Consider the following 111,594-nt stretch of genomic DNA (forward strand, 5'->3'; position numbering starts at 1 on the left):
TCCTGGTGGGCCTTTGGTTGGCCCGACGGGGGCAGGCGCGCCTGAACGCCATCAACGACGGTCTCGCCCGCGTTGCCCGCGGGACATTAGACCAACCCATTGTGTTGGACGGCAATGATGACCTCGCCCTTCTGGCGAGCCGGATCAATCGAACGACGGAACGGTTGAATTACGCGATGACGCAAATGCGCGTGCAATCGTCAAGTATTGCCCATGATCTGAGGACGCCTCTGGCCCGGCTGAGGGGGCATCTGGAAACCCACCTGATGGAGGCTGTTGCGACCGACGCAAAGATTGCGCCGGACGTCTTGGGTGTTGCGCTTGAGCACATCGACCGGATTACGGGGACGTTTGAGGCCCTGCTGCGCCTGTCGCGCATCGAAAGCGGCGCGGGCAAGGAGGCATTTCAACCTGTCGACTTGAAGGCCTTGGCTGAAGAGATCGCCGCGACTTTCGGCCCGGTGATTGAGGAGGCGGGGCAAACTCTGGCGGTTGAGATCACTGAGCCTGAGACTGTTCAGGGCGACCAAGGGCTTCTCACGCAACTCATCGCGAACCTCATTCAAAACGCGCTTCGCTATGGCGCCGATGCCCAAACCATCACGCTGGCCGTGCACGGACATCGGTTGATCCTGAATGATGAAGGCCCCGGCATTCCTACTGGCGAGCGTGAAAAGGTGCTTGTCCCGCTCTATCAAACAGAGAAAACCCGGCAAAATGAGGGGTTTGGTCTGGGTCTGTCCCTGGTGCAGGCGATTGCGCACCTGCATGGCGCGGATCTGACCCTCGCGGAGGGGCGTGATGGGAAAGGGCTGTTAGTCACGGTGGTATTCCCGGCCATGTGACTAAAATGGGTCCGTCAGCTTAGGCCCGCGTGCAGTGGTTCCGCGAGACTTACAGAATTGTAAGTCTCCGGTCAGGTCCTTGCGAGAACGGCACCCCATTTCGGTTTCATCACAAGTTCGGAGACCAGATAATGAACCGCATCAAGACCATCGCCCTCAACGCCCTGAGCATCGTCCTCGCCCTTGCGCTGCTGGGGTTCTTTGCAAGCCTCGGGCTGGCTGTGGTCGGCATTGCCCTGTTTGTCGGCCTGCTCGGTCGGGTCGCGGCGCGCGTCGCAGGTTTCATGGTCCCCGCAGGCGCCTCGGCAACAAAGCCCGCCACGGCTCTATGACCCGCAAGTTGGCGGCCCCCGGCCGCGTCACAGCCCACGTCTGAGAAATCGCGGGGGCTCGCAGAACTGTGGGCCCCTCGAAATCGCCGCGAGGTCATGTCTTCAACAACACATGCCCAAAGCCTGGAAGGGTACCCGTCATGAACCGCCGCCAATTCCTGATAGCAACTGCCGCGTCCACGACGAGCCTCGGGTCGTTCTCAATGGCGCAGGCAAGTCCGCGCCCACTTCCCGTGATCCCGTTGACGGACCTGACCGGTGGCATCGACGCACGGGTGCCGCTGGTGTGGAGCCCCGGCACCCATGACTTTGGCAACGGCACCCAAAGCCAGACGCTCGGCATCAATCGCGGCTATCTTGGCCCGGTCATCCGGGCCAAACAGGGCCAGACCCTGCCATTTGATGTCGCGAATAACATCGGGGATGTCTCGACCATCCACTGGCATGGTCTCCACATTCCCGGCCCGGTTGATGGTGGCCCCCACCAGGAAATCATCGACGGCGGAACCTGGTCGCCCGACGTTCCGATTGTGCAGCATGCGTCGATGAATTGGTTCCATTCCCACATGCACGGGAAGACCGCTCAGCAAACCTACAATGGGCTGGCAGGCGTCGTTCTGATCGAAGATGACGCAAGCCTTTCAGCTGATTTGCCGCAAACCTACGGCGTCGACGACTTCACGCTGGTGCTGCAAGACAAGACCTTCGATAGCAATGGGCGCATGAGCTATGAGTTGACCGGAGAGGTGTTTGAAGACGGCTTTGAGGGCGACACGATGATCGTCAACGGCGCCATCGCACCAGTCTCTCAAAACGTTCCGACTGGCCTGGTGCGTTTGCGCATCCTCAATGCCTGCAACGCGCGTTTCCTTGAGCTGTCGATGCAAACCGGACCGTTGACCGTAATCGCCTCGGACGGAGGGTTTTTGTCATCCGCGGTCGAGGCCGAAAGCATCCTGATGTCCCCGGGCGAGCGCTACGAGGTGCTGGTCGATATGAGCACCGCGGACACGAATGCGCTGAACGTAGACTTTGATGGCGGTGGCGGCGGTTTCCTTTCTGGCCTCCTCGCTAGCAATCAGGTGACCCCAGTCCTGACGCTATCGCGCACGGCGGAACAGGGGTTTAACGGATCGATGCCAAACCAGTTGGCAAACCTGTCCCCCCCGCGCGCGTCTGACGCGACTGTCACGCGGTCTTTCGAGTTGCAAATGGATGTCGGCGTGGACCTCGTGGCTTTGGCCATGGCGTGGGAGAACTTCTGCGGCAATGCGGGCGCCATGGCGATCAATGGCCTGCCGATGAACATGGACCGCATCGATGAAGAGGTGCGCCGGGGCGACACAGAGATCTGGCGGATCAGCGTTGATGACCAGCTGCACCCGTTTCACATCCACGGCTGCTCGTTCCGCATCCTCTCGCAGAACGGCACCGCGCCGCCCGCCTATGCGGCGGGGTGGAAAGATATGGTGCATGTCGACGAGGGGTGGTCAGAGGTTCTGGTCCACTTTGACCACGAAGCAACAGCAGACGCCCCGTACATGTATCACTGCCACATTCTGGAGCATGAGGATTGCGGCATGATGGGGCAATTCACCGTTGGCTGAGCGGGTGCGTCCTGGTGGACCTGCCTATGGCACAACGCAGTCCGCTGAAGAAGTGCCCCACCCTTCGGAGCGGAGCCCGACGCGCAAACCAGAGTATGACCGCCGCCGACTGACCTATGCTGCAACCTTTGACTCTGCCTGGATACATTCTTGTATAAGATAGATCGAACTAGCAACCGCCAAGCCACTAGTTTATCGTTTGGTAAGGGAGTTAGAAAGTCGCGGGCCCGCTTAGGAACGGACTTCTGGCAGCAGTGCATCACGGCAAAGCGCGTTGATTTATTTGCCGACGCGCGGCCGAGGGACCTTTGCAGAGGAATGCCGAGCCCTTTCTGTCGCGCCGCAATCAAGCGACGCGCACGGGGCCGGTGGGGACCACGTTCTTCTTGGTGGCGGTTTCCATCGACTCTGCGTCGTGGCCAATAAGGATGCTCATCATTGACTCAAGGGTGAAATAGGCGCGGAGGACCCGGAAGATCAGATACTCCGGTAAGGCCAGAATTCCTTTGGGCACGCCGTTCAGCAAAGACGCTGCGACCGCCATGATGGCAGGTGCGCCGGTGGTCACTGCGACAACGGACTGCCAGACGATGGGACTGTCCGGGTTGAAGCCAAAAATGCACTCCAAAGCGCCAAAGATGACCAGCGGCACCAGCATCGCGCGGCGGGCAGAGTTCACCAGCATGTATGGCAGGATGATCTTGCCCCGCAGCGACCCATTGCCCGAGTAGATCAGGTCCCGGCAGCGCGACGAGATGTGATAGATTGAGCGGAACCAGCGCATCCGCTGTTCGCGCATATGCTCATAAGCGGACGGCACTTCAGAGATGTAGCGGATCTTGGGGTCGACGACGGAATGATAGCCAAGCTCGCCGATCCTGAGAGAGACGTCGGTGTCCTCGCCATTCATCCCCTCAACGAAGCCGCCCAGATAGCGGGGGTGTTCGGTGCGGTAGACGACGAACATGCCGGGGATGCCGACCACGCCGTTCACGGCCCCCATGGCGACGGAATAGAACCCGTGTTTTACCAGAACCTCCAACAGCCGCGCGCGGTCGAACAGCGCGCCGCCGGGCGGGACCGGGACGCCGCCCACCACACCCACGGCGGGGTTGGTGAAATAGGGCATGGCGCGGGTCAGGTTGTCTTCGCCCACCAGTGTATCGGCATCGACGCGCACCAGGAACTCCGTCTCGGCGGCGTCCAATCCATCGTTCAGGGCGTTGGATTTCCCCGGTTTCGGCACGTTGATCACCCGGCCCTGGGCTGCGTTGCAGGACGCCAGGGCGGCGCGCGCGATTTCTTCCGTGGCGTCGGTGGAGTTGTTGTTCATGATCAGGATGTGAACCTCTCCGCCGTAATGGGCGGCGGCTTTGTCCATGGCGCGGATGGTGTTTTCGATGATGTATTCTTCATTGTGGGCGGGCACGATGATCGACACCGGGGGATTGAACTTGGGGGTCTTGGCCGTCTTCACATCCCAGATCGCGAGCGCGTAGAGCTGCGCGAAGAGGACCGGCAAAACAAGGAAGACGCCCGGCCCGATCCCGCCAAGCATGGTCCACGACCGCATGACCTCCACCGCGGGCAGTTGTAGCGCGGTGACCCAGACGGACACGGCGATGGCGATGGCGATGGTCACCAGCAGCCGGACAATGGCTCGACGGTTGCTGGTGGGACGATGCTCGACCGGGATGCGGACGGGCATCAGGCCCCGCTCCAACAGCTTCCATGAGTAGATGCAGAACCCCAAAAGGCCCGACGCGATGGCGCTGAAGTGCAGCGAAAAGGCGATGTCGGCGGCCATGAACCCGACGACATTGGCGAGGTCAAAGACCGCGCAGATCAGGGCATAGGTTAGCACCATGTCGAGGCCGAAGAGGATCTTGGCCTTCCAATCGCCCGAACAAATCGCCGCGAAAGCGATGAAGAAGGCGATCAGGAAGATGCGGATCGCAATGGAATGACGCCCCTCATAGGGGGAGAAGACGAGGTCGCGGTTGGGGAAGACTGCGGCGCCGGGGGATGAGTTGACGGCCAATAGAAGCGCGACGACGATGGCGGTGAACAGCACCAGCATCGCCGGCCCGCGCCAGGGCGACACGAACCCCGCAAACCGTTTCGGCGCGCTGTCGACAGAGATGAAGGCGATCTTGTCGCGGTTGTCGTTGGCGTCGCTCATGACGCGCCCCCTGACAGGTCGACCAGAAGGGACACCGCCGTAAGGGTGCGCCCGGCGTAGTCGGCGGCGGGTACGGTCACCAGGTCCCCTTCGCTGTCGCGAAACATCAGCCACAACCCGGCCTCGGGGTCGTCGGACAGGCGTGCGCCTCGGGGCAACACGCCGACGATTGGCGCGGCATCGGACGCGATGGCCAGCGGCTGCGAAGGCAGCACGGCTTGCAGCAGGTCCGTGGCAACATCGGCCTCGGCGGTGTTCAGGTTCCCGGCGACCGCAACCGCGATGGCTGCGCCACGCGCCAAGCCGTTTCGCAAAAGGGCGACGGGATTGTTGGCCATGTCGGTGGCGGGAATGATCCGCGTTTCCGGCAGGATCTCGGCCAAGACCTCGGGGCCATCGTTGCAGGTGCCTGTGGGCTGGAAGGTGGAGGTGAGCGTGATCTCGATCACATGGCGCAAACCCGCCCGACGCGGGATCGCGATGCGTTCTTGCAGGTGGGTTTGGTCGGCGTCGCCGGTGAAATGCGCCAATAGGCGGTCATCATGGGTGACGGTCAGCTGCCAATCCGCGCCCATGGGATGGCGGGGGATGGCCATGGACAGCTCAAGGACGCCGGGCAGGTTCGGGCGCTGCGCCCGCGCCAGATCATAGCGCAGCCGCCACGTGGTGCTGCCATGAAACCGGCGCAGCCCGTGAAGGCCGCCGCCGTCCGCCAATGCCTCGGACCACGCAAACTCAGGCTGCATCGGCGCGGGGGTGGCCCGCAGATCCGCCAGCACTGCGTCCACGTCGGCGGCGGACAGCCCTGTTTCTGAAACAAACAGAACCTGCAAGCCCGCCCGTCTGGCCTCTACCGCGCGCAACAACCCCTGCGCCTGACCGTCCCACAGCAGCCGAAGCTGGTTGCCCCAGGTCGCCATGCGGTCGCGGGGCGTTTCCAGCGGCGCGTCGAGGGAGAGGTATAAAGCGCTGGTCGTCTCGATCTCGACCACGGCCTCAACGGCGTGGTCCGCAGTGCAAACGGCGTCGGAGCCCGTTCCCAGCAGCGAGAAAGAGACGACCAGCTGGGCGCGTGCGATATCGGCTGCTGTGAGCTCGATCCGCACGGCACGCGCCGCCTCACCTGGATGCAGCAACACCTCGGCCCGGCGGGTGTTGTCGATGGAGATGCGCAGCACCCCCTCGACCCCGTCCAGCACTTGCGATGTCGCATCGATTTGGAGGTATCCAGATGTCGGGCGCGCGTCGATTGGCATATGAAACACAGCGCCCTGGTAGGCGGGTAGTCCTGATAGAATAAGCGGCGCGGCAGGGCCTGCGCGGCGGATGATGGCTTGCGCCGCGCCGCGCTGGGCCTCGGCGGCCATGGGCGTCTCAAACCGCAGTTGCGGCCCCTCGGTCAGGGTGCGCACAGCGCGCCACGTCTGCCCGACCATTTCCGAGCGCGCCAGCAGGAGGGCCAGCCCCGCAAGCAGAAACGCCAGAAGCCCGATGCCAATCAATCGCATTGTCCCAACCTTTGCACGGGGCCTTGCCAGACACGCGAGAGCCAGCCCCACCTCCACGCGGGGCTGACCTCTGCGAGAGGGTCAGGATCAGGCGGCTTTCTTGTCGAGGGTGACAACGCCGGGGCGCTGGTTCTCGGTCCAGGTGGACACGCAGGGGATCGAGTGCATCAGGCAACGGTCCGCGTATTTCGCCGCGATGTCCTGGGTTTCTTCCATCAGGCCATAGGCCAGCGTCACGGGCTCCAGGCCCAGATCAATGAAAGAGGCGTTGGACACGCGCAGGCCATTCTCTGCCGCCTCGTTGCGAGGGTTGTCGACCATGGCAACCTCTGCGCCCGTGTTAGCGGCCACGAGATTAGCGAGGGAGCGGACGGTGTGCGTCTCGGTCATCTGGTTCATGATCTTGACGCGGCCGTCCTTGGCGGGCGGGTTCTCCACAGCCAGGGAGATGCACTTCACCGTGTCCTTGATGTGGATGAACGCGCGGGTCTGACCGCCCGTGCCATGGACCGTCAGCGGGTGGCCGACGGTGGCCTGCATCAGGAAACGGTTCAGCACGGTGCCATAATCGCCATCGTAGTCGAAGCGGTTGATCAGACGCGCGTCCAGCTTGGTCTCATCGGTCTGGGTGCCCCAGACGATGCCCTGGTGCAGGTCGGTGATCCGCAGAAGGTCGTTCTTGGCGTAGAATTGGAACAGCAGCTGATCCATGGACTTTGTCATGTGGTACACGCTGCCCGGGTTGGTCGGGTAGAGAATATCGCGCTGGAAGATCTGCTTGTCGTCTCCGGGGACGAACACGCGCAGATAGCCCTCGGGGATCTCCATGCCGTCGTCGTCGTAGCCGTAGACGCCCATGGTGCCGAGGTGGATCATGTGAGGGTCCAGACCCAGTTCGATCACGGCGGCCAGAAGGTTGTGGGTGGCCGAGATGTTGTTGTCGACGGTGTAGCGCTTCTCCTCGATCCCTTTCATGGAATAGGGGGCGGCGCGCTGCTCGCCGAAGTGGATGATGGTGTCGGGCTTGAAGGCGGCCAGCAGGCCGGTCAGGCGGTCAAATTCGCGGGCGACGTCGATGCACTCGAAATTGATCGTCAGGCCGGTGATCTCGTGCCAGGCTTCCAGGCGCTCTTCTACGGTGGCGATGGGCGTCAGGCTGTCGGCACCCATTTTCTTGTCGATCCAGCGGCGCGAGAGGTTGTCCACGATGGTGACGTTGTGGCCCTGCTTGGACAGGTTCAACGCGACGGGCCAGCCGCAGAAACCGTCGCCGCCGATGATGAGAATATTCTTGGTCATGGTCTTTGTCCTTTAGGTTTTTCTGGCCGCCTCCTTGGGCGTGCCCTCGTTTCGATGGACAAGGATCTACGGACAAATCTCACTAGAGTGGGCGCACCGAGGGATAGGTTTGCGGATAGATCGGCAGGGGCGCCTATACCGAGGGATAGGCCGTCCCTGCCTTTAGGCGTGGGTCTTGAGATGGGCGCGCAGGGCATTGGCGCAGTCTTCAACCGCACCGCGCAGGGCGGCGACGTCCGGGCTTGCGGGATCAGTGGCGTCGATTAGCGCGACCAAGGGCTGCAGACCTAACAAGGCCGCCCCGCCGCGCATCTTGTGCAGGACCGCCGGCACATCCGTGCCGGACGCGGTCAGCGTCGCGATGGCCGATGTGGACTCGGCTGCGAAGGTTTGAGCGGTGCGCAATACCTTTTCCGCCCCCAAGGCCGAGACAAGATCGTCAAGAACGACCGCATCCAAGCCATCTTCCGAAGGCACGCCCGGGGACGCGACAGACGTCTCAGCCACCAAATCGCGCAGGACAGAGAACCGGATCGGCTTGGTGAAAAACCCGTCCATACCTGCCTTGAGTGCCCGGTCGCGGTATTCTTCGCGGCCATGGGCCGTGAGCCCAAGGATGCGGGTGGATTTGTTGGGGCCCGCCTCGCTTCGGATGCGCCGCACGGCCTCAATCCCGTCCATCACGGGCATGGAGACATCCATGATGATCAGATCAAAGGCGCTTGCCTGGGCCGTCTGCAACCCTTGCAACCCGTCGGCGGCCTCGGTCACATTGTGGCCGATCCGCTCCAACATATCCCGCAGGACGGAGCGGTTGATCGCATTGTCCTCTACGACAAGGATCGATTTGCTTGTTGTGTTGGGCGCCTGTGTCTTCGGTTTCCCCTCGGTTTCACTGACTCTTTGAGCCCGCCGCAATGGAACACGCAAGGTGAAGGTGCTGCCGATCCCCACCTCCGATTGAACCGTCAGATCGCCCCCCATCAGCCGGGCCACTTTGCGAGAGATCGACAGGCCAAGCCCATCTCCGCGTACCTGCCGCCCCTCGGAATGGGCGAGGGCCACGAAATCCTCGAAGACATCCTCCAGATGCTCTTTTGGAATGCCGCGCCCGCTGTCGGTCACGGTAATGGTGGCGTTTGTGTCATCGGCGCCATGGATTCCGTCGACCACGACGTGGATCGTGCCCTGGTCCGTGAACTTGATCGCGTTGCCGATCAGGTTGGTGAGGATTTGCCCAATCCGCCCGCCATCGCCATCAAACACACGGTCCATGCCGGGGGTGACCTCCACCGCCAGACCCAGATCCTTTTCCTGCGCCAAGGGCGACAACACATCGGTGATGCCCTCCACCATCGGGCGCATATCAAAAGGATAAGGCGACAGCTGCATCGACCCCATTTCGATCCGCGTGATGTCCAGCGCTTCGTTCACATGCTCCAACAATATCTCGCCCGAGGCGGAAGCCACGCGCGCGTAGCGGTCCTGTTGCTTGGTCAGTTTGGTCTGGCGCATCAGGTCCAGGACCCCAAGGATGCCATTGAGCGGTGTGCGCATCTCGTGGCTCATCACCGCCAGGAATTGCGACTTGGCCCGGTCCATGGTCTCGGCCTTGTCACGCGCGTCGATCAGCTTTTGCTCATTGATCTTTCGCACCGAAATGTCGCGAAGATAGGCGACGAACAGCTCTCCCTCCGCAGTTTGGACGGAGGTGATGTTCAGCTCCACCGGAAACTCTTCCCCGGATTTCCGCAATGCCGAAAGCTCCACCCGGCCCGCATCGACGACGTGGGCATCATGGGTCGCCAGATACCGCTCCATCCCCGCCGCATGGGCGGCGCGGTGGTGGTGGGGGATGATCGTGTCATCCATTTTGCGGCCGAGGATTTCATTCCGGTTCCACCCGAAAATCCGCTCGGCCGAAGTATTGAACTCGACAATCTCTCCGGCCTCATTGGCCGTCACGATGGCGTCCAGAGAGGCCTCGACGGTCGAGCCCAGACGCGCCGTTGACGCGTTCAACTGCGCATCCCTCACATCCGCTCGGGTCAACAGGCGATCAAGGAAGATGAGCACGCCGGTCAGGCCCAGGATGACCGCAATCGCGATTGCACCCGTCAGGGTTAACAGTCTCGCAAACCCAGCGCGCCGCGCCTCGGCCCGCCGTGTGCCGGCCTCCAGCCCGGTCAGAACGAGATCCCGCATGTCGGGGCGGATGTCGCGGGTCAGGTCTCGCAGGGTTGTGATATCGGCCAGTGACAGATCCGGATCTGCATCAAGGATTGCAATGACGGCATCTTGGTAGGCCGTGACCCGACCCCACAGCGGCGCGCTTTCGTCGGGAAACAACGCGCGCGCTTCGCCGCGACCGATGATCAACAACCGGCTGAGCGCAATGTCCGCGCGAAGGCGCACCTCGCCCAAATCCGGAGCGTCGCTTACGGCGGCATCTGTCAGAGTTGTGTCAAGATTTGCGACCTCGGTTTCGACCTGAAGGATAGTCCATTGCAGGTTGTCCGCATCCGCCGTCGACAACCCGCGCAACTCACGGACAAGGTTCGCACCTAGCAGCCCCAGCAACAAAATGAGGATCGGAACCCCGATCAGGACGCCGACGCGCCTGCGCTCTGTGGTGACGATGCCCTTGCCTCCCGTCGTTGCGTGCTGCGCAACCTATTATGAGCGGGCGCTCAATCCAAAGCCTCAATCCGGTCAAGTTGCCAAATGCTTTGTGCGTAGATCGTTTCGGTCTGAAACGCCGGGTCGCTATCATAGGGAAACACGATCCAGAAAGGGCCTTTGTCCCGAACCGACATCGGCGCGCCGTCCAGCCTTGTGGCCACAATCGGAAAGGGATCACCCTCCGCCGGGGCAGGCATCTCGATCGCATAGTCGTTTAGCGCGGTCAGCGTCAGGACGTCGCCTGAGGATCCAGCAGCCTCCAGCACGTCGCTCAAGGAAGGGCCTGTGAAGGTGACCTCCCCCTCCGTCCAGATCGTCGTCGTGGTAATCGTCACCTGCTCCAGGGCATCAAGGTCGGCGAGCGTAAACGTGCTTACGAACCCACCCTGAGCGGACACTTGAAGGGCCCTCGGGTCCTGCGCGGCCAAAGAAGTTGCCAGCGCTGCCGTCGCCGTGACAGCCAGAAGGAGGGGACGGATCATGGGGCAAGACCTTTGTGCGAAGCATACGAGGGGCTTGTTAGCATCAGCCGGTTCACAGCGCGGCATGAGAATGAGGATAGGTCTATATACTTTGGTATAGGTTTGCCTCGTAGAGGCCATTTTTTGAAACTAGACTAAGGCATCACACGAAGAAGAAGCCCGAGCATGCCAAACATACTTGTAGCCGATGATCACGACCTGGTGCGCGATACCATCGCGGCCTACCTGGGCCAGCAGGATGACTTTCACGTCGAGACCGCGCCTAGCCTCCCCGAAGCGCAGACGCTGCTTGCCGGGCAAATCCCCTTCGATCTTGTGCTCTTGGACTACAATATGCCCGGCATGGACGGCCTTGCAGGGCTGGAAGCCGTGGCGAAGGCTTACCCCCACATCAAGGTTGTCCTGATGTCCGGCATTGCCACATCTGACGTTGCGCAGAAGGCCATGACCGTCGGCGCCAGGGGGTTCCTGCCCAAATCTGCGCCCGCGAAATCCATGGTCAACGCGATCCGCTTTGTTCTGTCCGGCGAGCAGTACTTTCCCTTCGGATTTGCGGAGGCAAAGCCCGAGAAACGCGAAAGCTTCATGGGGTTATCCGGGCGGGAGATGGAAACGCTGGAGCATCTGTGCAACGGCGCCTCCAACAAGCAAATCGCCCGCGCGCTGGATCTGGCGGAAGTCACCGTGAAGCTCCATGTGAAGAACATACTTGCAAAGCTGGACGTGAACAACCGCACCCAGGCGGCGCTTTTGGCGAAAGAGAAGGGTGTCTTCTAGACTTGGTCTCGCCTTGAAGCCCGTTGTCCGGTGGCAACGAGGCCCGTGTTAACCTCTTGAGCGTTGAGCCTGCTTTCAGGCGCTGGTTTCTGCCGATGCCTCAAAAATATGCGTTGGTTTGCACCGAACCCCGTGGCACCCTTGTTCCCAAAGGCGTCCCATGTTCACGTCCATGTGACGATTAGCGAGGCAAGGGTCGGGTTTCCATAACTTGATTACCCGCGCGGGAGCCCAAAATATGATGAGAGGGCAGACGTGCCTGCCCGACGGTTTTCAGGAGGCTATTTGCCGTGACGATCCACTCAAGACCCCCAATACCCCCTCAACATGAGCGTTTTCATCAGCAGGACCGGGCGCGCGCGGTTGCCGCAACGCCCTCGGCGCGGTTTGACGCCCGCATTGCGATTGGCGCCCTTGTCGCCGCGCTGACCGCGCTGGCTGTTATGGTCTCTGCGTTGCCCGCCCGCGCCCAGAACGCGGCCCTGCCGGGTTTTGCCGATCTGGTCGATCAGGTTGGCGACGCCGTGGTCAACATCACAACGTCTTCCGTTGTCGCCGGTCGCGCCGGTGGCCCGGCACCGCTGGTGCCCGAGGGCTCTCCGTTGGAGGACTTTTTCAATGACTTCCTTGGCCCCGATGGTGGCGACCGCGATGGTCCCGCGCCGCGGCGCAGCCAGGCCTTGGGATCCGGCTTCGTGATCTCGGAGGATGGCTACCTGGTGACGAACAACCACGTCATCGAGGGCGCTGACGAGATCATGATCGAGTTCCGCAACGGGACGGAGCTTGTTGCCGAACTCGTTGGCACCGATCCCAACACCGACATCGCGCTTTTGCGCGTCGAAAGCGAAGAGCCGCTGCCCTTCGTGCCCTTCGGCGTCGCCTCTGACCACCGGGTCGGCGACTGGGTGATGGTGATGGGCAACCCGCTGGGGCAGGGCTTTTCTGTCTCGGTCGGTGTGGTTTCCGCCTTCGGACGCTCGCTGAGCGGCACCTATGATGACTTCATCCAGACCGACGCGGCGATTAACCAGGGCAACTCCGGCGGCCCGCTGTTCAACCTCGACGGCGAGGTCATCGGCGTGAACACCGCGATCCTGTCGCCCACCGGCGGCTCCATCGGCATCGGCTTTGCGATGTCCTCGGACGTTGTTGTCAACGTGGTCGAGCAGCTGCGGGAGTTCGGCGAAACCCGGCGCGGCTGGCTTGGCGTGCGCATCCAGGACGTAACGCCGGAAATGGCCGAGGCCCTTGGCCTGGAAGAGGCGCGCGGCGCGATGGTCACTGATGTGCCCACGGGCCCGGCGCTCGATGGTGGCATCGAGGTTGGTGACGTGATCCTGACGTTTGATGGCAACGAGGTGCAGGACACCCGTGGCCTGGTCCGCGTGGTCGGCGATAGCACCGTGGGCGAGACCGTGCGCGTCATGGTGTTCCGCGACGGCGGGACCGAGACCCTGCGCATCACCCTTGGCCGTCGCGAAACGGCGGAAGCTGCGGCGGCGCCCGAGGTGGGCGATACGCCGGATGAGGGTCCCGCCAGCGTGGTTCTGGGCATGACGCTGACGCCCCTGACCGACGAGCTGCGCACCGAACTGGACGCCATGAACGTTGAGCGCGGATTGGTGATCACGATGATCGACCCGATCTCGGACGCGGCTGAAATGGGCCTGCAGGTGGGCGATATCATCACCGAGGTGACCCAGGCCCCCGTTGGCACTGTGGCCGAGTTGCAAGAGCGCATCGATACCGCCGATGAGGCGGGGCAGGAGACGATCCTGCTGCTGATCCGCCGCGACGGCAACCCGCGTTTCATGGCGCTCAGCATCAAGGGCTGATCTGAAGCCTTCTGCGGAGGCAAAAGAAACCCCCGGCGCGCTGTCAGAGCGTCCGGGGGCTTTTCTTTCGGGGCCGGTGCTGCTCAGCCCTCAGATTGTTCCGGATCCCAGACCGACAGACCAAGCTGGCGCGCGGCGGCCAGGGACAACACGCCGCTGTCCAGGCCCTGGGGCTGCTGATAGGCGCGGATCGCTTGCACCGTGGCGCGGTTCATCATGCCGGTGGCGGCGCCGCCGTAGTGTCCGCGTGCGGTCAGGGCGCGCTGAAGATTGGCGATGTATTCGACGTTGCCTTCCATGGCGCAGGGTGTCTCGAACCAGGTTTCGGTCCGGTCTTCGATGATCCGCTGCTCGGTCGCGGTCACGAAGACGGCGGGGCGGCGGACGTTGCCGTTGCGGTCCAACTGCTCGGGCTCGACCATCAATTGTTCGGTCACGGTCTCGATCACCGCAGGCTCGATCTCGCGCCCGTAACAGCTTTGGGGATTGGCGTCCGGTGGACCGACGCCTCGGCTGACCTGCACGCCGCCGGACCCGGAGTTGGTGCTGGGGTCGATGACCGAGGTGAAACTGTCTTCAGGCGGGGCCGATTGGCACGCCGCAAGACCGCCTAGGGCGGCCAAGATTATCATTTTGCGCATGGGACTGCTCAACGTCCTGATTTTGTTTTGCGGCAGCCTAGCGGAAAACCTGTCGCCAGGGAAGCGTCACGGCTGATCACCGGCGCGTGTTGGCTCATGCAGCGCCACCAGCGCGTCCAGCATGGGCGAGATATCCTCCACATGTTCGGCCACCACATGGGTCACGCCCGAGTCTCTTTGAATGCGGCCTGTGACCCGTAACAGCCGTCCCGAAATCACCGCGCGGCGGTACTGTTGGTAGAGCTTTTGCCAGACCACGACGTTGCAGACGCCAAACTCATCCTCCAGCGTGATGAAGATCACGCCCTTGGCGGTGCCGGGGCGCTGGCGCACCAGCACAAGGCCCGCGACGGCAATCCGTGCCCCCTCCGCCGGCAGATGCAACAGGTGGTGCGGCAGGCAGGCGGGTGGGCGTGGCCATTCTGGAGGGCGTGATACGGGTTCCATTTGGAACAAAAATAGAACATGCAGAAGCGGATGCAAGGGGCGCATTCGTGCTGGAAAGGCGCGCGCACCCGTATTACCTAGGAGCGACACAGTTTTTCAGGGGCGGACCATGGCCAAGATCACCTACATCGAACACAACGGCACCAAGCACGAGGTGGAGGTCGCCACCGGGCTGACCGTTATGGAAGGCGCGCGGGACAATTCCATTCCGGGGATCGAGGCCGATTGCGGCGGTGCCTGCGCCTGTTCGACCTGCCACGTCTACGTGGACCCGGCCTGGGTGGACAAGCTGCCCGCCATCGACCCGATGGAAGAAGACATGCTGGAATTCGCGTTCGAGCCTGATACCGCCCGGTCCCGTTTGACCTGCCAGTTGAAGGTCACGGATGAATTGGACGGCCTGGTTGTCCAGATGCCCGAGAAACAGATCTGAGGCCACGATGGCGCCGCGACTGCTGTCTCGCATCGGGAGAGAGTGCGCCCGCGGCGCGTGGATAGGGCTGTGCCTGGGGCTGGCGTCGGCGGGCGGCGCGCTTGGATGCACCGTTGCGGCCCATGAAGCCACGCAGATGCCCGAGAGCCTGAGCACGCCCTGGAGCGACGGGACGCTTGCCTGGTACGACGGACCCACGACCCGTTACGCCCATGGGGTTCTGGGCGACGCCGTTGAGGGGACGCGGCTGCACGTCTACACTGACGTCGCGATCACGCCCTGCGGTGATCAGTCTGTCGAGCTACCGTCCGAGTTGGTGTTTGAAGACACAGCACCCCGGTTGGTGGACCTCAACCTCGACGGACGGCCCGAGATCATCGTGGTGCAGAGCCACCAGCGCCTCGGCGCGCAGCTGGCGATCTATGGTATCTCGGACGACGGCGAAGGCCTTCATCAGATTGCGGCCACGCCCTTCATCGGGCGCTCCAACCGCTGGTTGGCGCCCATCGGGGCCGCCGATTTGGACAGCGACGGGATGATCGAGATCGGCTACATCGACCGCCCCCACCTTGCGCGCACCCTGCGCGTCTGGCGTTACGTGCCGGGCGGTTTGACCGGGCAGGACCAACTTGTGGAAGTCGCCGCGCTGGAAGGCCTCACCAACCACCGCATCGGCGAGCCGTTCATCACCGGCGGCCTGCGTGACTGCGGCGCGGGGCCGGAGATGATCACCGCCAACCGCGGTTGGAGCCGCGTGATGGCGACGAGCCTCTTGGACGGCGCGCTTGACGCCCGTCCCCTCGGCGCGTTCAGCCAAGATGCCGTTTCCCGCGCGCTGGCGTGTCAGCTCTGACACCATCTCGGTTGCAAAACAGGCATTTCCACCGCCCACCGCCCGGCCTTCGCGCTCGGACTTGACTTCGCGGGCTCTGGGCGGTCTATCCGACACCGCAAAACCACCCCGGAGTACCCCCGATGCACGCCTATCGCAGCCATTCCTGTGCCGCCCTGACCGCCGCCAATGTGGGCGAGACGATCCGCCTTTCGGGTTGGGTGCATCGCCGCCGTGACCACGGTGGAGTTATCTTCATCGATCTGCGCGACCACTTTGGCATCACCCAGGTGCTCTGCGACCCCGACAGCCAGGTGTTTTCCGAGGTCGAGAAACTGCGGGCCGAGTTCTGTATCCGCATCGACGGCGAGGTGAAGGCCCGCGACGCGGCCTTGGTGAACGACAAGCTGCCCACCGGCGAGATTGAAGTGTTCATTCGTGATCTCGAAGTTCTGGGCGCGGCGGCTGAACTGCCCCTTCAGGTGTTCGGCGATCAGGAATACCCTGAGGAAACGCGCCTAAAATACCGCTACCTCGACCTGCGGCGCGAGAAGATGCAAAACAACATGATGCTGCGCTCGGACGTGGTGTCGAGCATCCGCAAACGCATGTGGGACAAGGAATTTCGCGAGTTTCAGACGCCGATCATCACGGCGTCCTCGCCGGAAGGCGCGCGAGACTTCCTGGTGCCCTCGCGCCAGCATCCGGGCAAATTCTACGCCCTGCCGCAGGCTCCGCAGCAGTTCAAACAGCTGTTGATGGTCTCGGGATTCGAGAAATACTTCCAGATCGCGCCGTGCTTCCGCGATGAAGATCCGCGCGCCGACCGCTCGCCTACGGATTTCTACCAGCTCGATCTGGAGATGAGCTTTGTGGAGCAGCAGGACGTCTTCGACACGATCGAGCCCGTCCTGCGCGGTGTTTTCGAGGAGTTCGGCGAGGGCGCAAGCGTCGATCAGGACTGGCCGCTGATCAGCTATGCCGATAGCGCGCTGTGGTACGGCACCGACAAGCCGGACTTGCGCAACCCGATCAAGATGCAGGTCGTGTCCGAGCATTTCGCGGGCTCCGGCTTCGCGATCTTCGCCAAGTTATTGGAGCAGGAAGGCACGCAGGTGCGGGCGATTCCGGCGCCCACGGGCGGGTCACGCAAGTTCTGCGACCGGATGAACAAGTTCGCGCAAGAACAAGGCCTGCCGGGCATGGGCTACATCTTCTGGCGCGATCAGGGCGAGGGGATGGAGGCCGCAGGACCGCTGGCCAAGAACATCGGGCCGGAGCGGACGGAAGCGATCCGTCAGCAGTTGGGCCTCGGCGTCGGCGATGCCGCGTTCTTCCTGGCCGGTAAACCGGCGCAGTTTGAGGCCGTGGCAGGCCGTGCGCGTACCGTGATTGGGGACGAGCTTGGCCTGACCGAGCAGAACCGTTTTGCCTTTGCCTGGATCGTCGATTTTCCGATGTATGAGGCGGATGAAGAGACGGGGAAGATCGACTTCTCTCACAACCCGTTCTCGATGCCGCAAGGCGGACTTGCCGCGCTGGAGGGTGACCCGCTATCCGTCCTGGGCTACCAATATGACTTGGCTTGCAATGGCTATGAGCTGGTGTCCGGCGCGATCCGGAACCACCAGCCCGAGATCATGTTCAAGGCGTTTGAACTGGCGGGTTACGGCGCGGATGAGGTGCGCAAGCGTTTCGGCGGCATGGTCAATGCCTTCCAATATGGCGCGCCGCCGCACGGGGGCTGTGCCGCCGGTATCGACCGGATCGTGATGCTGCTGGCGGATACGGCGAACATTCGCGAAGTGATCTTGTTCCCGATGAACCAGCGGGCCGAAGATCTGATGATGAATGCGCCGTCAGACCCGATGCCGGATCAGCTGATGGAGCTTGGTCTGCGCGTCATCCCGCAGGATTAAACGACGCCCGCAACCGCCTGGATGCGTCCCGACAGGACCGCGCGCAACGCCGCGCGGTCGGGGGCCCCTAGGGTATCGGCCATGTCATGGGCGTGCTTTTCCAGCGGTTGATCCTTTACGGCGCGTGCAAGGCCAATCAGGAAGCGTCGAAGGTAGCCGACCGGCGGGCTGTCGAGGGCAAGCAAATCCATCGCATGGCTGAGGTCTTCGCGTAGGGCGAGGGGATCGGGATCAACGCTGACGATTTGGGCGGCACGGGGCCCGGACGGGCGTTGTGCATCGGGAAGGTGAGCCAGGATGGCGGCCTGGTACTCGGCAATCGTGGACACGGGCTTGGCGATGAAACCGTCTGCGCCGTTGGCCAGGACGCTGGCCTCCGCTGCCTCCCGCTCGGCGCCGGAAGTGCCCAGGATCACCTGCACGCGAGGCTTTGTCTCGGCCATCGATTTGATCAGATCCAGACCGGACCCGTCGGGCAGCCCCAGGTCAACGATCGCAACGGTAGGGGAATAGACGTTCAGGTGCCGTTCCGCCGAGGCAAGGCAATCGGCGCGGCGCAGGCGCGCGCCTGAGCGCAAGCTCATCAAGCGGATCGCTTCCGAGGCGTATCGACTGTCTTCGACAACAAGGATCGTAAGGCCCAACAAAGGGCGTTCTGCCGTGGGTTGCGGGCGGAGGTCAAATTCTTTCAGTCGATCATCCATAACGGGTCCATTGGGTTGGGCGCGATTCCTTCACACTTTCAATGTGTCGCACACTCAAGGTTTACGATCCGTAAACAGACACCCCGATGCGACATCGCCCGACCTTGCCCCCGCGCGCCCATCGCGCCATATCCCCTGCAAAGCCCCTTAATCGGAAGAGCCCCCATGATCGGACGCCTGAACCATGTTGCCATCGCTGTGCCGGACCTCGACGCGGCAGCCGCCCTTTACCGCAACACGCTGGGTGCCGATGTCGGCGCGCCTCAGGACGAGCCTGATCACGGCGTGACCGTCATCTTCATCACCCTGCCCAACACCAAGATCGAGCTGCTTTACCCGCTTGGGGATAACTCGCCCATAGCTTCGTTTTTGGAAAAGAATCCTGCGGGAGGCATCCATCATATCTGTTATGAGGTTGAAGATATCCTAGTGGCCCGTGACAGGCTAAAGGCCGAGGGCGCTCGCGTTCTGGGCACCGGTGACCCCAAGATTGGCGCCCATGGCAAGCCGGTTCTTTTCCTTCACCCGAAGGATTTCACCGGCACTCTGGTCGAGTTGGAGCAGGTCTGATGGGCGTTGTCACCGGCATCGTCCTTTACGCGATCATCTGGTTCATGACGCTGCTGATTTCGCTTCAGGTGCGGGTCACAAGCCAGGACGAGGCAGGCGAGCGTGTTTCAGGCACCCATGGCTCCGCTCCGGTCAATGCGAAAATGAAAACGCGGGTGATCTGGACCAGCATCTTTGCCGCGGGCATCTGGGCGGTGATCGCGTCGATCATCGTCTTCGAGCTGATAACGCTCGAAGATATTGACCTCTTTACGCGGTTCGGCCTGGGCTCGACACCGCGTTAGGGCTCGTGCCGTTCAGCATGTGGTAGAGGTGGGTGAAGGTCGCGGCACCGAGGATCGGAACCAGCAGGTTCACGACCGGGATGGTCAGCGGAACGGTCATCAAGACGCCCGCCAGGAACAACGTGGGCCGGTTGCGCTTGCGGAACGCGGCAGCGCCCGCTGAATTTTCCCGACGCAGGGCGACCATCTGGCCGTACTCGCGGCCCAGAAGAACGCCGTTCACGACCCAGAACAGGATCGGGGCGAGGGGGGCGAAGATCAGGTAAAGGATCAGCGCGACAAGGTTCACGAGGGTCAAGACGCCAAGGAATTTTGCTACATCTGCGAGGGCTTCGCCGATCGACAACTCTCGTGACGGCGGCAGGCCCTTGTAGTGTTTGTCCTCGACCGCGCCTGCGACGCGTTCCAGGAAGATGCCCATGAACGCGCAGGCGACCGGGACCATCAGGAAGATCGACAGAAGCAGCATCAGCGGAATGCCCGCAAAGGTTAACGCATTGTCGACCCAGGTGATTTCGCCGATCCAGGGCAGGGTGAAACTGTCGGGCAGCATCCAGCCAATGGCCAGCGCGAAGGCGGCATAGAAAGCCACCAGAAGAGCTACCGTCAGGCCGATGCCAAGACCCAAGACACCTAAGAAGCGGCTATCGGTCAATTGGCCGAGGGCCTTGAGAAAAGCGTTGATAATCATGTATCTACCCAAGTGGTGAGCGCGTCGATGTTGGGGCGCGGGCGGTCCGGGGGAACACGCGCCTCATTGGCTATGTGGACATAGCCCGCGACAGTTTCATGGGGGAAAAGCTGCAAGCCTTGCGTCATAAACGGGCGGTCCGTGGCGCGCCAACCGGTTAACCAAACGGCGCCCCACCCGGCGGCAAGCGCGGCGTTCACCAGTGACAAACAGACCCCCGCGGCAGAGGCAAATTGCTCGGCTTCGGGCACCATCGGATGGTGCTTTGGGCTGGAGACGACGACCACGATCAACGGGGCCCCGACGAACCCGGTGTAGGCTTTATCGAGACGGTCTGGGTCAATCCCAAGCTCTGCGCCGCGCGTTTTGGTCAGCGTTGCCAGGCGTTTGCAGGCGGGCGCGTCCAGCACGATGAACCGCCAGGGCTCTAGCTTGCCGTGATCCGGCACGCGCACGGCGGCGGTCAACAAGGTGCGCAGCGTCTCCCGGTCCGGTGCCTGGTCGCCCAACATCCGGGGCGGACGCGAGCGCCGCGACAGCAGAAAATCGAGGGCAGCGGGGTTCGGCGACAAAGGGGGTGCATCGGACATAGTCAGGATGTCGGACGCGTCGGCGGGAAGATCAAGGCTTGGTCGCCCGAAAACTCGCCGCGCGCCCCTCAGGTCGCCTTCTTGTTCGCAGCCGTCTTCTTTTTTGCTGCCGGTTTCTTCTTGGCGGCGGGCTTCTTCTTACCGGACTTCGCAGCGCGCTCTGCAATCAGTTCCACCGCTTGGTCGATGGTAATCGCGTCGGGTTCAATCGTGTCGGGGATGGTGGCGTTGATCTTTTCCCACTTCACGTAAGGTCCATATTTGCCCTTCATCACATTGACCGGCCCGCCTGCGTCGGGGTGTTCGCCCAATTCACGCAACGGCTTGGCCGCTTGCCCGCGCCCGCCACGTGAGGCGACCTTTTCGGCCAGAAGTTGCACGGCGCGGTTCATGCCGACAGTGAAGACCTCATCAAGGCTTTCGAGGTTGGCGTTGGTGCCGCCCCTATCGGATGTGCTTTCCGCGTGCTTCAGATACGGTCCGTAGCGCCCGATGTTGGACCAGACCATAATGCCGTCTTCGGGGTGAGGCCCGATCTCGCGCGGAAGCGAAAGCAGCATCAACGCGCGTTCCAGATCCAGCTCTTCTGGTGGCCAATCCTTAGGAACAGACTGGCGCGGCGGCTTCTTGTTTTCTTCCGTGACCGCGCCGCGCTGAACGTAGGGGCCGAAGCGGCCCTTGAAGATACGGATCTCGTCGCCCGCGTCCTCGCCGAGCAGCTTGCCGTCAGGCGGAATGGCCGAGGCCTCGGCCTCCGGATCTGGCGGGCCGAAGGGTCGCGTGTAGCGGCACTCGGGGTAGGCGGAACAACCGATGAAGGCGCCACCTGCGCGCGCGGTGCGCATGGACAGGCGTCCGATGCCGCAGTTGGGGCAAAGGCGCGGGTCCGTACCGTCGCCGGGATCGGGGAACAGGTGCGGCTCCAACACCTCGTTGATTTTGTCGAGCACCTCGCCGATGCGCAGATCAGCGGTTTCGGCGATGGCGGCATGAAAATCGCGCCAGAACCGATCCAGCACATCCTTGTAGTGCCGGTCGCCCGCACTGACTTCATCGAGTTGTTGTTCCAGATCAGCCGTGAAGTCATATTGGACGTAACGGTTGAAATAATTGGACAAAAATACCGTCACCAGACGGCCCTTGTCCTCGGGAATCAGACGGCCCTTGTCCTTCAGGACGTAGCCGCGGTTCTGGATCGTGTCCATGATCGAGGCATAGGTGGAGGGGCGCCCGATGCCCAATTCTTCCATCCGTTTGACCAGCGTCGCCTCGGTGTAACGGGGCGGGGGGGCAGTGTGATGTTGCTGGCCCAACACGGCGCCAGAGGCCGATAGGATCGCGCCTTTGGAGCGGCGCACATCGCCGCTTGGCGTTGCGTCGTCCTCCACGACATCATCCGCCGCGCCCGAGAATTTGGCGTAGTCCGCCGCCAAAGCCTGGGCCACGTGGGTCAGCGCGTCGCCCTTGTGAACCTGGGGCAGGCGCTTGCTGTCTTCGTCATCGCCCGCGTCATCGCGGCCTTCCTCATAGACCTTGAGAAAGCCGTCAAAGAGCATCACCTGACCGGTCGCACGCAGCTCCACGTCGCGGTCGTCGGAGGCGATCGTCACCGTGGTCCGCTCCAACCGCGCCGCCTCCATCTGGCTCGCAATCGTGCGCTTCCAGATCAGATCGTAGAGCTTGCGCTGGTCATCCTCGGACAGCTTCAAATCGGCGGCGGCCTTCGACATATCCGTGGGGCGCACACATTCGTGGGCTTCCTGGGCGTTCTTGGCTTTATTCTTGTATATCCGGGGCTTGCCGGGAACATAGTCGTCCCCGTAGCGCGCCTTGATCGCGCCGCGCGCGTCCTCCACGGCCTCGGGCGCCATGTCGATGCCGTCCGTCCGCATGTAGGTGATGTGACCGGCCTCATAGAGCCGCTGCGCGGTGGACATCGCCTGCTTGGCGCCCATCCCCAGCTTGCGGGAGGCTTCCTGTTGCAGGGTCGAGGTCATGAAGGGCGGCGAGGGGTTGCGGTTGGCGGGTTTGGCCTCCACCTCCGCCACCTTCAGCTTGCGCGAAGACACGGCTTGAACGGCAAGGCCTGCCTCGGCGGCGCTTGGCAAGTCGTAACGGTCGAGCTTCTTGCCGCCCAAAACCGTCAGGCGCGCCTCAATCGACTGGCCGCGTGGCGTGTCGAGCACGGCGCGGACAGACCAGTATTCGCGGGGGCGGAACGCCTCAATCTCCATCTCCCGCTCGACCACCAGGCGCAGGCAGACCGATTGCACTCGGCCTGCGGATTTCGCTCCGGGCAGCTTGCGCCACAGCACCGGTGACAGGTTGAAGCCCACCAGATAATCCAACGCGCGCCGGGCCAGATAGGCCTCTACCAGCTCCATATCAACCTGGCGCGGCTCGGCCATGGCCTTGGTCACGGCGTCCTTGGTGATCGCGTTAAACGTCACGCGGCTGACCGGCGTGTCCTTCTTGATCGCCTTGCGGGATGTCAGCGCTTCCTGCAGGTGCCAAGAGATCGCCTCCCCCTCGCGGTCAGGGTCAGTGGCAAGGATCAGGGAATTGTCGTCTTTGAGCGCATCGACAATGGCTTTGACGTGTTTTTTGGAATCACTTCCAATCTCCCACTTCATGAAGAAGCCCTCTTCGGGGTCCACCGAGCCGTCCTTGGACGGCAGGTCGCGGACGTGTCCGTAAGAGGCGAGGACCGTGTAATCACTGCCCAAATACTTGTTGATTGTCTTGGCCTTAGCCGGGGATTCGACAACAACAACGGGCATGTTTGGATCACTTTCAAACGGAGTGGGACTGGCGGCGGAACATGTGGGGCCTTGGGGTGGGATGTCAATGCGGTGTGCGACGGGGTAGGGTCGAAGCATTGATTAAGGAGGTTAAGGATGCGTCTTTTCTATGGGACTACATTGGCGATATTTTTGGGTTTCGGAGCCCTGGCGCAGGCTGCGCCGTTTGAGCCCCCGCGAGGGTCCGAGTTGCGCCGGGAATTGCTCGATACCATCCGACCGCTTGCCGCCTATGATCTGGGTGCGCCCCTTGAGTTTCGCGTGTTGGAGATGTCGGTCGACGGCGACATCGCCTTCGCCCGGCTTATGGCGCAGCGTCCAGGCGGGGCGGACATCGACATGACGACCACGCCGATGGTGGAATGGCGCTACGCAGAGCCCTTTGAGTTCGATGGCCCGAGGTTTGAGGTCTTCTATGTCCGGGACGGGGATCATTGGCAGATCGTAAACTTTGGCATGGGATCGACCGATGTGTGGTGGTGGCAGTATCGCTGCGAGACCTTCGGGACGCTGTTGCAAGAGTATGGCTGTTAGCCTGCGCTGACCATGCCGCCCGCCGACCGGGTGACGCGCCCTGACATTTCTAGCACCGCCAGGGCCTGGGCCATTTCGCGCGGCGTGGCGTCGAGGTCGCGGATCATCTGATCCTCGGCCACGGGCGTGGGCCCGAGGTGAGCGAGGATGCGCCCCTCCAACCCGCCATCTTGCGCCTCATCTCGGGTGACGCTTTTCGGCTCCTGTGCCCGCTCCGGCAGTGTTGCGCGCCCCTGTGGGCGGCCGAGCGCTTCAATCACATCGTCCACGCCGCGCACCAGCGTGGCGCCATCGCGCAGCAGGATATTGGCGCCCGAGGCGCGGCTATCCATTGGATGACCGGGCACGGCCATGACCTCGCGCCCCTGATCCGCGGCGCAGCGCGCGGTGATCAAGGAGCCCGAGCGCGCGGCGGCTTCAACCACGATCACCCCCTGGGCCAGGCCCGAGACGATGCGGTTGCGCCTTGGAAAATGGCGTGCCTGGGGTTGCAGCCCGAGGGGTTGTTCGGACAGGCGCAGACCGGTTTCTGCGATTTTGGCAGCAATCTCGGCGTTTTCGCTCGGGTAGACGACGTCCACCCCGCCCGCCATGACCGCGATTGTCCCGGTCTCAAGGCTTTTTCCATGGGCAATCGCGTCGATCCCGCGCGCCAGGCCCGAGACGACGGTGAAACCGGCCTCGCCCAGTTCCGCCGCCAGCTTCCGCGTCATCCGCGCGCCCAGGCTGGAGGCATTGCGCGTGCCCACCAGCGCGACGCAGGGCCGCGCCATCAGGCTGGTGCGACCAATGGCCCACAAAACCGGCGGCGCATCGGTGACCTCGGCCAATGTCTCTGGGTATTCGGGATCCCCCAAACAGATCATCCGCGCGCCCACTCGGGCGGCGGCGCGCAATTCCGCTAGAACCACCGGCTCTGGGCAGACTTCATATTTTTGGACACCTGCGGCAGCGGCCACCTCGGGCAGTGCCTCTAGCGCTGCGGCGGCGCTGCCGTGTTCGGCCAACAGGCGCAGATACGTGGCCGGACCCACCCGGCGCGAGCGGATCAGGCGTAGGCGCAGCAGACGGTCATCATCGCTTTGGGCGGGCGGCGGCGTATAGGCCACGGGCGCATCGTGAAAGGCTGCGTCGAACCAATCGGTCGGCTGCTGAGTTTCGGCCCATTGGCCAGACATCGGAGAATCGGGTGCGGTCCACATGCCTTAGGGTTTGCTTGGATGGGTTAACGAAACATTAACAATCCCAGGCGAAGGCGCGGAGTCTTTGTGAAGAGTTTTAGGCAAAAGCGCGGGAGTGCGCTGCCAAGGCAAAGCTCACCGCTGTTGCTTCCACACGGCCAGGACCGACAAGCCATGGGCCATGGTCCAGAAACAGGCCCCGTGAAGCACGCCAAGCGTCATGCTCGCGGCTAGGAAAGACAGATGGAAATCGCCGTCAATTGCCAGCGCGCCGATGCCTCCCAAAAGCGCGCCCGCGATCAGCGGCAAGAGCCAGCCGTTCAGCCCGTTCCGGTTGGCCCAATGGGCCAGAGCCAAGGCAAAGGGCAGAGCAACGAGGCCGGGCAGCCACCCGAAGAACACGAAGACCTCGGCCAACAGCGGCAAGGACTGGGTGCGGACGTCCAGGACCAGGTAAAGCGGGATCATCAGGACGATCGGCACGAAGACGCAGGACAGGCCCGCCACGATCATGAGGCCCGTGGGCACGGGCGCCTGGGTGCGGAGGGGGGCAAAGCGGTTGGGCATTCTGTCCAGGCGCTAGGCCGCAGAGCCGCCAACCGTCAGCCCGCCGATCAACAGCGTCGGCTGACCGACGCCCACCGGCACCCATTGGCCCTGCTTGCCGCAGTTGCCCATGCCGGGGTCCAGCGCCATGTCGTTGCCGATGGCGCGGATCTGTTGCAGCGCCGTTGCGCCGTCGCCGATCAGCGTGGCGCCCTTCACCGGCGCGCCAACGACCCCGTTTTTCACCCGGTAGGCCTCCGTACAGCTGAAGACGAACTTGCCGTTGGTGATATCGACCTGGCCGCCGCCGAAACCCACCGCATAGATGCCGTCCTTGACGTCCGCCACGATGTCGCCCGGCGCGGTATCGCCGCCCAACATGTAGGTGTTGGTCATCCGCGTCATTGGCGCATGGGCGTAGCTTTCGCGCCGCCCATTGCCGGTGGGGGCCACGCCCATCAGGCGGGCGGATTGGCGGTCCTGCATGTAGCTGACCAGCACGCCGTCCTCGATCAATGTCGTCGCCTCCGACGGCGTGCCCTCGTCATCTACGCTGATCGAGCCGCGCCGATCCGGGATCGTGCCGTCGTCGAGCACGGTCATGCCCTTGGAGGCGATCCGCTGGCCCATCAGCCCGGCGAAAGCGCTTTGTTTCTTGCGGTTGAAGTCGCCCTCCAAGCCATGACCAATGGCCTCGTGCAGCAGGATGCCGGGCCAGCCGGGGCCGAGGGCCACATCCATAACGCCCGCGGGCGCAGGCTCGGCGGACAGGTTCACGACCGCCACGCGCAGGGCCTCGCGCGCGACGCCTTCCCAATGGTCGCGCGTCATCAGGCCCACAAGGCCCACACGCCCACCTCCGCCCGCCGAGCCGCTTTCTCGACGCCCATTTTCTTCCACGATGATCGAGACGTTCAGGCGCACCATCGGGCGCGTGTCGGCGACGCTGCCGCCTTCGGGGCGCAGGATCACCACCTCTTGCAAAGATGCCGCCATGGAGGCGCTGACCTGCACCACCCGGGGATCAAGCGCGCGGGCGAAGGCGTCAATCTCGGCCAACGTCTCCAGTTTCACGCCGAACTCGGCGCCCGCCATGGGGTCGTCGTCGGTGTAGAGCTTCTCATTCGTGCCGCGCGGGGCGTCGGCCAGGCTGCCGCCGCCATCGCCTACAGCCAGCCGCGCCGTCTCAGCCGCGCGCAAAAGTGCTGCCTCGGAAATCTCGGTGGAATGAGCGTAGCCTGCCACTTCGCCCTTCACCGCGCGCAGGCCAAAGCCCTGGGCCGCGTCGTAGGAGGCGTTCTTCACCCGACCATCGTCGAAGACCAGAACCTCGGACCGGCGCCGCTCCAGGAACAGCTCTCCATCATCGGCGCCTTCTGTCGCGGCGCGCAGCACCCGCAGGGCGGCCGCTTCGTCAAGGTGGGTCTCAAACGGGCGGAAGGGGGCGGTATCGGACATCGGGCAAGCTCCTACAATTGACCCCCTACATAGTGTCTTTCTCGCCGGGTGCGACACCCCGTCTCGCCCAATGGGTGAGACAATTTAGGCCACTGCCTTGTGTGACGCGGCGCTATATGGTCTGGCACAGCGTGAACAGAAGATGGGTCTGCGCCCGGGACCAAATACCTTCAGGGCAGACGACCGGACGGACAACAGGACAGACCACATGGCACTTCGCAAGATGCTCGGCGGCCTCACGGCCGCGTTTGGCGCAACCTTCACCGCAACGATGGTGTCTGCACAGACCACCGGAATGCGCGATGGGCTAGAGATCATCGGCGCGCCGATCCCCGGTGGGATCGACTTCCAGCCCGCCGTAACGGACGGCGCGTTGGACCTGCAGGCGCTGGACTTCGGCCTGCATGCGATGGCCGCGCTGATCACGCTCTTCGTGGCGGCGCTGATGGCCTACGCCTTCATCAAGCACAACGCCAAGGCCAATCCCGAACCCGCGACCTTCACACACAACACCCGGATCGAGGTCGCCTGGACCATCGTTCCGCTGATCATCCTCGTGGTCGTCGGCGCGTTCTCCCTCCCGGTTCTGTTCCGCCAGCAAACGATTCCCGTCGCCGACGTGGTCGTGAAGGCGACCGGCTACCAGTGGTACTGGGGCTACGAGTATCCCGAGGAGGGCATCTCCTACGACAGCTTCATGCTGAACGAGGATGAACTGGCCGACTACGGCTATTCCCGGGATGAGTACCTGCTCGCGACTGACACCGCAGTCGTCGTGCCCACGGGCCAGACCATCGTTGTTCAGGTCACGGCGGCGGACGTCATCCACTCCTGGACCATCCCCGCGTTCGGCGTGAAGCAGGACGGCGTGCCGGGCCGCTTGGCCGAGCTGCACTTTGAGGTGAACCCGGGCCAGGAAGGCATCTACTTCGGCCAATGCTCCGAACTTTGCGGTGCGGCGCATTCCTACATGCCGATCACGGTTTTCGCCGTGACGCCCGAAGAATACGAGGCATGGCTGGCCGGTGAAGCAGCAGAATTCGCCTCGCTCGACGGGGCCCGCGCGCCGCAGTATCTTGAGCTGGCAGCGGCGGAGTAGGCAGCGCCATGAGCGATTTCACCGCACAATCCACAACGGAGGCCCGTGACTACGAAACGGGGTTCGGCGATTATTTCGCGCTGTTGAAGCCGCGCGTGATGTCGCTGGTGGTGTTCACGGCGCTGGTCGGCATCCTAGTCGCGCCGGGTGGGATCTCTCCGATGATTGGCTTCACCGCGATCTTGTTCATCGCGTTGGGGGCAGGGGCCTCGGGCGCGTTGAACATGTGGTACGACGCCGACATCGACGCGGTGATGAAACGCACGGCCAAGCGGCCCGTGCCCTCGGGCCGGGTGCCTGCGGGCGAAGCGCTGACGCTGGGTCTGTGGTTGTCGGTGATTTCTGTGGCGATGCTGGGACTGGCGACCAACTGGGTTGCGGCGGGACTGCTGGCCTTCACCATCTTCTTCTATGCCGTCATCTACTCCATGTGGCTCAAACGCTCTACGCCCTGGAATATCGTGATCGGTGGGGCGGCGGGATCGTTCCCGCCGATGATCGGTTGGGCGGCGGTGACCGGCGACGTGACCCTCGCGTCGGTTCTGATGTTCGGGCTGATCTTCATGTGGACGCCGCCGCATTTCTGGGCGCTCGCGCTGTTCCTGAAGAAGGACTACAACAACGCAGGCGTGCCGATGCTGACCGTGACCCACGGCAGGGCCGAGACGCGCAAGCAGATCCTGATCTACACGGTGCTTCTGGTGCCAGTGGCCTTGGGTCTGGTGCTGACCGAGGTGGCGGGACCCGTCTACCTGGTGACCGCCCTGGCCTGTAACGCGATCTTCCTCAAGGGCGCCTACGACATCTGGCGCCGTGACGAGGCGATGGCCGAGGCGGATGACTACAAAGTCGAGAAGCGCGTCTTCAAGTTCTCGCTTCTGTACCTGTTCCTGCACTTCGGCGCCCTTCTGCTGGACGCAATCTGGAGGCTGATCTGATGGCTGACACCAAAGCCCTGACGGAAACCCACGAAATCCACACGCGCCGCTTTGGCCGCAACGTGGGCACCGCGCTATGCCTTCTGGGATTCTGCGCCATCGTCTTTGGTCTGACCATTGCGAAGGTTCAGGAAGGCGGCCTTCTTGAGGCCAACGATCATACGCCGCGCGCTTCCATGCTGCCCATCACGGAGCCTGTGGAGTGAGCGAGACGCCCACCAGAATGGACCCCAAGGTCAAAACGGTGCTGCAGACCCTTGGCGTCGTCGTGTTCATGGGCTGCCTCACGGCGGCGGCGGTCCCGTTCTACGACTGGTTCTGCCGGGTCACAGGCTTTGGCGGCGCGACCGTGACGGCGGACGCGGAAAGCGACACGATCCTGGACGACACGATCCGGATCCGGTTTGATGCCTCCACGGCCTCTGACATGCCGTGGGAATTCCGCCCGATGGTGCCCCATGTCGACATCCGCATCGGCGAAACCGGCCTCGCGTTTTACGAGGCCTACAACCCCACCGATCACCCGATCGCAGGCACCGCCAGCTTCAATGTCGCGCCGTTTGACACCGGCGGCTATTTTGTGAAGATCGCCTGCTTCTGCTTTGAAATGCAGGTGCTGCAGCCCGGTGAGCGGGTTGAGATGCCCGTGACCTTCTTTGTCGACCCCGAGATCCAGGACGATCCCGAAACCGTCGACACGCCCGCCATCACTCTGTCGTACACATTCCACGTGACCGATATGCCCGAAGACTACGCCGCCCTTGAGGCGGTGAACTAAGACCAGACCGGAGACCACCATGGCCCACGTCAAACGCCACGATTATCACATCCTGCCCCCCTCGATCTGGCCCCTGATCGCCGCGGCGGGCGCTTTTGCCATGCTCTTTGGTGGCGTGAACTGGATGCATGCAGGCTCTCCCTGGTTGTTCCTCGCGGGCTTCGTTGCGGTGCTTTACGTGATGTACGCCTGGTGGGCGGACGTCGTGACAGAAAGCGGCGAGGGTGATCACACGCCGGTCGTGCGCATCGGCCTGCGGTACGGCTTCATCATGTTCATCATGTCCGAGGTCATGTTCTTCGTGGCCTGGTTCTGGGCGTTCTTCAAACACGCCATCTTCCCGATGGACGGGTACGAGGCCTCGACCTACGTCGCGCCCGAGATCTATCAGGTGGATCCCTTCGGCTTGCCGCTGATCAACACGCTGGTGCTGCTGCTGTCGGGCTTCATGGTCACCTGGGCGCACCACGCGCTGGTCCACAACGGGCCGCGCAAGGACATCGAGTATGGCCTTCTGGGCGCCGTGGTTCTGGGCATCTTCTTCACCGGCCTGCAGGCGTTCGAATATTATGAGCTGATCGCCCACCACCACTGGCAGTTCGGCGGGCCCGATGGCGACAAGTTCTACTCCACCTTCTTCATGGCTACGGGCTTCCACGGTTTCCACGTGGTGATCGGGACGATCTTCCTGTTCATCTGCTACCTGCGGGTGCGCAAAGGCCACTTCACCGCCGAGCGGCACATCGGGTTCGAGGCGGCGGCGTGGTACTGGCACTTCGTTGACGTGGTGTGGCTGTTCCTTTTCGTGGCCGTGTATATCTGGGGTCAGTAACCCCTGGCTTGATGGGGAGCGGGTGAGGCGTCGGAGCCCACCCGCCCACCCCTCCGCCGCCTCACCCGCGCCTGCCTTCAATTGGCTCGCGGAGGATTGAGGTGGGATTGAGTTTTCTGGGCAAGATGAAAGAGGGGCCTGCCGTTCACGGCGGGCCTTTTGATTGAAACGGAGGTGTCATGGGACGGGTGATTGCGGTCGTCGCATTCGGGTTGGCGGGGATGGCCATCCTGGTCTCGCTCGGGGTATGGCAGCTGCAGCGGCTCGCCTGGAAAGAGGCCGTCCTGGCAGAGATCGCCGACAGGATCGAAGCCGCGCCCGTGGCACTGCCGGAGGCACCTGATCCTGAGACCGATCGCTATCTGCCGGTGGAGGTCACGGGCACGTTCACCGGCGAGACCCTGCGCGTGCTGGTCAGCCTCCAAGGGTCCGGGCCGGGATATCGGCTGATCTCGCCGTTCGAGACCGAGGGCCGCGCGGTGATGATCGACAGGGGATACCTGTCGGAAAGCGTCGCGCAACCGGATCCGCCAACGGGTGCTGTGACCGTCACCGGCAACCTGCACTGGCCCGATGAGGTTGACGGCTTCACCCCCGCCCCCGACATCGCCCGCAACATCTGGTACGCCCGTGACGTGCCGACCCTGGCCACACATCTGGGCACCGAGCCCGTCTTCATCGTTGCCCGGCAGATGTCGGTATCCGACGCCCCTTTGACGCCCCTGCCTGTTACGGCGGACGGCATCCCAAATAACCATTTGGGCTATGCGATCCAGTGGTTTGGGCTGGCGCTTGTCTGGTTGGGGATGACAGCGTTCTTGCTGTGGCGTATCACCCGTCGGAGTGTATGAGGGAGCCTTCCATGCAATACGTGTCGACCCGGGGGCGCGCGCCTGTTTTGTCCTTCGAGGAGGCCATGCTGACAGGCCTTGCGCGCGATGGCGGGCTCTATGTGCCGGGCGAGATCCCGCAGATGTCGCAAGGCGATATCGCCGCGCTGGCGGGGCTGTCCTATGAGGATATCGCGTTCCGGGTGATGCGGCCTTTCGTCGGCGATACCTTCTCCGATGACGAATTTGCAGGCCTGATCGAGGCGGCGTATTCCGGCTTCGGTCACGCCGCCCGCGCGCCCCTGAAACAACTGCAACCTAACCATTTCTTGTTGGAGCTGTTCCACGGGCCGACCTTGGCGTTCAAAGACTTCGCCATGCAGCTGATCGGGCAAATGTTCCAGGCGGCCCTGACCCGACGGGGCGACCGGGTGACGATTGTGGGCGCGACCTCTGGCGACACAGGCTCTGCCGCGATGGAGGCGTTTCGCGGTCTTGATGCGGTGGATGTGTTCATCCTCTTCCCCCATGGACGCGTGTCTGAGGTGCAGCGCCGTCAGATGACGACGGTGAGTGAGGCCAATACCCATGCCCTCGCGCTGACCGGCGATTTTGACGACTGCCAGGCGCGTCTGAAGGACATGTTCAACCACTTCGAGTTCCGCGACCGGGTGCGGCTTGCGGGCGTGAACTCGATCAACTGGGCGCGGGTACTGGCGCAGGTCGTGTATTTCTTCTCCTCCGCCGTGTCGCTTGGCGCGCCGCATCGCCCGGTGTCCTTCTGCGTGCCCACAGGCAACTTCGGCGACATCTTCGCGGGCTACATCGCCAAGCGCATGGGCCTGCCGATCGACAAACTGGTGATCGCGACGAACCAGAACGACATCCTGCACCGCGCCATGGTCTCGGGCGGCTACACGACCGAGGGGGTCGTACCCTCGATCTCTCCATCGATGGACATCCAGGTCTCTTCCAACTTTGAGCGTGCACTGTTCGATGCCTACGACAGGGACGGCGACGCCGTGGCGCAATTGATGGATGAGCTGAAACAGGGCGGCGGCTTCAAGATCAGCCAGGGCGCCATCGGGCGCCTGCGAGACACCTTCGCCAGTGGCCGCGTGTCCGAGGAAGAAACCTCTGCCATGATCGCCCGCGCGTTGCCCGAGATGGGCGAATTGCTCTGTCCGCATTCGGCGATTGGCGTCGATGTGGCCCAGGATTTCCTGGCGGCCACGCCACTCATCACGCTGGCCACGGCGCATCCGGCCAAGTTCCCCGATGCCGTGGAAGCGGCATCCGGCATTCGGCCCGCGCTGCCCGCGCGGATGGGCGATCTGTTTGATCGGCCCGAGCGGGTGCAACGGGTGGAGAATGACCTGAGCGCCCTGGAGCAGGTGATTGAAGGAGGCATCCGCCCGTGACGGTCGAAATACACACGCTCGCCAACGGGCTTCGCATCGTGACCGAGCATATGCCAGGTCTGGAATCGGCGGCCCTCGGCATCTGGGTCAGCGCGGGCGGGCGTCACGAACGGGTCGAGCAGAACGGCATCGCGCATTTCCTGGAGCATATGGCCTTCAAGGGCACCGCGCGGCGCTCTGCCTTGCAGATTGCCGAGGAAATTGAGGATGTTGGCGGCTATATCAACGCCTATACCTCGCGTGAGGTGACAGCCTATTACGCCCGCGTGCTGAAGGACGACGTCGCGCTGGCGCTGGATTTGATCGGCGATATCGTCCTCAACCCCATCTTCGACCCGCGCGAGATCGAGGTGGAACGCGGCGTGATCCTGCAAGAAATCGGCCAAGCCGCCGACACGCCCGACGACATCATTTTCGACTGGCTCCAGGCCGCCGCCTACCCCGAACAGCCCCTCGGCCGGACCATTCTTGGCCCGGCAGAGCGGGTGCAAAGCTTCGGCCGCGGCGACTTTGATCGCTTCGTGGCCGAGAACTATGGCCCCGGTCAGCTGATCCTGTCGGCGGCGGGCGCGGTGGACCATGATGAGATCGTGCGCCTGGCCGAAAAGGCCTTCGGCCACCTGACACCCGCGCCGCAAGCGATTGCGCAGCCGGGACGCTTTGGTGGAGGAGAACACCGCGTTGTCAAAGGGTTGGAGCAGGCGCATTTCACCCTGGCGCTGGAAGCGCCGGGCTACCGCTCGGACGATATCTATACCGCGCAGATCTATGCGACAGCGCTTGGGGGCGGCATGTCCTCGCGCCTGTTCCAGGAGATCCGCGAGAAGCGGGGCCTTTGCTACACGATTTATTCGCAGGTCGGCAGCTACGATGACACCGGCCTTTTGACGATCTACGCCGGCACCTCGGCGGAAGATCTGCCAGAGCTTGTTGGCCTGACGATTGATGAGTTGAAGCGCTCTGCCGAGACGATGTCCGAGCCGGAACTGGCGCGGGCGCGCGCGCAAATGAAGGCGGGTCTGTTGATGGGGCTCGAAAGCCCCTCGGCGCGGGCAGAGCGGCTGGCACGGCTGATTGCCATCTGGAACCGCATCCCGCCGCTTGAAGAAACGGTGGCGCGGATCGATGCCGTGACCTTGCAAGGCTTGCGCGAACACGCCGGCGCCCTGGGTCACGCGGGCACCGCGATGGCCCTTTACGGGCCCGTCGACAAGGCCCCTGATCTGGCCTCCGTGAGGGAGCGCCTGGCCGCCTGATGATCGCGCGCAAACGCAACCTTCGCCTGGAAACCGAGCGTCTGACGCTCCGCCTGCCGCGCCACGCGGATTTCCGGGCGTGGGCGTCGCTTCGTCATCAATCGCGCGATTTCCTGGTGCCGTGGGAACCGGTCTGGGCCGATGATCATCTGACCCGGAAGAGCTTTACGGCCCGTGTTTATTGGGCGCAACGCTCGGTCAACCAGGGCTCGGCGGTGCCGCTTTTCATTCTTCGCCGCGCAGATGATGCGCTGTTGGGCGCGATCACATTGGACAACGTGCGCCGCGGTCCGGCGCAATCGGCAACGCTTGGCTACTGGATCGGCCTGCCGTTTGTACGTCAGGGCTACATGCGCGAGGCGATTGGCGCGGTGTGTCACTACGCGTTCCGCGCGCTCGATATCAGTCGTATGGAAGCCGCTTGCCTGCCTGAAAATGCCGCCTCGCGCGGCGTGTTGGAAAAGTCCGGCTTCAAGTATGAGGGCGTGGCGCAAAGCTATCTACAGATCAACGGACGCTGGCGCAACCACGTGCTTTACGCAAATCTGCGCAGCGACCGACGCGGGAAAACCGAAGTCGGGTGACGCGGGCCTGCGCGCGCGCTAGGTCTAGCTCCATGACAGTTCTTGATCGATTGAAAGCCGAGGTTCCGGGCGCGTTGCGCGATGCGGACGCCAGCTATCTGGAAGAGCCACGCGGCCGTTGGCGGGGGCAGGCGTTGGCTGCAGTGGCCCCCCGTTCGACCGCCGAGGTGGCGCAGATCCTGCGCATCGCAAGCGATACCGGCACGCCCGTTGTGCCCTACTCCGGTGGCACCGGTCTGGTCGGCGGGCAGATCAAAGAGGGCGGCGATCCCCCTATTTTGTTGACGATGGAGCGGATGACACAGGTCCGCGCGATGGACGCGCAGGCGGGCACAATGGTCGTGGAAGCGGGCGCGATCCTGCAGAACGTGCATGACGTGGCCGAAGCGGACGGGTGGATCTTTCCCCTGACGCTCGCCTCCCAAGGCTCGGCGCGGATCGGCGGGTTGCTGGCCACCAATGCGGGCGGGGTGAACGTGATCCGCTACGGCAATGCGCGCGATCTGGTGTTGGGGGTGGAGGCGGTTCTGGCCGACGGCACGGTGATCGAGGGCCTCTCGCCCCTGCGCAAGAACAATATGGGCTACGATCTGCGCCACCTCCTGATCGGATCCGAGGGGACCTTGGGCGTGATCACGGCCGCAACTTTGCGTTTACATCCAATGCCTTCCGCGATGGGCGCGGCTTTGATGGTGGTGCCCTCGGCGGAGGCCGCACTGGCGCTTTTGCGGCTGGCACAGGCGCGGATCGGAGAGGGCATTTCCGCCTTTGAGCTGATGGGAAAGATGGGCTTCACCTTCCTGGAGGAAGTCGGGCCAGAAATGCGAATGCCCTTTGCGGAGGCGCCGGAATGGTGCTGTCTGATCGACCTTGGTCTCAGCCATGGCTCGCCGGAAGAGGCATTGGAAGCTTTGTTTTCAGAGGCTTACGAGGCGGGCTTGGTCACAGACGGTGTCATTGCACAGTCCGAGGCGCAGCGACGCGACTTCTGGAACATTCGTGAGAGTATCCCCGAGGCCAACCGCCGCATCGGCTCGGTTTCCTCCCACGATATCTCGGTGCCCGTGGCGTCCATCCCCGCCTTCATTGCCGAGGCGCCGGGGCGGTTGGCGCAGATAAATGCGTTCAGGATCAATTGCTTCGGGCATCTGGGCGACGGCAACTTGCACTACAACGTGTTTCCCCAGAAGGGCGGCAGCCGCGCGGACCACGAGGCAGAGCGCGCGGCGATCAAGACCTGTGTCCACGATCTGGTCTTCGAGATGGGCGGCTCCGTGTCGGCGGAACACGGCATCGGGCGGCTGAAGGTCGGCGATCTGGAGAAGTACGGCGACCCCGGAAAGCTCGCCGCCATGCGGGCGATCAAGGCGGCGTTGGACCCGAAGAACATCCTCAACCCCGGGGCGGTTTTGCGCGGTTGAGGGCTGTACACACCCCGTACACCGGGGCGTACACATCCTGTACACACGCGATTTGCGCACGCTTTTGCGGCAATTGCCGCTTTTACGTGCGCGTGCCCGAGAACTTCTCGGCCCATTCTTCCCGTTGCTCACCCGCGATCTTGGCGAAAAGCACCTCGGGCACCGTGAAGGCGTGGCCTGCGGGCAGGGTTGTCATCGACGCGTCCTTGGGCCAGGCGAGGTCTGTGTGCATACCCTCGGCCATGGCCGCCGCCGCGTCGGGGATGAAGGGGGCGGACAGGCCCGCGTAGAAGGGGATCAGGTTGAGGGCAAAACGGGTGACGGCGGCGGCGCGTTCGGGGTCCGTCTTGAAGGCGGTCCAGGGGGCGGCGGATTGCAGATACTCGTTGCCCGCGACCCAGATCGCGCGCAGCTCCGCCGCGGCTTTGCGGATGTCGATGGCGTCCATATGGGCCTGGTAGGCGGCAAGGCGGTTCTCCAGATCCGCGATCAGCGCCGTTTCCTGGTCGCCGTAGACGCCGCCCTCGGGCACTGCCTCGCCAAACTTGGAGCGGCAGAATTTGGTGATCCGGCTGACGAAGTTGCCAAGCACATCGGCGAGGTCCTTGTTGACGTCCTGTTGAAACGCCTCCCAGGTGAATTCGGAGTCGCTGGTCTCGGGCGCGTGGGACAAGAGCCACCAGCGCCAGTAGTCAGACGGCAGGATGTCGAGGGCCTGATCCATGAACACGCCGCGCCCCTGCGAGGTGCTGAACTGGCCGCCGTCGTAGTTCAGATAGTTGAAGCTCTTGATGTAATCCACGAGCTTCCACGGCTCGCCGGAGCCGAGGATCGTGGCGGGGAAACTGAGGGTATGGAACGGCACGTTGTCCTTCCCCATGAATTGCACATATCGGACGTCGTCGGCCCCTTTATCCACACGCCACCACCGTTCCCAGTCGGAAATCGCACCTTGCTCCACAGCCTCGGCGGCGCAGGCGATGTACTCGATCGGGGCGTCAAACCAGACGTAGAAGACCTTGCCTTCCATGCCGGGCCAGTCCGCGTCGCCGCGTTTGACGGGCACGCCCCAGTCGAGGTCACGGGTGATGCCCCGGTCCTGTAATCCATCGCCGTCGTTTAACCATTTCTTTGCAATCGACGTGGTTAGAATGGGCCAGTCGGCTTTGGAATCTATCCAATCGCTCAGCTGTCCGCGCAGCTGCGATTGGCGCAAGTAGAGGTGTTTTGTTTCGCGGACTTCCAGATCGGTGGAGCCGGAAATGGCCGACCGAGGCTCGATCAAGTCGGTCGGGTCCAGCTGCTTGGTGCAATTCTCGCATTGGTCACCACGGGCCTTGTCGTAGCCGCAGTTGGGGCAGGTGCCTTCGATATAGCGGTCGGGAAGGAAGCGTCCGTCGGCGTGGGAATAGATCTGTTTCTCGGACACTTCCTCAATGAGGTCGTTGTCCGCCAGCTTGCCCGCGAAGTGTTGGGTCAGCGTGTGGTTCTGCGGCGAGGATGAGCGCCCGAAATGGTCGAACGACAGGCGAAAGCCTTTCGCGATCTCGGCCTGAACCGCGTGCATGTCAGCGCAATACTCGGCCACGGGCTTGCCCGCCTTGGCGGCGGCCAGCTCGGCGGGCGTGCCATGTTCGTCGGTGGCGCAGAGAAACAGCACCTCCTGACCCCGCGCGCGCAGGTAGCGGGCATAGAGATCAGCGGGCAGTTGCGAGCCCACGAGGTTGCCCAGGTGTTTGATCCCGTTGATGTAGGGAATGGCGCTGGTGATAAGCGTGCGGGTCATGGAACGGGCCTTGCGTCTGAGCGGTTGCGCGCAGCTTTAACGCCGCCGCGCGGGCAAGGCCAGTGGGTCTTGGCGCGGCGCTACATCCGGTCGGCGATGATCGCGGGCAGGCCCGTCTCGTTGGCGCGCACACAGCCGCCGGACCAATTGGCGACAAAGACGGTCCCGTCGCCGCGCGCGTGGAAGTAGGCACCGTTTCCGCTGCCGTCGCTGTAACAGAAGTTTCCGGCGTGGGACACATGGGCCGAAGTGCCGCGCCCCTCAATCGCGTAGCCCAAGGCGTAATTGTCGTGCATCGGGCGGTCAAAGGGGCGTTCGACGATCCCGGCGCCATCGGTGAACCAATGCTGCGCCAGGCGGGCATAGCTTTCCGCCGACATTTCCCACCCGCCGTAAGACGAGCGAGAGCCCATGGCACCGTGGATCGTGGCATCCGTCACACCGGCGGGCGTCACGACACGGTCCATACAGGCCTCTGCATAGGTCTGACCGGTGAGCGCTTCGATGGCGACGCCCAGGACGGCGTAGTTGGTATTGTTGTAGAAATACGCGCGCGGCGTGCCTTGCATGTTCTCTTCCCGCAACGCCTCAGACGCGATGCGCCGGTGCAGGCCGAGGGCACCGTGCAGCGTGCTGCCCATGGTGCCCTGGGTCAGGTCAGGCGCGAGGCCCGAGGTGTGATTGGCCAGCGACGCCAGCGTGATGTTGGCGTTCCAGGGCTGCGGCGTGACCCTGACGGCGGACATCTGCGGGGCGATTTCGCCCAGGGTCGTGTACCAGCCAAGGCCTTGTTCTTGCAGGACGACGTCCATGCAGATCCCGGTGATGGCCTTCGACAGGCTGGCCACAGGAACAGAGGTGTCGGTCGCGCGCCCAAGGGCCGCGCGGTGCATCGTGCCATCGGGAAAGAGCACGGTCATGGCGCCCTCGCTTAGGCCATTGGCGGCCATCCAGGCTCGCCAGTCGGCCTCAAGACCCTGGCCGAGCGCCGTCGGCGCGGCTGTCAGCGCCACCGGCATGGAGATGATCGCCGCGCCATCTGCGGGCGTCTGCGAGGAGGCATCGCCGAGGAGGGACGCGGCGAGGTCGCGCAGCGGCCCGGGGCCGGGGGCGGGCGTGTCCGTGGCGAGCGCCGCCGTTTGCGTCCGCTCGGGCAGGCCCGAGACGGCCAGGTTCGCAACAGCGAAGAGGAACGCAGCGCCGATCACGGCGCAGAGGGTGCGGAGGAGGAAGGACATGGGCATGCTCGGGCGTTGTTGGTTTGCCGCCGATATGCGCGCCGATGTCGGCAGAATTGAGACGTCAAAAGGGCGTTACTTATCGGGCCCGCGCCGGAAGATACGCCCCACCGTGAACGAGGTGCGCGGGATCCAGACGTAGGGTTTGCGCTCTTCCAAAGACGCGCGGCGGCGCATGCGGACGAGGCCGAAGACGACGAGCCCCATATGCGCGAGGGAGATGAACATGAAAAGCGCGGCTGGGCCGAAAGCCTCGATCAATTGCGAGGTCAGAAGCGGGGCCACGATGGCGCCCGAGGCGTAGAAGAACATCAGCGCGGCCGACAGCTCCACCCGTTGGTCATCGCTGGCCCAGTCGTGGGCGTGGGCGGCGGAGACCGAGTAGATAGGGAAGGTGGTGGCGCCAAAGAGGAAGGCGGAGCCGAAGATGCCAACGGCGCCCGCCCCCGGCAACATGACCGTCACGGCGCAGGCCACCAGCGAGGCGACGGAGAACCAGATCAGCACCCAGCGCCGATCAAAGCGGTCGGCGAGCCAGCCTGCGGGCCATTGCGCCGCCGCGCCGCCCAGGACGAAGGCGGCCAGGAAATAGCCGATCTCGCTGGCTTGCAGGCCGACCTCGGAGCCATAGAGCGGGCCGACCATGCGGAAGGCGGCACCCGAGACGCCCGCCACGATCACCCCCGCCACGGCCAGGGGCGACAGGCCCCAGGCCAGCGCGGGCCGCAGGCGAGGCGCGGAAGGCGTGGGCGGCTGCTGCAGTTTGGTCAGGGTCAGCGGCAGAAGGGCCGCGCAACACAGGATCGCCAGCAGGTTGTAGGAGACGTAAGAGGCGGGCGCGAGCACGCCGATCAGCAGTTGTGCGCAGAGCGATCCGCCGGTGTCCACCATCCGGTAGATGCCCATGGCGCGCCCGCGGGTTTCATTCGTGACCTTGGCCTGCAACCAGGCCTCGATCACCGTGTAGCAGCCCGCGATGCACAGGCCCGTGGCCACCCGCATGAGCGCCCAGGCGTAGGCGTCGATCAGCAGCATGTGGCTGAGCAGGCCGATCGCGCCCATGGCGGTGAATACCGCGAAGGCGCGGGAGTGCCCGACGCTGCCCATCAGGCGCGGCGCCCACCAGCAGCCGATGAAAAAGCCCAGGAAATGCGCCGAGCCCAGAAGGCCGATCTGTGCCGATGTGAAGCCCAGGACCGTGCCCGAGAGCACGTCGAGCGGGCCGACACCGCCCGAGGACAGCTGCAACAGGATGACGGAAAGAAACAGGGCCGCGAAAGAGATCAGGAGGCGCATGGGCATGCCTTGGGGGCGAGGTCCCGCCCGGTGTGCGCCTCTGGGTCTTTTCGTGCAAGAGGGTTGGGGGGTGATGGGGGCAAATTTGGGGATGCTCAAGCTTGAGCACCCTTTTAAGCATCTGAAATTTAACGAAAAAGCATTTTCACGTTTTTGAACCCGCCCGCGCGGCATCGTGGAACAAGAGGGGGGAGGGCGCTGATCTGGAGAGGGCGCGGCACCGGTTCCGCCCGGGAAGAGCCGCCCTAGGGGAAGGCGGGCTCCCGTTCGTGCTGGGGCGGGGCCTCTGAGGGCGCGGTGACGGTCAGCGCGCCCCGGCCCGTGCGGGTCACGGACCACTGGGCCACGGGCGCGGTGCGCGCGCGCAGGCGCGACAGGCGCCAGCGGTCTTGGTCAGCGCCATGGTCGGGCATCAATTGCCAGCGGCTTTCCACCCCCGCCGCGCCGCCATCGCCCGGCGTCAGGATCACCCCCACGGGCGCGCGGCCCGTCTTCTCGAACCCCGCCTCAGCCGCCAGGTGCAGGCGGCGCACCGGGGTGAGGCCCGGCGGCTCGGGCAGGTCCAGCACCACAAGGCGGTTGAGGCCGCCGCGCAGCGCCTCTTCCATGCACCACAACAGATCGCCGGGGCGGCAGCATTCCACGAACACCAGCCGTCCGGGATCAACCTCTCGGTGCACGCCGGCCAGATGCAGCGCGTCGGGGTGCCAATCGGGCCGGATCCAGAGGATCTGGCTGGCGATATCGGTATGGGTATCGGAAGCGGCCAGCCACAGGGCCAGCCGCCGCCTTGTGTGGCCGCAGAATTCATGGGCCCGGCCCCCCGCCAGATCAAAGCGACCCAGCAAGCGCAGGCCCGGGCGATCCTTGCGGTGCGATTGGCGGGTGAGCTTGGTGATATCCATGGCGATCAGTATAGATGTTCTGCAAATGTTCTCAAGCCCCGTGCCCCGCCTTGCACCCGCCCCAAACAAGGTTAGTTTGGCCGCAACAGCCCCTCCCCAAAAGGAAAACCATCCATGCGCGCGATCCCCCTTGGCAGCACTTCTGAAACGATCACCGACTACTGCCTTGGCACGATGACCTGGGGCACCCAGACGCCCGAGGCCGACGCCCACCGCCAGATGGATATGGCGCTGGAGGCGGGGATTGACGTGATTGATACCGCCGAGATGTATCCGGTGAACCCCGTGAGCGCTGAAACCGTGGGCGGCACGGAGACGGTGATTGGCAATTGGAACGGCGCCCACAAGGCGCGGCGCGGCGAATATAAGCTCGCCACCAAGGTCTCGGGCCTGAACGAGGGGTTTGTGCGGCCCGGCCAGCCGATCACCGGGGCGACCTTTACGGAGGCTCTGGAGGGCTCTCTGCGGCGGTTGCAGACCGATTACGTGGACATCTACCAGCTGCATTGGCCAAACCGGGGCAGCTACATGTTCCGCCAGAACTGGACCTATGCGCCGAAGGGGGACCGGGCGGAAATTCTGGACAATATGCTGGATGTTTTGCGTGCGGCGGAGGCGGCGCAAAAGGCCGGGAAGATGCGGCATCTGGCGATGTCCAACGAGAGCGCCTGGGGCACGGCGCAGTGGCTACGGCTGGCCGAGGAACACGGGCTGCCCAGGGTGCAGACGATGCAGAATGAATATTCGCTGTTGTGCAGGGTCTATGACACCGACATGGGCGAGTTGTCGTATCATGAGAAGGTGACGCTTCTGGCATTCTCGCCACTGGCCACGGGGCTGTTGACGGGCAAATACAGCGGCGGGGCGGTGCCCGACGGCTCGCGCGAGGTCGTGTCGCCGGGCCTCGGCGGGCGAATGACAGCGCGCGCGCGGGTGGCGGCGGATGCCTATGTGGCGGTGGCGCGCAAGCACGGGATCGACCCGGTGCATATGGCGCTGGCCTTCACCGTGCAGCGGCCCTTCGCGGTCTCGACGATCTTCGGGGCCACGACATCGGCGCAACTGGCCCATATCCTTGACGGCAAGGACACCGTGTTGTCGGGTGAGATCATGGATGAGTTGAACGAGACCCATCGCCAGCATCCGATGCCGTACTGATCCGATGGCGCGCATCCTGGTTTACGGCGACAGCAACACCCACGGCACGGTGCCCCTGACGGTGCTGGGCCAGTCCGAGCGCTTCGCGCCGGGGGTGCCCTGGCCGGATGTGCTGGCCGAGTTGACCGGGCATTGCGTGATCGCCGAGGGGCTGCCCGGGCGCACCACGGTCCACGAGGACCCGGTCGACGGGGGCGCGCGCAATGGCGCGGCGGTGTTGCCGGCGGTCCTGATGAGCCATGTGCCGCTCGATGCCGTCGTGATCATGCTGGGGACCAATGATCTGAAGCCCCGGTTCGCGACCTCGGCCTTCGATATCGCCAAATCGGTGGAGCGGTTGGTGGGGATCACCGGCAGCCTCGTGCCCGCCGCCAAGGTCCTGGTGGTCTGCCCCGCGCCGGTGACGGAGACGGGCGTTCTGGTGGACGCATTTGCGGGCGCTGAGGCGCGGCAGCGGGGTCTGGAGGCGCATATGGCGGCGGCGGCGACGCGCGTGGGGGCGGGCTTTGCGTCGGTCGCGGATTTCGCGGCGGCCTCGGACGTGGACGGGGTGCATCTGGACGCAGCGGCGCACCGGGCACTGGCCGAAGGGTTGGTGGCACCGCTGGGCGCGCTGCTTGGCGCGCCGCCCAAGGCTGGTGGCGGCCTGCCCGCGCCGGACCCCGCAGCGCCAGAGCCGCCGGTGACGCTCGCGCGCGCCGTGCCGCCGCAGTGGGTGGATTACAACAACCACATGAACGAGGCGTTCTATCTGACGGCGTTCTCGGACGCCGCCGACCAGATGCTGGGATGGGCGGGGATGGACGCGGCTTGTGTGGCAGACGGCGCCTCCGTCTTCACGGTGGAGACGCACATCCGCCATCTGGGCGAGGTCAACATCGGGGACGCAATGCGGGTGACTACAAGGGTCATGGAAGGCGGCGGCAAGAAGCTGCATCTGTGGCACGAGATGTGGGTGGGTGACGCGCTTTGTGCGACCGGTGAGCAGTTGTTGCTGCATATGGATCTGAATGTGAGGGAGACGGCGCCGCCACCCGCGCGGATCGCGGAGTGGCTTGGAAAGGCGCAGGCCGCCCATGCGCCGCTGCCGCTGCCCGAGGGGTTCCAGCGCTACGTGGCGCAGCGTTAAGCGACCTCCGCCCGGAGCGCCTTGAGCCTGTCCATGAAGGTGTGCGAGGCGATTTCGGCCTCGCGCACCAGCCCGTCGAAATGCAGCGTCATGGCGCGCACCCGGTCGCGGTCGCGGAACGCGAGGTAGTGGCGGCCCATATAGATCACCGCCATTTTCGGCCCGAAGACCGTGACGGGGGCGGAAAAGGTCGTGCGCGCGTCGTAGAGAAACACCCGCAGGCCAGGGTAGAGGCGGTCATAGATCTCGGCCATCCAATCGAGCTGTTCGGCCCGGATCTGCGCGCTGAGGCCGGTGTAATAGCCTTCCGCGCGAGCGAAACTCTCCAGCTCATGGAGCGGCATCGCCATCTCGTAATCGCTGAGCGTGAGGGCCAGCCAATCCAGACGCGCGGCGGCGGCCTGAATGGCCTCATACGGGCGGCGATGGGTCAGCGGCGCATATTCCCAGCGCAGCATGGCGTCGGTTTTCAGGATGTCGGGCAGCGTTGCGGGGACGTGGCGAATCTTGTAGCCCTCCGCCTCGCGCTGCCACTCGAAGATCTGGTCATCCAGCGTCGTGGCGCGCCCGGTCTCGGAGATCGAGAGGCTGGTGGCGAGCAATTTGCCCGCCTGCTCGGGCTTGTCGGTCAGACCCAGAAGCCAATCTGCCGAGACGTCGAGCGCCTGCGCACAAGAGGCGACCACATGGCCGCCGGGCACCCGCGCGTCATCCTCTGCCAGCATCTGCGTGATGGTGGAGCGGTCCACCTGAACGGCCCGCGCCAGGGCAGCGCGGCTGAGGTTGGCGGCGGTCAGCGCGCCGCTCAACCGCTCTCGAAACAGATGCGCGCGGGCGCGCTTATCGGGAATGGCCAGCATTGTTGAGAATATCCAGCAGAGTTGGGTTTATGTGGAGAAAACCCTGACTGCTCCTGACATGCAAGCCGTCATATGACAGGGGTGTGACAACGACGGGACACACAAAACGGATCTGCTGGCCCACCCTGGCCCTGATCATCGGCTGTTACGGCGCGTGGGGCGCGGTGCTGTTCTGGGCGCCGACGGCCTTGGCGCTGGTCCTGTTGATCCCCTTGATTACGCTGCAAGCCTCGCTCCAGCACGAGGTGCTGCATGGCCATCCCTTTGCCAACCGGACCCTGTCCGAGGCGCTGGTGATGGGCTCGCTGAACCTCGCCATCCCCTACATCCGGTTTCGCGACACCCATCTGGCGCATCACACCGACGCGACCCTGACCGATCCCTATGACGATCCCGAAAGCAACTACCTGGACCCGGCGGTCTGGACCCGCCTGCCCAAAGCCGCCCGGGCGATGTTGCGGGCGAACAACACGCTTTTGGGCCGTATGTTGCTGGGCCCGCTCGTGGGGCAGATCCTCTTCATGGCCTCCGATGCGCGCCAGATCCGCGCGCCGGGGGTGGCCTGGGGCTGGGCGGTGCATGTCGCCACCGCCGTGCCCATCGTGGCGCTTGTCGTGCTTTCGCCAACGCCGCTCTGGCTCTACGCGGTAGCCTGCTACGGCGCGCTGTCGGTCCTGAAAATCAGGACCTTCCTGGAGCATCAGGCCCACGAACGGGCGCGGGGCCGCACTGTGATTGTCGAAGATCGCGGGCCGCTGGCTTTCCTGTTTCTCAACAACAATTTCCACGTGGTCCACCACATGCACCCCAAGGTGCCGTGGTACCGGTTGCCGCAACTCTATGCCGCCAACAAGGCGCGCTATCTGAGCTGTAACGACGGCTATCGCTACAAAAACTATGGCCAGATCTTTCGCCAACACCTTCTGCGCGCGAAAGATCCGGTGGCCCATCCACTTTACCCGCAGAAATAGCTTGGCAAGCGGGCGGGCGAGGCGCAGGAAGCGCCCATGCCCCTCTGGATCGCCGCCTCCATCTTCGCTGCCTTCATGCAGAATCTGCGGTTCGCCCTGCAGCGTCACCTGAAGGTCACGACCCTGTCGACGGGCGGCGCGACCTGGGCGCGATTTGCCTTCGCCGTGCCCTTCGTGGGGCTCGCTTTGCTGGGCTACAAGGCGTTCAGCGGGCAGGCCTGGCCCGGGATCGGGCCCGGCTATTGGGTCTATGTCGCCACCGGCGGCGTCGCGCAAATGACGGCGACGGCCTGCGTCGTGGCGCTATTCGCGCGGCGCAATTTCTATGTCGGGATCACCCTGAAAAAGTCCGAGGTGCTACTGACCGCGTTGGTGGGCCTCGTAGTTCTGGGGGAGGCGGTCTCGGGCCCCGTGCTGATCGCCATCGGCATCGGCTTTGTGGGTGTCCTGGCGCTGTCGGATCCGCCCAAAGAGGTCGGCCTGCCCTGGACGGCACGCATTTTCAACGCCGCCTCGGGCTATGGCCTGGCCTCGGGCCTTCTGTTCGGGATTTCCGCCGTCTGTTACCGCGGCGCGACCCTGGCGCTGGAGGGCGGTGACGCACCCCTGCGCGCGGCGATGGCGCTGTTGACGGCGACGGTGATCCAGACCGCCACCCTGGGCCTGTGGCTGGCAATTCGCGAGCCGGGCCAGATCACTTCAGTGCTGGCGTCCTGGCGGATCTCGGGCCTGACCGGTCTGACCTCCATGCTGGGCTCCATGGGCTGGTTCATCGCCTTCGCGCTGCAAACGGCGGCCTATGTGAAGGCCTTGGGCCAGATCGAGCTTCTGTTCACCTTCGCCTTCTCGGCCTTCTGGCTGCGCGAAAAGACCAGCCGCAATGAGGTGATCGGCATTGCCCTGATCGTCGTCTCCCTGGCCCTGATCCTTTGGGCGGGCCTTCGGGGATAACGCGCTCCCCCCTGCTTCATCTTGCCCATACAACTCTGGGGGGAGGCGGCTTTTTCAACGAAAAAGACGCCTGGGGGGTGAAATCCCCCAATCCTACGCTGTCCACAAAGCGCGGCTTACAGCCGCCGGAACCGGCTTTCAGCGGTGGCATTGTCGAAGAACGGCACACCGGGCACGGCGCGGCCTTCGACCTTGGCGGCCAGTTCGGCGAGCACCACTTCGGTGATGAAGGGCATGTCGTAGCCGCGCACCTCGTCGAGCGGGATCCACTGCAGGTGGCTCAACTCATCCTCCGCGCCCGAGAAATCATCGGGGTCCGAGGCCAAGGCGTCTGCATCGACCAGGAAGAACCGCGCGTCGAAGCGGCGGGGGCGTCCCGGCGGGGTGATCGCGCGGAACACGTATTCCAGCGCCGCGCCGTCGGGCAGGTGCCCCGTCGCGAGGTAGCCGCGCCAGCCCTTGGGCGCCTCGATCTGGGCGGCGCGCGGGTCCTTGGCACCCAGAAGCAGGCCGGTTTCCTCCCAGATCTCGCGCACCGCCGCCGCCATCAGGGCGTCCGCGTTCGCGCCGTCCTGTGACAGGCGCGCTTGGCAATCCGGCGCGGGGGGGCGGGCGAAGGGGATGTCGGCATCGACCGCATCCACGGCGCCGCCGGGGAAGACGAATTTCGAGGGCATGAAGGCGGCGTCCTTGCCGCGCTGGCCCATCAGAACGCGTGGGCGAGAGCTTGCATCGCGCAGGACGATGCCGGTGGCCGCGTCCCGGATCGCGGTCTTGTCGCTCAAAACCCATGCATCCGTTTGGCCCATTGCACGCCCACGATCAGCCCCTTGAACCGGGGCAGAAGGGCCAAGGCCATCACGGTGACGCCGATGCTGAAGCTGACGGCCATCACCCAGGCGGGCGGCTGCCACAGCTCATAGACCAGCAATTGCAGTGAGCCCATGACCTTGGCGGTCAGCAGGATCGAAAGGTAGGCCGGCCCGTCATCGGCGCGCGCGCGGCTCAGATCCTCACCACAATGGGCGCAGGTGGTGTTGAGCTTCAGGTATTTCTCATAAAGCGCGCCCTCGCCGCAGTTGGGGCACTTATGCGCCAGTCCTTTGCGGATCGCGGGCCAGGTGGGCCGCTCAACCGGAGCAGGGGTGTAAAGCGCCTCGTCAGAGGGCAGGGCGGAAGGGGTATCTGGTGTCATGGGCGCAAAATGGACCCTGGGCGTGGCGGCGTAAAGGGGCTGTGCCCGCGACGTGGGCGCGCGGATGGGGCGCTTGGATGAGACTGCATGAATTTTTTCGACGGAACTGCGACGCCCCCCCGTGAGACTTGGCAGACGAGCAAAACAAAGGAGATACTCGCATGACACTTCTGAAAGCTGGCGCCTTGGCCCTGATGATCCCCCTTGCCCTCACCGCCCCTGCCTTTGCGCAGGAAGGTGACCGCCAGGGCCCGCCGCGGATGATCTTCTCGGAGCTGGACGCCGACGGAAACGGTGCCGTGACGCTGGAAGAGATGCAGGCCGCAGGCGCCAACCGCTTCGCCGCCGCGGACACGGACGGCGACGGGGCGTTGTCGCGCGACGAGTTGCTGGCCCAGGGCGCTGAACGCGCCGAGCGCCGGGTTGACCGCCTTCTGGAGCGCGCGGATGCCGATGGCGACGGGCTCCTGACCCAGGCCGAGATGGAAGAGGCCCGTGAGGGGCGTCGTGGCCATGGGCGCGGCGGCCGGGGTCCCGACCCAGAGCGGATTTTCGAGCGGATGGATGCAGACGGTGACGGATCGGTCACGCAAGCTGAGTTCGACGAGGCCGTGGCGCGTTTCCTGGAGCGGATGGGTCGCCGCCACGGCGACCGGGGCTAAGGCGATCTGGGGCCTGGCGGAGGTGCCGGGCCCCATTTCCATTGAGGGTGAGAGCAGGATAGACACGCTGCATGGGCACGGCGCAGACAGAGCTTGGTGCATTGGACGACGGGGCCTTGATGGTGCTGTTTGCCAACGGCGATCCCGAGGCCGCGCGGCTGTTGTCCGAGCGGCTGTTGCCGCGTGCGTTTCGCCATGCCGCGCGGGTCCTGGGCCATGCCTCGGACGCCGAGGATGTGGCCCAAGACGCGATGATGCGGCTGTGGCGGGCGTCGAAGACGTGGCAGACGGACGGGGCGGCAAAGCCCTCGACCTGGTTGCACAAGGTGGTGGCGAACCTCTGTGTGGACCGGCTGCGCAAATCCGGGCGCTCGGTCGAGTTGGGCGACGATGATTTCGCCGACGACGCGCCGGGCGCAGAGGCGCGAATGCAGGACAAGGGGCGGATGGCGGCGCTGGACGCGGCGCTGGCCACTTTGCCGGAGCGACAGAGACAAGCGGTGGTGTTGCGCCATATTGAGGGGTTGTCGAACCCCGAGATTGCGGATGCTTTGAACATTGGCGTGGAGGCGGTCGAAAGCCTGACCGCTCGCGGCAAACGGGCGCTGAAGGCGGCGCTGGACGGTCAGAAGGAGGCCTTGGGATATGACGCATGAGGATGACAAAGACGGGCTCGACGCCCTGTTTTCCGAGGCGCGCGCAGAGGGCCCCGGCGCTGATCTGATGGCCCGGGTGCTGGCGGACGCCGCCGACGTGCAGGCCGAGGTGCCCGACGTCGCGGCGCCGCCACGTGGCGGCTGGCTTGCCGGGATGTTGGGCGGGCTGGGCGGCTGGAGTGCCGTCTCGGGCATCACGGCAGCCGGTGTCATGGGGCTGGCCGTGGGGCTTTACGCGCCCGATACGGTTTCGGGCCTGTTGGAAAGTGATACGGTATCCCTAGGCATCGGGACCTATGATTTCACCCCGGATGTGGGCGATTTATGGACGGAGGACGGCGATGTCTGAAGGTAAAGCACCCCGCAAAGGGCGGTGGCTGAAGCTCGTCCTGGCGGTGTCGCTGGCGTTGAACCTGGCGGTGGTGGGCTTGATCGCGGGGGCGGTGATGAGCGGGGGCGGACCCCGAGATGCGGGCGGTGCGCCTTTGGCGTTGCGCGCCTTGGGGCTGGGCCCGTTTGAGCGCGCGTTGTCGCGCGAAGATCGTGCGGAACTGCGCGAGCGCCTGGAGGGCGCGGGTGTGGAATTGCGCGAAGAACGCCGGGCGATCGGGCGGTCCTTGCGCGCGGTGGAAGAGGCCCTGCGCGCCGAGCCATTTGACCGGGCCGCCGTGGATGCGGCCTTCGCGCGGTCGCGCGGCTTGGTTGTGTCGCTGCAAGAGACGGGCCACGGGGCGCTTCTGGATCAGATTGAAAGCATGTCAGCCGCAGAGCGCGAGGCCCTGGCAGACGGTATTGCGCGGATCATGCGGCGCAATGGCGGACGCCGGTAGCGCGGTCTAAGCCGCGTCGTCACACATCTGGCTGACCTGGTCGCGGCCATGGGACTTGGCGCCGTAAAGCGCCGTATCGGCCTTGTGGATCAACGCCTCGGGCGTTGCCGCGCTGTCGGCGCGGCTGCCGGGCAGCGCAAGGCCGACGCTGGCGGTGACGCGCACCGGGAAGGTGTCGCCGCCCAGATCGTAGCTGGTGCTGCCAATGGCCGAGCGCAACCGCTCGGCGCATTCCTTGGCGTCGCGGGCGTCAGCACCCGACAGGACCACCAGAAATTCCTCGCCACCGATGCGCGCCAGAAGATCATTGGCCTGCAGCTGACCGCGCAGGCGCACGGCCACCTGTTGCAGCACGGCGTCGCCTGCCGCATGGCCGTAGGTGTCGTTAACCTCTTTGAAGAAATCCAGATCGATCATCATCACGGCGGGATCCGGGCCGGGGCGGGCCATGATCTGCTCCATCCGGTGCAGGGCAAAGCGGCGATTGTAGAGCCCGGTCAAAGGATCGGTGATCGCGGCTTCCAGCCCGGCGCGCACGCCCGCGCGCATCCGGTCCGACTGCCGCTTGCGGTCGAGTTGGGCCGAGATGCGGATCGCCAGTTCCTGGGCATCAAAGGGGTCGTGGAGCACGTCGTTGGCGCCCAGATCGAGCGCGATGGCTGCGCGTTCGCTGTCGCCCTCGGGCAGGATCATCACGGTGGCCGAATGGCGGGTGCCGGGGCGCGAGCGCAGATCCGATAGCAGGCGCAGGCCTTCGTTGCGTTGCGCCAGATCGACGGAAATGACGAAGACGTCGGGCACCTCCCCGGTGCCGGCCACCTGGGTCAGCGCGGTCTCGCGCGGGATGATCTGGACGTCGCCGCCGATGCGGTCATCGATGGCGGCCTTCCAAAGCACCGCGCCGCGGGGGCCGGGGGCGACCAGCGCGATCCGGCCGGGCCGGGACTTGCCCTGGAAGCCCAGGGCCGCTTCGGCGAAGCCGTAGGCGGCGACGGTGTCATCGCGGGCGCGCAGCTCGCGCACAGAATCGCTGGCCCGCAAAAGCGAGCGGACCCGTGCCAGCAGCGTGACCTCTTCCACCGGCTTGGTCAGAAAGTCATCGGCGCCCGCCTCCAGCCCGTCCATCTTGGCATCGCGATCCGAGAGCGCCGTGATCAGGACGATGGGAATATCGGCGGTTTCCGGGTCCGCTTTCAGGGCGCGGCAGACATCCAGCCCGCTCATGTCAGGCATCATGACGTCCAACAAAATAAGGTCTGGTTTGGTGTCGCGGGCGGCTTTCAGCGCCTCGGCCCCATTCTCGGCCTGATCTACGGAATAGCAGGCGGAGGTGAGCTTGACCTTCATCACGATCCGGTTGGTCGCAACATCGTCAACGACAAGAATACGCCCCGCCATGTGCACCTCACCTCGTTTGACAACTGCGTTCAGCTCAGGCTGAACCTCGTGTACATCCGGAACTTGACCCCGAATAGTTAACAAACCCTTTAAGTAGAAATGGACCTAAAACGATGCAGCAAGATTTCGCCGAGACCCAGGCGCTGGCGCTTCTGGCATGGTTGGCCGGGGAGGAAGAGATCCTGCCGTTGTTCATGGGGGCCACGGGGGTGAGCGAGGATGATCTGCGCGCGCGCGCCGGAGAGCCGGAGTTCCTGGCCTCGGTCATGGATTTCGTGCTGATGGATGACGCCTGGGTTCTGAAGGGGGCAGAAGCCACGGGGATCGCGGCCCAGGATTTCGCGATGATCCGGGCGGGCCTTCCGGGCGGCGATCTGCCGAATTGGACATGAGTGCGATGATAAAGGGGATCGTGTTCGACAAGGACGGCGTGCTGTTCGATTTCCAGAAGACCTGGGGTGCCTGGGCGCACCGGATGATCGACGCGTTGTCGGGCGGCGACGCAGGGGTGGGACAAAGGCTTGCGGATGCGTTGGCGTATGATCTGCAAACGCGCAAGTTTCGCCCCGATAGCTTCGTGATCGCGGGCCCGGCCCACCACATGTCCGAGGCGATTGCCGCGCAATTGCCGGGCCGCCGCCTGAGCGACATCCATGATTTCCTGGTAGAAGAAGCGTCGAAAACGCCGCTGACCCCCGCCGTGCCCCTGCGCCCCACGCTGATGGGGCTGCGCGACCGGGGCTTGAAGCTGGGGGTGGCCACCAATGACGCAGAGGTTTCGGCCAAGGCGCATCTGGCGTCCCAGGATGCCCTGGACCTGTTTGATCTTATCTGCGGGTTTGACAGCGGGTTCGGGGCCAAGCCCGACCCGGGTATGTGCCTGGCCTTTGCTCAGACGACCGGGATCGCGCCCGACGCCCTGGTGATGGTGGGCGACAGCACCCATGACATGGAGGCAGGCCGCGCGGCGGGCTTCACTTGCGTGGCGGTTCTGACGGGCGTGGCGACGGCCGAAGATCTGGCGCCCCATGCGGACGCCGTCTTGCCCGACATTGCCGCGCTGGGACGATGGCTCGACCAGGGTTGATGGGGTGATGGGTCAAATACGACGCCTCTTCGTCGCAATCCGCCAACGCGTCGCGGGCGGGCTGGGTGATGGTCAGGGTCCAGAATAACCCTGTCGTGAAGGCCACCCCATGACTGAAGCCAGTCCAAATCGCCGCCGCCGAGCCGGAGGCCGCGCCGCTGGTGTCGCGCGCGCCGCGGCCCATGTGATCGACCAGCAGCCCTGGCGCCTGCCCCGCAACAACGACCGTCCGACCGAGCCGCTGTCGCCCGAGGGCGTGGCCGCGCTGCACAAGGGCGCGATGCGGATCCTGTCGGAGATCGGGATCGAGTTCCTCAACGACGAAGCTCTGGGATACCTGCGCGAGGCGGGCTGCAAGGTGGAGGGGCAGAACGTTTTCTTCGACCCTGAGTTTGTCGAAGAGATGGTCGCCCGCGCGCCCGCGACCTTCACGATCACCCCGCGCAACCCGGACCGCAAGTTGATCATGGGCGGCGACTATATGCTCTTTGGCAACGTCTCCAGCCCGCCCAACGCCTGGGACATGGAGCGGGGCAAACGCCCCGGTGACATGGAGACCTATGTCGAATTCATCAAGCTGACCCAGTATTTCAACTGCATCCACTTCGCCGGCGGCTATCCGGCGGAGCCGATTGACGTTCATGCTAGTGTTCGCCATCTGGACTGCCTTTATGAAAAGCTGACCCTCACCGACAAGGTCGCCCATGCCTATTCCCTGGGCCGCGAACGCGTCGAAGATGTGATGGAGATGGTGCGGATCGCCGGTGGTCTGACCGATGCGGAGTTCGATGAAAGCCCGCGGATGTATACCAACATCAACTCGGTTTCGCCGCTCAAGCACGATTTCCCGATGCTCGACGGCGCGATGCGTCTGGCGCGGCGCGGGCAGCCCGTGGTCGTGACGCCGTTCACGCTGGCCGGGGCGATGGCGCCGGTGACGCTGTCGGGTGCGGTCTCGCTTTCCTTGGCCGAAGGGCTGGCCGCGATTGCGCTGCTGCAATGGATTGCGCCGGGATGCCCGGTGGCGATTGGCACATTTACCTCCAACGTCGATATGAAATCCGGCGCGCCCGCGTTTGGCACGCCGGAATACATGCGCGCGACGCAAATGACCGGCCAGATGGCGCGCTTCTATGGCTTGCCGATGCGCGCCAGCGGCGTCTGCGCGGCCAATGTGCCGGACGGGCAAGCGATGTGGGAGACGTCCAATTCGCTGTGGTCCGCCGTGCAATCGGGCGCGAACATGGTCTACCACGCGGCGGGATGGCTGGAGGGTGGGCTGATCGCCTCGCCCGAGAAATTCGTCATGGATTGCGAGGTTTTGCAGCACATCCAGCGGTATTTTGAGCCGCAGATCCTGAGCGTCGAAGAGGATGATCTTGCCTTTGACGCCATCAAGGAAGTGGGGCCGGGCGGGCATTACTTCGGCTGTCAGCACACCCAGGACCGCTATCAGGAGGCGTTTTACGGCCCGTTCCTGTCGGATTGGCGTAATTTTGAGGCCTGGCGCTTGGATGGCGCGGTCTGGACGGCGGAGCGCGCGCACAAGACCTACAAGGAAATCCTAGGGGAGTTCGAAGCCCCGCCCATGGATATCGCGATCAAGGAGGAGCTGGCGGATTTTGTGGCCCGGCGCAAATCCGAGGGCGGAGCGCCAACGGATTTCTGAGATCACCGCACATCTTTTGTTTACCTCTGTGCGCTAGCGTCCCCCTTGCACCACACTGCGAGAGGAAGCGGACGAGACATGCACGGGATGATAAATCGCGCGCTTCAAGGTTTCATCGTTGAAACCTACGGGAAAGACGTCTGGGCAGAAGTGCGCAACATCGCAGACCTACGCATCGATGAATTTGAGGCGATGCTTCACTACAAAGACGTGCTGACCCTGTCCTGTTTCAAGGCGGTGGCCCAGACGATGAACCAGGATGAAGCCTCGGTTCTGGAAGATCTGGGCACTTTTCTGATCACCCACCCGCCGCTTGACCCCTTGCGCCGCTTGCTGCGGTTTGGCGGTGCCAGTTTTACCGAGTTCGTGCTGTCTCTGGACGAATTGGCTGATCGGGGGCGCATGGCCATTCCCGACATTGAGCTGCCGGAAATCATCGTAAGCCAGGTCGATACCAAGGTGTTTGAGCTGCGCGCGCGGTGGAAACTGCCGGGCGTGGGGGCGATCCTTCTGGGCGCGTTGCGCGCGATGGCAGATGATTACGGCGCGCTGGCGTTTTTGAGCCTGGAAGCGCCGGAAGGTGAATTCGACACCCTTCGGATGGAGATCCACGACTCGCACCACACCGAAGGGCGCGCGTTCGTCTTGGCGGAGGCAATCCAATGAACATTCAAAGCCAGGGCTACGCGGGGGGGCTGAACCTGCCATTTGCGGTCCTTGATGTATTGATGCCCATGCATATAGCGCTGGATGTGGCGGGGCAAATTCGCCACGCGGGGCCGACGAGCCTGAAGATGTTGGGCGGATCCAACGTGGTCGGCAAATCACTGCTGGATGTCTTCGAATTGCGCCGCCCGGCAGGGATCAAGGATTTTGCGGGCATGACCGCCCAGGCTGGACGTCGATTGTCACTGGTGCCCGCAACGGCAGATCATCTGCCGTTGCGGGCGGTCTTGGTGCCGTTGCCCGGGATGGACGGGATGATCCTCGACATCTCACTGGGCCTTTCGTTCGCGCGTGCGGTCAGGGATTTTTCCCTCACGCTCCATGACTTTTCGCCCTGCGATCAAACGATTGAGCTGCTATACCTGCACGAGGCCAATTCCTCGACGGCGGGGCTGTCACGCCACCTGTCCGAACGCCTGCAGGCTGCCCACGCCGCCGCCAGCCACCAGGCGCGCACGGATGTTCTGACGGGGCTGAACAACCGCAGGGCTCTGGATGATGAGCTGAAACATCTGTTGGTGGACCGGGGGCACGAATTCTCGCTACTCAACATGGACCTCGACCATTTCAAGTTCGTCAACGACACCTATGGTCATGCCGCAGGTGATGCGGTGCTCGTGCAAGTGGGCCGCATTCTGGGGGGCGAGTTGAGGCGCAATGATTTCCCGGCACGGGTCGGCGGTGATGAATTTCTGATCATCCTGCGCCCGGCATTGACACCCGAGGTTGCGGGCCGCATTGCCACCCGTCTGATCGAGCGGATTGAAGAGCCGGTCAGGTTCGAGAATATCGAATGCAGGGTTTCTGCCAGTATCGGGGTCGTTTCCACCACTCAATACTTAGCGCGCCCTTCGGTTGAGCGGGTCTTGTCCGACGTCGATGGCGCGCTTTACGAGGCAAAGAATGCGGGACGCGGGCGGTTTGCCCTGGCCCATGATGGGGGGATGGCACAGCGCGCATAGGGCGGGTCTCCCTTTGCTTGGGCGTCGGGCGGGCTAGCTGACTAGCTGACCCAGATAGAAACCCGGATTGCCATGCCTGACCAGACCTCCCCGTTACGTCCCAGCGCCGTCCCCACGGGCCGGATGGCGCGCTTTGCGCGTATGGGTGGCCTCGCGTCCGGCCTCGTGGGCCGCGCGGCGGTGGGCCGGGCGACGGCCGCCTTGCGCGGAGAGCGCGCGGATATGGCAGCGCTGCTTCTGACCCCCAGCAACATCACCCGCATCACCGAGCGTCTGTCAGAGATGCGCGGCGCCACGATGAAACTGGGCCAGCTTCTGTCGATGGAAAGTGAAGACGTTCTGCTCCCGGAGTTGGCGGGCATCCTTGCCCGCCTGCGGTCCGAGGCCGATGCGATGCCGCCCAAGCAACTCAAAGGCGTTCTCACGGCGGTCTACGGCGACGAATTTCGCCTTAAGTTCAAAAGCTTCAACCCACAGCCCCTGGCGGCGGCCTCGATTGGCCAGGTCCATCGCGCCACGGCGGCGGATGGGATGCGGTTGGCGTTGAAGCTGCAGTATCCGGGCGTGCGCGACTCGATTGACAGCGATCTTGATAATGCCGCCGCCCTGATCCGCTGGACCGGCATGTGGCCCCGCGAGTTGGACATCGCGCCCTTGATGAAAGAGGCCCGCAGCCAGCTCCATGAAGAGGCCGATTACGCCCGCGAAGGCCGCTTTTTGCAGCGGTTTTCGGACCTTTTGGCGGACGATCCCAGGTTCATCGTCCCGCGCCATCGCCCCGACCTGTCGACGCGCGACGCGCTGGCCATGAGTTTCGAGCCGTCTGCCCCGATCGAAGCGCTGGCCGAGGTGGCCCCGGCGGTGCGGGATCGCGCCGCGAGCGCGCTGATTGAGCTGTGCATGCGGGAATTGTTCGATTTCCGTGTCATGCAGACCGACCCCAATTTCGCCAATTACCAATGGCGGGCCGAGACCGAGCAGATTGTGCTGCTCGATTTCGGGGCCGCGCGCGACATCCCTCAGGACCTGGCGGAGGGGCACCGCCGCCTTTTGCGCGCGGGTCTGGACGGGATGCGCGACGACATCATGACAGAGCTTGCGGCCATCGGCTTCATCAAGCCGGGCCTCAGCCCCGCGCATCGCGAGGCCATCCTCGACATGGCAGAGCTTGGCTTCAGCGCATTGCGCGGGCCTGAGCCGTTCGATTTCGCGACCTCGACCCTGGCAGATCAGCTGCGGCGACGGGGGCAAGTGATCGGACAGGAGCGCGAGCTTTGGCATATTCCCCCGGCGGACACGTTGTTTTTGCAGCGCAAGATCGGTGGCCTGTATTTGCTGGCTACCCGCCTGGGCGCGCGGGTCGATCTGCCCGCTATCGCGCGGTCCTTTGCCTCCTAGGCAACACCTGCACCACAGCCTTGGCGAAAAAGTTGATTAGCCGAACGCCAATTGATCTGTTCTAGTCCATGGCAAGCGCGTCACCGAGGAGTGGCGCGGATCACGGCGGGGGCGGCATGGCGGCAGATCTGATTTGGCTGGCTCAGGTGTATCTTGGGCTCGGCGCGGTGTCGGCCCTTGCGTTCTTGGGCGTGGGCATTGACCGGATTGATGAAAACGCCCGCGGCGTTTGGGTGTTCCGCCCTTTTCTGATCCCTGGAGTCCTGTTGATCTGGCCCCTTGTGCTCTGGCGCTGGTGGCATTTGGAACGCGGCGGCGACATGGGCGCGGCCCGGTTTCGCCCGCCACTGACCTGGCAACCGCGCTTGGCCGGTGCCATGGGCGTGGCGGTCTTCGTGATCATCACGGGCGCGATGATCTTACGGCAAGACGGGCCGCTTGAGGCCCCGGCGGTGCTGTTGGAGGCGCCGGAATGAGCGTCAAATACGTCCCCGTCCAGTGGAACCCGAACAAATGGGTCTATGACGCAGTCCTGCTGGGCATTGTCGCCCTCTACATCACGGCTTTCTTGCAGTTTGGCGCGGATCGCGCCGATGTCTCGCGCCCGATCGACGGGGCGATCCTGCGGATGCGCGCTTTTGGGACGGCGGCGTTCTTCATGCTGAGCGCGATCCTGTGTATCGGCCCCTTGGCGCGGATGGACGCGCGGTTTCTGCCGCTGCTCTATAACCGGCGCCATTTCGGCGTGCTGACCGCCGCCGTGGCGTGGACCCACGCCACCTATGTCTACGGGTGGTACTTCAACTTCACCCAGATCGACCGGATGGAGGCGCTGCTGTCGTCTAACACCGCGTTCGGTCAGATCCTCGGGTTTCCCATCGAGGCCTTGGGCATTCTGGGGTTCCTCATCTTGCTGATCCTGGCAGCCACCAGTCACGATTTTTGGCTGTCTTTCCTGGGCGCGCCACTGTGGAAGCGCCTGCATTTGTTGATCTATTTGGCCTACGGCGTGATCGTGGCCCATGTGGCGCTGGGGTATCTGCAGGGCACCGAAAACCCGGCCTTCGCAATGCTGTTCATGGTCGCAGCTTTGGGCGTTGTGGGTGTTCATATGGCCGCTTGGCAGATCGACCGGCACCGCACGACAAGCGCGGAGTGGGTGGCCGTCTGCGCACCGGGCAACATCGCCGAGGATCGCGCGAGGATCGTGCAACTCGGCCCGAAGGAACGAGCGGCGATCTTCCGGTATGAGGGCAACAAGTTCTCGGCCATCTCCAACGCTTGTGCGCACCAGAACGGGCCCTTGGGCGAGGGGCGGATCCTTGATGGCTGCGTGACCTGTCCCTGGCACGGGTTCCAATACCGCATGAACGACGGCTGTGCGCCCGCGCCCTTTACCGAGAAAATCCCGACGTATCAGCTTCAATTGCAGGATGGTCAGGTGATGCTGAACCGCAAAGCCAACCCGCCCGGTACGCCGGTCGAGCCGTTGGTCGTTGCGGAACTGGAGGCTGGAGCATGAGCGCGGATCGCGACGACACGCCGTTTTTCATCGGTTGGGCGACGCCTGATCGCAGGCTTTGGCCGTTCTTGTTGGCCGTGGCAGTCATTGCTTTTGTGGCCTCTTTTTCAATCGCTTACGTGGTCGCTGCCACCCAGGATGACCCGGGCGCGGGGGGGCGCATGGGGCGCGTGGAGGCTTTGGGCGTGCTGCAAACGCAGCCTTATCCGATCCTGCATGTTTTGGAGAGTGATCAGTTTGAGCCTGGGACGACCGTGCTGTTGATGGGGCAGGGAAAGAACGGCGCTCAGGGGCGGGCGGATCCGCTCGATGGGCAGATCGTGCGCGTCAGTGGCGCTCGGTTGAACCGGGGTGAGTTGAACGGGATTATTCTGCGCGGCGGGCAGAACGGATTGATGGTCGCGGATGACGCGACGGGCACGGTTCCGGAAGCGGAGGACCTCGGACGTTGGCAGCTGACCGGAGAGATTTGCGATGGCAATTGCCTGGCGGGCGCGATGCGCCCGGGCACGGGCCTGGCCCACCGGGCCTGCGCCAACCTGTGCATTTTGGGCGGGCTGCCGCCTGTTTTCGTCGCCACCGATACCGTCGGCGGCAGCGAGTTTTTCCTGGTCGCCGATGCCGATGGCAACCCGATGCCAGACAGCATGCTCAATTACACCGCGCTTCTTATCGAGGCCGAGGGGCGGGTGGAGCGGCGCGGCGGCATGAACGTTTTCCTGATCGATGAAACCACCGTGGGACTGGCCCCATGATCCTGCGCATCGTCCAAATCGCGGTGATGTGCGCCGCCGGCGGCCTGTCCTACTGGGGATGGCTGGAGCTGAACACCCTGCGCGGCACGCCGCTGTTCGAATATCGCTACGTGATCCTATTGACCGGCGCGATCCTTCTGTTCTCGGTCGCGCAAAGCATCATGGGCCGGATCGAGGCCTGGATGAACCCGGAAGACCATTAACCAAGACTGGAGCCCACATGCCACAGATCAAAGTCGCCGACCTCAAGACCCTGAAAGACCGGGAGCCCGCCTATGCATTGGTGGCCGACGTGGATTTGGTCGTGGTGCGGTGGGACGACGAGGTGAGCGTTTTCTACGGGCGGTGCTTGCATCGCGGGGCGTTGATGTCGGACGGGTTCGTGCGCGGCATGAACCTGATCTGCGGCGTCCATGATTGGGATTACCGTTTGGATTCAGGGGTTTCGGAATATGCCAATGAAGAGGTGCTGCCGAAGTTTGAGTGCAGTGTGGTGGGCGATGATATTCTTGTAGAAGAAGAGGAGATCGCCGCTTGGGGCCACGCCAACCCGCAGCCGTTCAATCGCGATGCCTACCTTGGGCTTTACGCGGATACGTCGCACGGGGTGGATGAAGAGCCCTATGCGGGCGTCATCCAAACCTATGCCAAGGGCGGGCTGAAGCGCACGGGGCACCACGGGCAGGTCGACGCGATGGGCGTGCCGCGCGGGCAATTGCCCGATTGGGACGACATCCAGATCCTCACCGCACAGCTTCACAAGGCCCCGATGTTGGAGGAAGAGCCCGTCGGCACCGATGTGGTCATCGGGCCGAATGCGCAAAAACCCCTGCGGCTGGAGATCCCTCTGTTCGTGTCCGACATGTCCTACGGCGCGCTGTCAGAGCCCGCGAAGGTCGCGTTGGCCCAAGGGGCAGAGATGGCTGGCACCGGAATTTGCTCGGGCGAGGGCGGCATGTTGCCCGAGGAACAGGCGGCGAACTCGCGGTATTTCTACGAGCTGGCCTCGGGCCGGTTCGGGTTTGAATGGGAGAAACTGGCAAAGGTTCAGGCATTCCACTTCAAAGGCGGTCAGGGCGCCAAGACGGGGACGGGGGGGCATTTGCCGGGCCACAAGGTGACCGGCAAGATCGCCGAGGTTCGTGGCTTGGACGAGGGGGAGTCCGCGATTTCGCCGCCCCGCTTCCCGGATTGGACGGACCCCGCGCAGATCAAGGACTTCGCCGATGAAGTGCGCGACCGCACGGGCGGCATTCCCATCGGCTACAAGCTGAGCGCGCAGCATATCGAGAAGGACATCGACGCGGCGCTGGAGGTTGGGGTGGATTACATCATCCTCGACGGGCGCGGCGGTGGCACGGGGGCAGCGCCGACCCTGTTCCGCGACAATATCTCGGTGCCGACGATCCCGGCGCTGGCTCGGGCACGGCGGCATCTGGACAAAACGCGCCCGGAAGTGTCGCTGGTGATCACCGGCGGGCTGCGCACGGCGCCCGATTTCATCAAGGCGCTGGCCATGGGCGCGGACGCGATTGCGGTGTCAAACTCGGCGATGCAGGCGATTGGCTGCCTGGCGATGCGGGCATGCCATACCAACAATTGCCCCGTGGGGATCGCGAGCCAAAAACCTCATCTTGTCAACCGGTTGATCGTCGAGAAGTCAGCGCGACGTCTGGCGAATTTCTTCGAGGCCTCGACCGAGTTGATGCAGGTGATGGCGCGGGCGTGCGGCCATGATCATCTGTCGAAATTCGAGCCGGGCGACCTGACCACATGGAAAAAGGAGATGTCCGAGATCTCGGGCGTCGCGTTTGGAGGTGTCGCATGAGCGATCTGGATTGGATCAAGGTCGCCGATGCGGCCGACCTGCCCGAGGGGCGTGTGAAGACGGTGACGGCGGGGACGACCTCGATCTGTCTGTCGCATTTCGATGGCCAATGGGCCGCGATGGACAACCGGTGCCCGCACCAGGGTGGACCGCTCGGTGAGGGCTCGATCGAGCGCGGAGTGGAGGGGCAATGCTGGATCCGTTGCCCTTGGCATGGGTGGGATTTTGACCCGCTGACCGGCGCACCTCCCGGCGGGCACGAGGATACGGGGCAGAAGACCTATGCCGTCGAGGTGCGTGATGGGGCGGTCTTTGTGGGGCTTGAGAAGCAGCCTGACCATGAGCGCACGGTGACGGACGCCATGGCCGAGACGATGGTAAATTGGGGCATTCAAAGCGTGTTCGGGATGGTGGGGCATTCGAATCTGGGACTGTCCGATGCGATCCGCAGGCGCGTGGCGGACGGTGAAATGCGCTACTACGGCATCCGGCACGAGGGCGCGGCGGCCTTCGCGGCCTCGGCTTACGGGAAGCTGACGAGTCGGCCCGCGGCCTGCCTGACGATTGCCGGACCCGGGGCCACGAACCTTCTGACGGGCATGTGGGACGCGAAGGTGGACCGCGCGCCGGTCCTGGCCCTCACGGGGCAGGTTCAGACCCAGGTATTTGGGCCAGGGGCCTTCCAAGACATTGATTTGGCGTCCGCTTTTCAGGCCGTCAGTCGGTTTTCGCAGCCGGTTCTCAGCACATCGAAGCATACGGAACTGGTCTCGCTAGCGGTGAAAAACGCGTTGATCGAGCGGGACGTGTCCCACCTCGTCTTCCCTGATGACGTGCAAACCCTGCCGAGCGACGCCCCGGCCGCCACGCCCGAGGGGCGCATGGGCGGCGCGGTGGTGAAGCCGTCAGACGCCGATGTTGATGCCGCTTTGGCGATGCTGAACGGCGCGAAACGCCCGATGATTGTCATTGGGCATGGCGCATGGGAGGCACGTGGGCAGATCATTGAATTGGCCGAGGCGCTTGGCGCGCCGGTGGTGACGACGTTCAAGGGCAAGGGCCTGATCCCAGACAGCCACCCGCTGGCGGCGGGGGTGTTGGGGCGGTCGGGCACGCCGATTGCCAGCTGGTTCATGAACGAGGCGGATCTGATCCTGTCGCTCGGAACGTCATTTTCGAACCACACAGGCATCGAGCCGAGCAAGCCGATCATCCAGGTCGATTTCGAGCGGATGCAACTGGGCAAGTTCCACCCCGTCGCACTCCCGATTTGGGGAGAGATTGGGGCGTTTTGTGACGCGATTGGCGCGCGGGTGGCCAAGGCGGCGGACGCGGAGGACCAGGTCGGCGAGTTGGCCGAGCGTTGGGAGATCTGGCGCGCCGAGAAGGCCAGCCGTCTGGCGGAAGAAGGCGCGCGCGGCGTCCATTCTGCGGCGATCTTCGAGGCGCTTTCCAAGGTCGCGCCGGAGGATGCGATCATCGCCGTGGACGTGGGCAACAACACCTATTCCTTCGGGCGCTACTTCGAGACGAAGGGCCAGCGCGTGCTGATGTCTGGCTATTTGGGATCGATCGGGTTCTCGCTTCCGGCGGCTCTGGGCGCGTGGGCCGCGACGCAAGACATCGACGATCTGAAGGGGCGCAAGGTGATCTCGATCTCGGGCGACGGCGGCTTTGGGCAATATGCGATGGAGCTGACGACGGCGGTGAAATACGGGATGGATATCACCCATTTGCTTCTTCACAACGACGAGCTTGGCAAGATCTCCAAAGAGCAGCGCGCCGGAGAATGGGAGGTGTGGGAGACTAACCTGGTGAACCCGTCCTTCGCGGCCTTCGCCCGGCTCTGCGGGGCACATGGCGCGAAAGTTACCAGTGGCGCGGACGTGGAGGCAGCGTTGGTTGAGGCGCTTGCCGTCGAGGGCCCGGCCTTGGTCGAGGTAATGACGGACGCGGACCTCGTCTAGCAGTCCCGATTGCAGAAAACGGGCAGTGGTTCGCCGTTATCCACAGAAAAGCCAGCCTCCGGGGGGGCTGGCTTTTCAATTATCCGTGTTTATCCACAGGGACCTATCGCAGTGAGAAGCTTCGCGTGGACAATCTGAGACCCGGCATCGGGGCGCCTTCGTTCAGGCGCCAAGCCTGTATCTTGTAAGTGCGAACGCCAGCGCTGTGCATCGGGTCGGCGTCGGCCAAGGTGCGCGCTGCGGCGATGTCTTCGGCCACATAGACGATCATGCCGCCGCCGCTCATCACGTCGCCGACCTCATCGGACAGGGGACCTGCCAGGAACAATTTCCCCTCCGCCTCGATCTGCTTTTGGTATTCCAGATGCGCGGCCATGACGTCTGCGGGCGGGGGGCCGGGTTGCACCGGCGTCGTGTGGCAGATGAAGACTTCCATCGCCATGCACCCCCGCGCGTAGGAGGCTTCACCGTAGTCGGCCCATTTGGGAGGTCCGCTCATGTCAATTTCCTTTCACGTATGCGTCTTGCGCAGCTCGTTTTTTTGCACCTTGCCCATGGCGTTGCGCGGCAACTCTGCCAGAAGGCGCACGTCGCGGGGGATCTTGAACCGCGCGAGGCGATCTGAGAGCGCGGCGATGATCGCGTCGGCATCCGTCGCGTCTGTCGCCTCCAGCACCACGGCGGCGGCCACAGCCTCGCCCAGATCGGGGTGCGCCACGCCGTAGACGGCGCTTTCGACGACGCCGGGCAGGGCGTCGATCTCGACCTCCACCTCCTTGGGATAGATGTTGAAGCCGCCGGAAATCACCAGGTCCTTTTCGCGCCCGACGATGGAAACGTACCCCTCGCCGTCCTTCTGGCCCAGATCGCCGGTGATGAACCAGCCGTCTTCGGTGAAACTTTCTTTCGTCTTTTCGTCATTGCGCCAGTAGCCCGGCGTCACGTTGGGGCCGCGTACTTCGATGCTGCCGATGCCCGCGTCATCGGGGTTGGCAAGCCGCAAGCCCACGCCGGGCAAGGGGTGGCCCACGGTGCCCGCGCGCCGCTCGCCCGCGAAGGGGTTGGAGGTGATCATGTTGGTCTCGGTCATGCCGTAGCGTTCCAGGATGGCGTGGCCGGTTTGCGCCTCGAACGCCTTGTGGCTTTCCGCCAGCAGCGGCGCGGAGCCCGAGATGATCAGGCGCATGTGTTTCATCGCCTTTCTGTCGAAACGGGCATCGCCAATCATGCGGGTGTAGAAGGTCGGCACGCCCATGATCGAGGTGGCTTGCGGCATCAACTCGGCCAGTTGGTCGAGGTTGAAGGACGGGCAGAAGATCATCCGCCCATGGGCCGCCAGCGTGATGTTTGTGGCCACAAAGAGGCCATGGGTGTGGAACACCGGCAGGGCGTGCAGCAGCACGTCCTTGGCGGTGAAGCGCCAGCAGACCTTGAGGGCCTGGGCGTTGGAGATCAGGTTGCCGTGGGTCAGCATCGCGCCCTTGGAACGCCCGGTGGTGCCGGAGGTATAGAGGATTGCCGCCAGATCGCCGGTGTCTCGCGCGGCGGGGGCAGCAAGGGGCGGCGCGGTTGAATGAACCAATTCCGAGGGTGCAGCGGTTGGGACATTCCGCGCCTCCGCCACCGATTTGGCGGCCTGGGTCGTGTCGTCGAGGACCAACAGGGCGGGTTCGGCGTCTTGCAGGAAGTAATCCAGTTCGGCAGGCGTATAGGCCGTGTTGAGCGGCACGAAAACGGCGCCTGCCGCGACGGTGGCGAGGTAGAGGATCAACGCCTCGGGCGATTTGGCGATTTGGCAAAGGACCCGGTCGCCGGGTTCTACACTTGCCGCGCCCAAGGCGCCTGCCGCCGTGGAGATCGCGTGGCGGAGCGCGCCGTAGGTCATCACGTCCCCGCCGGGTACTTCCAGGAAGACGGCGTCGTCGGATTGGTGCTTGAGGAAGGCGTTATAGAGAGGGTTGGTCATCGTCGGCACGTCTTTCATCCGCCTGATCAATGGGGCGGTCTTGCATCCAGGGGCGGGGGCGGCCAAGGGCTTGGCGCACCGCGCGCGATAGGGCCAGCTCGCCCGTGGCGGCAAACGCCTCGTGGCGCGCTTCTACCTGGTCGAGTTCATATAGGTAATTGACCATCATGCCATGGCTTTGTGCGATCCCCTTGGGCGAGAGGTCTGCGCCTTTGTTGATCCGGTGCAACTCCGCACCATTGCCGAGGTGGAACTTGGCGACCGGATCAAGGGGTTTCCCGGCGGTGTCTTTCGCCTCGGCCAGATAAACAGCGGCAGCTTGGGGGGTGATGTCATGGGTTTTCGCCCAAGCGGCAAAGCCCGGAATGGGCGAGAGGGTGGAGAACGTGCGCAGGTTTGGCAGCTCGGCCTGAAGGTCCGAGGCCACCTGTTTGATCAGGAAAGCGCCGAAGGAAATCCCCGCAAGCCCCGCCTGACAGTTGGATATCGAATAGAAAATCGCGCTGTCGGTGTCTTCCGCCGCAAGCACATCCCGGGACGAGGCCAGCACGTCCTGGATGGAGCCTGCCAGACCCTTGGTCAGGGCAACCTCGACGAAAATCAGCGGCTCGTTAGGCATGGCGGGGTGGAAGAAGGCGAAACAGCGCCGGTCCGAAGGGACCAGGCGTTGGCGCAGCGCGTCCCAGGTGTCGATGGCGTGGACGGCCTCGTAGGCGATTATCTTCTCCAGAAGATCTGCCGGGCTGTGCCAGTCGATGCGTGTCGGGACGAGGAAGCCGCGGTTGAACCAACTGCGCAAAAGATGGCGCAGATCACTGTCGATGGGGGCAAGCGTTGGGTCTGTGCGCAGAGCGGTCAGAAGGCGCGCGCGGACCTCGACGAGACGCGCTGTGCCTCGGGGTGCGGCGTTCAGGCGGCGGAAGAGCTCCTGGCGGGGCGGCTCGGCGGCCAATTGCAGCGCCTTGAGGGCGGCGCCGTCTTCGCGGGCCCGCTCGGCGGCGGCAAGGACGGCGTCCAGATCGACCTCGAAATCGTCGCGAAGCGCTGCGAAATAGGCGGCGATCCCGGCGTCATCCAGCGCTTCGATCAAGCTCAACACCCGGTCGGCAATGGCCACGCCCGAGGCTTGACCCCGCGCTGTCAGAAGGGTGTGGCTTAGCCCGACGGGGTCGTCGTCCGCGGTGTTGCCCCACAGCCTCTGCATGCCGCGCGGACCCATCAGATTGCGCAAAAGTCCCTTGAGCGACGTGTCTATGGCCATGTCTTTCCCCTCGGAAACCCCGTCATTGATAAAAAATCGATTTTTGTTTGACAACCCGTTTTTCCGCTGCGACAAATTGGCAAGCTCAAGAGGGGGGAGAATCCATGAAGCTTCTGACCGGCACCGCAGCGGGGGCCTCGACGCCATCGGTTTTTTCCGTCTCTGACGGGCGCGCGACGCCCGTGGCGGAGGGCGACTTGACTGCGATCATCGCGGCTGTTGCAGGGGGGGCTGCAATGCCCGCGCTGCCCGAGAGTGCCGTTTCAGTCGACGTGGCCGAGATCACGCCTGCGTTGCCCGTGGCGCGCCCGGGCAAGATTGTGTGCCTTGGGTTGAACTTCGCCGAACATGCCCGTGAAGGCGGTTACGACGTGCCGGACTACCCGGCCATGTTCATGCGCGCGGCGACCTCGATGATCCCGGCGGAAGCGCCGATGGTGCTGCCCACGGCCTCCCACACATTCGATTATGAGACCGAACTGATGGTGATCATCGGCAAAGGCGGGCGGCACATTTCCGAGGCTGACGCGCTGAAGCATGTCTTCGGCTATTCAACCTTCAACGACGGCTCGATCCGCGAGTATCAACGCAAGACGCATCAGTGGACGGCGGGCAAGAACTTTGACGGGACGGGCGCTGTGGGGCCGATTGTTGTGACGCCCGACGAGGTGCCGGAAGGGGCCAGTGGCTTGACGATTGCAACGCGCCTGAACGGGCGCGTCCTGCAGAACTCCAACACGTCCGACATGATCTTCACGGTCGCGCGCACCATCGCGATTGTGTCCGAGATCATGACGCTGGAACCCGGCGATATGATCGCCTTCGGCACGCCGCCAGGCGTTGGCCACGCGCGCAAACCGCAGGTTTGGATGAAGGCAGGTGACGTCGTGGAGGTCGAGATCGAGGGCATCGGCATTTGCCGCAATGAGATCGTGGCCGAGGCCGACATGACGACGGGCGCAGCGGCAGAATGAACGTGGCGGTGGACCCCAAAGAAGCCGCTCAGGCCGAAATCCGCGACCTGCGGGCGCGGATTTCTGAGCTTGGCGAGGATGGCATTGAGTTGATGCTGACCAAGGCGCGGTCGCACTACGCGTGGACGGACCGCCCGGTGACGGAGGCGCAGTTGCGCCGCCTCTACGACATCACCAAGCAGGGCGCGACGAGCATGAACACCTCACCCGCGCGGTTCATTTTCGTGACCTCGGACGAGGGGCGGCAGCAGTTGGTGCCTGCGCTGAAGCCCAAGAACGTGGAAAAGGTGCTGAGCGCGCCGGTCACCGTGATCATTGCCGATGAGATGACGTTTTGGGAGCGGCTTGATTACCTTTTCCCCCATGAAGATCGCAAGCCGATGTTTCGCGGGAAAGACGCCTACATCAATGACACGGCTGCCCGGAATGCCACGCTGCAAGGGGCGTATATGATGATGGCGGCCCGGGCGATGGGGCTGGATTGTGGGCCGATCTCGGGCTTTGACAACAAGGTCGTGGACGAGACGATCCTAGCGGGCACGACGATGCGGTCAAACTTCTTGCTGAACCTGGGATACGCGGATGAGACCGCGATTTTCCCCAAACTACCAAGGCTGCCGTTCGAGGAGGCGTGCAGCTTTCTGTGACATGAAACAGGCGCCCGGGAGAGCGTCAAATACAGGGGCCAACGTGCCCGACATTCTGGATTGGGAGGATAATCCATGACCATGAAACTCAACCGCCGCTCGATGCTGGCCGGAACCGCTGCGGCAGCCACTGCGGCGAATTTTGGCCTGCCCGCCTTGGCCCAGGGCCGCACCGTGACGGTGATCGACGGCTATCCGGACCGCGCCATGTGGGTGCAGGAATTGTCCAATTTCTACCTGCCCGAAGTGAACCGCCGCCTGACCGAGATGGGCTTGGAAGCGATGGACTTCCAGGAAAGCTATGGCGGCTCCATCGTGCGCCCGCGCGGCGTGCTGGAGGGCATGCGTTTGGGCCTGGGCGACATCGGCGTTGTCACAACGATCTTCCATTCCTCGACACTTCCGTCCCAAGGATTGTCCGCTGTGACGCCGTTCATCTCGGCGGATGCCGGGCTCGTGGCACGCTCGGTCGATGAGATCGCGATCGAGTTTGACGCCATGCGCGCGGAATTTGAGGCTCAGGATCAGGTCTATCTGGCGACGGGCGTGGTGCTTGACAGCTACCAGATGTTCTGTAGTCAACCCATTGAAACTCTTGCCGATATGTCCGGCCTGAAGTTCGCAGGCGCGGGCTACAACCTGCGTTATCTGGAGGGCCTTGACAACGTCACCGGCGTTCGGGGCGGCCTGACCGACTTCTACAACATGATCCAGACCGGCGTGACCGAGGGCGGGATGCTGTGGCCCGAGGCCGCCAACACCTTCGCAATTGCCGAGGTTGCGCCCTATATGCTGCGCGCTGATCTGGGGGCGGTGAACTCCAAGACACTCACGGTCAACAAGCGCTTCTGGGATGGGCTGGACGCGGACGTCCAAGGCGTTCTGCGCGAGGTTGGGATCCTTTATCGTGACCGCCTGGCCGAAGTCGCCATGGGCCGCGCGGCCACCAGCGAGGCGGCCTTCGTGGAAGCGGGCGGCACGATTGTCGATCTTGCCGCAGATGAGCGCGCCGCCTGGGCGGCCGCCATGCCCAACATCGCCCAGGAATGGGCCGAAGGTTTGAACGCCGACGGCAAGGACGGCAGCGGCATGCTGGCCACCTATATCGACAAGCTGATCGCTGGCGGCGAGACGCCCGCGCGCAACTGGGCCGCGGAAGCCTAAAGCGTGAGCGAGTTTGATCCAACAAACGCGGGGCCCCCAAACGGGGGCTCTGCCCTGCAGCGCGCGGCGAATGGCGCGGCGCGGCTGATGACAGGCGTGGCGCAGGCCTCCAACGCGGTGGGGACGCTGGTGGTGCTGGGCCTTGTCCTGCTGATCAACACCGACGTGATCGCGCGCAACGCGTTCAACGCGCCGTTTCGGGGCACCTACGAGGCGGTGCAGTTCCTGTTGGTGATGATCGTCTTCCTGCAATTGCCTGATGTCGTACGCATCAACCGCCTGACCCGCTCCGACGGTTTCCTTGCCGTTCTGGCCAACCGCAGACCCGCCATCGCGCGGTTTTTCGCGCGCGTCATCGACACGGTGTCCTGCATCTTCATGGGGCTGATCGCCTACGCCATGTGGCCAGAGTTCATCCGCTCCTGGACCGAGAATAACTATTTCGGCACGCCGGGCATCTTCACGGCGCCCTACTGGCCGATCCACCTTGCGATCACCTTCTCTGCCGCGCTCTGCGCGCTGATCTTCGCGACCAAGGCCATCTCGGGCCGTCGCAGGCCTGAGCGGTTGCACCTTGAAGAGTCCGGCGCATGAGCCCGTTTGAGATTGGCGGCATCTCGGTCATCGCAATGGTCGCGATGATCTACATGGGCGTCTATATCCCGATCGCTTTGGGCGTCGTTTCCTTCGTCACGATCTGGATCCTGCGTGACAGTTTTGAGCTGCCCCTCGCGCTGCTGAAAATCGCCGTGGGCGATAGCGTGACGGAATACTCCTTCGCCACCATTCCGCTGTTCACCTTCATGGGGTTGATCGTGGCCAAGGCGGGCATGGGCGAGGATGTCTACCGGGTGATGAACACGCTTTTCCACCGCATCATGGGCGGGGTCGGTATGGCCACGGTTGGGGCGAACGCACTGTTCGCAGCGGTCACTGGCAGTTCCATCGCCAGCGCCTCGGTCTTCACCAAGGTCGCGGTGCCCGAGATGATGAAGCTCAACTACAACAAGCGTTTCGCGGTGGGTGTTGTCGCCGGGTCGAGCGTGTTGGGCATGATCATCCCACCCTCCGCCATGCTGATCATCTACGCCATCGTGGCAGAAGTCAGCGTCGGCCACATGTTTCTGGCGGGCGTCATTCCCGGCATCATGCTGTCGATTGCCTATATCGTGGCGATCTGGGGCATGTCGGTTTTTCGGCCGAGCTTTGTCGTCAACGAGGGCGTGGGTCAGATCGACGATTCCAAACTGTTGAGCACTGGGCAGATCATCCTTTTGTGCCTGCCCTTGTCCGGATTGGTCGCGATGGTTTTGGGGGGCATCTACACCGGCTGGCTGACGCCGGTAGAGGCAGGGGCTGCCGGTGCCGCCCTGGGCCTGATCTATGCCGTCGTGCGCCGGAAGATGGATCTGAAAGGCTTTTGGAACGCCCTGCTAGAGACCGGGCACATCACCGCCGCGATCTTGTTCCTGATCACCGCCGCCTCGATCTACAGCCGCATGTTGGGCATCGCGGGCATTCCCAACGCGCTGGGTGATTTCCTGGAAACCTACGAGCTTGGGTTTACCGCCGTGATGATCATGCTGGTGATCCTGATGCTGTTTCTCGGCACGCTTCTGGACACCGCATCGATCATCTTGATCGTGGTGCCGTTGTTCCTGCCCATTGTAGAGCCGCTTGGCGTTTCCCTCGTGTGGTTCGGCATCATTGTCGTCATCGGCGCCGAGATCGGGTTGCTGACGCCGCCCCTTGGGATCAGTTGTTTCGTTATCAAATCCACGATCAATGACCCCAATATTACCCTCAAGGACGTGTTCATGGGCGCCTTGCCCTTCGCCTTCGTGATGCTGATCGTCCTGTTCATCCTGATCGAATTCCCAATCCTGTCCACGGCCCTGCTGCCGTAGCCGCCGGAGGCTTTTCCATGCGCAACGTCACTTCTGACACTCTGACTGATCTTCTGTTGGGCCTTTCCGGTCCCGATACCGACCCGCGTTTGCAGGAAGTTCTGACCAGCCTCGTCAAGCACCTGCACGCTTTCACGAAAGAGGTGGGGCTGACCCACGCCGAGTGGCGCAAGGGCCTGGAATTACTGACCCGCGCCGGAGAGATCACCGATGACGAGCGCAATGAATTCGTGCTGTTCTCGGACGTTCTGGGCCTGTCGTCGCTGGTCGATATGATCAACTCTCCCGATGCGTGCACGTCGTCGTCCGTCCTGGGACCGTTCCACATTCTGGGTGCGCCTGCGTTGCCTGTGGGCGGGGATATGATCGGCGACAACGAGGGCCCACAAGTGGTGGTCGAGGGGCGCGTGATGGACCAAAGCGGCGCGCCAATTGAGGGCGCGCAGATCGAGCTATGGCAGACCGCCGACAATGGCCTCTATTCCAATCAGGACGACGCCCAAAGCGAGTACAATCTGCGGATCTCCATGACCACGGGGGCGGACGGACGCTATGCGCTGTCCACGATCCGGCCCGCGCCTTACCTTGTGCCAACCGACGGCCCGGTGGGTGATCTGCTGAATGCCACGGGGCGGCATGCCTGGCGGCCGTCACATCTGCATTTCATTGTGCAGGCGGAGGGGTTCCGCAGCCTCGTGACAGAGGTCTTCCCCAGCGATGACCCCTACCTGGACGCAGACGCCGTCTTCGGCGTGCGCAGCGATCTGGTGATGGAATACAAGCCCGGAGATCGGGCTGCCCTCGCCGATGATTTTGAGGCGAAGGCCAACCTGGACGCCAGCTTCAGTAAGGTCGATTTCGACTTCGTGCTGCCGCCCGCATAAGCGCGGGCGCCCTTACTCGGCGGCGCTGATCTGGCCCGCTTCCTGCTCGGCAAGCATCTGATACAAGAAGTCGCCGGTCTTGCGGTAATGATCCACCAGTAGCTCAACGGCAGTGTCCGTATCGCGCGCGAGGGCCGCCTTGGCGATCAGCGAATGCTCATCCTCAATCTGGCGCACCGGGTAGGCGGCGCTGCTGGCGACATTACGGTAACGCACGGCGAGATCGTAGAGCTGCGCGCAGAAATTCAGCAGGTAGGATGACGGGCAAGCCGCGATTAGCGCTTTGTGAAATTCGCGGTGGGCGATTTCCCATTCTGCATTCTTCTCGGTCCGATCCAGTGCGTTCAGGCGGTATTGCAGCAATACAATCCGCTCTTCCCATTCCGGGCCGCCATGGGTGATGGCATCGGCGAAGGCAATGGCCTCAACCCGGCAGCGGGTTTCCAGAAGCACAGCGAAATCCTCGGCGCTGATTTCGGGCGCCCAAAACCCCCGTTGTTCATTACGGACTACCAGTTGTTCCGACGACAAAATGCTCAACGCCTCGCGCACGGGGCTTGCGCCCATGTCCAGCTTCTTGCGCAGCGCATCAATCTGGATGCGAGAGCCGGGACGCAACTCGCCCGACAAGACCATCTCGCGAATGCGATGATGGGCCAAAGAGGTCAGGGAACGGTGGGCATCCATGTCAAAACTCCTTCATCGTGAGATAGTTTGCATCTGATAGAAATTCAACGAAAACCGATTTTTCATAGGAAACGGCAGTGATGTTCAGGCCGGCGCGGTTTCGCGATGAAGCGAGCCGATGGGCAGAAACTCCGACAATCGGGACTTTGGGTAGAACGCCGCCCTGAAGGCAGGACGTGCGCGGATGCGGGCAAGCCAGTCCGTGACATGGGGGGCGTCTTCGTCCCACAGGTTGGAAAGCGCCAGGTCATCCATCCGGTCGAAAAGTGGCGTGGCGATGAAGTCCGCCAACCCCAGTGCCTCGCCCGACAGCCAGAGTGTTTTCTGCAACTGCCCCTCCATCCGCGTGACAGCGGCCTGGAACTGTTCCAGCGCATTCGCGACTTCGGTGTCGTCAAAACCCTTGCGGCCCATCTTCTCGTAGAAGTGTTTGCGCAGGGGGCGGATGTCGGCTTGTTCGGCCTGAAACGCCGCGTCGTCCAACCCGTCATAGCGGGGCAGGAACGCCATGTTGAACGAGGGCACGCGCACGGCGCTGGTGGGCACTTCATCAAGGTAGCGGATCCAGGCGCGCACCTTGGCGCGGGCCACGGGATCTCTGGGCATCAGCGGCGTGTCGGGGAAGACTTCTTCGAGGTATTCGCAGATCACCCCGCTGTCGCGGATGACGTGACCGTCGTGGACCAGGGTCGGCACGACACCGTTCGGGTTCAGCGCCAGATACTCGGGTGTCAGATGCTCATTGGTGCCGAGATTGATCAGCTTGCTGTCAAAGGCCAGCCCCTTTTCGGCCAGACATAGACGCACTTTCTGAGAACAGGTGGAATGGTTGGCGTGGTAAAGCGTCAGCATAGCAGTCCTTTCTAAAGGGCGAGGATGTCGCGCAGGCCGTTCCAGACCGGGATGATGGCAGCGATACCCAGAATGAACAGGACAGCGCGGGAGAACGCCTCGGTATTCAGGCGCGCGCCCAGTTTCGTGCCAATCCACACGCCTCCAAACGCGGCGGGCAGGGTCAGCGCGCCAATCAAGATGGCACTGGGTTGGTAGAGGCCAAGCGCCCACAGTGTGGGGGCCTGCATGGATGAGAACAGCGTGAACATCGCGCCGTTGCTGAAGACAAAGACGGGGCGGGGCAGGGACATCGCGTGCATGTAAGGCGTGCCGACAAGGCCTGAGAGGCCCGTTGCGCCGTGGACCGCACCGGCCGCGCCGCCAATGACGGGGGCCAGGCGCGGGTTGGCCCATTTCGGCACGCCCGTCGATCCCCGCCACCGCAACAGCAGATACGTCAGAACAAGTCCGCCGAGCGCGATTTCCAAGTAAGCGTCGCGCACCCAGGACAGGGCGAAGACACCGAAGATCAGCCCGAGCGCGCCCACCATCAGGAAACCGGGCAGAAACTTGGGCTCATGCCGATGCGCCCGCAACGACCAAAGCTGCCAGATGTTGGTCGAGATGACCGGGATCACGGCAATCGACAGGGCCATGGGCAGGGAATGGGCGGCGGTCATCGCGGGGATGGCCAGCAGGGGCAGGCCAAAACCCATGGCGCCCTTCAGGATGCCGCCCACGAAAAACGCGGAGACGGCGATCAGAAGGACGAAGCCTTCCGGTCCTGAAAGCAGGTCCGCCCCCACCGCGCCGCTACCCGTGCCGTTCCACGGTGCCGGTGCCGTCGATCAGCACGAAGGCCATGATGCAGGTCTCGTCAAACTGGTTCGACCAGGCGTGGTTGTTGCCGCGCTGGACCAAGGTATCGCCTTCGCGAAGTTCATATTCCGTGTCGTCGAGCAGCATCATGATGCGGCCCTTCAGAACAACGGCGAAATCGACGCTGTCAGTGGCATGCATGAACGGATGCCGCGCGCCTTCGACAATGTTGCTGTCCGCGCCCATCTCGGCGAAAGCGGCCTTGCCGTCGAGCGTGGCGAGCACTTCTGGGTCTTCAGGCTCGAAGTGGATCACCCTGAAAACAGCACCGTTCTTGGGCGGATGTAGGATCAACGCGCCGTCGACGGTTTCATCGGGGCCATCGTATTGAGCGGGCGTCTCAGACGTTTGCCAAAGGTTGATCAGCGCCACACCGGGGCGGTTTGGGCGTTCCAGTATGTTGGTCGCGGGCCCGTCCGAGACGACGATGGCCTTGCCGGTTTCATCATGGCCGGTCACGACGCGGCGAACAATACGGGGCGTTGGGCGGGTCATGGGAAGCTCCTTGCATTGGGATAGGCCAAGTTTAAGGCACATCGCAGCCTACGCCAGAAAAATCGATAAAATGTTGCAAATTATTTTTCTTTGGATAATCTGGACGCCGGTGGGGCGCTTCTCCTTAGAGGGTGACCCTACGTCACTGGGGAATGGGAGGTCCACATGAACAGTTTTCTGAAGCTTGCCGCGGTTGCGGCGCTGGCCGTCACCGCCGCGCATACGGCGCAGGCGCAGGACGAATTGCGCATCGGCACCGCCAGCCTGGGCGGGGCGTATTATCCGATGGGCCAAGCACTTTCCAACAACATCAACAACTTCGCCGAAGGCTACACGATGCTGCCCATCGTCACTGGCGGCGGGGCGGAAAACCCGCGCCTTGTGGCCGCCGGAGAGGTCGAGGTTGCCATTGCGCCCGCCTCGCTGGGGTTCTTCGCCCATGAAGGCCGGGGTCCGTATCCGGACCCGCTGCCGATCCGCGCCATCGGCACGCTGCATTCCAGCGTCCTGCATATGGTCACGCTGCCCGGTTCGGGCATCGAGGGGATCGAAGATCTTGCCGGGCGCCGGGTTGCCGTGGGCCCTGCGGGCGGCGGCACGTTGAACCTGATGCGCGACATCTTCGCGATCCACGACATGACGATGGAGGACATCACGCCAAGCTTCCTGTCCTACGCCGACGGGTTCAGCCAATTGGCGGATGGCAGCGTGGACGCCTCCTTCGCTTTGGCAGGCTTCCCGACCTCAGCCGTGGTGCAGGCCGGCGCGACGAACGAGCTTCGGTTCATCGAGCTTAGCGATGAGATGATGGCGACGCTGTTGGAAAACTATCCCTATTATTCCAACGTCTCCGTCCCTGAGGATGCCTATGGCACCGACGCCCCGATCACGGTTGTAGGATCTGCCAACATGCTGATTACCCATGCTGATATGGATGAAGAGCTGGCCCATACGATTGCCGAGGCCGTCTATGGCAACCTTGACGCCCTGGTGGCCGAGAATGCGCTGGCCAGTGGCATCGTGGCCGAGCGGTCGCTCAACCTGCCGATCCCGCTTCATCCCGGTGCGGCGCGCTACTTTGGGCAGTAAGCCCAAGCGAATGTAAGGCGGGCGGGGCGGCTTCTGTCGCCCCGTTTGCGTGATCCAAAGGGGGAGCCGTCATTTGGGCCGGATCGAAACCATCCTGAGCCATATCGTCAGCGCCGTCGCGATCTGTCTGAGCCTTTGGCATCTGGTGATTGTGGCGGGCATCTTCAGCTATTCCACGATGGACATCCGCATCGTTCACCTGACGGTGCTGCTGTTTCTGGTGTTTCTCGCAGCGCGCCCTCAAACCCCGTCGGTCATCGAAGCCGAGGCCAAGGGCCCGCGCCCCGTCGGCCTCATGCTTCGTCTTGCAGGCGCAGCCATTGCGTTGGCCATCGGCGTCTACACCTATCTGCGCTGGAAGCCGATTGCGTTTAGTGGTGGGTTGACCACAGACACGGATGCGCTGGTCGGTGTTGCTCTAATCGCCCTGGTCCTTATCGCCGTCGTGCGTCGCATCGGCCTGCTTCTCGCGATCATCGCGGGCATTTTTCTGGCCTATCCCTTTGTCTCTGAATACCTGCCCGAGTTCATCTCAACCCGCGGCTACGGGTGGGAGCGTGTGTCGATCTTCATGGCAACGGGAACCGAGGGGATCTTTGGCATCCCTTTGGGCGTGTCGGCCTCATTCATCATCATCTTTACCATCTTTGGCGCCTTCCTGAACAACTTCGGCGCCGGAGAGTTCTTCTTTCAACTGGCCCATTCCGTCACCCGCAACGCGCGGGCGGCCTCAGCCAAGACCGCCGTGATCTTCTCCACCTTCCTGGGCATGATCTCGGGCTCGGCGGCGGGCAACGTGGCGGTCACGGGCACGATGACCATCCCGATGATGAAACGCGAAGGGTACAAGCCCAACCAGGCCGCTGCGATTGAGGCGGCGGTTTCCACCGGCGGGCAGATCATGCCGCCAATCATGGGGGCTGCGGCCTTCATTATGGCCGAGATCATCGGCACGCCCTACGCCAATGTGATGACCGCCGCGCTGATCCCGGCGCTGCTGTTCTTCACGTCGATCCTGTTTATTGTGCATTTGCAGGCGGTGAAAGTGGATATGGCCCGCTCGTCCGAGGTGCCAGATGGCCCACCCTTGGCGCAGGTCTTCCTGCCGGGCCTGCGCTTCCTGATCCCGTTTGGCACGCTTGTGGGCATGATGTTGGCGGGCTACTCGCCGTTTCGCGCGTCCTTCGTGGCGCTGCTGGTGCTGTTGGCCGGATGCCTGCTGTTCGAATGGCGCGACCCGAGGGCTTTCGGCATCAAGATCCTCAAATCACTGGAGCAAGGGGCGACGGCCGTTTTGTCCATCGCGGTGGCCTGCGCGGCGGCGGGGATCGTGGCAGGCGTGCTGTCGATGACGGGCCTGGGGTCCAAGATCTCCAACCTGATCATCGCCATGGCCGACGGCCAGGCCTTCATCGCGCTTCTGATGACCGCCGTTCTGGCGATCATCCTGGGCATGGGGCTGCCCACGACGGCGGCTTATTTGATCCTGGCGACAGTCGTCGCCCCGCCGCTGGTCGAGATGGGCGTGCCGCTGCTGACAGCGCATATGTTTGTTTTCTTCTTCGGCTGTATCTCGACCATCACGCCGCCCGTGGCATTGGCGTCATACGTGGCGGCGGGCATTGCCGGCAGCGACATCAACAAGACCAGCTGGACCGCCTTTGCCTATGGCATCACCAGCTACATTCTGCCGTTTATGTTCTTCTTCAGCCCGGCGCTTTTGATGCAGGGCACGGGGTTGGAGATTGCCACGGCGATTGTCACGGGATTGATCGCCGTGTTCTGCATCGCCTCCGCCGTGGTGGGATATTTCCTGCGCCCGCTCAATATGATCGGGCGGGCAGGGCTGGCCATGGCGGGGCTGTTGCTGATGTATCAGACGACGACAACGGCCCTGATCGCGGGCGTGGTTCTTGCGCTGATCTGGGCGCTGGTGCGATTTAGCCCGACGCTCACAGCCCGCGCCTAAAGCAGGCTTTTGGCGCCCCAAACCTCGGCCATGTAGCCCCGGATCGTCCGGTCCGAGGAAAAGTGACCCGAGCCCGCGATGTTGCGCAGCGCGAGGCGATGCCAATGCGCCTGGTCCTTGAAGGCCGCGTCGACATCGGCCTGGGCAGCCCTATAGGCGTCAAAATCGGAAGCGACGAGGAAGGGGTCGTGGTTCCAGGTGGCATCGATGAGGCCGTGGTATCGCTTGGGCTCTTCCGGAGAAAAACGCCCCTCAGAAATCAGATGCAGGACTTCTTTCAACGCGGCACTGGCGAGGATGGCTGCGCGTCCATGGTTCTGCACCCGGTAGCGCGCCTGGACCTCTTCGGCGTTCATGCCGAAGAGGAAGAAATTCCCGGCCCCCACGCGGTCGCGGATCTCGACGTTGGCGCCGTCAAGCGTCCCGATGGTCAGCGCGCCGTTCATGGTGAATTTCATGTTGCCGGTACCCGAGGCCTCTTTGCCCGCGGTCGAGATCTGTTCGGACAGATCCGCAGCGGGGATCAACCGCTGCGCCATGGAGACGTTGTAATTGGCCGGATAGATCACCTTCAGGCGCTCCCGCATCAGGGGATCGCTGTTGATGACAGTGGCCACGTCGTTGATCAGCCGGATGATGTCCTTGGCAACCCAATAACCGGGCGCGGCCTTGCCGCCAAAGATCTTTACCCGAGGCGTCCAGTCGGCATCGGGGTCCTGCCGGATCGCCTGCCAGCGCGCGATCGTCTCGAAAATGTTGAGCAACTGGCGCTTGTATTCGTGGATGCGCTTGATCTGCACGTCGAACATGGCATCGGGGTTCAGGGTGATGCCCATCTTGGCCTTTACCCAATCGGCCAAAGCCACTTTGTTGGCCCGTTTGGTGGCGGCAAAACGGGTGATAAGCTCGGCTTCGCCTTCATGGGCGGAAAGCTCTGCCAGGCGGCTCAGATCTGCTTCCCAACCCTCGCCGATCACATCCGTGATCAACGTGCTGAGGCCGGGGTTGGCAAGGCGGATCCACCGACGCGGCGTGACGCCGTTGGTCTGGTTCAGGATCCGGTCGGGGTAGGCGGCGTCAAGCTCGGCGAATACCGTTTTCTGCATCAGGTCAGAATGCAACGCCGAGACACCGTTGACGTGCGACGCCATCACAAAGGCCAACGTGCCCATATGCACCTGATCCTGGTAGACAATGCCCAGATGCGGGGGGCAAGTCGTGGCCGCCAGATGCTCTGCATCTATGCGCTCGATGATCTGCATGTGATGGGGCAGCACGCGCCCCATCAGCCAGGTGGACCACGTCTCAAGCGCCTCGGGTAGAAGCGTGTGGTTGGTGTAGTTGAGGCACCCCTGGGCAATCCGTTTGGCGCTGTCCCAATCCAGCCCGTGATCGCTGATCAGCAGGCGGATCATCTCTGGTCCTGCCAATGCGGGGTGGGTGTCGTTCATCTGGATCGCGACCTTTTCAGGCAGCAGGTTCAGGTCGTCATATTCGCTGGTGAAGCGGCGCAGCAGGTCTTGCAGCGCGGCGGAGACGAGGAAGAATTCCTGTTTCAGCCGCAGTTCCTTGCCGCCGTCGGTCGCATCTTCGGGATAGAGCACGCGGGAGAGCGTTCGCGCCAAGGCTTCGGGATGGGCGGCGGCGGTGTGATCGCCGGAATTGAAGCGGTCGAGATCGAATAGCTCCGTCGGATGCGCGCCCCAAAGGCGCAGGGTGTTGGCCCATTGGCCCTGCCAGCCGACAACGGGCGTGTCGTAGGCGCGGGCCAGTACCGTTTCGGCGGGCGTCCAATGGCCATCGTGGACGTAGCCCTTGAAGGGGATGGTGTAGCTCGCTTCGGGGCGCTCAAACTCCCACGGGTGGGGTTGGTTCAACCAATCCTCGGGCGTTTCCACCTGCCGCCCGCCTTCAAAGCGCTGGCGGAACAGGCCGTGCTCATAGCGGATACCGTACCCAAACGCCGGGCACCCGAGCGTCGACAGCGACTCCATGAAACAGGCCGCCAAGCGCCCCAGGCCGCCGTTGCCCAAAGCGGCGTCCGGCTCATCCTCGATCACATCCGCCAAGGACACGCCGTCTTCGGCCAGAACCGCGTCAATCTGTTCGTGTAGCCCGAGGTTGATCATCGCATCCTCCAGGATGCGGCCGATCAGGAATTCCATCGACAGATAGTAGACCCGCTTTCCCTGCGCCTCATAGGTGCGGCGGGTGGCGGCGAACCAGGGCTCTACAATGAGATCCCGGACGGTGTGGCTTACCGCCATACGCCAGTCATAGGTGCTGGCGTGGGCTTTGTCCTTGCCGAGCGTATACGTCAAATGCTGCGCAATGCGCGCGCGCAATCCATCGGAGGAAAGGTCTGACATGTTTTGCGTCGGGGCGTTCATGGGGGCGTTCCGCTGCTCAGGTTTGTTGTCGATCCCATGCCATGTTTCTCAGCGAAGGAACAGGTGCCATTAGGTGATGACGTTGGGCCCGTCGCGCCCCGTCAGGGCCTTCAGGTCTGACAGCGCCAGAGCGGCATCCACCACAGGGCGAAGTGCATCCTCGGCGGATTGCGCAAGCGCGTCTTGCGCCGTCTCCAATCGTTCGAGGTACATTCGGATCGTCGCGCCCACGGTGCCCGTACCGGAAAGGCGGAAAACGACGCGCGCGCCGCCCTCAAACCCGATGCGCAGGCCTTGGCCTTCGGTGCGGGCGCCATCGACGGGGTCGTCATAGGCGAACTCATCGGCGAAATTGACGGTCAGGCCGTTGATCTCAGTCCCCGGCAGATCGGCCAGACGCGCGCGCAGGCCGTCCATGGCGGCGTTGGCGCGGTCGCTCTCCACATCCTCATAATCGTGGCGGCTGTAGTAGCAGCGCCCATAGTCACGCCACAGCGCCTGCATCAATTCCGCGACCGATTGGCCGCTGTCCGCCAGGATGTTCAACCACAAGAGCACGGCCCAAAGCCCGTCCTTTTCGCGCACATGGTCCGAGCCTGTGCCGGCACTTTCCTCACCGCAGAGCGTGACCTTGCCCGCATCCAGCAGGTTGCCGAAGAACTTCCAACCCGTGGGTGTCTCAAAGCATTCAATGCCCTGTGCCGCCGCCACGCGGTCAACCGCGCCCGAGGTCGGCATGGACCGCGCAACGCCCGCGAGGCCCTTAGCATAAGCGGGTGCGCGGTGGGCGTGGGCCGCCAGCACAGCGAGGCTGTCGGACGGTGTCACATATTGGTGCGGTCCCACGATCATGTTGCGATCGCCGTCACCGTCGGAGGCCGCGCCGAAATCGGGCGCGTCGTCGCCGTACATCTCATCCATCAGGGTCTTGGCCCAAACGGGGTTGGGATCGGGATGGCCCTTACCGAAATCAGGGGAGGGGGTGCCGTTGATCACGGTGCCTTTGGCGGCCCCAAGCGTGCCTTCCAGGATCGCCGTCGCGTAGGGTCCGGTGACGGCGTGCATTGCATCGAACCGCATCCGGAAGCCCGAGGCGAAGAGCGCGCGGATTTTGGAGAAGTCGAAGAGGCTCTCCATCAGGGCTGCATAGTCGGCGACGGGGTCGACGATCTCCACCGTCATGTTGTCGAACGTGCTGGTGCCAAGCGCTTCGAGATCCACGTCAGTGGCCTCTGTAATGTGGTAGGCGCTGATCGTCGTCGTTGCGTCATAGATTTTCGCCGTGACGGCCTCCGACGCGGGGCCGCCATTGGGGCCGTTGAACTTGAGGCCGAAGTCGGCATCGATCCCGCCGGGGTTGTGGCTGGCGGACAGGATGAACCCGCCGCCGGTGCCGCGCTTGCGGATCAGATGGGACGCGGCGGGCGTCGACAGCAATCCGCCCTGGCCCACAATCGCCCCGGCAGCGCCATTGGCCGCGAGCATCCGCAAGATCACCTGAATGGCGCGGTCGTTGAAGTACCGCCCATCGCCACCGACAACCAGTACCTGACCTTCGACCCCGCCAATCCCGTCGATGATCGATTGGACGTAGTTTTCCAGGTAATGCGGCTCCATGAAGGTGCGGGTCTTCTTGCGCAGCCCAGAGGTGCCGGGTTTCTGGCCTGCGATGGGCTGGGTGGCGACGGGGTCATGGCGCATGATGTTGTCCTTCGAAGGCGGGGTGAAGCTCGAACACGACGACACAATTGGCGTCGATTGTCGGGGTGGCATGGGCGGGCGCGTTTTCAATCGTAGGGTCCGGCTGAGAAGTGTCAAAGATACGGACCCAATGGGCATTAGCTTGAGCGGGCGGCGAAATCTCGGTTGCGCCGCCGACGTTCAACACCACCAGCAGCGCGGCCTCGCGCGGGATATAGGACGGCGTGCCGGAGGCCATGCGCATCTCCGCCACGATGATCTTGTTGTCGGGATCGTCCCAGTCGACCTGGCGCATCGGCGCGCCATTGGTGCGTCGCCAGAACAGATCCGGCGCGCCGTCGATATGGCGGGGTTTTGAGTGCAGAAACCGCCGCTGGCGCAGCACCGGATGCGCCTTGCGAAAGGCAATCGCGGCCTTGCAGAAGGCCAGGAAACGATCGTCGCGGTCGGTCCAATCGACCCAGCCGATCTCACTATCCTGACAATAGGTATTGTTGTTGCCGCCCTGGGTGTTGCCGATCTCATCGCCTGCCAGCAGCAGCGGCGTGCCTTGGGACAGCATCAGCGTGGCGATCAGGTTGCGGCGGCGGCGGCGGCGGGCGGCTAGGATATCCGGGTCATCGGTCTCGCCCTCGACGCCGAAATTGTCGGAGTGGTTGCCCGAGTGTCCGTCGCGGTTGCCTTCGCCGTTGGCGAGGTTGTGCTTCTCGCGGTAGCTGACCAGATCGCGCAGGGTGAAGCCGTCGTGGGCGGTGATGAAATTGACCGAGGCCGTGGCCGCGCGCCCGTCGTGGTCGAAGTGCATCGCGCTGCCTGAAAGCCGCCCGGCCATGGCCGCGACCATGCCCGCGTCGCCGCGCCAGAAGCGGCGCGTGTCGTCGCGAAACTTGTCATTCCATTCGCCGAACGGCGCCTGGTAGGCACCCAGTTGGTAGCCGTCTGGCCCGAGGTCCCAAGGCTCGGCGATCAGCTTCACGCGGTTCAAGACCGGATCCTGCCGGATCGCGCGGAAGAACGGCCCGTCGCGGTTGAAGACACCATCCGTGCGCCCGAGAGAACTGCACAAATCGAATCTAAATCCATCGACATGCATGACCTCTACCCAGTATCTCAGGGAGTCCATGACCATGCGCAGGGTGAACGGATTATCAAAATCCAGCGAGTTTCCACAGCCGGCATCATTGACGTAATAGCGCTTGTCCTCGGCCAAGCGATAGTAACTGGCGTTGTCGAGACCGCGAAATGCGAAGGTTGGGCCGAACTCGGACCCTTCGGCGGTGTGGTTGTAGACGACGTCCAGAATGACTTCGATCCCCGCGGAGTGGTAGCGGGCGACCATCTGCTGGAACTCGGCAATCGATCCGTTCGACATGTACCGCGGCTCGGGGGCGAAGAAGCCGTAGGTCATGTAGCCCCAGTAATTCCGCAAGCCCTTTTCGACCAGAAAACGGTCATCGACGAAGGCTTGGGTCGGCAGCAGTTCCACCGTCGTGACACCAAGTTTAACCAGATGATCGAGGATCGCCGGGGAGGCCATGCCAAGGTAGGTTCCGGGCGTCTCCACACGCGGATGGGTCGCGGTCAGGCCCTTTACATGGGCCTCGTAAAACACCGTCTCATGCATCGGCACCCGGGGGGCCGCATCGGCGCCCCAGCTGAACGACGGATCCGTCACGACAGAGCGCGGCATGTAGGGCGCGCTGTCACGGCTGTCGAAGGTCAGGTCGCTGGCGCCATGGACGTAGCCGTAAAGCGCATCGTTCCAGACGGGGTGGCCCGTCAGGCGCTTGGCATAGGGATCGATGAGCAGTTTGAACGGGTTGAAACGGTGGCCCTCTTCCGGCGCATAGGGGCCGTGAACCCGGTAGCCATACTGCTGTCCCGGTCCCATGCCGAGGATGTAACCGTGCCAGACATGGCCGTTGCGCTCGGGCATGGCGATCAGATGCGTCTCCTGCCCCTCGGTATCGAACAGGCACAGCGTCACCTGTGTGGCATGGCGCGAGAAGACGGCGAAATTTACGCCGTTGCCGTCGAAGGTCGCGCCCAAGGGATTGGGCACGCCGGCTTCGATCGCGTAGTTCTCAAGCATCGTCGGACATCATCTTTGGGCCGTGGCCTCATAAAGCGCGTGGTAGCGAGCGGCGGAGGTGTCCCAGCCCACCGGGGCCTTCATGGCGTTGCGCACCATCGTCGTCCAGGCTTTCCGATCTGCGTAGAGGTCGCAGAGCCGGTTGAACGCGTTGGCCAGGGCCTCGGCCGTGATCGGGTTGAATTGGACGCCCGTCGCCGTTTTGGCCGCCAGTGCGGCGGGGGAGGCGTTGATGATTGTATCGGCCAAGCCCCCGGTCAGAGCGACAAGGGGCAGGGTGCCGTAGCGAAGGCCGTAAAGCTGGGTCAGCCCGCAAGGCTCAAACCGAGAGGGCACAAGGATGCAATCGCCGCCCGCCATCATCCGGTGTGACAGCGCCTCGTCATAGCCGATTTTGACGCCGAGGTTCGGCTCCTGGTCCGCGCGTTCCAGAAGCGCGACCTCCAAGGAGGGATCGCCAGAGCCTAGCACCGCAACCTGCCCGCCGCGCTCCAACACGACGTGAAGCGCGTCGAGCAGAAGGTCGATGCCTTTCTGATCCGTGAGCCGGGAGACCAGCACGCACAAAGGTCCGGGCGCCTTGGGCAGGCCGAACTCTTTCAAGAGCGCGGTCTTGTTCGGCCCTTTGCCTTTCAACGTCTTGTAGGGTTTGACCAGCGGGTCCGCCTCAGGGTTCCAGACGTCGGTATCGATGCCATTGACGATGCCCGTCAGATCGCGCCTGCGGTGGCGCAGCACGCCGTCCATGCCCATGCCGAAATGCTGTGTCATCAACTCTTCCGCATAGGTTTGCGAGACCGTGGTGATCTGGGCGGCCCCCATCAGGCCTGCCTTGAGCGCCGAGACTTGCCCCCAGAACTCGTAGTGATCTGCATGGAAGCGGCCCGGGTCCAAGCGGAGCGAGGTGACCCGGTCACCGGGTGCATTGCCATGGAAGGCGACGTTGTGGACGGTGATGACAAAGGGTGTCTCGCACCCCAACGCCGCCAGGTACTCCGGCACCAACCCGGCCTGCCAGTCATGGCCATGGACGACATCGGGGCGCCAGTCACCCGCGCCCGTCGCGGCAATATGGGCGGCGGCAAAACTGAGGGCGGCAAAACGCTCAGGATTGTCCGGCCAATCCTGGCCCATCGCGTCATTGTAGAGGCTGCCGGGACGGTCAAAGAGGTGCGGTGCCACGAGGATCAGCAGGTCATGCCCGGCTGCCTCCACTGCCTCCACCCGGGCAGGGCCGCCAAATACGTCCGCAAACTCTGCCACGACTTCGCCGCTGCCTGTCTTTTCCACCACGACGGGGTAGCCGGGGATCAGCGTGCGCAACTCGTCCCCTAGCGCGGCCATGGCCCCCGGCAGCGCCCCCACGACATCCGCCAACCCGCCGGTTTTCACCAGGGGCGCGCATTCAGAGGCAACTGACAGGACTCGTGTCATGTCTTGGCAGCACGCGCGTCAAGCATGGCCTGGGTGATCAGCGTCGTGCCGCGTTCCGTGACGCGGAACCACTTGGCGTCTTCCACCGGATCCTCGCCCACGACCAAGCCTTCGGGGATGATCACGCCGCTGTCGATGACCACCTGGCGCAGACGCGCGCTGCGGTTGATGACCACGTTGGGCAGCACCACGGCGTGGTCCAGCACGGCGTAGGAATTGGTATGAACGTTGGTGAAGAGGCAGGAATTGCGCACCTCGGTGCCCGAGATGATACAGCCGCCAGACACCATGGAAGAGATCGCCATACCGCGCCTGTCGCGTTCGTCGTGGATGAACTTGGCGGGCGGGACGCTTTCGGAATAGGTCCAGATCGGCCAATCGCGGTCCCATAGGTTGAGGTCCGGCGTGAAGTTGGTGAGGTCAATATGCGCCTCCCAAAAGGCGTCGACGGTGCCGACGTCCTTCCAATAGACGGGCGCGCCTTCGGCACGGACGCAGCTGTTGTCATAGCGGTGGGCCATTGCCTTGCCGTTCTTGACGATCTCGGGGATCAGGTCGTTGCCAAAGTCGTGGGACGAGTTGGTGTCGACGGCGTCTTTCTCCAGAAGATCCCGCAAGAAGCTCCACTTGAAGACATAGATCCCCATCGACGCGAGGGCCTTTTCCGGGTCTTCGGGCGTGGCTGGCGGATCGGCGGGTTTTTCCAGGAATGACGTGATGCGCCCCTCGGCGTCCGTTGCCATGACACCGAAAGCCGCCGCTTCCATGCGCGGCACGGTCAAGCAGCCCACGGTGACATCGGCTCCGCTTTCCACATGCTCACGCAGCATGATTTCGTAGTCCATTTTGTAGATGTGATCGCCCGCCAGGATGATCACGTAATCCACGTCGTAGCTGTCCACGATATCGATGTTCTGGGTCACCGCATCCGCGGTCCCCGCATACCAGGCCTCGGTGCCGGTCCGCTGCGAGGCGGGCAGAATATCGAGGAATTCGTTGCGTTCCGCCCGGAAGAACGTCCAGCCGCGTTGCAGGTGTCGGATAAGACTGTGGGCCTTGTACTGCGTGGCGATGGCCATCTTGCGGATGCCAGAGTTCAACGCATTGGATAACGCGAAGTCGATGATCCGCGCCTTGCCGCCAAAGGGCACGGCCGGTTTCACACGCCGGTCCGTCAGCTCGCGCAGGCGGCTTCCCCGGCCCCCTGCGAGCACGAATACCATAGAGCGTTGTGTCAGTCGTTGCGTTTTCATCTGGGTTCCTCCCCGAACCGTTGATTACTTGTTGAGCCGTAGAACGACCGTCGAAAGCGGCGGCAATGTCAGTGCCACGGATTGCGGATGCCCATCACAGGGGATGCCTTCAGTGGCGACACTGCCCAGATTGCCGATATTGCTGCCGCCGTAGGCGTCCGAGTCGGTGTTGAGCACTTCGTCCCATTGCCCGGCCTCCGGCACGCCAATGCGGAACGCGGTGCGCTCGACAGGCGTGAAATTGCACATCACCACGACGGGGGCGTCGTCAGGCCCGCCGTAGCGCGCAAACCCCAACGTCGATTGAGCCGGGTCATTGCAGATCCAGGAAAAACCCTCTGGCACACAATCGCCCAGATGGAGCGCGGGCGTGCTGGTATAGAGGTTGTTCAGGTCGCGGATCAGGGTTTGAACGCCGGCATGGGGTGGCTGGTCGGCGGCGTCCCAATTCAGGTCGCCGTCGTGGCTCCATTCCTCGGGCTGCGCAAACTCGCATCCCATGAAGAGCAGCTTCTTGCCCGGGTGCATCCACATGTAGCCATAATACGCGCGCAGGTTGGCGAACTTCTGGGCCGCGTCGCCCGGCATCTTTTCCAGCATGGAGCCTTTGCCATGCACCACCTCGTCGTGGCTGATGGGCAGAATGAAGTTCTCGGTGAACTGCCACATAATAGGCCGGGTCATTTCGTCATGGTGGTGCTGACGGTAGATCGGGTCCAACTCCATGTAGCTGAGCGTGTCGTTCATCCACCCCATGTTCCACTTGTAGCCGAACCCCAGGCCGCCCGTATGGACGGGCTGCGACACGCCGGGAAAGCTGGTGCTTTCCTCGGCTACTGTCATCACACTGGCATCCGCGCCGTAAACAACTGTGTTCATCTCTTGCAGGAAGGCGATGGCTTCCAGGTTCTCGCGCCCGCCGTCCTTGTTGGGGATCCACTGCCCTTCATCCCGGGAATAATCGCGGTAGAGCATCGAGGCCACGGCATCCACGCGCAGCCCGTCCAAATGATACTCCTCCATCCAATAGAGGGCGTTGGCCACGAGGTAGTTGCGCACTTCCGTGCGGCCATAGTTGTAGATCAGGGTGTTCCAATCCTGATGGAACCCCTCCTTCGGGTCGGCGTGTTCGTACAAATGCGTGCCGTCAAAGGTGGCCAAACCATGGGCGTCTGTCGGGAAGTGCCCCGGCACCCAATCAAGCAAGACGCCCAGGCCCGCGGTATGGGCGGCATCAATGAAATCGCGGAACTCATGGGGCGGGCCGAAACGGATCGTGGGCGCGTAGAGGCCAACGGGCTGGTAGCCCCAGGAGCCGTCGAAGGGGTATTCAGAAACGGGCATCAACTCGATATGGGTGAAGCCCATGTGCTTCACGTATCCCACCAGATCCTCTGCCAATTCCTTGTAGGACAAAGGCCTGCCACCGTCGTCCCATTTGCGCCGCCATGATCCCAGGTGGACCTCATAGATCGAGACCGGAGCGGTTCGATCCGCTGCCGCTGCGCGCACGGTCATCCATTCCGCATCGCGCCAGCCGTAACCCGCAATGTCACGCACGATGGAGGCTTGTTCCGGCGGATGTTGCGACCCGAAGCCGACCGGGTCCGCCTTCAGCCGCACCGCGCCCTGGGCATCGACGATGTGGTATTTGTAGAGGGCGCCGTCGCCGACACCGGGCAATGTGACCTCCCACAGCCCATTGGCACCGCTTCTCTCCATCGGTGCCTGGCTTGGGTCCCAGTGATTGAAATCACCAATCACCGACATCGCCCGCGCGTTGGGCGCCCAGACAGCAAAATGGGTGGCGCCGCTTTTGACATGGGCGCCGAGCACGCGCCAAAGCTGCCGATGCGTCCCTTCGCCAATCAAATGGTGGTCCAGGTCCGAGATTGCAGGCGCAGAGGGCTTCACTGTTTCCGGCAGCTTTGCATCTGCCTTCGAGGCTTTTGATGTCTTTTTCGCCACGATTTGTCCCTCTTCAACAGCCGGTGTTTGCGTTTGTGATAGCGCTAACATGGCTGCTCTGTCATTGCGGGCTCAAAATAGCAAGCAAACTCGGTGTCTGCTTGATTATCTGGGCCAGCCCACGCAGCTTGGTCCGACGAGACATTTCATGCCAGCAAAAAGTGGCAAATGCGGGGGAAGACGACATGAGCGAATGGTGGCGCGACGCGGTGATCTACCAGATCTACCCCCGGTCCTATCAGGACAGCACCGGCAATGGCGTGGGTGATTTGCAGGGCATCACCCGGCGGTTGCCCCATGTTGCAGATCTGGGGGCGGATTGCATCTGGCTGTCGCCGATCTTCAAAAGCCCGCAGGCGGATATGGGTTATGACGTGTCCGATTACCTTGCCGTCGATCCCCTTTTCGGCACGCTGGATGATTTCGACCACCTGATCGAAACGGCCCACGGGTTGGGGTTGAAGGTAATCACCGATCAGGTCCTCTCCCACACCTCAGACCAGCACGATTGGTTTAAGGCCTCACGCGTTGATCGCACCAACCCTTTCGCCGATTGGTATGTCTGGGCCGACCCGCTGCCCGACGGCGCGCCGCCGACCAACTGGCACAGCCACTTCGGCGGCCCCGCGTGGGAGTTCGACCCCCAGCGCGGGCAGTATTACCTGCACAATTTCCTGGCCTCGCAGCCCGACCTGAACTTCCACAACCCCGATGTGCAGGACGCGATCCTGGAGACGTGCAAGTTCTGGCTTGACCGGGGCCTCGACGGGTTCCGCCTGGATACGGTCAACTACTATGTCCACGACGCCAAACTCCGCTCCAACCCGCCTGCCCAGGCCAAGCCACAGGTCATGGCGACGGACCTCTACGGGATGCAGGACAACATCTACAACAAGACCCGGCCCGAGAATGTCGCGTTCCTGGAACGTCTGCGCGCGCTGACGGATCAATACGACGATATCATGATGGTCGGTGAAGTGGGGGAGATGGGCGGCCGCTCCATCAAGATCATGGGTGATTACACCAAGGGCACCGACCGTCTGCACATGGCCTACAGCTTCGCCATGTTAGGCCCCGATTTCACGGCAGAGCACTTTCGCAACTGCATTGAAGGGTTCCAGCAAGGCGCGCCGGACGGGCATCCGTATTGGTCATTCTCCAACCACGACGTGCCCCGCCATGTCAGCCGCTGGGAAGAGCACGCCGTCAGCCACGACGCCCTTGCGCGCATGGCCTGCGCCATGTTGATGGCGTTCGAGGGCACCATCGGCATCTACCAGGGCGAGGAATTGGGACAGCTGGAAACCGAGATGGAATTCCACGAGCTGACTGACCCCCCCGCCATCCGCTATTGGCCCGGTGTCAAAGGCCGCGACGGCTGCCGCACGCCGATGGTGTGGGAGAAGGACGCACCCAACGCGGGCTTCTCGGACAGCACTCCCTGGTTGCCGGTCAAAGCGCCACAGGCAGCGAACGCCGTGGACCAACAGGGCCCCGACAGCATCCTCGCGTTCTACAAGGGCGTGATCGCGTTCCGCAAATCCAACCCGGCGCTCAGCCATGGCGCGACCGAGTTCCTCAATCTGCCCGAACCGCTTCTGGCCTTCCGCCGTACCGGTGACGCGCCGCTGACCTGCATCTTCAACCTGTCGCCGGACGCGATTGCGGTGACAGTGGGGGCAGACGCTCGCCTCACTGGACCATCGGCAGCCGCCATCGACGGCGGCACGCTGTCGTTGCCAGGCAATGGCTTTGCCTATGTCGAGAGTGCCGGCACGGTCAGCGCTGGTTAGGTCCGCGCGCTGCCGCGCCATTCCCAGGCCCGGTAGGCCACCAACGCCGCGAGCGGGTTGGAGGCCAACCGCCCCCAAGTGCCGTCAACATCCTCCTTGAAGCCGTACCTCTACGCCCGCTCCGCAGCGCCCGCTTTGGCAAATCCCCCGGCGTAGGCCTCGATTTCATCAATCGAGGGGCCTTCGACGGCATCCCATTGCTTGCGATTGTAGTCCTCGGTCTCCAGTTCGGTCCAAAAGCTGTCGTTCAAACGGTTGATCATGTTGAACATTGCACTGGCCATCGAGATCTCGACGATCTCGGCTTCGGTGAACTGGCCTTTCATCGCCTCCCACACGCCCTTATCGCGCTGCGCGGTATTGTTGGTCATCGCCTCCGCCCAGGCGATGGCGGCGCGGTCGCGATCATTGAACAACGGGCTGGTCTTGTAGCTGTCGTCCATCATCGCCTCCAACTCGGGGTCCGAGATGCCGAGGCCTTGCCCAAAGACCGACGTATGGGCCGTGCAATACGAACAGGCGTTGGTCATCGAGGTCTTGATGCAGGCCAACGCACGCAGGCGCGGCTCGGAACTGGCGCCCAGATCCGGTTGCCGGACAGCCGCCACAAGGCCACCGAACCAGCGGGCCAGATAGGGGCTGTGCTTGGCAAGGATGCGCTGGAGGTTCGCCGTGCGGCCCAGGAACCTGTCGGAGGCCTCAAACACAAGTTTCGCGGTGCCCGTTGCATCGTCATGGCTTAATCCCGTCAATCTTTGTGACATTGGCGTTTTCCCTCCTTTGAAGGCCCTGACGCTAGCAGCCCGCGCCGAGGCGTCGAAACCATTGTTCCTGATAACGGCTACGCGTTTCGGTGATGGAGGGTGACGTCAATATTGGTAAACCAATTTGGGACAATAGAACCTTAGAAAGAGTTTGAAAGGGCGATCACGGCGCTATATTACAGACATGACCTAGCATCCAAATGCGCATTGGTCGACCAATTTGACGTACCGGAGGAGCGGCACATGAAGGATTTCCCACAACAACAGCGCGGGATCGGTGCGGATCTGCCTGCGACCATGCGTGCCTGGGTTTTGGGGGATCCAGAAGAGTTGACCCTGACCGAAAAGCCGATGCCCACGCCCGGCAAAGCCGAGGTTCTGGTGCGCATTGACGCCGTTGCCATCTGCGCCACGGATCTGGAGATCCTGACCTACGGCACCCCCGCCCTGATCGAGGGCGGTCCGCCATTCAATAAGAATTACACCCCCGGCCATGAGTACATGGGCACGGTCGCGGCGCTCGGGCCTGGCGTGGACGAGTTCGCCGTCGGCGACCGCGTGACGGTGGAAATCCACGCAGGATGCGGCCAGTGCAAGCGCTGCCGGATGGGGATGTATACGTCCTGCCACAACTACGGGCTGAACTACGGCGACCAGGATAAAGGCCACCGCGCCAACGGCTTCACCACCGACGGCGGTTTTGCGGAATACGCGGTGAACAACATCAACACGCTGATCCCCGTGCCGGACACGATGAGCGATGAAGAGGCGACTTTGGTCGTCACGGCGGGCACCTCCATGTACGGCCTGACGGAACTCGGCGGGCTGGTCGCGGGCGAAAGCGTGGTGGTGATCGGACCGGGTCCCATCGGCCTTCTGGCCGTGGCCGTGGCCAAGGCGCTTGGCGCCGCGCCTGTGATCCTCGTGGGCACCCGCGAAAGCCGCAACGCCATTGGCAAGCAACTGGGCGCAGACCACGTGATCGATGCGCGCAACGAAGATGTCGTGGCCCGCGTCAAGGAACTGACGGGCAAAGGCGCCGACTACGTCGTAGATTGCGCGGGCACCGAGACGACGGTGAACCAATCCGTCGCCATGACCAACCGTGGCGGCAAGATCTGCCTCGCGGCTTTCCCGAAGAACGCGGTCGAATTCAACCTCGGCGCTTTGGCAGTCAACAACATCTACCTCTATGGCATCCGGGGGGAGGGGCGCTCGGCCACCCACCGCGCGATGGCGTTCATGGAGAACAAGACGTTTGATGCCAGTCTGATCCACACCCATACATTTCCGATGGACGACCTGCCCACCGCGCTGAAATATGCGCGCGAACGGATTGACGACGCGATCAAGGTCGTGGTGTCGAACCAGCCCGGCGTCGTGGGTGGCGCGAAATCCAAAGGGAAGACCTGATGACCAAAGCCAGACGCGGCATCTACGCCGCCGCCGTGACACCTTTCGATGAGAACGGGCGCATCGACCGTGCCAAGCTGGTCGCGTACTGCCAACATCTGCTCAGTGACGGCGGCTGCGACGGCGTGGCGCCCACGGGCACGACGGGCGAGGGCACCTCCTGCGCCATGGCCGACCGGCTGGAACTGCCCGCCGCCTTCGCGGAGGCAGCCATCGAGGCGGATCGCGTGATTTTCGGCACCGGCGCGCCGTCCTTGCCGGACTGTGTGGCGCTGACCAAGGCGGGGTGCGAGGCAGGGTATCTCAACGCACTGGTCCTGCCGCCCTACTACTACAAGGGGCCGTCGGATGACGGTCTGTTCGCCCATTACGCCCGCCTGATCGAACAAGTCGGGCGCGATGATCTGCGGATCTTCCTTTACCATTTTCCCCAGATGTCCGCCGTGCCGTTCTCGACAGATCTGGTCCTGCGCCTGCGCGCCGAGTTCGGCCCGATCATCGCGGGCCTAAAGGACAGCAGCGGCGATTTCGACCAATCGCGGGCCTTCATTGAGGCCACTGGCGGCGTGGCGCAGGACTTTGACGTTTATCCGTCCTCCGAGGCGATGTTGTGGGACGGTCTGTCGATTGGCTCCGCCGGGATCATCTCGGGCTCCACCAACATCACCGCGCCCAAGGTGCAGCTGGCCCGAACAGCGGCTGAAGGCCCGGCGCGCGATGCGGCGATGGAAATCGTGAAAACGGCCCGCGCCACGGCGGGCAAGTACCCGTTGATGGCGGCGATGAAAACGGCAGAGGCCTGGCGGTCGGGTGATGATGGATGGCTGCGGATGCAGCCGCCGCTGGTGCCGTTGTCGGATGAACAGAAGGCCGCATTGAAGGATGATTTGGCGGCGCTTGCACGCGCATAGGAGGATGACATGAGTGACACGCTGACCCACGGCCCCGATCACGTCGAGATCAACCCGGACCCCAGCGCCTTTGCCCATTGGCCCGAAGGTCTGCACGACGAGATGCTGCGCGATCTGAACAACGGCTGCGTTGGGTCCATTCTTGTATCAGAAACGGATAGGGAACGGGTCTGGCATCTGCGCATCGCGCCGGGCAAGCGGTGCAACTTCCACCGCCATGTGAACCGCTACTTCTGGACCTCGCTGGTCGACGGGAAGGCGCGGGGCTACTTCTCGTCCGGTGCGATCAAGGACGTGGCGCATTACGCCGGAGAGACCAAGCACTTCAACTATGGTGAGGGCGACCACATGGTCCATTCCGTCGAAAACATCGGCGACACGGAGCTGGTGTTTACCACGGTGGAATTCATCGACGGCCCCAACACGCCGCTGCCGATCCCGGATCACTTCCGGCTGGCGGAGCCCGCCTAAGACGCGGGCGTGCGCGCGATCGGCAGCAGGACGGCCGAATTGTCCAGATCGCCTTCGCCCGCGGCGAGGGCGTCTTCCATCATCGCCAAATAGGTCTCGGTGAACGGCAGGCCCTGACCTTTCGCGGCGGCGCTGTCGCGGATCAGGGTGAAGTCCTTGGCCGATTGCACGATCCGGCCCTGCGGCGCGAAATCGCGGTCCACCATCAGCTGCCCTTTGCTGTCCATCACGGCGGAATAGGCGGCAGAGGCCTTCGCCATCGCCAGGAAATCGGCGGGTTCAAGGCCCAGCGCCTCTGCGAACACCATCCCCTCGGCCAGCGCCGCGCGGTGCAAGCCGAGCACCAGGTTGATCGCCAGTTTCGCCCGGTTGCCGTTGCCGATGTCGCCCACGGTGATGTATTGCCGCGCGAGCGCGTTAAAGACGGGGTCGAGGCGTTGGATCGCCGCCTCATCCCCCGCCACCAAAAGAAGCACATCGCCCGCCGCCAGCGCCTTGCTGGTGCCAGAAATTGGGGCTTCGACAAGCGAGATACCCTTGGCCTCAGCGGCGTCCGACAGGTCTGCCATCCGTTCCGGATCACAGGTGCTCATGGAGATCAGAAGCGTGTTGGTTTCAGGAGCGTCGGCGATCAAGGCGGCCAGTTGGTCGGTGTCGAAGACGCAGGAGAAGACGGCTTGAGCCTTCCATACGTCCCGCGCGGAGGCGGCTGTTCCGCCAAGCGCGCTCAACGCGGCGCCGCGCTCTGGCTCCGGGTCATAGCCTGCCACAGAAAAGCCCGCCGAAAGCAACCGCCCGGCCAACGCGCTGCCGATCAACCCAAGGCCGAAGATGCCGATGCGCGCGATGGGCTCAGCCATCCGCGCGCGCTTTCGCGAGGCCTTCCAGCATCGGGAAAAGGTAGGAGAAATCCGTCTCCGCGTCGCCATTTTCGACCGCGCGATGCAGAAGGTCGTGGGTCAGGTCGGTGTAGACAGACGGCCCACCCTGGGCTGCCGCGAACTGCCGTGCCAGCCCCAGATCCTTTTCCAGGTTGGCAATCCGGGACCGCCCATTCATCACGCCCCCCAGAATGTCCCGCGGGAAGCGGACTTCGGTGACGAAGCTGCGGGCGTTGCCCGCGTTCAACACCTCCACCGCGCGGTCCACATCCAGCCCGGCCTTTTGCGCCAGGGTCAGCCCCTCGCAAGTCGCCATGAAAGCGCTGTGCAGGATCAGGTTGTGCACCAACTTCATCGCATGGCCCGCGCCAACGGGGCCAAGGTGGAACCGCTGGCCCGAGATCACATCCAACGTCGGCGCGATCCGCGCGATCACTTCCGCGTCGCCGCCCATCATCAGCGTCAACGTCCCGGCATCCGCGCCCGCCGCCCCGCCCGTCATGGCGGCGTCGACATAGGCCACGCCTTGCTCAGAAATCTGTGCTGCCAAAGCCGTGCTGGCATCGGGGTGAGAGGTCGTGAGGTCCACAACAACCTGCCCCTCACGCAACGCCATGCCGCACAGAACATCCGCCACCTCCGCCGTGGACGGGGTGACAAACAGCAAAACGTCGGCCTCTTCAATCGCGCCGCTCACCCCCTCCGACAGGCCCACCACCTGCCGTTGGTCCGGCTTGCTGTCATGGGCCGCGTGCAGCGCGCCTGCCTTGTCCAGACAGCGCGCGATCCCGCCGCCCATCTGGCCCAGGCCGATGACCGCAACGCGGCTCATGCGCTGTCCCTGTTCTGCGCCGCCAGCATGTCAGCCAGGGTCGCCATGGCGTGGTTGGACAGCGGCAGGTCTACCGGATCTCCCGTCTCGGCCGAGATATCTGCGGCCAGGTAGCTCTCCATCACCATCCGCGCGTGGGCGGGGGAAACAAGCGGATCCCGGTCCAGCAGCACCGACTCCAGGAAATGCAGCGTCTCGGGCCCCATCTGGCCCGCATACATGTGGTCCACGTGCTCGCCCGGCATGGTCGACAGCGGGAACTGCGTGTGGCCCTCCACGGTCGAATACCAGTTGTCGCGCGAGGTATCGTCCAGGATCAGCGCGCCCTCGGTCCCGGTGATCTCGATCCAGGTGCCGCAGTAATTGGGGTAGGCGGGGGGCAGGTTCCAGCCGCCGCCGATCACCACCAGCGTGCCGTTGTCCATGTTCACCGTGCTCCACATGCAATCATACGATCCGTTGAGCTCCTGCATGTAGCCATAGGCGCCTTGGCTGTAGACCTTGGTGGGCTTGGCATCGAGCAGCCAGTAGACGAAATCCAAATCGTGGGTGGATTCCATTGCCGCCGGAGACAGCTTGGTACGCCCGGCGATACGAGACCCAAGCGAGCGCGACAGGTGGCGGCTGACCATCACGTTGACGATCTTACCCAACTTGCCTTCTGCGATGCTCTTCTTGGCCCAGGCGATCTTGGGGTTGAACCGCTGCGAATAGCCGATGGTGAATTTCACGCCCTGCTCGTTGGCGATATTGATCAGGTCGTCGGCCTCGGCCAGCTCCATCGCGATGGGCTTTTCCAGCAGCACATGCTTGCCCGCGCGCAGGCAATCGCGCGCAATAGGGTAGTGCGTGGGCTCCGGCGTGGTGGAGATATAGACGACCTCAATCGCGGGTTTGCGCACGATCTCCTGGTAGTCGTCCGTGGCGGTCGCGGGGTTGGTCAGCGCGCGCACCTCGGCCAGACGCTCGGGCTTGATCTCACAGATGTGCAGCTTGTCCACGAGGGCGGATTTCGCCAGGGATTCCGCGCGCATACCGCCGCACCATCCGGTGCCGATCACGGCCACCTCTACCTGTCTCATGAAAACTCCCCCCGTTCAAAATTCCGTTGATTTTAAGGACCCTGACGGCCTGCCAGCAAGCAAGCATTCCTGATAGACCCTATGCGAAGTTTTGAACCCACGGGCTATTGCCTTGGTGCGGCGGTCAGTGCCTGCATCGTCGCGTCCAGATGCGCGCGCATGGCGCTTGCCGCGCCGGGGCCGTCGCGGGCCTCCAGCGCGGCCAGGATCGCGTCATGTTCGGCGAAAGAGTGGTAATCGGGGTCCGGCGCGCGGTCGGCAGTGGCCAGCTTGCGCCAGACAACGACCTGGCGCACCGCGTTGAGGATCGCGAACAGAGCTTGCAGCATGGCGTTGCCCGCCGCCTCGGCGATGGCGTTGTGGAAGTCGTGGTCCAGCGCTTCATAGGCGTCCCAAGTGGGCGCGTCGCGCATGGCCTGCGCCATGTCGCGCAGCGCGCGGAGTTGTTTAGGGGTGGCGTTGAGGGCGGCCATCTGGGCGATTTCCGGCTCCAGGACCAGACGCGCGGTCATCGCTTCCACCGGGCCGGTACTCTCGGACAGATCAGCGACGGCAGCCTCAATGCCCTTTCCGGCGCGCGAGGGGCGCAGGGTCTTGGCAAGGAAGGTGCCGCGCCCGACGTGACGCTCCAACATGCCCTCGGTCTCAAGCACCAGAAGGGCGTTGCGAAGCTCGGTCCGGGTCAGGCCCAATTGCGCGCTCAAGCTGCGCTCGGGCGGCAGGCGTCCGCCGCGCGCCAGGCCCGACCCGGCGATCCAGGTGCGCAGTCTCATGAGGGTCTTGTCGTGCATTGGTTGTCCAATGGCCCCGCGAAAACGCTGGCAGTCCTCCAGGCCGTTTATCTGGATGCGTCGCGCGAATTTCCGGCTATAAGTGGTTAAGTTCAGGTTAACGTGTCATGAAAGATCCTTATTGGTCAACCATTTGGCCGATTGCTCAAACTTGATCACGGGGGGACATATGCGCGACCGTTTCACCGGTTTCCACGAAGGTCCGCGTCACATCGCGGGCCGCGTAGATCCACAGGATGGTCAGGGGGCCGTCGCCGATGTTGCGAAAATAGTGGGGCACCTCGGCGGGCACGAAACTGGTGTCCATGGGGCCGAGCTGGCGCACGTCGCCGCCGACCATGGCTTCCGCGTGGCCGGACAGGATCGTCACCTGCTCGGCACAATTATGGGTATGCAGCGGCGCGGCGCAGCCCGCCGGAAAGGTGGTGGTGCCGGTGGTGAACGGCGCGGCATCATCGACGCCCTTGCCGATCATCAGTCGCGTCTCCACCCCGTCGCCGCGCGCAAATGGTGTGATGCCCTCGTAGGTAACAATCGTGCCGGTTTGGGTGTCATGCCCCATGGAAATTCCCTTTCGCTAAGCGAGGTTTCTGATGTCTGATCCTGTTTCTCACGTCGCGCTGAACGCCTTCATCGCCCGCTGCCTCGCGGCCTGTGACATGCCTTCCGAGGATGCCGAAAAGGTCGCGACGTTGATGACGGAGGCTGACCTGATCGGTCAGGACGGCCACGGCGTGTTCCGCCTGCCGATGTATATCAAACGCATCCGCGCAGGGGGCATGAATATGCGACCCAACTTCACGCGGGTGGCCGAGCGGACGGCCACCGCCCTGATCGACGGGGACAACGCGATGGGCCATCTGGTGATGCACCATGCGACTGAACTGGCGATGGAGAAGGCGCGCACGACGGGCGTCGCCTGGGTCGGCGCGCGGATGTCGAACCACGCAGGCCCCGCCTCGCTCTACGCCATGATGCCCGCGCACGAGAACATGATTGGCCTTTATCTGGCGGTCGGCAGCGCCAACCACATGCCGCCCTGGGGCGGGACGGATATGCTGTTGTCGACCAACCCGATTGCCGTGGCGCTGCCGTCCAGGGACTACCCGCCCATCGTGCTCGATATGGCCACGACGGTTGCGGCCTACGGCAAGGTCAAGACCGCCGCGCAGCGTGGCGAACCGATGCCCGAGGGCTGGATGATCGACCGGAACGGAGATCCGCTGACCGACCCCGCGCGCGCGTCCGAGGGGTTTCTGCTGCCCATCGGCGGGCCGAAAGGGTACGGGCTGTCGCTGGTCTTCGGCATCCTGGCGGGCGTTTTGAACGGCGCCGCCTTCGGTCGCGATGTCGTGGATTTCAATGCGGACGCCAAGACGGTGACGAACACTGGACAAATGATCCTGGCGTTGGATATCGCCGCCTTTGCCGACCCCGAGGCCTTCAAGGCGGACATCGATGAGGTGTGGCGACAGATGAAATCCTCGGCCACAATGCCCGGCGTGGACGAGGTGCGCTTGCCCGGCGAGCGCTTGGAAAAAGTCCGTCAGGCGCGCACCAAGGGGGGCATTCTGATCCCCGACGCACTTCGCAGCACATTGAACGCCTTGGCTGAAGACCTGGGCGTCGCGCCCCTGTAAGCTACGGTCAGACAACAAGGGCCGTCGGGTCCCGCAATTCTGGCGCCAATGGCATTCGCGTGAGGCGCCCGCCGCGATCCAGCGGGTCATCAATGCCCATCTGGCGCAGCGCATACCAATAGGTGGCGGCGTTGGAGGACACGATGGGCTTTCCCAAACGCGCTTCCAGATCATCGATCATATCCACGATCCCCAACGCGCCGCCCACATGCAGGAACGTGTCGACGCCAGCACCGTTCACTGCCTCAAACGCTGCGTGGATCGCGTCCACCGGCACTTTGATGATCTCGGCAGAGGCTTTAACCTGTAACGCGGTGGCTGTCACCGTCTCCATCCCGTGGGCCGCATAGTAGTCCTGGACGCTTTGCGAATAGGCGTCTGACATGGGGGAAATGAAGCCGATCTTGCGCGCGCCGACGCTGTGCAAGGCCGCAACGCAGGCGTCAGACGCCCAGACCATCGGCACCCCGGGCATCGCGGCGCGCGTGGCCTCCCGATACCAAATTTGCCGCGCCACCGACCAATGGCGCATTTCGACGGAGTTTGAGCAGACGACCATATCGGGCCAGCACCCGGCGGCCTGGGGCAGGGCGCGGATCATCTCCTCGGGGACACGATCTTGCTTGGAGATGTCGAACCGGTACATCTGGTGGTTGATGCCCGCAGGCCGCATGGCCTCGTATTCGGGCTGCATGTTGGAGTTCTGCTGCGGGATCATCACGGCGATGACACCACGGGGTCCGAACCGATCAGGCATGAGAGCACTCCGGAAAGGAAAAGGGGCGGCAGATCTGCCGCCCCCCAAAGGCGTCCCTTACTGGGACGTCAGATCTTCGACCAGCACCGCGTAGGCCGAGGATTGCTCGGCCCGCATGCCTTCGTATTCGTCGGTGATGATGTCGATGTTCTCCCCCAAACGACCCATCATCCGCGTGAAGGTCCGGTCCTCGCCCAAGGCGACGAAGGCCTCGCGCAGAGTTGCGACGACATCGTCGGGCGTGCCAGCGGGGGCCAGCACGACGCGGTGCATGAAGCCAACGTCGCCCTCAATGCCGACTTCGCCAAAGGTCGGGACGTCGTCATAGATCCGCTCTGCGCCAGCGGTCGCCAGGACGCGCACGGTGCCGGCCTGAAGGTGGCTGGCGAGGGTGGAGGGGAAGCCCATGGTGACGTCCGCGTCACCGGCCAGAAGCGCCTGGAAAGCGGGCCCGCCCCCCTGGTAGGGCACGAGGTTCCACGAGATATCCAGCGCTTGCATCATCTGGGCTGCGGGAACGAAAAGCGCGCCCCAGTTGCCCGAATGCGCCATCTGGATGCCGCCTGGATCGGCACGGGACGCCTCGATCAGGTCATCCATTGTCTGGTAGGGGCTGTCGGCCAGGACGGTGACGGCGATGGGTGCGTAGTTCACCCGCGCTACGGTGACAAAGTCTTCCGACGGGTCATAGGGCAGGTTCTCGACGTGCTGTTGCAGCTGGTCGATGTAGTTGTGGGTGAACAGCAGCGTGTAGCCGTCGGCGGGGGCGTTCGCGACTTCTTGCGTGCCGATCTGCCCACCTGCGCCCGGTGTCAGGCGCACGATCATGGCTTGCTCCAGATAGGTCGGAATGATCGAGGTAATGACCCGCGCGTTCAGGTCGTGCGAGCCCCCGGCGCCAAGTGGGATCACCATGGTGATGGGCCGTTCCGGGTAGGACTGGGCCACAGCGCCCGTGGCCGCCACGGCAGCGCCGGTAACGGCGAGTGCGGCGAGCGAGTTCTTGGTCAGTTTCTTGATCATCTTTCTCTCCCTTAGTTGCTAGGTAGGCCACGCCGCGTCACGGCGCCGTGGCGGTTAGTGTGTGGTTATGCGTGGGGTGCCGTAGAGGCGTTTCCACAGCAGGTAGCCGATGACCGGCGTGGCCAGCAGCACCATCAGGGCGCCGATCCGCTCGGTCACAAGGAACCCGATCGGGTTGTCGTTGGACATCGCGACCGTTTGGCCGAAGGCGTATTCCATTGATGGGCCGAGGATGAAGCCCATCACCATCGGCATCACGTCGAAGCGCGCGGCCTTGGCGATCAGCCCGAAGGCGCCGAAGGCCACCAGGATCAGCAGGTCGGTTGCGTCCGAGCGGAACACGTAAGTGCCCGCGAAGGCGAACATGATCACCACCGGCACCAGGATCGATGTCTTGATCGTCACGAGGCGTGAGAAGATCGGGATCGCCAGATAGCCGATCACCAGGAACATCAGGTTGGCGATGACCATGGCAACGAGGATCGCGAAAACGATGGCGCCTTGCTCTTCAAACAGCTGCGGGCCGGGGCGCAGGCCTTGGGCCACAAACGCGCCAAGCAGGATTGCGGTGACGTTGTCGCCCGGGATGCCCAGGGTCAGCAGCGGCACCATGGTGGGGCCGTTGACGGCGTTGTTTGCCGCCTCGGCGGCGGCAACGCCTTCCAGCTCGCCCTCGCCAAACGTTTCCGGGTGCTTGGAAGCATTCTTGGCCGCCGAATAGCCCATCATCGCGGCGACAATCTGGCCCAGACCCGGCACGATGCCGATGCCCGTCCCGATCATGGTGGAACGTCCAATGGTCCGCGCGCAGCGGCGGAACTCCGAGAACTTCAGCCGCTCCCCCATGACACTGGCCAGATGGCGCGCTTTCTCGTTTCGGATCACGACCGAGACGATCTCGGGCAGGGCGAAGACGCCGATCAGCATCGGCAGAAGCGGAATGCCCGAGCGCAGATCGAAGAGGCCGAAGGTAAATCGCTCCACCCCGCCCAAGGGGTCCGTGCCGATCTGTGACAGCCAAAGGCCGAACATCATCATGATCAAACCCTTGATCGGGTTCGCGGCAGAGGTTGAGGCGATGATCACCAGGCTCATCAGCAGAACGGCGAACAGTTCTGGCGGGCCAAATTGCATCACCAGAAGGGCGATGGGGAAAATCATCATGATCGTGAAGATGTCGCTGAACGTGTCGCCGGTGACCGAACTGAACAGCGCCATGTCCAACGCTTTGCGCGATTGCCCCTTCTGGGTCAGCTTGTAGCCGTCCCTGGATGTGGCCACCGCTGCCCCGGTGCCGGGCATGGAAATCAGGATCGCGGGGATCGAGCCGCCGAAGATGCCGCCCTTGTAGATGCCCAGAAGGAAGGGGATGCCGACAAGTGGGTCCATGAAAAACGAGATGGGCAACAGGATCGCCATCGCCATCAGCGTCGTGAACCCGGGCAAGGAGCCGACGATCATGCCCGCGAACAGACCGATGGCCATCATGGTCATCGTGTCCAGACGCATCGCCATGGCGAAGCCTTCTGCAAACTGTTCAAACATGGGCGCCTCGACGGGTGTGGGTCATGACGACGACATCAGGTTGAAGATGCGGGCATAGAACTGATCGATGACGACCAGTTCGGGCAGGGACACGGCCAGAAGGCGCGTAGCCGCAAGGTAAAGCGCGACGGGTCCCATGGTTGCGACAAGGCCGATCTGGATCACGGACCGCGCGCCCATTTGCAGCGAGATCAAGGTCGTCGCGATGGCCGTCGAAATCAGGAAGCCGAGGGGCAGCATCGTCAGCGCATAAAGCACCATGATGCCGAAGAGCAGCACCGCGCGGCCCCATTCGGACCCGGTCATGCCCGCGTCCTGTTCGGCGACCGTGCCGGTATAAATCAGGATCAGCGCGAGCGTGCAGAGCACAGCCATGATCGTGAGGGAAATCGTGGGGAAAAGACTTGGCTCGATCGCGGACAAAGATCTCCCAAAGAGCGCACGGGGGGCGGCGACGAGGGAGTTCATGAAGATGATCGACAGCACAGAGCCCACCAACAACGCGAGCGTTGTCAGGGTCTCGGGTGAGCTGTGAATGGTTCGCTGTGTCACCTCAAACCTCCCCTCTGTGCGCGCGCCGCGCTCATGCTGCCCCTGCGTGCGCGGCGTTGGGATCCGCGTCGAAGAGCGCCAGAATGTCCGCGTCCTGCCGTGCCCGGCACTCGGCCACATGCGGTGCGGCGGCGGCACGCCATGCCGCGCGTTCCTCCTGTGTGAGTGTGACCAAGGTTGCGCCTTCCTCGCGCAGCCTCTCGGCACAGACCTCGTCTTCTTGGCGGGCCAGGGCACGTTGGGCCTGGGTCGCCTCTGCCGCGGCCGCTTGGATTGCGGTTTGGATGTCCAAAGGCAGCGCCTGCATGCGGTCGCGATTGATCACCAGAAGGGCAATCCCCATCAGGTGGCCAGTCAAGGTGATCACCGGCAAGGCGCGGTGCAGGTCGAAGTTGTAGGTATTGGTCAGCGGGTTTTCCTGGGCGTCGACATCACCGCGTTGCACCGCTTCGGTCAAATCCTTTGCGTCGATCAAGAGGGGTTTGAACCCGAGCGCCCGGAACACGTTTTGATGATCCGCGTTCGGCATTGTGCGCAGCACCAGCCCGGCGCAATCGCCCGGGTCGCTCATCGGGCCTTTTGCCGTCGCGATGTGGCGCAGGCCGTTGTCCCAGATGCCGAGCAGCTCTAGCCCGGTGGCTTCTTCCAGCGCCTCTTTCAAGCGCGCGCCCAGGGGGCCATCCACCAACGCCATAACGCGGTCCCGGTCCGGCGCTGCAAAGGGCATATCGAAGAGCGCCAGCGGCGGTACCCGTGCCGCAAGGTAGCTCGACGCGATGTAGATCAAGTCAAAATCGCCCGCCTCGGTCAGCTCCGCCAGGTCCGCTGTCTTGATGCCATCCGGCCCCACGTTGCTGCGCAACGAGACCTCAACCCGGTCGCCAATGGCGCTCAGCAAGGCGCCCCGGAAAGCTTCCAACCCTTGGGTGTGGATGGAGCCCGGGCCTTGGTAGCCCGCAATCGTCAATTGAACGGGCGCGCTCATGGAGCCGCCCCCGAGGTCAGGGCACCTGAGCGATTTGCAACGCGACCCATAACATGGCGGGCAGGCACGCGAAGGTCAGCACGGTTGAGGCCACGATGGCGCCCGCCACCTGTCGCGGATTGTGGTTGTAGCGCTCGGCCAGCACGTAGTTGACGATGGCCGTGGGCATCGAGGCGAGCAGGAACACGACGCCCGCCATAACCCCGCTGAAATCCAGCACCCAGATCACGAACAGCGCCGAGGCGACGCCGATCACCAGGCGCGACACGGCGATCAAGACCGCAGGCCCCATGTCCGAGACGCCGAGCGTCGCCAGCGACGCGCCCAACAGGATCAGCATTGCGGGGATCATCATGCCGCCAAGCATCTCGGCGGTGGTGGCGATGACCGGGGGCACCTGAATGCCCGTCCAGGTCACAACGATGACGGCTGCCACCGCGTAGATCAGCGGCTGGCGCGCCAGAAGACCCAGTTTCAACGAGCCCGAATAGACCGACAGGCCGAAGGTGTGTTGCACCAGCGAGACCACGAAGAAATAGGCGATGCCCAGTTGCAGCCCCTCTGGCCCGAAGGCCAGAAGCACCAAAGGCAAGCCCAGGTTGCCCGAATTGGGCAGCATCAGGGGCGGTAGGAAACTTCGCACGGATTTGCCCAGGCCAAGCAGCAAAACCAGCGCCATGACGCCCGCGACAGCCATGCAAAACAGCGCCGCGCCCGACATCACCTGAATTGTCGCAGGCGCCACATGCAGGGAGGTCAGCGTGTGGAAGATCAACGAGGGCGTGGCCACCATGATCACCAATGTGCTGAGCGATCGCGTCTCCAGCCCGACCTTCGAGCGGCCCATCAGGTAGCCGATCAGCGTGATGATCGCGACCGGTGCCAGGACGTTGACCATCTGCATCAGCAAAGCATCGCACTCCGGGAGTGGGCCCGTATCGGTCCGGTCTGATCACGTTTCAGACCGCGACACCGTTCAGGGTCCAGTTTTCCATCACAACGGTGCCGGATTCCTGAAGCATCTTTGAGACCGCGCAATGATCGCGCAGCTGCTCCTTCACCCTTAACGCACCTTCTTCTGGGCCATCGTAGTCGGCCGTGATGTGCAAGGTGCATGTGGGGAAGGGGACGTCAATGGGACGGATCAGACGCGTGCCGTGGCTGTCCATGGTCACGTCGATCTCGATGTCCATCGAGGTGAAGGTCACGCCATTGGCTTTGGCGAGTTTGTTGGAGATCACATGGGTGCAACCGACAAGCCCCATGAAGACATATTCGACCGGCATCGGCCCCTCATCGGTGCCGCCGCGCAGGACCGGCTCATCAATGATGACGCTCTTTCCGCGCGCCTCGGCCACGGATTGCGTGCTCGAATTCTGACGCCCGTTTACCTTGAACTTCCAGATCGGTTTTTCTTTAACAGCAGCCATCGATTGGTTCCCACCTTCATCAAAGTCCATGTGGGAAAAAGCAAACAATACGGATGCAAGTATAGGGCAGTACCCTCTTGTCTCCTCCCCGTACTGGCGCCGCTCCTCCCCGGAATTTTGCGCTCTGTTGAGGAAGCATGACCAGAATGTCGCACCAAAGGAAATTGTGTTTTTGCCTAACGGGCTTCAAGAAAGTTGATACCCTTGGGGCCGCGGGGGGGCATCATTTTATCTGTCGGATCGCATCAGGTTACTTGATTTGGCCCCGCCGGAATGCTGTCGCTAGTCTTTCGCAAAAGCGCGGAGGCGGCGGGGCGGAGCCCATCCGACAAATCACCCCGCAATAACGACGTTTAAGAGGGAGGATCGCATGACCGACGCGTCACAGCCGTTTGTCGTGGCCATTGCGGGGTTTGGCTGGTGGGGCAAACACATCGCGACCCGTCTGCAGGGCCACCCCTGGTTACGTGTCGCGGGCGTTATTGAGCCGGTCACGGCGCATCACGCGGGTATCGAGGCTATGGGTCTGACCGCGTGGGAAGATTTCGGCCCCGCCCTGGCCATGACAGAGGTCGACGCCGTCATCCTTACCACCCCCAACCCCTTGCACGAGGCGCAGATCACCCAGGTTGCGGCGGCTGGAAAACATGTCTTTTGCGAGAAGCCCCTGGGCCTGACCGCCGACAGCGCGCGGCGGTCCGTGCAGGCCTGCGAGGATGCGGGCGTGCAGCTTGGCATCGGCCATGAGCGGCGGTTTGAGCCCGCGATGCTGGCTTTGCGCGCGGCCCTGGAGGCGGGTGACCTGGGCACGGTGATGCATGCGGAGGCGGCGTTCAGCCATGACAAGCTGGTCAATGTGCCCGCCGATGATTGGCGCACGCGCAAGGACATTTCGCCCGCCGCGGGCATGACGGCGATGGGCATTCACCTGAGCGATCTGATGATCTCGTTCTTCGGCCCGGTGCAAACGCTGCATGCTTTCACCGCCGACCGCTCGCTGGGGTGGGAGACGGGCGATGTCGTGACCGTTCAGATGAAGTTCGAGGCCGGGATGACAGCCACGTTCAGCGCCGTTTTGCACACGCCCCATTTCATCCGAATGCATGTGTTTGGCACCGACAAATGGGTCGAAGTCATCAACGACAGCCACCCCGATACGCCAGACGGCATTGTTCGGGTCCTGACCGCGCAAACCGGCCAGCCGATCGATCAGACGGATTACAATTGGGAAGACTCGGTGACCACAAACCTCGAAGCTTTCGCCGATGCCGCGATGGGGCGGGCCGACTATCCCTTCACCACCCGGGAAATGGTCCACAATATTCAGGTGTTAGAGGCCATCACACGCTCTGCCGAGACGGGTAACGCGGTGTCCCTCGCAGATATCTAGGCGTCCGACTACAGCTCAATCTCAAGTGCAGAATTCAGCTCTTCCTGCAAGATGTTCGCGAAGGATTGCGCCGCCGTGCTGAGCGGGTTTTTGAGCGTGCGGATCTGCATGTAGTCGACCATCAGGGTCGGATCAGACAGGGGCAGGACCTGCCGTCGTTTACCGTCCAGATCCGGCAGGCACAGGATGCCCGGCAGGATCGTGACCCAGTCAGAATTGGCCACCATCCCCAAGGTGCCGTGCATGGTGTCCAGTTCCAGCACATCCGCCACCTCAACCTCATTGACGGTCAGGTAATTCTCGATCCGCTCGCGCCGGGCGTTGCCGGGGCCCGGCAGGATCAGGCGCAACGGCCCCATATCGCGCAGCCGCAGGCGCCCATCGGTCAGCGGGACCTTGCGGTCCAGACTGCACACAAGGCACTCGCGATCTTCGCCCATCCGGGTCGAGACCAGCACATCGCTCAGGCTGAAAGCGGCGGGCACAACGGCAAAGTCGAGCCGCCCTTCGGCCACCTCATCGGCCAGCGCCACCGAGTATGCCTCCGAGATCGACAGTCGCACCTCGGGGAATTCTTCGGCGAAGCGCAGCATGACCGGGGTCAGGACCGCGCGGGTGAAGGTGGGCATAAGGCCCACATGCACATGGCCGGTGACGGATTTCGACAAGGTGCGCAGCCGGTCCTCTGCCGTGCGAGCGGCGGCCAGCACCTTGACGGCTTCGCGGTAGAAGGCGCGACCGGCTTCGGTCGGCGTCACCCCGGATGAGCTGCGGGTGAACAGACTGATATCATAGCGCTTTTCGATCTGACTGACATGCATCGACAGCCCGGACTGAGTGGCGTTCACCTTTTCCGCCGCTGCCGAAAACGACCCGTGTTCATAGACGGCCGCGAAATAGTCGAGCTGTTGAAGCTTCATAATCCCATCCGATTTTCTTATGGAGGATAGGGAGTATTATTGCCGGATGTGAAGGCCTTGCACGAGATTTTTGCATGGCACACCGCAAAGGTAGCTGGGATGTTCCGCTCAACCTTACAGTTTGAACCCGGGATCGCCTGTCCCTAGGGCGCAATCAGCTTGCGCAGCACCTTGTCGAAGGTCGCAAGCTCATCGGCGCTGAAGCCCTCAAAGCTCTGCTCTTCAAAATCCTTGGCGATGCCCCAGCAGGCCTTCGCGGCCTCCGCGCCATCATCGGACAAGACATATCCGTCGCCCTCGGCCGTCACCAAGCCGCGGTCGGCCAGATGAACCAGGGCCGCGCGGGCCTCATTGATCGGCGCATGGAGGTGCGGAACCATATCTTGCGGTGTCAGGCCGGGCAGATCGCTCAACACCAGAAGGCTACGCGACTCGATAAGGCTGAGGCCAAGATCCTCGATCAGTGGCTGATAGCGGGCCTGATAGGCCCGCACCGCGCGCATCATCAGAAAGAAAGTGTGGTTGCCCAGAAGCTCACCGTGTTCATCGGCGGCGGGCTGGTCCGTCAGCTTGGGTGCGGCGCCCGGGTGGTCGAACACCATCGCATAGGAACCGCGATGAAAACACAGCGGCGGACGGCCGAAATCATCGAACGCCAGCACGCGGCCCACGAAGATCCAATGATCGCCACCGTCGAGCTTGGCGTAGGTCTCGCACTGAAACCGCCCGGCGCAATCGGGAAAGATCGGTGCGCCGCCGATGCCCGGCTCCCATTTCACACCTGCAAACTTGTCTTCCTGCTGGCGGGCGAAATGGTTGGACATGTCCATCTGGTCAGAGGCCAGGATATTCACCGCAAAGTGGCTCGCCTGCTCGAAGATCGCGCAGCTTGGTGTGCCCTTGATGCTGCTCCAAAGGATCAGCGGCGGGTCCATCGACAGGGAGTTGAAGCTGCTGGCGGTGACGCCAACCGTCGTGCCGTCAGGTGCGCGCGCCGTGATGATCGTGACACCGGTGGCGAAATTGCCAAGCGCGCGGCGGAAAGCCTTGGGATCGATGGAAGTCGCGGCGTCCATGGGGTTTCTCCTGTAAGCAGGGGGAGCCGTACCACGCGCGCCCGTCCTATTAGGGGTTTCAAGCGGCAGCGCGCTCAGATTTTGTCGCATCTTGCAGCATGGGAAGTACCTTTTCTCCCATCAAGATCATACTGTTACGGCCCAAATCGTAGTCCGTCCAGTCATGGCCCGCATAGACCAGATGTTTGAACGGCCCGGTCTCTTCGCGCAGGGCGAGGATCTGATCCGTGACCGAGGCCGGATCACCGTGGATCACCAGCCGGTCCAGTACATAATCCAGCGTGACCTCATCGTCGGACATGCTTTGGTCTTCCTTGAACAAGTTCGCCCGGCCCCCCTTCTTCAGTTTGGTCAGCAGTTGCGAGTAATACAGCACATAGGGGCTGCCAGGATCGCGTGCATAGGCGCGGGCCGTGGCCGTATCCTCGGCGACGCAAATGTTCTTCGCCACGCGCCAGTCGTTGTAGTCCGGCGTGAAACCCCCAGCCTCACAGCCTTCCACATACTTCGGCCAATGGGTCGCGACCCCCCGCGGCAGCAGGAAGTTTGCCGAAATCGGCTGCCACCCCCGCGCGGCCATGGCCGAGACGCCCTTGGAAAACGGCGCAACCGCCGTGCCCACGATGGGCGGATGGGGCGCTTGATAGGGCTTGATGATGTCGCCCTGGCCAATCTCGGGCATCATCGTACGTTCGGTCGAAACCTCCCAGAAATTCCCCTTGAGGTTGTAGGGCGCCTCTCCGGCCCAGATGTCCAAGACCATGTTGATGCATTCCAGAAACATCGCGTTACGGTCCCGGTCGAGGTTCCCGAAGACTTCCGCATCCGACATCAGACCGCCCGGCGAGATTCCAAAGTTGAAGCGGCCCTCCAGCATATGGTCAAGCATGGCGACTTCGGCGGCGACCCGCGCGGGGTGCGAGTTGGGGAGGTTCACCGTGCCGGTGCCCAGACGGATGTTCGTGGTCTCATACGCAAGGCTCGCGAGAAACGCGACGCAAGAGGTGATGATCTCGGCCTGGTCGGTGGTGTGTTCCCCGCAGTAAGCTTCTGAAAACCCGAGCTTATCAGCCAGAAGAAAAGCCTCCCGATCCTCGGCCAGGCTCTTGGCAAATGGCTTGTCGAGTGGGTGAATGGGCATCGTGAAGAACGATAGTTTCATGGCAACCTCCCCGCGTTCTCCCAATGTGGGGCAGGGAGGGGCAGTAGGAAAATTGATTCTTTCTGATGTGAGTTATCTTTTTTCTTGATGGTGGGTCGAAACGCCGCCGGTGAGACATCCGGCAACGTCGACAATCGGCGCTGCAAACACGCGAACAGCCCGAGGGCGTTGTGCTCGAACAGAAATGGGGGCGGGAAAGGTGGCAGCCCGTAGGGGAATCGAACCCCTCTTTCCAGGTTGAAAACCTGGCGTCCTAACCGATAGACGAACGGGCCACGCTTGGCGGTAGCGCGTCTTTAGAAAATGCGGGCGGGGGGTTCAAGGGGATTCTTTCGCTCAACGTTCAATCGGCCCAGGCGGCGTCGTCCAAGCGGAGCTGAACGCGTGTACGACCCTGCCAATGGTTCAGTTCCACGCGGCCCGCCACATGGACGCTGCGGCCATTGTGGGCCTCAAGGGCATCAAGGCCCGAACGCACCGCATCGAAACAGATCGCGTCCAGGGTGACGGGGCCACCGTCACTGAGGGTCAGTTTCAGATGGGTCTCACCCACGGGCCGCGTGTGGCGAATACGCAGGGCGGGCAAGGCGAAGCGGGGGGCAGGGGCGCCTGCGCCGTAGGGGCCTGCCGCCTCAATCTTTTCGATCAGCTCCGGCGTTGCCGCTGACGGCATCAGCGTGCCATCGAGCCGCAGATCGCCAGGCCCGCCTGTGCCGGCCCCTTGCTTGGCGAGAAGCTCTGTCAACCGCGCCATGGCAGGTTCCAGCTGCGCGCGCGACAGCGACAGGCCCGCCGCCATCTTGTGGCCGCCGCCTTTCTGGATCAGCCCTTCGGCGGCCAGCTTCTGGATCGAAGCCCCCAGATCCACCCCTGCCACGGACCGGCCCGAGCCTTTGCCGTCCTCACCATCAAAGCCGATGACGATCGCGGGCCGTCGCGTGTGGTCTTTCAGGCGGCTGGCCACGATGCCGACGACGCCGGGGTGCCAGCCGTCCTCTGCGGCCCAGACCAAGGGCAGTTCCAACCCGCGCGCCTCCGCCTGCGCCAGGGCCGCTTCGCGCACCCGCTGCTCGATATCGCGGCGGTCCGTGTTGAGTGTGTCCAACTGGGCTGCCAAGGCTTCCGCCTCGGCCACGCTATCGGTCGACAGGCATCGCGCGCCCAGGTCTGCGGCGCCGATGCGCCCACCTGCGTTCACCCGAGGGCCGAGGACAAACCCGAGGTGATAGGAGGTCGGCGCGCGGTCCAGGCGCCCAACGTCCGACAGGGCCACAAGACCCGGGCGTTGCCG

General features: G+C 63.4%; 107 protein-coding genes and 1 tRNA gene (2 of these 108 only partly in view). 55 read left to right on the top strand and 53 right to left on the bottom strand.

Features of this window, described 5'->3' with window-relative positions:
• From AC6I9R_RS07725 to AC6I9R_RS07735, 3 genes are all read left to right on the top strand, one after another.
• Nucleotides 1-845, top strand: the 3' portion of a protein-coding gene (locus tag AC6I9R_RS07725) for a sensor histidine kinase (RefSeq protein ID WP_461424992.1). The gene continues 427 nt to the left of window position 1, outside the view; the window shows 845 of its 1,272 coding nt (coding positions 428-1,272); its start codon lies beyond the left edge, outside the window; the stop codon is at nt 843-845.
• Between the two features lie 131 nt (nt 846-976).
• The gene (locus tag AC6I9R_RS07730; protein ID WP_461424993.1) at nt 977-1,177 is read left to right on the top strand and encodes a hypothetical protein; all 201 of its coding nucleotides are present in this window, start codon (nt 977-979) and stop codon (nt 1,175-1,177) included.
• A 140-nt stretch (nt 1,178-1,317) separates the two neighbouring features.
• Nucleotides 1,318-2,784: a multicopper oxidase domain-containing protein gene (locus AC6I9R_RS07735; RefSeq protein ID WP_461424994.1), complete on the top strand. Its 1,467-nt coding sequence runs from the start codon at nt 1,318-1,320 to the stop codon at nt 2,782-2,784.
• Nucleotides 2,785-3,130: 346 nt separating this feature from the next.
• On the opposite strand, the gene AC6I9R_RS07740 is transcribed toward AC6I9R_RS07735, so the two are convergent.
• The 5 genes from AC6I9R_RS07740 to AC6I9R_RS07760 form a co-directional block, all read right to left on the bottom strand.
• Complete coding sequence (locus tag AC6I9R_RS07740; RefSeq protein WP_461424995.1) at nt 3,131-4,966, bottom strand: glycosyltransferase family 2 protein; 1,836 nt, start codon at nt 4,964-4,966, stop codon at nt 3,131-3,133.
• Entirely contained in the window at nt 4,963-6,474 is a 1,512-nt protein-coding gene (locus tag AC6I9R_RS07745) for a cellulose biosynthesis cyclic di-GMP-binding regulatory protein BcsB (RefSeq protein ID WP_461424996.1), read from the bottom strand. Before AC6I9R_RS07745 ends, AC6I9R_RS07740 begins: the two co-directional genes overlap by 4 nt.
• Before the next feature lie 87 nt (nt 6,475-6,561).
• Complete coding sequence (locus tag AC6I9R_RS07750; RefSeq protein WP_461424997.1) at nt 6,562-7,773, bottom strand: NAD-dependent epimerase/dehydratase family protein; 1,212 nt, start codon at nt 7,771-7,773, stop codon at nt 6,562-6,564.
• 162 nt (nt 7,774-7,935) lie between these two features.
• The gene (locus AC6I9R_RS07755; RefSeq protein ID WP_461424998.1) at nt 7,936-10,308 is read right to left on the bottom strand and encodes a hybrid sensor histidine kinase/response regulator; all 2,373 of its coding nucleotides are present in this window, start codon (nt 10,306-10,308) and stop codon (nt 7,936-7,938) included.
• A 155-nt stretch (nt 10,309-10,463) separates the two neighbouring features.
• Entirely contained in the window at nt 10,464-10,937 is a 474-nt protein-coding gene (locus tag AC6I9R_RS07760; protein ID WP_461424999.1) for a putative pterin-binding protein, read from the bottom strand.
• 165 nt (nt 10,938-11,102) lie between these two features.
• Here AC6I9R_RS07760 and AC6I9R_RS07765 point away from each other — a divergent pair, with 165 nt between their 5' ends.
• Nucleotides 11,103-11,714, top strand: a complete 612-nt coding sequence (locus AC6I9R_RS07765; protein ID WP_461425000.1) for a response regulator transcription factor — start codon at nt 11,103-11,105, stop codon at nt 11,712-11,714.
• Nucleotides 11,715-12,004: 290 nt separating this feature from the next.
• Nucleotides 12,005-13,552 carry a Do family serine endopeptidase gene (locus AC6I9R_RS07770; protein ID WP_461425001.1) on the top strand — a complete coding sequence of 516 codons (1,548 nt, stop codon included), beginning with the start codon at nt 12,005-12,007 and terminating at the stop codon, nt 13,550-13,552.
• 83 nt (nt 13,553-13,635) lie between these two features.
• Here the strand turns inward: AC6I9R_RS07770 and AC6I9R_RS07775 are convergent, their stop codons facing one another.
• Both AC6I9R_RS07775 and AC6I9R_RS07780 read right to left on the bottom strand, forming a co-directional pair.
• Entirely contained in the window at nt 13,636-14,193 is a 558-nt protein-coding gene (locus AC6I9R_RS07775; RefSeq protein ID WP_461425002.1) for a peptidoglycan-binding domain-containing protein, read from the bottom strand.
• Nucleotides 14,194-14,259: 66 nt separating this feature from the next.
• A complete protein-coding gene (locus tag AC6I9R_RS07780) occupies nt 14,260-14,640 on the bottom strand; it encodes an OB-fold nucleic acid binding domain-containing protein (protein WP_461425003.1) in 381 nt (126 codons plus the stop codon).
• 109 nt (nt 14,641-14,749) lie between these two features.
• On the opposite strand from AC6I9R_RS07780, the gene AC6I9R_RS07785 reads away from it, so the two are divergent.
• From AC6I9R_RS07785 to aspS, 3 genes are all read left to right on the top strand, one after another.
• Nucleotides 14,750-15,073, top strand: coding sequence for a 2Fe-2S iron-sulfur cluster-binding protein (locus AC6I9R_RS07785; protein ID WP_461425004.1), 324 nt, complete (start codon nt 14,750-14,752; stop codon nt 15,071-15,073).
• Between the two features lie 7 nt (nt 15,074-15,080).
• On the top strand, nt 15,081-15,926 hold the full coding sequence (locus tag AC6I9R_RS07790) for an FG-GAP repeat domain-containing protein (protein WP_497863087.1): 846 nt from the start codon (nt 15,081-15,083) through the stop codon (nt 15,924-15,926).
• Between the two features lie 122 nt (nt 15,927-16,048).
• Nucleotides 16,049-17,824, top strand: a complete 1,776-nt coding sequence (gene aspS / locus AC6I9R_RS07795) for an aspartate--tRNA ligase (RefSeq protein WP_461425006.1) — start codon at nt 16,049-16,051, stop codon at nt 17,822-17,824.
• Here the strand turns inward: aspS and AC6I9R_RS07800 are convergent.
• A complete protein-coding gene (locus AC6I9R_RS07800; protein WP_461425007.1) occupies nt 17,821-18,528 on the bottom strand; it encodes a response regulator in 708 nt (235 codons plus the stop codon). The two genes, aspS and AC6I9R_RS07800, sit on opposite strands and share 4 nt — an antisense overlap.
• 165 nt (nt 18,529-18,693) lie before the next feature.
• On the opposite strand from AC6I9R_RS07800, the gene mce reads away from it, so the two are divergent.
• Together mce and AC6I9R_RS07810 are read left to right on the top strand one after the other, a co-directional pair.
• Nucleotides 18,694-19,098 (top strand): methylmalonyl-CoA epimerase, encoded by a 405-nt coding sequence (gene mce / locus AC6I9R_RS07805; RefSeq protein WP_461425008.1) that lies wholly within the window; start codon nt 18,694-18,696, stop codon nt 19,096-19,098.
• Nucleotides 19,098-19,382, top strand: coding sequence for a DUF1467 family protein (locus AC6I9R_RS07810; protein ID WP_461425009.1), 285 nt, complete (start codon nt 19,098-19,100; stop codon nt 19,380-19,382). Before mce ends, AC6I9R_RS07810 begins: the two co-directional genes overlap by 1 nt.
• On the opposite strand, the gene AC6I9R_RS07815 is transcribed toward AC6I9R_RS07810, so the two are convergent.
• The 3 genes from AC6I9R_RS07815 to topA form a co-directional block, all read right to left on the bottom strand.
• The gene (locus tag AC6I9R_RS07815; protein ID WP_461425010.1) at nt 19,348-20,073 is read right to left on the bottom strand and encodes an EI24 domain-containing protein; all 726 of its coding nucleotides are present in this window, start codon (nt 20,071-20,073) and stop codon (nt 19,348-19,350) included. The genes AC6I9R_RS07810 and AC6I9R_RS07815 overlap by 35 nt on opposite strands.
• Nucleotides 20,070-20,663: a nitroreductase family protein gene (locus tag AC6I9R_RS07820; protein ID WP_461425011.1), complete on the bottom strand. Its 594-nt coding sequence runs from the start codon at nt 20,661-20,663 to the stop codon at nt 20,070-20,072. Before AC6I9R_RS07820 ends, AC6I9R_RS07815 begins: the two co-directional genes overlap by 4 nt.
• A 68-nt stretch (nt 20,664-20,731) precedes the next feature.
• Entirely contained in the window at nt 20,732-23,443 is a 2,712-nt protein-coding gene (gene topA / locus AC6I9R_RS07825; protein ID WP_461425012.1) for a type I DNA topoisomerase, read from the bottom strand.
• A 117-nt stretch (nt 23,444-23,560) separates the two neighbouring features.
• Between topA and AC6I9R_RS07830 the strand changes: the two genes are divergently transcribed.
• Nucleotides 23,561-23,998 carry a hypothetical protein gene (locus AC6I9R_RS07830; protein ID WP_461425013.1) on the top strand — a complete coding sequence of 146 codons (438 nt, stop codon included), beginning with the start codon at nt 23,561-23,563 and terminating at the stop codon, nt 23,996-23,998.
• Here AC6I9R_RS07830 and dprA read toward each other — a convergent pair.
• The 3 genes from dprA to tldD form a co-directional block, all read right to left on the bottom strand.
• The gene (gene dprA, locus AC6I9R_RS07835) at nt 23,995-25,200 is read right to left on the bottom strand and encodes a DNA-processing protein DprA (RefSeq protein ID WP_461425014.1); all 1,206 of its coding nucleotides are present in this window, start codon (nt 25,198-25,200) and stop codon (nt 23,995-23,997) included. The two genes, AC6I9R_RS07830 and dprA, sit on opposite strands and share 4 nt — an antisense overlap.
• A gap of 114 nt (nt 25,201-25,314) precedes the next feature.
• Nucleotides 25,315-25,746 (bottom strand): hypothetical protein, encoded by a 432-nt coding sequence (locus AC6I9R_RS07840; protein WP_497863088.1) that lies wholly within the window; start codon nt 25,744-25,746, stop codon nt 25,315-25,317.
• A 12-nt stretch (nt 25,747-25,758) separates the two neighbouring features.
• Nucleotides 25,759-27,183: a metalloprotease TldD gene (gene tldD / locus AC6I9R_RS07845; RefSeq protein WP_461425016.1), complete on the bottom strand. Its 1,425-nt coding sequence runs from the start codon at nt 27,181-27,183 to the stop codon at nt 25,759-25,761.
• 208 nt (nt 27,184-27,391) lie between these two features.
• On the opposite strand from tldD, the gene coxB reads away from it, so the two are divergent.
• From coxB to AC6I9R_RS07895, 10 genes are all read left to right on the top strand, one after another.
• Nucleotides 27,392-28,282 carry a cytochrome c oxidase subunit II gene (coxB, locus tag AC6I9R_RS07850; RefSeq protein WP_461425017.1) on the top strand — a complete coding sequence of 297 codons (891 nt, stop codon included), beginning with the start codon at nt 27,392-27,394 and terminating at the stop codon, nt 28,280-28,282.
• Nucleotides 28,283-28,290: 8 nt separating this feature from the next.
• The gene (cyoE, locus tag AC6I9R_RS07855; RefSeq protein WP_461425018.1) at nt 28,291-29,220 is read left to right on the top strand and encodes a heme o synthase; all 930 of its coding nucleotides are present in this window, start codon (nt 28,291-28,293) and stop codon (nt 29,218-29,220) included.
• Entirely contained in the window at nt 29,220-29,426 is a 207-nt protein-coding gene (locus AC6I9R_RS07860; protein ID WP_461425019.1) for a cytochrome c oxidase system small membrane protein, read from the top strand. Before cyoE ends, AC6I9R_RS07860 begins: the two co-directional genes overlap by 1 nt.
• Nucleotides 29,427-29,443: 17 nt before the next feature.
• Nucleotides 29,444-29,998: a cytochrome c oxidase assembly protein gene (locus AC6I9R_RS07865; protein ID WP_461426592.1), complete on the top strand. Its 555-nt coding sequence runs from the start codon at nt 29,444-29,446 to the stop codon at nt 29,996-29,998.
• A 19-nt stretch (nt 29,999-30,017) separates the two neighbouring features.
• Complete coding sequence (locus AC6I9R_RS07870) at nt 30,018-30,830, top strand: cytochrome c oxidase subunit 3 (RefSeq protein ID WP_461425020.1); 813 nt, start codon at nt 30,018-30,020, stop codon at nt 30,828-30,830.
• 179 nt (nt 30,831-31,009) lie between these two features.
• Nucleotides 31,010-31,681, top strand: coding sequence for an SURF1 family protein (locus AC6I9R_RS07875; RefSeq protein WP_461425021.1), 672 nt, complete (start codon nt 31,010-31,012; stop codon nt 31,679-31,681).
• 11 nt (nt 31,682-31,692) lie between these two features.
• Nucleotides 31,693-33,081: a threonine synthase gene (gene thrC, locus AC6I9R_RS07880; RefSeq protein ID WP_461425022.1), complete on the top strand. Its 1,389-nt coding sequence runs from the start codon at nt 31,693-31,695 to the stop codon at nt 33,079-33,081.
• Entirely contained in the window at nt 33,078-34,337 is a 1,260-nt protein-coding gene (locus tag AC6I9R_RS07885; protein WP_461425023.1) for a M16 family metallopeptidase, read from the top strand. Before thrC ends, AC6I9R_RS07885 begins: the two co-directional genes overlap by 4 nt.
• Entirely contained in the window at nt 34,337-34,921 is a 585-nt protein-coding gene (locus tag AC6I9R_RS07890) for a GNAT family N-acetyltransferase (RefSeq protein ID WP_461425024.1), read from the top strand. Before AC6I9R_RS07885 ends, AC6I9R_RS07890 begins: the two co-directional genes overlap by 1 nt.
• Nucleotides 34,922-34,953: 32 nt before the next feature.
• The gene (locus AC6I9R_RS07895) at nt 34,954-36,342 is read left to right on the top strand and encodes an FAD-binding oxidoreductase (protein ID WP_461425025.1); all 1,389 of its coding nucleotides are present in this window, start codon (nt 34,954-34,956) and stop codon (nt 36,340-36,342) included.
• Nucleotides 36,343-36,424: 82 nt separating this feature from the next.
• On the opposite strand, the gene metG is transcribed toward AC6I9R_RS07895, so the two are convergent.
• The 4 genes from metG to AC6I9R_RS07915 all read right to left on the bottom strand — a co-directional run bounded on the left by metG (nt 36,425) and on the right by AC6I9R_RS07915 (nt 41,567).
• A complete protein-coding gene (metG, locus tag AC6I9R_RS07900; RefSeq protein WP_461425026.1) occupies nt 36,425-38,128 on the bottom strand; it encodes a methionine--tRNA ligase in 1,704 nt (567 codons plus the stop codon).
• A gap of 80 nt (nt 38,129-38,208) precedes the next feature.
• Nucleotides 38,209-39,366, bottom strand: a complete 1,158-nt coding sequence (locus tag AC6I9R_RS07905) for a serine hydrolase domain-containing protein (protein ID WP_461425027.1) — start codon at nt 39,364-39,366, stop codon at nt 38,209-38,211.
• Between the two features lie 75 nt (nt 39,367-39,441).
• On the bottom strand, nt 39,442-40,662 hold the full coding sequence (locus tag AC6I9R_RS07910) for an MFS transporter (RefSeq protein ID WP_461425028.1): 1,221 nt from the start codon (nt 40,660-40,662) through the stop codon (nt 39,442-39,444).
• 245 nt (nt 40,663-40,907) lie between these two features.
• A complete protein-coding gene (locus tag AC6I9R_RS07915; RefSeq protein ID WP_461425029.1) occupies nt 40,908-41,567 on the bottom strand; it encodes an ImuA family protein in 660 nt (219 codons plus the stop codon).
• A 114-nt stretch (nt 41,568-41,681) separates the two neighbouring features.
• Here AC6I9R_RS07915 and AC6I9R_RS07920 point away from each other — a divergent pair, with 114 nt between their 5' ends.
• Nucleotides 41,682-42,725, top strand: coding sequence for an aldo/keto reductase (locus AC6I9R_RS07920; RefSeq protein ID WP_461425030.1), 1,044 nt, complete (start codon nt 41,682-41,684; stop codon nt 42,723-42,725).
• Between the two features lie 4 nt (nt 42,726-42,729).
• Nucleotides 42,730-43,854, top strand: coding sequence for a thioesterase family protein (locus tag AC6I9R_RS07925; protein ID WP_461425031.1), 1,125 nt, complete (start codon nt 42,730-42,732; stop codon nt 43,852-43,854).
• Here the strand turns inward: AC6I9R_RS07925 and AC6I9R_RS07930 are convergent.
• Complete coding sequence (locus tag AC6I9R_RS07930) at nt 43,851-44,714, bottom strand: helix-turn-helix domain-containing protein (protein ID WP_461425032.1); 864 nt, start codon at nt 44,712-44,714, stop codon at nt 43,851-43,853. The genes AC6I9R_RS07925 and AC6I9R_RS07930 overlap by 4 nt on opposite strands.
• An 83-nt stretch (nt 44,715-44,797) precedes the next feature.
• Here AC6I9R_RS07930 and AC6I9R_RS07935 point away from each other — a divergent pair, with 83 nt between their 5' ends.
• Together AC6I9R_RS07935 and AC6I9R_RS07940 are read left to right on the top strand one after the other, a co-directional pair.
• The gene (locus tag AC6I9R_RS07935) at nt 44,798-45,685 is read left to right on the top strand and encodes a fatty acid desaturase (protein WP_461425033.1); all 888 of its coding nucleotides are present in this window, start codon (nt 44,798-44,800) and stop codon (nt 45,683-45,685) included.
• Between the two features lie 36 nt (nt 45,686-45,721).
• Entirely contained in the window at nt 45,722-46,636 is a 915-nt protein-coding gene (locus AC6I9R_RS07940; protein WP_461425034.1) for an EamA family transporter, read from the top strand.
• Nucleotides 46,637-46,752: 116 nt separating this feature from the next.
• On the opposite strand, the gene AC6I9R_RS07945 is transcribed toward AC6I9R_RS07940, so the two are convergent.
• Both AC6I9R_RS07945 and AC6I9R_RS07950 read right to left on the bottom strand, forming a co-directional pair.
• Nucleotides 46,753-47,445, bottom strand: coding sequence for an NUDIX hydrolase (locus AC6I9R_RS07945; RefSeq protein WP_461425035.1), 693 nt, complete (start codon nt 47,443-47,445; stop codon nt 46,753-46,755).
• The gene (locus AC6I9R_RS07950) at nt 47,418-47,831 is read right to left on the bottom strand and encodes a DUF983 domain-containing protein (RefSeq protein WP_461425036.1); all 414 of its coding nucleotides are present in this window, start codon (nt 47,829-47,831) and stop codon (nt 47,418-47,420) included. Before AC6I9R_RS07950 ends, AC6I9R_RS07945 begins: the two co-directional genes overlap by 28 nt.
• A 161-nt stretch (nt 47,832-47,992) precedes the next feature.
• Between AC6I9R_RS07950 and AC6I9R_RS07955 the strand changes: the two genes are divergently transcribed.
• From AC6I9R_RS07955 to AC6I9R_RS07970, 4 genes are all read left to right on the top strand, one after another.
• On the top strand, nt 47,993-48,493 hold the full coding sequence (locus tag AC6I9R_RS07955) for an EF-hand domain-containing protein (RefSeq protein ID WP_461425037.1): 501 nt from the start codon (nt 47,993-47,995) through the stop codon (nt 48,491-48,493).
• Between the two features lie 71 nt (nt 48,494-48,564).
• Complete coding sequence (locus tag AC6I9R_RS07960; protein ID WP_461425038.1) at nt 48,565-49,149, top strand: RNA polymerase sigma factor; 585 nt, start codon at nt 48,565-48,567, stop codon at nt 49,147-49,149.
• Nucleotides 49,139-49,498, top strand: coding sequence for a hypothetical protein (locus AC6I9R_RS07965; protein WP_461425039.1), 360 nt, complete (start codon nt 49,139-49,141; stop codon nt 49,496-49,498). Before AC6I9R_RS07960 ends, AC6I9R_RS07965 begins: the two co-directional genes overlap by 11 nt.
• Entirely contained in the window at nt 49,491-49,979 is a 489-nt protein-coding gene (locus tag AC6I9R_RS07970) for a periplasmic heavy metal sensor (RefSeq protein WP_461425040.1), read from the top strand. The genes AC6I9R_RS07965 and AC6I9R_RS07970 overlap by 8 nt, the downstream gene beginning before the upstream one ends.
• A 6-nt stretch (nt 49,980-49,985) precedes the next feature.
• Here AC6I9R_RS07970 and AC6I9R_RS07975 read toward each other — a convergent pair whose 3' ends face one another.
• The gene (locus AC6I9R_RS07975) at nt 49,986-51,377 is read right to left on the bottom strand and encodes a diguanylate cyclase (RefSeq protein WP_461425041.1); all 1,392 of its coding nucleotides are present in this window, start codon (nt 51,375-51,377) and stop codon (nt 49,986-49,988) included.
• Nucleotides 51,378-51,490: 113 nt separating this feature from the next.
• Between AC6I9R_RS07975 and AC6I9R_RS07980 the strand changes: the two genes are divergently transcribed.
• The 12 genes from AC6I9R_RS07980 to AC6I9R_RS08035 all read left to right on the top strand — a co-directional run bounded on the left by AC6I9R_RS07980 (nt 51,491) and on the right by AC6I9R_RS08035 (nt 63,291).
• Nucleotides 51,491-51,769 carry a DUF3572 domain-containing protein gene (locus tag AC6I9R_RS07980; protein WP_461425042.1) on the top strand — a complete coding sequence of 93 codons (279 nt, stop codon included), beginning with the start codon at nt 51,491-51,493 and terminating at the stop codon, nt 51,767-51,769.
• Between the two features lie 5 nt (nt 51,770-51,774).
• A complete protein-coding gene (locus tag AC6I9R_RS07985; RefSeq protein ID WP_461426593.1) occupies nt 51,775-52,464 on the top strand; it encodes an HAD family hydrolase in 690 nt (229 codons plus the stop codon).
• Between the two features lie 109 nt (nt 52,465-52,573).
• Entirely contained in the window at nt 52,574-54,133 is a 1,560-nt protein-coding gene (locus AC6I9R_RS07990; protein WP_461425043.1) for a trimethylamine methyltransferase family protein, read from the top strand.
• 78 nt (nt 54,134-54,211) lie between these two features.
• Nucleotides 54,212-54,799: a heme NO-binding domain-containing protein gene (locus tag AC6I9R_RS07995; RefSeq protein ID WP_461425044.1), complete on the top strand. Its 588-nt coding sequence runs from the start codon at nt 54,212-54,214 to the stop codon at nt 54,797-54,799.
• Entirely contained in the window at nt 54,796-55,821 is a 1,026-nt protein-coding gene (locus tag AC6I9R_RS08000) for a GGDEF domain-containing protein (RefSeq protein ID WP_461425045.1), read from the top strand. The genes AC6I9R_RS07995 and AC6I9R_RS08000 overlap by 4 nt, the downstream gene beginning before the upstream one ends.
• A 72-nt stretch (nt 55,822-55,893) precedes the next feature.
• A complete protein-coding gene (locus AC6I9R_RS08005) occupies nt 55,894-57,219 on the top strand; it encodes an ABC1 kinase family protein (RefSeq protein ID WP_461425046.1) in 1,326 nt (441 codons plus the stop codon).
• 68 nt (nt 57,220-57,287) lie between these two features.
• Nucleotides 57,288-57,695 (top strand): hypothetical protein, encoded by a 408-nt coding sequence (locus tag AC6I9R_RS08010; RefSeq protein ID WP_461425047.1) that lies wholly within the window; start codon nt 57,288-57,290, stop codon nt 57,693-57,695.
• Nucleotides 57,692-58,741 (top strand): Rieske 2Fe-2S domain-containing protein, encoded by a 1,050-nt coding sequence (locus tag AC6I9R_RS08015; protein ID WP_461425048.1) that lies wholly within the window; start codon nt 57,692-57,694, stop codon nt 58,739-58,741. The genes AC6I9R_RS08010 and AC6I9R_RS08015 overlap by 4 nt, the downstream gene beginning before the upstream one ends.
• On the top strand, nt 58,738-59,496 hold the full coding sequence (locus AC6I9R_RS08020; protein WP_461425049.1) for a hypothetical protein: 759 nt from the start codon (nt 58,738-58,740) through the stop codon (nt 59,494-59,496). Before AC6I9R_RS08015 ends, AC6I9R_RS08020 begins: the two co-directional genes overlap by 4 nt.
• Nucleotides 59,493-59,699: a hypothetical protein gene (locus AC6I9R_RS08025; RefSeq protein WP_461425050.1), complete on the top strand. Its 207-nt coding sequence runs from the start codon at nt 59,493-59,495 to the stop codon at nt 59,697-59,699. The genes AC6I9R_RS08020 and AC6I9R_RS08025 overlap by 4 nt, the downstream gene beginning before the upstream one ends.
• Nucleotides 59,700-59,716: 17 nt before the next feature.
• Nucleotides 59,717-61,324, top strand: coding sequence for a glutamate synthase-related protein (locus tag AC6I9R_RS08030; RefSeq protein WP_461425051.1), 1,608 nt, complete (start codon nt 59,717-59,719; stop codon nt 61,322-61,324).
• Nucleotides 61,321-63,291, top strand: coding sequence for a thiamine pyrophosphate-binding protein (locus AC6I9R_RS08035; RefSeq protein ID WP_461425052.1), 1,971 nt, complete (start codon nt 61,321-61,323; stop codon nt 63,289-63,291). The genes AC6I9R_RS08030 and AC6I9R_RS08035 overlap by 4 nt, the downstream gene beginning before the upstream one ends.
• A 103-nt stretch (nt 63,292-63,394) precedes the next feature.
• Here AC6I9R_RS08035 and AC6I9R_RS08040 read toward each other — a convergent pair whose 3' ends face one another.
• Genes AC6I9R_RS08040 through AC6I9R_RS08050 form a run of 3 tightly spaced genes read right to left on the bottom strand, consistent with a single transcriptional unit; the run spans nt 63,395 to nt 66,518 of the window.
• Nucleotides 63,395-63,790 carry a YciI family protein gene (locus tag AC6I9R_RS08040; protein WP_461425053.1) on the bottom strand — a complete coding sequence of 132 codons (396 nt, stop codon included), beginning with the start codon at nt 63,788-63,790 and terminating at the stop codon, nt 63,395-63,397.
• Nucleotides 63,791-63,802: 12 nt separating this feature from the next.
• Complete coding sequence (locus AC6I9R_RS08045; RefSeq protein WP_461426594.1) at nt 63,803-65,257, bottom strand: AMP-binding protein; 1,455 nt, start codon at nt 65,255-65,257, stop codon at nt 63,803-63,805.
• Entirely contained in the window at nt 65,238-66,518 is a 1,281-nt protein-coding gene (locus AC6I9R_RS08050) for a malonyl-CoA decarboxylase (RefSeq protein WP_461425054.1), read from the bottom strand. The genes AC6I9R_RS08045 and AC6I9R_RS08050 overlap by 20 nt, the downstream gene beginning before the upstream one ends.
• A 104-nt stretch (nt 66,519-66,622) precedes the next feature.
• On the opposite strand from AC6I9R_RS08050, the gene AC6I9R_RS08055 reads away from it, so the two are divergent.
• The 6 genes from AC6I9R_RS08055 (at nt 66,623) to AC6I9R_RS08080 (ending at nt 72,094) form a co-directional block, all read left to right on the top strand.
• Nucleotides 66,623-67,492 carry a fumarylacetoacetate hydrolase family protein gene (locus AC6I9R_RS08055; protein ID WP_461425055.1) on the top strand — a complete coding sequence of 290 codons (870 nt, stop codon included), beginning with the start codon at nt 66,623-66,625 and terminating at the stop codon, nt 67,490-67,492.
• Complete coding sequence (locus AC6I9R_RS08060; protein ID WP_461425056.1) at nt 67,489-68,139, top strand: malonic semialdehyde reductase; 651 nt, start codon at nt 67,489-67,491, stop codon at nt 68,137-68,139. The genes AC6I9R_RS08055 and AC6I9R_RS08060 overlap by 4 nt, the downstream gene beginning before the upstream one ends.
• Nucleotides 68,140-68,214: 75 nt before the next feature.
• Nucleotides 68,215-69,303: a C4-dicarboxylate TRAP transporter substrate-binding protein gene (locus tag AC6I9R_RS08065; protein WP_461425057.1), complete on the top strand. Its 1,089-nt coding sequence runs from the start codon at nt 68,215-68,217 to the stop codon at nt 69,301-69,303.
• Nucleotides 69,304-69,306: 3 nt separating this feature from the next.
• Nucleotides 69,307-69,897 carry a TRAP transporter small permease gene (locus AC6I9R_RS08070; protein ID WP_461425058.1) on the top strand — a complete coding sequence of 197 codons (591 nt, stop codon included), beginning with the start codon at nt 69,307-69,309 and terminating at the stop codon, nt 69,895-69,897.
• Nucleotides 69,894-71,210: a TRAP transporter large permease gene (locus AC6I9R_RS08075; protein ID WP_461425059.1), complete on the top strand. Its 1,317-nt coding sequence runs from the start codon at nt 69,894-69,896 to the stop codon at nt 71,208-71,210. The genes AC6I9R_RS08070 and AC6I9R_RS08075 overlap by 4 nt, the downstream gene beginning before the upstream one ends.
• A 17-nt stretch (nt 71,211-71,227) precedes the next feature.
• Complete coding sequence (locus AC6I9R_RS08080) at nt 71,228-72,094, top strand: dioxygenase family protein (protein WP_461425060.1); 867 nt, start codon at nt 71,228-71,230, stop codon at nt 72,092-72,094.
• Between the two features lie 12 nt (nt 72,095-72,106).
• Here AC6I9R_RS08080 and AC6I9R_RS08085 read toward each other — a convergent pair whose 3' ends face one another.
• The 4 genes from AC6I9R_RS08085 to AC6I9R_RS08100 form a co-directional block, all read right to left on the bottom strand.
• Nucleotides 72,107-72,781 carry a GntR family transcriptional regulator gene (locus AC6I9R_RS08085; protein WP_461425061.1) on the bottom strand — a complete coding sequence of 225 codons (675 nt, stop codon included), beginning with the start codon at nt 72,779-72,781 and terminating at the stop codon, nt 72,107-72,109.
• Nucleotides 72,782-72,865: 84 nt separating this feature from the next.
• Nucleotides 72,866-73,633 (bottom strand): glutathione S-transferase family protein, encoded by a 768-nt coding sequence (locus tag AC6I9R_RS08090; RefSeq protein WP_461425062.1) that lies wholly within the window; start codon nt 73,631-73,633, stop codon nt 72,866-72,868.
• Nucleotides 73,634-73,644: 11 nt separating this feature from the next.
• Complete coding sequence (locus tag AC6I9R_RS08095) at nt 73,645-74,421, bottom strand: sulfite exporter TauE/SafE family protein (RefSeq protein WP_461425063.1); 777 nt, start codon at nt 74,419-74,421, stop codon at nt 73,645-73,647.
• A 7-nt stretch (nt 74,422-74,428) separates the two neighbouring features.
• On the bottom strand, nt 74,429-74,989 hold the full coding sequence (locus AC6I9R_RS08100) for a cupin domain-containing protein (protein WP_461425064.1): 561 nt from the start codon (nt 74,987-74,989) through the stop codon (nt 74,429-74,431).
• 165 nt (nt 74,990-75,154) lie between these two features.
• Here AC6I9R_RS08100 and AC6I9R_RS08105 point away from each other — a divergent pair, with 165 nt between their 5' ends.
• Both AC6I9R_RS08105 and AC6I9R_RS08110 read left to right on the top strand, forming a co-directional pair.
• On the top strand, nt 75,155-76,078 hold the full coding sequence (locus tag AC6I9R_RS08105) for a TAXI family TRAP transporter solute-binding subunit (RefSeq protein WP_461425065.1): 924 nt from the start codon (nt 75,155-75,157) through the stop codon (nt 76,076-76,078).
• Between the two features lie 73 nt (nt 76,079-76,151).
• Nucleotides 76,152-78,047, top strand: coding sequence for a TRAP transporter permease (locus AC6I9R_RS08110; RefSeq protein ID WP_461425066.1), 1,896 nt, complete (start codon nt 76,152-76,154; stop codon nt 78,045-78,047).
• Here the strand turns inward: AC6I9R_RS08110 and AC6I9R_RS08115 are convergent.
• The 6 genes from AC6I9R_RS08115 to glgB all read right to left on the bottom strand — a co-directional run bounded on the left by AC6I9R_RS08115 (nt 78,044) and on the right by glgB (nt 88,843).
• On the bottom strand, nt 78,044-80,416 hold the full coding sequence (locus AC6I9R_RS08115) for a glycogen/starch/alpha-glucan phosphorylase (protein ID WP_461425067.1): 2,373 nt from the start codon (nt 80,414-80,416) through the stop codon (nt 78,044-78,046). The genes AC6I9R_RS08110 and AC6I9R_RS08115 overlap by 4 nt on opposite strands.
• Before the next feature lie 90 nt (nt 80,417-80,506).
• Nucleotides 80,507-82,138 carry an alpha-D-glucose phosphate-specific phosphoglucomutase gene (locus tag AC6I9R_RS08120; protein ID WP_461425068.1) on the bottom strand — a complete coding sequence of 544 codons (1,632 nt, stop codon included), beginning with the start codon at nt 82,136-82,138 and terminating at the stop codon, nt 80,507-80,509.
• Entirely contained in the window at nt 82,128-84,230 is a 2,103-nt protein-coding gene (gene glgX, locus AC6I9R_RS08125; protein WP_461425069.1) for a glycogen debranching protein GlgX, read from the bottom strand. Before glgX ends, AC6I9R_RS08120 begins: the two co-directional genes overlap by 11 nt.
• Before the next feature lie 9 nt (nt 84,231-84,239).
• On the bottom strand, nt 84,240-85,664 hold the full coding sequence (gene glgA, locus AC6I9R_RS08130) for a glycogen synthase GlgA (RefSeq protein WP_461425070.1): 1,425 nt from the start codon (nt 85,662-85,664) through the stop codon (nt 84,240-84,242).
• Nucleotides 85,661-86,917, bottom strand: coding sequence for a glucose-1-phosphate adenylyltransferase (gene glgC, locus AC6I9R_RS08135; RefSeq protein ID WP_461425071.1), 1,257 nt, complete (start codon nt 86,915-86,917; stop codon nt 85,661-85,663). Before glgC ends, glgA begins: the two co-directional genes overlap by 4 nt.
• A gap of 24 nt (nt 86,918-86,941) precedes the next feature.
• Nucleotides 86,942-88,843: a 1,4-alpha-glucan branching protein GlgB gene (glgB, locus tag AC6I9R_RS08140; RefSeq protein ID WP_461426595.1), complete on the bottom strand. Its 1,902-nt coding sequence runs from the start codon at nt 88,841-88,843 to the stop codon at nt 86,942-86,944.
• Nucleotides 88,844-89,070: 227 nt separating this feature from the next.
• On the opposite strand from glgB, the gene AC6I9R_RS08145 reads away from it, so the two are divergent.
• A complete protein-coding gene (locus AC6I9R_RS08145) occupies nt 89,071-90,678 on the top strand; it encodes an alpha-amylase family glycosyl hydrolase (protein WP_461425072.1) in 1,608 nt (535 codons plus the stop codon).
• A gap of 110 nt (nt 90,679-90,788) precedes the next feature.
• On the opposite strand, the gene AC6I9R_RS08150 is transcribed toward AC6I9R_RS08145, so the two are convergent.
• Nucleotides 90,789-91,442 carry a carboxymuconolactone decarboxylase family protein gene (locus AC6I9R_RS08150; protein ID WP_461425073.1) on the bottom strand — a complete coding sequence of 218 codons (654 nt, stop codon included), beginning with the start codon at nt 91,440-91,442 and terminating at the stop codon, nt 90,789-90,791.
• A gap of 243 nt (nt 91,443-91,685) precedes the next feature.
• On the opposite strand from AC6I9R_RS08150, the gene AC6I9R_RS08155 reads away from it, so the two are divergent.
• Genes AC6I9R_RS08155 through AC6I9R_RS08165 form a run of 3 tightly spaced genes read left to right on the top strand, consistent with a single transcriptional unit; the run spans nt 91,686 to nt 94,237 of the window.
• Nucleotides 91,686-92,855, top strand: coding sequence for a zinc-dependent alcohol dehydrogenase (locus tag AC6I9R_RS08155; RefSeq protein WP_461425074.1), 1,170 nt, complete (start codon nt 91,686-91,688; stop codon nt 92,853-92,855).
• On the top strand, nt 92,855-93,766 hold the full coding sequence (locus tag AC6I9R_RS08160) for a dihydrodipicolinate synthase family protein (RefSeq protein WP_461425075.1): 912 nt from the start codon (nt 92,855-92,857) through the stop codon (nt 93,764-93,766). The genes AC6I9R_RS08155 and AC6I9R_RS08160 overlap by 1 nt, the downstream gene beginning before the upstream one ends.
• Nucleotides 93,767-93,775: 9 nt before the next feature.
• The gene (locus tag AC6I9R_RS08165; RefSeq protein WP_461425076.1) at nt 93,776-94,237 is read left to right on the top strand and encodes a cupin domain-containing protein; all 462 of its coding nucleotides are present in this window, start codon (nt 93,776-93,778) and stop codon (nt 94,235-94,237) included.
• Here the strand turns inward: AC6I9R_RS08165 and AC6I9R_RS08170 are convergent.
• From AC6I9R_RS08170 to AC6I9R_RS08190, 5 genes are all read right to left on the bottom strand, one after another.
• The gene (locus AC6I9R_RS08170) at nt 94,234-95,097 is read right to left on the bottom strand and encodes an NAD(P)-dependent oxidoreductase (RefSeq protein WP_461425077.1); all 864 of its coding nucleotides are present in this window, start codon (nt 95,095-95,097) and stop codon (nt 94,234-94,236) included. The genes AC6I9R_RS08165 and AC6I9R_RS08170 overlap by 4 nt on opposite strands.
• On the bottom strand, nt 95,090-95,950 hold the full coding sequence (locus AC6I9R_RS08175; RefSeq protein WP_461425078.1) for an NAD(P)-dependent oxidoreductase: 861 nt from the start codon (nt 95,948-95,950) through the stop codon (nt 95,090-95,092). Before AC6I9R_RS08175 ends, AC6I9R_RS08170 begins: the two co-directional genes overlap by 8 nt.
• Nucleotides 95,947-97,032 carry a Gfo/Idh/MocA family protein gene (locus tag AC6I9R_RS08180; RefSeq protein WP_461425079.1) on the bottom strand — a complete coding sequence of 362 codons (1,086 nt, stop codon included), beginning with the start codon at nt 97,030-97,032 and terminating at the stop codon, nt 95,947-95,949. The genes AC6I9R_RS08175 and AC6I9R_RS08180 overlap by 4 nt, the downstream gene beginning before the upstream one ends.
• Nucleotides 97,033-97,136: 104 nt before the next feature.
• A complete protein-coding gene (locus AC6I9R_RS08185) occupies nt 97,137-97,805 on the bottom strand; it encodes a FadR/GntR family transcriptional regulator (RefSeq protein WP_461425080.1) in 669 nt (222 codons plus the stop codon).
• Nucleotides 97,806-97,968: 163 nt separating this feature from the next.
• Entirely contained in the window at nt 97,969-98,385 is a 417-nt protein-coding gene (locus AC6I9R_RS08190; protein WP_461425081.1) for a cupin domain-containing protein, read from the bottom strand.
• A gap of 31 nt (nt 98,386-98,416) precedes the next feature.
• Here AC6I9R_RS08190 and AC6I9R_RS08195 point away from each other — a divergent pair, with 31 nt between their 5' ends.
• Nucleotides 98,417-99,463, top strand: a complete 1,047-nt coding sequence (locus AC6I9R_RS08195; RefSeq protein WP_461425082.1) for an Ldh family oxidoreductase — start codon at nt 98,417-98,419, stop codon at nt 99,461-99,463.
• Between the two features lie 7 nt (nt 99,464-99,470).
• Here AC6I9R_RS08195 and AC6I9R_RS08200 read toward each other — a convergent pair whose 3' ends face one another.
• The 7 genes from AC6I9R_RS08200 to AC6I9R_RS08230 all read right to left on the bottom strand — a co-directional run bounded on the left by AC6I9R_RS08200 (nt 99,471) and on the right by AC6I9R_RS08230 (nt 105,755).
• The gene (locus AC6I9R_RS08200; protein WP_461425083.1) at nt 99,471-100,220 is read right to left on the bottom strand and encodes a maleate cis-trans isomerase family protein; all 750 of its coding nucleotides are present in this window, start codon (nt 100,218-100,220) and stop codon (nt 99,471-99,473) included.
• 57 nt (nt 100,221-100,277) lie between these two features.
• On the bottom strand, nt 100,278-101,243 hold the full coding sequence (locus AC6I9R_RS08205) for a Bug family tripartite tricarboxylate transporter substrate binding protein (RefSeq protein WP_461425084.1): 966 nt from the start codon (nt 101,241-101,243) through the stop codon (nt 100,278-100,280).
• Between the two features lie 54 nt (nt 101,244-101,297).
• A complete protein-coding gene (locus AC6I9R_RS08210) occupies nt 101,298-102,788 on the bottom strand; it encodes a tripartite tricarboxylate transporter permease (RefSeq protein WP_461425085.1) in 1,491 nt (496 codons plus the stop codon).
• Between the two features lie 21 nt (nt 102,789-102,809).
• The gene (locus AC6I9R_RS08215; RefSeq protein WP_461425086.1) at nt 102,810-103,340 is read right to left on the bottom strand and encodes a tripartite tricarboxylate transporter TctB family protein; all 531 of its coding nucleotides are present in this window, start codon (nt 103,338-103,340) and stop codon (nt 102,810-102,812) included.
• A gap of 31 nt (nt 103,341-103,371) precedes the next feature.
• Nucleotides 103,372-104,325, bottom strand: coding sequence for a TRAP transporter substrate-binding protein (locus AC6I9R_RS08220; RefSeq protein ID WP_461425087.1), 954 nt, complete (start codon nt 104,323-104,325; stop codon nt 103,372-103,374).
• Between the two features lie 16 nt (nt 104,326-104,341).
• Complete coding sequence (locus AC6I9R_RS08225) at nt 104,342-105,223, bottom strand: AEC family transporter (RefSeq protein ID WP_461425088.1); 882 nt, start codon at nt 105,221-105,223, stop codon at nt 104,342-104,344.
• Between the two features lie 61 nt (nt 105,224-105,284).
• Nucleotides 105,285-105,755, bottom strand: coding sequence for an OsmC family protein (locus AC6I9R_RS08230; RefSeq protein ID WP_461425089.1), 471 nt, complete (start codon nt 105,753-105,755; stop codon nt 105,285-105,287).
• A 370-nt stretch (nt 105,756-106,125) separates the two neighbouring features.
• Here AC6I9R_RS08230 and AC6I9R_RS08235 point away from each other — a divergent pair, with 370 nt between their 5' ends.
• A complete protein-coding gene (locus AC6I9R_RS08235; RefSeq protein ID WP_461425090.1) occupies nt 106,126-107,145 on the top strand; it encodes a Gfo/Idh/MocA family protein in 1,020 nt (339 codons plus the stop codon).
• A gap of 8 nt (nt 107,146-107,153) precedes the next feature.
• On the opposite strand, the gene AC6I9R_RS08240 is transcribed toward AC6I9R_RS08235, so the two are convergent.
• From AC6I9R_RS08240 to recJ, 5 genes are all read right to left on the bottom strand, one after another.
• Nucleotides 107,154-108,065 (bottom strand): LysR family transcriptional regulator, encoded by a 912-nt coding sequence (locus tag AC6I9R_RS08240; protein ID WP_461425091.1) that lies wholly within the window; start codon nt 108,063-108,065, stop codon nt 107,154-107,156.
• Between the two features lie 143 nt (nt 108,066-108,208).
• Nucleotides 108,209-109,141, bottom strand: coding sequence for a p-hydroxyphenylacetate 3-hydroxylase reductase component (locus tag AC6I9R_RS08245; RefSeq protein ID WP_461425092.1), 933 nt, complete (start codon nt 109,139-109,141; stop codon nt 108,209-108,211).
• Between the two features lie 58 nt (nt 109,142-109,199).
• Nucleotides 109,200-110,303: an LLM class flavin-dependent oxidoreductase gene (locus tag AC6I9R_RS08250; protein WP_461425093.1), complete on the bottom strand. Its 1,104-nt coding sequence runs from the start codon at nt 110,301-110,303 to the stop codon at nt 109,200-109,202.
• A 200-nt stretch (nt 110,304-110,503) separates the two neighbouring features.
• Nucleotides 110,504-110,578: transfer RNA gene (locus AC6I9R_RS08255), tRNA-Glu, on the bottom strand.
• 68 nt (nt 110,579-110,646) lie between these two features.
• A protein-coding gene (recJ, locus tag AC6I9R_RS08260; RefSeq protein ID WP_461425094.1) for a single-stranded-DNA-specific exonuclease RecJ crosses the window boundary here: on the bottom strand, nt 110,647-111,594 show its 3' portion. Its footprint extends 792 nt past the window's final position; only the last 948 of its 1,740 coding nucleotides appear in the window; the start codon falls outside the window, past its right edge; its stop codon occupies nt 110,647-110,649.

The sequence above is a fragment of the Gymnodinialimonas sp. genome (assembly GCF_059726805.1).

What these genes read in the sequence shown, in the direction of transcription:
- AC6I9R_RS07730 (WP_461424993.1), top strand. Translation starts at nt 977, where the DNA reads ATGAACCGCATCAAGACCATCGCCCTCAACGCCCTGAGCATCGTCCTC.
- AC6I9R_RS07735 (WP_461424994.1), top strand. Translation starts at nt 1,318, where the DNA reads ATGAACCGCCGCCAATTCCTGATAGCAACTGCCGCGTCCACGACGAGC.
- AC6I9R_RS07740 (WP_461424995.1), bottom strand. Translation starts at nt 4,966, where the DNA reads ATGAGCGACGCCAACGACAACCGCGACAAGATCGCCTTCATCTCTGTC.
- AC6I9R_RS07745 (WP_461424996.1), bottom strand. Translation starts at nt 6,474, where the DNA reads ATGCGATTGATTGGCATCGGGCTTCTGGCGTTTCTGCTTGCGGGGCTG.
- AC6I9R_RS07750 (WP_461424997.1), bottom strand. Translation starts at nt 7,773, where the DNA reads ATGACCAAGAATATTCTCATCATCGGCGGCGACGGTTTCTGCGGCTGG.
- AC6I9R_RS07760 (WP_461424999.1), bottom strand. Translation starts at nt 10,937, where the DNA reads ATGATCCGTCCCCTCCTTCTGGCTGTCACGGCGACGGCAGCGCTGGCA.
- AC6I9R_RS07765 (WP_461425000.1), top strand. Translation starts at nt 11,103, where the DNA reads ATGCCAAACATACTTGTAGCCGATGATCACGACCTGGTGCGCGATACC.
- AC6I9R_RS07775 (WP_461425002.1), bottom strand. Translation starts at nt 14,193, where the DNA reads ATGCGCAAAATGATAATCTTGGCCGCCCTAGGCGGTCTTGCGGCGTGC.
- AC6I9R_RS07780 (WP_461425003.1), bottom strand. Translation starts at nt 14,640, where the DNA reads ATGGAACCCGTATCACGCCCTCCAGAATGGCCACGCCCACCCGCCTGC.
- AC6I9R_RS07785 (WP_461425004.1), top strand. Translation starts at nt 14,750, where the DNA reads ATGGCCAAGATCACCTACATCGAACACAACGGCACCAAGCACGAGGTG.
- AC6I9R_RS07790 (WP_497863087.1), top strand. Translation starts at nt 15,081, where the DNA reads ATGGCGCCGCGACTGCTGTCTCGCATCGGGAGAGAGTGCGCCCGCGGC.
- aspS (WP_461425006.1), top strand. Translation starts at nt 16,049, where the DNA reads ATGCACGCCTATCGCAGCCATTCCTGTGCCGCCCTGACCGCCGCCAAT.
- AC6I9R_RS07800 (WP_461425007.1), bottom strand. Translation starts at nt 18,528, where the DNA reads ATGGATGATCGACTGAAAGAATTTGACCTCCGCCCGCAACCCACGGCA.
- mce (WP_461425008.1), top strand. Translation starts at nt 18,694, where the DNA reads ATGATCGGACGCCTGAACCATGTTGCCATCGCTGTGCCGGACCTCGAC.
- AC6I9R_RS07810 (WP_461425009.1), top strand. Translation starts at nt 19,098, where the DNA reads ATGGGCGTTGTCACCGGCATCGTCCTTTACGCGATCATCTGGTTCATG.
- AC6I9R_RS07815 (WP_461425010.1), bottom strand. Translation starts at nt 20,073, where the DNA reads ATGATTATCAACGCTTTTCTCAAGGCCCTCGGCCAATTGACCGATAGC.
- AC6I9R_RS07820 (WP_461425011.1), bottom strand. Translation starts at nt 20,663, where the DNA reads ATGTCCGATGCACCCCCTTTGTCGCCGAACCCCGCTGCCCTCGATTTT.
- topA (WP_461425012.1), bottom strand. Translation starts at nt 23,443, where the DNA reads ATGCCCGTTGTTGTTGTCGAATCCCCGGCTAAGGCCAAGACAATCAAC.
- AC6I9R_RS07830 (WP_461425013.1), top strand. Translation starts at nt 23,561, where the DNA reads ATGCGTCTTTTCTATGGGACTACATTGGCGATATTTTTGGGTTTCGGA.
- dprA (WP_461425014.1), bottom strand. Translation starts at nt 25,200, where the DNA reads ATGTGGACCGCACCCGATTCTCCGATGTCTGGCCAATGGGCCGAAACT.
- AC6I9R_RS07840 (WP_497863088.1), bottom strand. Translation starts at nt 25,746, where the DNA reads ATGCCCAACCGCTTTGCCCCCCTCCGCACCCAGGCGCCCGTGCCCACG.
- tldD (WP_461425016.1), bottom strand. Translation starts at nt 27,183, where the DNA reads ATGTCCGATACCGCCCCCTTCCGCCCGTTTGAGACCCACCTTGACGAA.
- coxB (WP_461425017.1), top strand. Translation starts at nt 27,392, where the DNA reads ATGGCACTTCGCAAGATGCTCGGCGGCCTCACGGCCGCGTTTGGCGCA.
- cyoE (WP_461425018.1), top strand. Translation starts at nt 28,291, where the DNA reads ATGAGCGATTTCACCGCACAATCCACAACGGAGGCCCGTGACTACGAA.
- AC6I9R_RS07860 (WP_461425019.1), top strand. Translation starts at nt 29,220, where the DNA reads ATGGCTGACACCAAAGCCCTGACGGAAACCCACGAAATCCACACGCGC.
- AC6I9R_RS07865 (WP_461426592.1), top strand. Translation starts at nt 29,444, where the DNA reads ATGGACCCCAAGGTCAAAACGGTGCTGCAGACCCTTGGCGTCGTCGTG.
- AC6I9R_RS07870 (WP_461425020.1), top strand. Translation starts at nt 30,018, where the DNA reads ATGGCCCACGTCAAACGCCACGATTATCACATCCTGCCCCCCTCGATC.
- AC6I9R_RS07875 (WP_461425021.1), top strand. Translation starts at nt 31,010, where the DNA reads ATGGGACGGGTGATTGCGGTCGTCGCATTCGGGTTGGCGGGGATGGCC.
- thrC (WP_461425022.1), top strand. Translation starts at nt 31,693, where the DNA reads ATGCAATACGTGTCGACCCGGGGGCGCGCGCCTGTTTTGTCCTTCGAG.
- AC6I9R_RS07890 (WP_461425024.1), top strand. Translation starts at nt 34,337, where the DNA reads ATGATCGCGCGCAAACGCAACCTTCGCCTGGAAACCGAGCGTCTGACG.
- AC6I9R_RS07895 (WP_461425025.1), top strand. Translation starts at nt 34,954, where the DNA reads ATGACAGTTCTTGATCGATTGAAAGCCGAGGTTCCGGGCGCGTTGCGC.
- metG (WP_461425026.1), bottom strand. Translation starts at nt 38,128, where the DNA reads ATGACCCGCACGCTTATCACCAGCGCCATTCCCTACATCAACGGGATC.
- AC6I9R_RS07905 (WP_461425027.1), bottom strand. Translation starts at nt 39,366, where the DNA reads ATGTCCTTCCTCCTCCGCACCCTCTGCGCCGTGATCGGCGCTGCGTTC.
- AC6I9R_RS07910 (WP_461425028.1), bottom strand. Translation starts at nt 40,662, where the DNA reads ATGCGCCTCCTGATCTCTTTCGCGGCCCTGTTTCTTTCCGTCATCCTG.
- AC6I9R_RS07915 (WP_461425029.1), bottom strand. Translation starts at nt 41,567, where the DNA reads ATGGATATCACCAAGCTCACCCGCCAATCGCACCGCAAGGATCGCCCG.
- AC6I9R_RS07920 (WP_461425030.1), top strand. Translation starts at nt 41,682, where the DNA reads ATGCGCGCGATCCCCCTTGGCAGCACTTCTGAAACGATCACCGACTAC.
- AC6I9R_RS07925 (WP_461425031.1), top strand. Translation starts at nt 42,730, where the DNA reads ATGGCGCGCATCCTGGTTTACGGCGACAGCAACACCCACGGCACGGTG.
- AC6I9R_RS07930 (WP_461425032.1), bottom strand. Translation starts at nt 44,714, where the DNA reads ATGCTGGCCATTCCCGATAAGCGCGCCCGCGCGCATCTGTTTCGAGAG.
- AC6I9R_RS07940 (WP_461425034.1), top strand. Translation starts at nt 45,722, where the DNA reads ATGCCCCTCTGGATCGCCGCCTCCATCTTCGCTGCCTTCATGCAGAAT.
- AC6I9R_RS07945 (WP_461425035.1), bottom strand. Translation starts at nt 47,445, where the DNA reads ATGGGCCAAACGGATGCATGGGTTTTGAGCGACAAGACCGCGATCCGG.
- AC6I9R_RS07950 (WP_461425036.1), bottom strand. Translation starts at nt 47,831, where the DNA reads ATGACACCAGATACCCCTTCCGCCCTGCCCTCTGACGAGGCGCTTTAC.
- AC6I9R_RS07955 (WP_461425037.1), top strand. Translation starts at nt 47,993, where the DNA reads ATGACACTTCTGAAAGCTGGCGCCTTGGCCCTGATGATCCCCCTTGCC.
- AC6I9R_RS07960 (WP_461425038.1), top strand. Translation starts at nt 48,565, where the DNA reads ATGGGCACGGCGCAGACAGAGCTTGGTGCATTGGACGACGGGGCCTTG.
- AC6I9R_RS07965 (WP_461425039.1), top strand. Translation starts at nt 49,139, where the DNA reads ATGACGCATGAGGATGACAAAGACGGGCTCGACGCCCTGTTTTCCGAG.
- AC6I9R_RS07970 (WP_461425040.1), top strand. Translation starts at nt 49,491, where the DNA reads ATGTCTGAAGGTAAAGCACCCCGCAAAGGGCGGTGGCTGAAGCTCGTC.
- AC6I9R_RS07975 (WP_461425041.1), bottom strand. Translation starts at nt 51,377, where the DNA reads ATGGCGGGGCGTATTCTTGTCGTTGACGATGTTGCGACCAACCGGATC.
- AC6I9R_RS07980 (WP_461425042.1), top strand. Translation starts at nt 51,491, where the DNA reads ATGCAGCAAGATTTCGCCGAGACCCAGGCGCTGGCGCTTCTGGCATGG.
- AC6I9R_RS07985 (WP_461426593.1), top strand. Translation starts at nt 51,775, where the DNA reads ATGATAAAGGGGATCGTGTTCGACAAGGACGGCGTGCTGTTCGATTTC.
- AC6I9R_RS07990 (WP_461425043.1), top strand. Translation starts at nt 52,574, where the DNA reads ATGACTGAAGCCAGTCCAAATCGCCGCCGCCGAGCCGGAGGCCGCGCC.
- AC6I9R_RS07995 (WP_461425044.1), top strand. Translation starts at nt 54,212, where the DNA reads ATGCACGGGATGATAAATCGCGCGCTTCAAGGTTTCATCGTTGAAACC.
- AC6I9R_RS08000 (WP_461425045.1), top strand. Translation starts at nt 54,796, where the DNA reads ATGAACATTCAAAGCCAGGGCTACGCGGGGGGGCTGAACCTGCCATTT.
- AC6I9R_RS08005 (WP_461425046.1), top strand. Translation starts at nt 55,894, where the DNA reads ATGCCTGACCAGACCTCCCCGTTACGTCCCAGCGCCGTCCCCACGGGC.
- AC6I9R_RS08010 (WP_461425047.1), top strand. Translation starts at nt 57,288, where the DNA reads ATGGCAAGCGCGTCACCGAGGAGTGGCGCGGATCACGGCGGGGGCGGC.
- AC6I9R_RS08015 (WP_461425048.1), top strand. Translation starts at nt 57,692, where the DNA reads ATGAGCGTCAAATACGTCCCCGTCCAGTGGAACCCGAACAAATGGGTC.
- AC6I9R_RS08020 (WP_461425049.1), top strand. Translation starts at nt 58,738, where the DNA reads ATGAGCGCGGATCGCGACGACACGCCGTTTTTCATCGGTTGGGCGACG.
- AC6I9R_RS08025 (WP_461425050.1), top strand. Translation starts at nt 59,493, where the DNA reads ATGATCCTGCGCATCGTCCAAATCGCGGTGATGTGCGCCGCCGGCGGC.
- AC6I9R_RS08030 (WP_461425051.1), top strand. Translation starts at nt 59,717, where the DNA reads ATGCCACAGATCAAAGTCGCCGACCTCAAGACCCTGAAAGACCGGGAG.
- AC6I9R_RS08035 (WP_461425052.1), top strand. Translation starts at nt 61,321, where the DNA reads ATGAGCGATCTGGATTGGATCAAGGTCGCCGATGCGGCCGACCTGCCC.
- AC6I9R_RS08040 (WP_461425053.1), bottom strand. Translation starts at nt 63,790, where the DNA reads ATGAGCGGACCTCCCAAATGGGCCGACTACGGTGAAGCCTCCTACGCG.
- AC6I9R_RS08045 (WP_461426594.1), bottom strand. Translation starts at nt 65,257, where the DNA reads ATGACCAACCCTCTCTATAACGCCTTCCTCAAGCACCAATCCGACGAC.
- AC6I9R_RS08050 (WP_461425054.1), bottom strand. Translation starts at nt 66,518, where the DNA reads ATGGCCATAGACACGTCGCTCAAGGGACTTTTGCGCAATCTGATGGGT.
- AC6I9R_RS08055 (WP_461425055.1), top strand. Translation starts at nt 66,623, where the DNA reads ATGAAGCTTCTGACCGGCACCGCAGCGGGGGCCTCGACGCCATCGGTT.
- AC6I9R_RS08060 (WP_461425056.1), top strand. Translation starts at nt 67,489, where the DNA reads ATGAACGTGGCGGTGGACCCCAAAGAAGCCGCTCAGGCCGAAATCCGC.
- AC6I9R_RS08065 (WP_461425057.1), top strand. Translation starts at nt 68,215, where the DNA reads ATGACCATGAAACTCAACCGCCGCTCGATGCTGGCCGGAACCGCTGCG.
- AC6I9R_RS08075 (WP_461425059.1), top strand. Translation starts at nt 69,894, where the DNA reads ATGAGCCCGTTTGAGATTGGCGGCATCTCGGTCATCGCAATGGTCGCG.
- AC6I9R_RS08080 (WP_461425060.1), top strand. Translation starts at nt 71,228, where the DNA reads ATGCGCAACGTCACTTCTGACACTCTGACTGATCTTCTGTTGGGCCTT.
- AC6I9R_RS08085 (WP_461425061.1), bottom strand. Translation starts at nt 72,781, where the DNA reads ATGGATGCCCACCGTTCCCTGACCTCTTTGGCCCATCATCGCATTCGC.
- AC6I9R_RS08090 (WP_461425062.1), bottom strand. Translation starts at nt 73,633, where the DNA reads ATGCTGACGCTTTACCACGCCAACCATTCCACCTGTTCTCAGAAAGTG.
- AC6I9R_RS08100 (WP_461425064.1), bottom strand. Translation starts at nt 74,989, where the DNA reads ATGACCCGCCCAACGCCCCGTATTGTTCGCCGCGTCGTGACCGGCCAT.
- AC6I9R_RS08105 (WP_461425065.1), top strand. Translation starts at nt 75,155, where the DNA reads ATGAACAGTTTTCTGAAGCTTGCCGCGGTTGCGGCGCTGGCCGTCACC.
- AC6I9R_RS08115 (WP_461425067.1), bottom strand. Translation starts at nt 80,416, where the DNA reads ATGTCAGACCTTTCCTCCGATGGATTGCGCGCGCGCATTGCGCAGCAT.
- AC6I9R_RS08120 (WP_461425068.1), bottom strand. Translation starts at nt 82,138, where the DNA reads ATGCGCCATGACCCCGTCGCCACCCAGCCCATCGCAGGCCAGAAACCC.
- glgX (WP_461425069.1), bottom strand. Translation starts at nt 84,230, where the DNA reads ATGCTTGAGAACTACGCGATCGAAGCCGGCGTGCCCAATCCCTTGGGC.
- glgA (WP_461425070.1), bottom strand. Translation starts at nt 85,664, where the DNA reads ATGACACGAGTCCTGTCAGTTGCCTCTGAATGCGCGCCCCTGGTGAAA.
- glgC (WP_461425071.1), bottom strand. Translation starts at nt 86,917, where the DNA reads ATGAAAACGCAACGACTGACACAACGCTCTATGGTATTCGTGCTCGCA.
- AC6I9R_RS08145 (WP_461425072.1), top strand. Translation starts at nt 89,071, where the DNA reads ATGAGCGAATGGTGGCGCGACGCGGTGATCTACCAGATCTACCCCCGG.
- AC6I9R_RS08150 (WP_461425073.1), bottom strand. Translation starts at nt 91,442, where the DNA reads ATGTCACAAAGATTGACGGGATTAAGCCATGACGATGCAACGGGCACC.
- AC6I9R_RS08155 (WP_461425074.1), top strand. Translation starts at nt 91,686, where the DNA reads ATGAAGGATTTCCCACAACAACAGCGCGGGATCGGTGCGGATCTGCCT.
- AC6I9R_RS08160 (WP_461425075.1), top strand. Translation starts at nt 92,855, where the DNA reads ATGACCAAAGCCAGACGCGGCATCTACGCCGCCGCCGTGACACCTTTC.
- AC6I9R_RS08165 (WP_461425076.1), top strand. Translation starts at nt 93,776, where the DNA reads ATGAGTGACACGCTGACCCACGGCCCCGATCACGTCGAGATCAACCCG.
- AC6I9R_RS08170 (WP_461425077.1), bottom strand. Translation starts at nt 95,097, where the DNA reads ATGGCTGAGCCCATCGCGCGCATCGGCATCTTCGGCCTTGGGTTGATC.
- AC6I9R_RS08175 (WP_461425078.1), bottom strand. Translation starts at nt 95,950, where the DNA reads ATGAGCCGCGTTGCGGTCATCGGCCTGGGCCAGATGGGCGGCGGGATC.
- AC6I9R_RS08180 (WP_461425079.1), bottom strand. Translation starts at nt 97,032, where the DNA reads ATGAGACAGGTAGAGGTGGCCGTGATCGGCACCGGATGGTGCGGCGGT.
- AC6I9R_RS08185 (WP_461425080.1), bottom strand. Translation starts at nt 97,805, where the DNA reads ATGAGACTGCGCACCTGGATCGCCGGGTCGGGCCTGGCGCGCGGCGGA.
- AC6I9R_RS08190 (WP_461425081.1), bottom strand. Translation starts at nt 98,385, where the DNA reads ATGGGGCATGACACCCAAACCGGCACGATTGTTACCTACGAGGGCATC.
- AC6I9R_RS08195 (WP_461425082.1), top strand. Translation starts at nt 98,417, where the DNA reads ATGTCTGATCCTGTTTCTCACGTCGCGCTGAACGCCTTCATCGCCCGC.
- AC6I9R_RS08200 (WP_461425083.1), bottom strand. Translation starts at nt 100,220, where the DNA reads ATGCCTGATCGGTTCGGACCCCGTGGTGTCATCGCCGTGATGATCCCG.
- AC6I9R_RS08205 (WP_461425084.1), bottom strand. Translation starts at nt 101,243, where the DNA reads ATGATCAAGAAACTGACCAAGAACTCGCTCGCCGCACTCGCCGTTACC.
- AC6I9R_RS08210 (WP_461425085.1), bottom strand. Translation starts at nt 102,788, where the DNA reads ATGTTTGAACAGTTTGCAGAAGGCTTCGCCATGGCGATGCGTCTGGAC.
- AC6I9R_RS08220 (WP_461425087.1), bottom strand. Translation starts at nt 104,325, where the DNA reads ATGAGCGCGCCCGTTCAATTGACGATTGCGGGCTACCAAGGCCCGGGC.
- AC6I9R_RS08225 (WP_461425088.1), bottom strand. Translation starts at nt 105,223, where the DNA reads ATGGTCAACGTCCTGGCACCGGTCGCGATCATCACGCTGATCGGCTAC.
- AC6I9R_RS08230 (WP_461425089.1), bottom strand. Translation starts at nt 105,755, where the DNA reads ATGGCTGCTGTTAAAGAAAAACCGATCTGGAAGTTCAAGGTAAACGGG.
- AC6I9R_RS08235 (WP_461425090.1), top strand. Translation starts at nt 106,126, where the DNA reads ATGACCGACGCGTCACAGCCGTTTGTCGTGGCCATTGCGGGGTTTGGC.
- AC6I9R_RS08240 (WP_461425091.1), bottom strand. Translation starts at nt 108,065, where the DNA reads ATGAAGCTTCAACAGCTCGACTATTTCGCGGCCGTCTATGAACACGGG.
- AC6I9R_RS08245 (WP_461425092.1), bottom strand. Translation starts at nt 109,141, where the DNA reads ATGGACGCCGCGACTTCCATCGATCCCAAGGCTTTCCGCCGCGCGCTT.
- AC6I9R_RS08250 (WP_461425093.1), bottom strand. Translation starts at nt 110,303, where the DNA reads ATGAAACTATCGTTCTTCACGATGCCCATTCACCCACTCGACAAGCCA.